We start from the raw sequence: 110,620 nt of genomic DNA, 5'->3' as shown, positions 1-110,620 counted from the left end.
GCGCTTGAAAAAGATAGTACGCTTCCGGTTTATGTTGCTTTTAAACAAGCCAAGAATAAAACAATAGCAAAAACATTACTGCATGCGGATTTTATACAGTTCGCGCCAGATTATGCTGATGATTATTTTGCTCCCAAGGTATGGGAAGTAGAGGAAGGAATGTTCTGCACTGTTGAAGGGCAGTTCTATACCGACCTCTTCACCGGTGACATTATCTGGAATGCTGAGAAAGGCGAACCAGAGCGCATCATCGTTGGGCCAGAGCTTGCTGGCGGAAATGAACAACTTAATGCTGACTCGACAGAAGACAAAATGAAACCAGTGAAAGAGCTGGATGTGCTGGCCCGCGCATACTGCCTTGCGGTGTTTGGTGCCATTGATGAAATCACCCCTTCTCAGTATGGCCAGTTAATCGACATGCTGAATGATGATGAATTTAGCCCTTTACGTGAACAGGCAGAGGGTCTTGCCAAAGAACCCCGCATTCTTGCCATGCTTCCTGAAAAACAGACCGAATGCCTGGCCTGGGTGCGTCAGAAGGCGCGCGACAATGCTAAATGGCCAGACTATAAAAACCTGTTTACCCAATGGGTTGATACCCCGCCCGATAAACGCGAGCCAATAAAGTGTGTTCAGAGTGGCACCAGGAGCAGTGACAAGCCAACCATGAGCGAACTTGCTACCAGACTGCGCTATCGCACAGCCATGGGAAAATTATCCCGATCCATGGATTTCGACGTGTGCAGCCCTCCAGTTAGCATTGAAATGCGCATCAATACCATGCTGTGCAGTAAAAATGTCGAGATTGATGACTGGTGTGCGCCATTTTCACGAACACCGGGTATTCATGATTATCACCCGGCTTCCATCGTGGCCATCATCAAAACCGCTGATGAAAAACTTCATATTTACCCTGGCGAACTTCGCCAATACATCGATAGCTGCATTGCGGGTTTTGACTGCGTTAATCCACCACAACTGGTCATTGATATTGCTTGCGGCCGTACGTCTGCCCCGCTGCCACAAAAGAATGATGGAGCAAAATCTGATGGTAAAACCGAACAGACGTTACAGGACGAAAATTTACCACCAGCAGTCTGCCCGGCTCGCGCTGCAGAACTCGACAGGGAACTGGATGCAGCATTTGCCAATAGCACCTCAAATGAGGGCGAAAAAACGGAAGTGACCGAACAGGAAGACGACCGACCACTTCTGGATGATCATGAAATTGAGATTGCCCACGCGCTGAATGACCTGCTGTCCGGACGTACTGACATTATGGGCAAAGAAGAAGCAGAAGGCGTTGTGGCATGCACTGGTCATATGATCGCTGACGTTCTTCCTCTGCTAATCATCGATATCGCCACCACTGAATTTTGTCTGTCGCCCAATTTCAGCGATGAAGAAGTTCATGATGTCGCAACGACAATTCTTGATAGCTGGTCTGATGATGCTGCCGTACGTCAGAAAATCGCCCTCGATGCGATCGTAGAATATCGTCGCCCGGAACCGCCAAAACCGGTGGTGATGGATCCTCCCGTGGTTACCGTTAAGCCGAAAAAGGAACCAGAAACAGTATTTGCGCCAAAACCTACCCCGATGGCCCTCACCTACCGCCAGCAACTGACGCTCGCAGCACTGCAAGGGATGTGTGCAAACCCGGCATACCGCGGTGATTTTGACGAATTGCCGCACATGGCCGCAGCGTTGGCCGCTGGGGTTATAAGTGCGGAGGTGGAGCAGTGACAGAGAATTTAACCGGCGATGAAGCCCTGATCCGTTCTCTGCACCTCTGTGATGATGGATGTGACTGGACGTCCTGGCATTTATGGCGAATGGGAGAACGCAGGCGCATAAGTGAACATGTTTTCACGCGGCCACCAGTTCTACAGCGCGCTATACAGCCGAGCATGAAACTCAAGAAAAAACGGTGCCAAAAACGAAAGGCAAAACCAACTACTGATTTTTGATTATCAATATTCGCCAGCTGCAGCATGTACTGTTGTGGCTGGCGGCATCGGAGTTATGTATGTCGCAACTCATTTTCAGCGAAGAGTGGATGGTTGAAGCGCGACTAACAGAAAAGACCGGCTTGTCTGAAAGACAAATTAAAAGTTATCGGTTGAATTTGTGGATCGAAGGCGTGCATTTCAAACATCTGACAGCTCTCGGGGAAACTAACAATTCTAAAGGTCTGCTTTGGTACAACTATCCAAAGATTAACCAATTAGTACAGGAAGCATGATGGACTTTCCAACCGGCGTTGAGCTGCATAATGGAAAAATACGGATCACATTTACCTATCGCGGCAAACGTTGCCGCGAAGTCCTTCGGGGCTGGACGGTGAACAGCAGCAACATCAAAAAAGCTGGAAATCTTCGCGCGCTCATAACAAGTGAAATACAGTTCGGTAAGTTCGACTATGCGAAACGTTTCCCGGAATCCAAAGCACTTAAGAAGTTCATCACAACCAAAAAAATCACCACGTTTAAAGAGTTGAGTGATTTTTTTACAGACACCAAAGCCTTAGAGGTATCTGGTGCAACACTGCTCTCGCTTACTTCGGTCGTAAATACGTTACTGCGTATAATCGGAGAAAATACCCGTCTGGTAGATATTGAGCATTCCGACATTTTGCATTACCGAAAGGAGTTATTGATCGGGACAATTATTAACCCGGCAATGCCGAATCTGGCCAGGCAGGGCCGCGCGCCCTCAACAGTCAATAAACAGATGGCAGTTTTATCAGAAATGCTTAAGCTCGCAAACCGAAGCCAGTTTATATTGCATGCTCCTTATGAAGGAGTGTCGCGACTCAAGTTATCTAAAAATGATCCCGACCCACTTTTACTTCATGAGTACCAGGCACTGATAGCCGCCCTTCCCCGTAGCCAGGCATTAATCATCATTGTTGCCGTACATACGGGGATGAGGCCGGGCGAGATATGCGCCCTGGCATGGGAAGATATTGATTTGGTAAAAGGTGAAATCCACGTATCCAGAAGTTTGACGAATAAGCGAGTATTTGTGCCTCCTAAGACAGATGCCGGAATAAGGACGATAACGTTGCTTAGACCTGCTCTGGATGCACTGAAGGAACAATACGAAATCACCGGCGCTAATCCGAAGCAAGAAATTCGATTTCACCATCGGGAGATCGGAAAAACTGAGCAGCAATCTCTTCGCTTCGTTTTTTCACCGACAGCATATTCGTCAAAAAAAGGCAGTTACTTCTCCAAGAACTCGATTGCCTATGGCTGGAAGCGAGGCACTAAACTTGCAAATATCCGCGAAAGGAATCCTTATCAGTCACGGCATACCTACGCATGCTGGACGTTGATGGCCGGAGCGAACCCGTCATTCATAGCGAGTCAGATGGGACATGAAGATGCGCGCATGGTGTACGAGGTTTACTCCAAGTGGATTGGCGACATGAACCAGGATCAGGTCAACATGCTGAACAATCAGATGCCAACAGCACTGCCCCCAGGGCGCCCCCACGGGCAGGGGAGCATGAGAAAAGTTATTTAATTTCATAGCGCTGCTTTCAATCCACATAATCAGCGTTAAACTATTCATACCGTTATTTTAGGGAGAAAAGATGATGCGCGTATTGGTCGTCGAGGATAATGCTTTATTACGCCACCACCTCAAGGTTCAGTTACAGGATTTAGGGCATCAGGTGGATGATGCAGAAGATGCGAAGGAAGCGGACTATTATCTGAATGAACATTTGCCGGATATCGCGATCGTTGATTTAGGACTCCCCGATGAAGACGGTTTATCCTTGATCCGCCGCTGGCGCAGTAATGAAGTTTCGCTGCCGATTCTGGTGTTAACCGCGCGTGAAGGCTGGCAGGACAAGGTGGAAGTACTCAGCGCCGGCGCTGATGATTACGTCACCAAACCGTTTCACATTGAAGAAGTGGCTGCGCGCATGCAGGCACTGATGCGTCGCAACAGCGGTCTGGCATCGCAAATTATCTCCCTTCCGCCTTTTCAGGTGGACCTCTCTCGCCGCGAGTTATCCGTCAATGATGAAGTTATCAAGCTCACGGCGTTTGAATACACCATTATGGAAACGCTCATCCGTAATAATGGCAAAGTGGTGAGTAAAGATTCGCTCATGCTGCAGCTTTATCCGGATGCCGAGCTGCGTGAAAGTCACACCATTGATGTTTTGATGGGCCGTTTGCGTAAAAAAATTCAGGCGCAATACCCGGATGATGTCATCACCACCGTGCGTGGCCAGGGATATCTTTTTGAACTGCGCTAATGAATAAATTATTGCGTCATTTTTTTCCATTATCGCTGCGGTTGCGCTTTTTACTGGCAACCGCAGGCGTGGTGTTGGTGCTTTCGCTGGCCTACGGCATGGTTGCCCTGGTGGGCTATAGCGTCAGCTTTGATAAGACAACATTCCGCCTGCTACGGGGAGAAAGTAATCTGTTCTATACCCTGGCAAAGTGGGAGAACGGCAAGATAAACATCGAGCTGCCTGAGAATCTCGATATGCAAAGCCCAACAATGTCACTGATCTATAACGAAAGTGGTGAGTTGTTGTGGGCGCAGCGCAATGTTCCCTGGCTGACGCAAAGTATCCAACCGGACTGGCTAAAAACGAACGGCTTTCATGAAATTGAAGCCAATGTAGACGCCACCAGCACCTTACTGGGCGAAGATCACTCTGCTCAGCAGCAGTTAAAAGAAGTCAGAGAAGATGACGACGATGCCGAAATGACCCACTCGGTAGCAGTGAACGTCTATCCCGCCACCGCCAGAATGCCGCAACTGACTATTGTGGTTGTCGACACCATTCCTATTGAGCTAAAACGCTCGTATATGGTCTGGAGCTGGTTTATTTATGTGCTGGTCGCCAATCTGTTGCTGGTCATTCCGCTGTTATGGGTGGCCGCCTGGTGGAGCCTACGACCTATTGAATCGCTGGCGCGTGAAGTCCGTGAACTTGAGGAACATCATCGTGAGATGCTAAACCCCGCCACGACACGCGAACTGACCAGCCTGGTCCGCAATCTTAATCGGCTTTTAAAAAGCGAACGCGAGCGCTACGACAAATACCGCACCACGTTAACGGACCTCACCCACAGCCTGAAAACACCGCTGGCAGTTTTGCAAAGCACGCTCCGCTCAATGCGTAATGAAAAAATGAACGTGAGCGATGCAGAACCCATTATGCTGGAACAAATCAGCCGTATTTCGCAGCAGATAGGCTATTACCTGCATCGCGCCAGTATGCGTGGCAGCAGCGCCCTGCTCAGCCGCGAACTGCATCCGGTCGCGCCGTTACTGGATAAACTCACCTCGGCACTGAATAAAGTGTATCAGCGTAAAGGCGTTAACATTAATCTCGATATCTCACCCGAAATCAGTTTTGTGGGCGAGCAGAACGACTTTGTCGAAGTAATGGGTAACGTGCTGGATAACGCCTGTAAATACTGTCTGGAGTTTGTCGAGATTTCAGCGCAACTGTCCGAGGATCAACTGCATATTCTGGTTGAAGATGATGGCCCCGGTATTCCGCAAAGCAAACGGGAAGTGGTGTTTGACCGTGGACAACGCGTAGATACGCTACGTCCCGGACAAGGCGTCGGCCTGGCGGTGGCGAGAGAAATCACCGAGCAGTATGACGGACAGATTATTGCTGGCGACAGCCTGCTGGGTGGCGCGCGTATGGAAGTTATTTTTGGCCGTCAGCAGCCGGGTCAGAAAGACGAGTAATCGTCGCATGTAATAAATATGTACTGACTTCACGCTTGAGGTTAAGTATCCGTTATAATCGGTTGCAGATACCAGCCTGCGGGATGCTCATTATGGAATACCAACTCACACTTAACTGGCCCGATTTTCTTGAACGTCACTGGCAGAAACGCCCGGTGGTCTTAAAACGCGGGTTTAACAACTTTATTGATCCACTCTCTCCTGACGAACTGGCTGGACTGGCAATGGAAAGCGAAGTCGACAGCCGACTCGTCAGCCACCAGGACGGTAAATGGCAGGTGAGCCACGGTCCGTTCGAAAGCTATGATCATCTCGGCGAGAACAACTGGTCATTATTAGTGCAGGCGGTCAATCACTGGCATGAGCCAACCGCCGCGCTGATGCGCCCGTTTCGCGAACTGCCGGACTGGCGCATCGACGATCTGATGATCTCCTTCTCCGTACCCGGCGGCGGCGTTGGCCCACACCTGGATCAGTACGATGTGTTTATCATTCAGGGAACCGGACGTCGTCGCTGGCGCGTGGGCGAAAAACTGCAGTTGAAGCAGCACTGCCCTCATCCGGACCTGCTGCAGGTCGACCCGTTTGAAGCCATCATTGATGAAGAGCTGGAACCCGGCGATATCCTGTATATTCCACCAGGATTCCCGCACGAAGGCTATGCGCTGGAAAATGCGATGAACTATTCGGTCGGTTTTCGCGCGCCAAACACTCGCGAGCTGATCAGCGGATTCGCCGATTACGTTTTGCAACGTGAATTGGGCAGCACGTATTACAGCGATCCTGACCTGCCGCCGCGCGATCACCCGGCTGACGTTCTGCCGCAGGAGATGGACAAGCTGCGCGAAATGATGCTCGGTCTGATTAATCAGCCGGAACATTTCCAGCAGTGGTTTGGCGAGTTTATCTCTCAGTCTCGTCATGAGCTGGATATTGCTCCGCCGGAGCCACCCTATCAGCCAGACGAAATTTACGATGCCCTGAAGCAAGGGGATGTATTAGTGCGTCTGGGTGGGTTGCGCGTATTGCGTATTGGCGACGACGTCTACGCCAACGGTGAGAAAATTGATTCGCCGCATCGTCCTGCCCTGGAAGCGCTGGCCAGCCATATTGTGCTGACAGCTGAGAATTTTGAGGATGCGCTGGAAGATCCGTCTTTCCTTGCCATGCTTGCCGCGCTGGTCAACAGCGGGTACTGGTTCTTCGAAGGATAATGCGGACAGTGCCTGATGCGACGCTACGCGTCTTATCAGGCCTACTGGAGAGCAATATTCCAGGCCGGATGGCGCTCCGCTTATCCGGCCTCTGTCAATAAATTTACTGCTGCTTCGCGGTGAGCTGCGCAATACGCACAATCACCTGCACCGCCTTTTCCATTCCTTCCAGGGTTACAAACTCATGCTTACCATGATAGTTATAGCCGCCGGTGAACAGATTCGGACACGGTAACCCCATGAATGACAGCTGCGCGCCGTCAGTGCCGCCACGAATGGGTTTCAGCACCGGTTCAATATCGCAATCGCGCATCGCCTTTTGGGCGATATCCAGAACGTGTGGATGCTCAATCACTTTTTCGCGCATATTGTAGTAGCTGTCTTCAATCACCAGTTCGATATAGCAGTCCGGGTGTAATCCTTTGCCGACCTTTTTGGCAATATCCATGATCTTGCGTTTACGCGCTTCAAACTGCTTGCGGTCAAAATCACGGATGATGTAGTGCATATCCGCCCGATCAACCGTCCCTTTCATGCTCGCCAGGTGATAGAAGCCTTCGTAGCCTTCCGTCGTCTCCGGGCTTTCGTCTGCCGGAACTTCCGCATGAATACGCGCCGCCAGCGACAGCGCATTCACCATCACCCCTTTTGCGGTACCGGGATGCACATTGTTGCCGACAATTTTTATATTAACCGACGCGGCGTTGAAGTTTTCAAACTCCAGCTCCCCTACGCCACCGCCATCAACGGTGTAGGCCCACTGCGCATCGAATGCCGCAACGTCAAAATGCTTCGCCCCTTTGCCGACCTCTTCGTCTGGCGTAAAGGCCACGCGGATATCACCGTGCGGAATATCTTTTTGGATAAGCACAGCCAACGCGGTCATGATTTCCGCCACACCTGCTTTATCATCTGCGCCCAGCAGGGTTTTACCGTCTGTGGTGATCAGCGTCTGGCCCAGAAGTTGATGCAGTACCGGAAACATCACCGGCGACAAAACTTCATCACCAATGCCTAACGCAATATCGCCGCCGCGATAGTTTTCAACGATTTGCGGATTAACGTTTTTACCGCTGAAATCCGGTGAGGTATCCACATGGGAAATAAAGCCGATCGCGGGAATATTGCCAGCAACGTTAGCGGGCAGCGTCGCCATCAGCGTCCCCTTTTCGCTCAGTGAAATATTAACCAGCCCCATCTCTTCGAGCTGTTGTTTGAGCAGTTGTAATAACTTCCACTGTCCTTCGGTGCTGGGTACCTGCCGCACGCCCGATTTTGATTGGGTGTCCAGCGACACGTAGTGTAAAAAACGCTCAAGTAGTTTATCCATGCAGTCACCCTCACTTTTTGTGACAACATTATCAATAAGCAACAAAAGACAAATATTGCGTCAGGTCACTTTTATCCCCGCAAATGAGAATATTTCGCCCTGACATCCCCTCTGACTATAGGGCTAAGTCAGTAATTAGCAACAAGGATTGGCGATTACCATGGTTTGCCGTAGAATAACGGCCCTCATTAAGAGTCATCAAGGTGGTTAACCACAAACCCCGCATCGGTCAGCCATCCGTTGCGTTTACATGGGACAGAGTAAAAAATTGAATAAACAACCGCGTTCGCTTTCTCCACTGGTGCAATTAGCGGGAATTCGCAAAAGTTTCGATGGCAAAGAGGTGATTTCCAGCCTGGATTTGACCATCAATAATGGCGAGTTTCTCACGCTGCTCGGCCCCTCTGGCTGCGGTAAAACAACCGTTCTTCGCCTGATAGCCGGCCTGGAAACAGTTGATTCCGGTCATATTATGTTGGACAACCAGGACATCACTCACGTTCCTGCGGAAAACCGCTACGTGAACACCGTCTTCCAAAGCTATGCCTTATTTCCCCACATGACCGTGTTTGAGAATGTGGCTTTTGGCTTACGCATGCAAAAAACGCCCGCAGCCGACATTTCTCCCCGCGTTACCGAAGCTCTACGTATGGTGCAACTGGAAGAGTTCGCCCAGCGAAAACCGCATCAACTCTCCGGCGGACAGCAGCAGCGCGTAGCGATTGCCCGAGCTGTGGTCAACAAACCCCGCTTACTCCTGTTAGATGAATCCCTCTCTGCGCTGGACTACAAACTGCGTAAGCAGATGCAGAACGAACTGAAAGCGCTGCAGCGTAAGCTGGGTATCACTTTTGTCTTTGTCACACACGATCAGGAAGAAGCGCTGACCATGTCAGATCGCATCGTGGTGATGCGCGATGGTAAGATTGAGCAGGACGGTACGCCGCGCGAAATCTACGAAGAGCCGAAAAATCTGTTCGTCGCCGGATTTATCGGCGAGATCAATATGTTTAACGCCACGGTGATAGAACGTCTGGACGAACAGCGTGTTCGTGCTAACGTTGAAGGCCGCGAGTGCAATATTTATGTTAACTTTGCGGTGATTCCCGGGCAGAAGCTGCACGTTCTGTTACGACCTGAAGACTTGCGCGTTGATGAAATCAACGATGATAATCATATCGAAGGCTTGATCGGCTACGTGCGTGAACGCAACTACAAAGGCATGACGCTGGAGTCGGTTGTGGAACTGGAAAATGGCAAGATGGTGATGGTCAGTGAATTCTTCAACGAAGACGACCCTGACTTTGACCACTCTCTCGACCAGAAAATGGCGATTAACTGGGTAGAAAGCTGGGAGGTCGTACTGGCTGATGAAGAACACAAGTAAATTCCAGAGTGTGGTGATTGTCACCATTGTCGGTTGGCTTGTGTTATTTGTCTTTCTGCCCAACCTGATGATCATCGGCACCAGCTTTTTGACCCGCGACGACGCCAATTTCGTCAAAATGGTCTTTACGCTGGAAAACTATACGCGCCTGCTCGATCCGCTCTATTTTGAGGTGCTGGTTCACTCCCTCAATATGGCGCTGATTGCCACGTTCGCCTGTCTGGTTCTCGGTTATCCGTTTGCCTGGTTTTTGGTGAAACTGCCGGAAAAAGTGCGCCCATTGCTGCTGTTCCTGCTGATTGTTCCGTTCTGGACCAACTCGCTTATTCGCATCTACGGACTCAAAATTTTTCTCAGCACCAAAGGCTATCTCAACGAGTTTCTGTTGTGGCTTGGCGTTATTGATACTCCCATTCGCATCATGTTTACCCCCAGCGCAGTGATTATCGGGCTGGTGTACATTCTGCTGCCGTTTATGGTGATGCCGCTCTATTCCAGCATTGAAAAGCTCGATAAACCGCTGCTGGAAGCCGCACGCGATTTAGGCGCCAGTAAACTTCAGACTTTTACCCGCATCATTATTCCGTTGACGATGCCGGGGATTATCGCCGGATGCCTGCTGGTTATGCTGCCCGCAATGGGCCTGTTTTACGTTTCCGACCTAATGGGCGGAGCAAAAAACTTGCTGATTGGCAACGTGATTAAAGTTCAGTTCCTGAACATCCGCGACTGGCCGTTCGGTGCCGCCACCAGTATTACCCTAACCATCGTGATGGGTCTGATGCTGCTGATCTACTGGCGCGCCTCCCGCTTGCTGAACAAGAAGGTGGAACTCGAATGATCGGTCGACTGCTTCGCGGCGGTTTTATGACCGCTATCTACGCGTATCTGTATATTCCAATCATTATCTTGATTGTGAACTCCTTTAACAGCTCGCGCTTTGGTATCAACTGGCAGGGTTTCACCACCAAATGGTACGGCCTGCTGATGAATAACGACAGTCTGCTGCAGGCGGCGCAGCACTCGCTGACGATGGCGGTGCTCTCCGCCACGTTCGCCACGCTGATCGGCTCACTTACAGCGGTCGCACTGTACCGCTACCGCTTTCGCGGCAAGCCGTTTGTCAGCGGCATGCTGTTCGTGGTGATGATGTCGCCGGATATCGTGATGGCGATTTCTTTACTGGTGCTGTTTATGCTGATCGGTATTCAGCTCGGTTTCTGGTCGCTGCTGTTCTCGCATATCACTTTTTGTCTGCCTTTTGTGGTGGTGACGGTTTACTCACGCCTGAAAGGTTTTGATGTACGCATGCTTGAGGCGGCCAAAGATCTCGGCGCCAGTGAAGTGACTATTCTGCGCAAGATCATACTACCACTGGCTATGCCTGCCGTAGCTGCAGGCTGGCTACTGAGCTTTACGTTGTCGATGGATGATGTCGTCGTTTCGTCCTTCGTTACCGGGCCGGGTTATGAAATTCTGCCATTAAAAATCTACTCGATGGTTAAGGTCGGCGTATCACCAGAGGTGAACGCGCTGGCGACCATTTTGTTGGTTCTGTCGCTGGTTATGGTGATCGCCAGCCAGCTTATTGCACGTGATAAAACCAAGGGCCGCTAAGGCCCTTAATTCAGGGGACGTTAAATGATGAAAAAATGGTCACGCCACCTGCTCGCGGCGGGTGCTCTGGCACTGGGCATGAGCGCCGCTCACGCGAATGACAACAACACGCTCTATTTCTATAACTGGACTGAGTACGTGCCGCCAGGGCTGCTGGAGCAGTTCACCAAAGAGACCGGCATTAAGGTTATCTATTCGACCTACGAGTCGAATGAAACCATGTACGCCAAGCTCAAAACCTATAAAGACGGTGCGTACGATCTGGTGGTTCCGTCTACCTATTACGTCGATAAAATGCGTAAAGAAGGCATGATCCAGAAGATCGACAAGTCGACGTTAACCAACTTCCACAACCTCGACCCGGAAATGCTCAATAAGCCGTTTGACCCGAACAATGACTACTCCATCCCGTATATCTGGGGTGCAACGGCCATTGGCGTTAACAGCGATGCCATCGACCCGAAAACCGTAACCAGTTGGGCCGATCTGTGGAAACCGGAGTACAAAGGCAGCCTGTTATTAACGGATGATGCGCGTGAAGTGTTCCAGATGGCGCTGCGCAAACTGGGATATTCCGGCAATACCACCGACCCTAAAGAGATTGAAGCCGCCTATAACGAGTTGAAGAAGCTGATGCCTAACGTCGCGGCGTTTAACTCTGACAACCCGGCCAACCCGTATATGGAAGGCGAAGTTAATCTGGGAATGGTGTGGAACGGCTCCGCGTATGTGGCGCGCCAGGCGGGTACTCCACTGGAAGTGGTATGGCCAAAAGAAGGTGGCATTTTCTGGATGGACAGCCTTTCTATACCGGCTAACGCCAAAAATAAAGAAGGTGCGCTGAAGCTGATTAACTTCCTGCTGCGCCCGGACGTGGCGAAAGAAGTTGCGGAAACTATTGGTTATCCGACACCAAACCTGGCAGCGCGTAAGCTGTTAAGTCCTGAAGTCGCGAATGATAAAACGCTCTACCCTGACGCAGAAACCATCAACAAAGGGGAATGGCAGAACGATGTGGGTTCCGCCAGCGCTATCTATGAAGAGTATTATCAGAAGCTGAAAGCAGGACGCTAATACTCGTGCAACCCGGCAGGCCTCGATGCGCCGGGTTGCTACCTGCCAACCCGACTTTTACGTCTTTCGACTGACTCCCGCTCTCCAGTTTCTGGCTATGCTTACAGTATTCCAGGTCGGCTTCTGAGGCTTCCAATGGCAACGCTCTGGCTGATACTTGAATTGGCTAATCTGATCGTATTTACGCTGGTGATCCTCCCTCGTAAACAGCCGGTAAACGCTCGTCCTTTGCTGCCCATCACCGCAACCCGCCTGCTACGACTCACTTTTTTAATACCGATCCTGGTTTTTGGCTACAGCCTGTTTTTCAATCATCAGATTGGCCCGGTGGAGTGGGGATGTCTCATTCTGGCGATCGTCGGTAACGCGCTGGTCATCAAAGGAAAATGGGATTTAGGTGAAAGCCACACGTGGACAGGCTACTATTTACCCAGCGCCAAACGGGTTACGCGCGGTATTTTTGCATGGATTGCACACCCCATGTATACCGGAATTATTCTGGTGATTATCTCGTGCAGCCTCGTCTACATTACCCGGCTGCCCGTGTGGCTGAGCGCGTTGGCGCTGATCTGTTGTTTTTACATCGCAGGATTTTTGATTATGGCGGCCCTGCGTGAGGACCGCCAGCTTGTACAAACTTAAGTAATATTGCCCGGATAGCCGTTACAGTCCTTTCAATAACTTCTCAACAAACTCAGGCACCACCTGGCTTGCCGGACCGTAATACTTCTCTTCAAATTCGCTTCCCACCTGGCTCGGCTCGAGATTGAGCTCTACCGTATGCGCCCCGTGCAGTCTTGCCTCATGCACAAAACCCGCAGCCGGATAAACATGGCCCGATGTGCCAATGGCAATAAACACATCCGCCATTGCCAGCGCCATATAAATTTCATCCATGCCCAGCGGCATTTCACCAAACCACACCACGTGCGGTCTTAGCGGCGCAGGAAACTGGCAGCAATGACATTTATCTTCCGGGGTCACATCACCCGTCCACTCCAGGATCTGCCCGCTCTGCGAACAGCGAACCTTCAGCAGTTCGCCGTGCATATGGATAACGTTCTGGCTGCCTGCACGTTCATGCAGGTTATCAATGTTCTGCGTCACCAGTAAAAAACGGTCGCCCAGCTCGGCTTCGAGTTTTGCCAGCGCGATATGCGCCGCATTAGGCTTGATTTCTGGCTGCTGCAACTGATGGCGACGGGCGTTATAAAACGACTGAACCAGTTCCGGGTTTCGACTAAATCCTTCCGGAGTCGCAACGTCCTCGACCCGATGTTCTTCCCAGAGACCATCCGCCGCGCGGAATGTTCGAATTCCTGACTCAGCGGAGATTCCCGCCCCCGTCAGTACCAGCACTCTTGGTTTTTCCATCAATTCAGGCACCACTCTGTCTCTGAAAAAGATTCGTTGACGCAGGCGATCGCGCAAATGGCGTTTATTTTTACGAAAGCGGCTTAACCGATGACCCCGACGCGACAGCATAACAACCTCTTTGTATTAATCGGTAAGATGTAGGAAAGCGGCCCCGCGCATCCCGCCCGCATCACCGTGCCGTGCCTGCTCAATACGCGGCACCCGGGCAACCGGCAGCAGATGACGTGGCAGTCGGTCCGCCAGTTGCGTCGTAATAGCGGTAAAATTCGACAAGCCTCCGCCAATCACCACCAAATCGGGATCGACGATAGTCAGGATATTGCCAAGACACACCGCCAGCAAATCCAGATAGCGTTCAACGTGGGCACGCGCTTGTTCATCACCCTGCTCCCACAGTGCGATAATTTCACGGGCATCCAGCGGTTGATGGTAGTAATGCTGGTACAACCACGCAAATCCACCGCCGGAAAGATAGCTTTCGATGCATCCCAGTTGACCGCATCCGCAGCGGCGCAGCGGGAAATCAAAGCCCATCAGCGTCAGCGCATCGACTGGCAAACGAATATGACCAAACTCGCCGGTGATATAGCTGCGTCCGGTAATGGATTTCCCGTTAAGCACCAGACCGCCGCCGACGCCCGTGCCGAGGATCAACCCCATCACGAGCGGATATTGGGTAAACTCGTCATCCCAGGCTTCGGAGAGGGCAAAACAGTTCGCATCGTTGTCCAGACGCACATCGCGGTCAAGGCGAGCGCTGAGATCGGCGCGGAGCGGTTTACCACTGGCGGCAGGAACGTTGGCCGCGTATAGCGTGCCGTCTTCCGTTTCCGGCATGCCAGGAATGCCAATGCCAACCGAACCTTTGACACCAAATCGCTGGTCCGCTTCCGTTACCAGATTGCAGACCGCATCAAGGAAAGCATCGTAGCTGTCACGAGGTGTAGGCACGCGAGTCTCCCATTGCAGACGACGTTGCTTATCAAACACGCCCAGCGCAATTTTGGTCCCGCCGATGTCAAATCCGTAATACATCACCGCTCCTTGATACACGTCATCCTTCAAGATGCCTCTGCGTTGGCTACGCCTTGATGCAGCATGAATGCTTTAGTGTATTATTGTTGTTATTGGCCGCTAAGTACTCTCGCAGGATCAATATTGCTGGCGCGACGCGCCGGATACCAACTTGCCAAAAGACTCAGCACGAGTGCTGTCACCAGCACGTAAATCACATCCAGCCAGTGTAATTCCGATGGCAGGAAGTCAATGAAATAGATATCACCGGACAGGAACTGATGCCCGATAAGCGCTTCAATCCCGTTTATTATCGGCGTCAGTTGCAACGAGACAATCACCCCAATAACGACGCCTATCAGGCTACCGAAAAGCCCCGCCAGCAGGCCGTACCAGACAAAAATGGCACGGATCAACCCATCTTTCGCCCCGAGGGTTCTTAATACCGCAATATCGCCGCTTTTGTCTTTTACCGCCATCACTAACGTGGAAACGATATTAAAACAGGCCACGCCAATCACCAGCACCATCGCCAGATACATAATGGCGCGGATCATTTGGATATCACGATACATATAACCGTAAGTACCGATCCAGCTCTTAATATAAACATAGTTATTGGTGACTTCACCCGCGTCTCGCACCAGTTTATTGGCGTTAAACACGTCGTTAACTTTCAGCGCGATCCCGGAAACACTGGTTCCCATGTCCAGGTATTGCTGCGCATCTTCCATTGGGATCATGGCAAAGCTGTGATCGAGCTGACCGCTCAGTTGCAGGATCCCCGTAACGTGCAAACGCACGCGTTTAGGCTGCTGTAACTTATGATCCGCACTGGCGTTAGGGATCATAATCGACACCCAGTCGCCCTGCTTCACCTTCAGCGCATCGGCAATACCCTTACCAATGATGATTTGCTGCTCACCGGCTTTGAAATTATCCCAGGCGTGGTTTTGCACGAAGGATGGCAGCGCGCTTAAACGCTGTTCCTGTTTTGGGTCAACGCCCTTCACCTGCACCGCGCGTAGGTTCGCCCCACTCTCCACCAGTCCGGTAAAGTTGATATAAGGTGCCGCAGCGACAATACCCGGCACTTTTTGTACCTTGTCGAGCGCTTCCTGCCAGTTATTCCACGGTTGATTTACAGCTTCAATCTCTCCGTGTGGGACTACGGCCAGAATACGGTTGTTCAGCTCACGTTCAAATCCATTCATGGCGCTTAAACCGACGATCAACACCGCCACGCCCAACGCGATACCAACGGTGGATATCACGGAAATCAACGAAACCATACCGCCACGCCGCCGACCACGACTAAAGCGCAGACCAATCAATAATGATAAAGGCGAAGCCATTACTTAGCTCCCATCAGGCTCAGTTCAGCCGTCAGGCGACCATCGCGCATCTCAAGCTGACGGCTCATCCGCTTCGCCAACTGCAGATCGTGCGTCACTACCAGGAATGCCGTACCCTGAGAGCGGTTCAGCTCACCCAGAAGTTCGAAAATGCTGTCCGCGTTACGCGCATCAAGGTTACCCGTTGGTTCATCTGCCAGAACCAGGCGCGGGTTATTTACCAACGCACGGGCGATGGCCACGCGCTGGCGTTCCCCGCCAGACAGTTCGGATGGGCGATGACTGGCACGATGGTCCAGCCCTACCGCTTTCAACATATCCCGCGCGCGCTCGGTGATTTCAGCCGGTTTTTTCTTGCCGATCAATAGCGGCATCGCCACGTTTTCCAGCGCGGTAAAGTCCGGCAGCAAATGGTGGAACTGGTAAATAAAGCCCAGCTTCTGATTGCGCAGTTCCGCTTTCGCCGCCGACGAGAGCTTGCTCATTGGCTGACCGCTAAAAATGACGTCGCCGGAAGTCGGTGTATCTAGCCCGCCTAACAGATGCAGCAGCGTACTCTTACCGGAGCCGGAGCTGCCGACAATCGCCATCATCTCACCTTCGCCGACGCAAAAACTGACATCGTGCAGTACATCGGTCTGCACAGTGCCTTCCTGATAGCGTTTGCACAGGTTGTCGCATTGCAACAGGATCTTATTCATAACGTAAAGCCTCAGCGGGTTGAGTGGCGGCAGCGCGCCAGGAAGGATAAAGCGTAGACAGCAACGCGATGGCCATCGCCACCAGCGCAATAACGATAACCTGCAGCGGCTCGATGGCGACCGGCAGCGCAGCGCCATCCAGAAGCACGCCGATAATGGGCATCAGGTTGTTCAGTTGGCTGGCAAGCAATGCGCCCAGCACAGCGCCCAACAGCGCGCCAATAATCCCGGCACTGGCCCCCTGAACCATAAACACCATCATTATCTGCCGCGGCGTCAGCCCCTGCGTTTGTAGAATCGCCACTTCCCCTTGCTTCTCCATTACCATCAGACCCAGTGAGGTAATAATATTAAAAGCCGCCACCGCCACGATCAGGCTAAGCAGCAGCCCCATCATGTTCTTTTCCATGCGCACGGCCTGGAACAATTCCCCTTTGCGCTCGCGCCAGTCCTGCCATTTAGTACCTTGCGGCAGCGTTTGCTGGCTCAGCGTGTCAACCTTCAGCGGCTCGTTCAGCCACAGACGCCAGCCGGTAATATTACCCACCGGATAGCGCATCAGCCGTGAGGCATCCTGAATGTTGGTTAGCATCTGGTAGCCATCGACTTCGCTGTTGGCGGCGAAGGTGCCAATTACCGTAAACAGACGCTGGCTCGGCAGACGCCCCATTGGCGTAAACTGACTGGCCGAGGGCACCATCACGCGAATTTGATCGCCACGATTAACGCCCAACTGTCCGGCAAGCTGCTCTCCGAGGATGACATTATACTTACCCGGCTGCAGATCTGTTTGCTTCACATTGACCAGATACGGCGTTAACGGATCTTTTTGCGCCGGATCGATACCCAGCATCACACCGACCGCCACGCTACGCGCACTTTGCAGCACCACATCTCCCGTAGTTATAGGCGCAACGCGGTTGACGCCGTTCAACACCACCGCTTTTTCTGGCAGTTGCTGCGGGTTGAGCGAACCCTGTTCAGACGAGAGAACGGCCTGAGGCATCAGGCCAAGAATATTGTTTTGCAGCTCGCGCTCAAAACCGTTCATCACCGACAACACCGTGACCAGCGCCATTACCCCGAGAGTAATGCCAATGGTGGAGAGCCAGGAAACGAAGCGACCGAAGCGATCTGCTGCACGCCCACGCATATAACGCAGGCCGATGAATAGAGCGACAGGTTGGTACATGAAATCCGTCTGGTTGCGGTTAGCAAAGTCACGAGTATATAAGCGAAAGCGGAATGGGTAAATGACTGAACCGTAAGTGTTCGTCAGCACTATTCCTAAAAGTATAAATAAATCAATCCGCTAAAGTTGTCCCTCCGCCCTTCAGTCCGGGTCCCTGATCTTTATCTTAAAAAAACAAAAAGCAGACAGTTACGCATTACAGCGCGCAGCGGGTTGCGCAGGATGGCAGACTACAGCAATCAATATGGATACGCCGTTTCAATGAGTAAAAAAGAACTTTGGATTAATCAGATCAAAGGGTTATGTATTTGTCTGGTGGTGATTTACCACTCGGTAATCACGTTTTACCCGCACCTCATCACCTTTCAGCATCCGCTTTCAGAGATGCTGAGCAAATGCTGGATTTACCTCAATTTGTACCTGGCGCCGTTTCGCATGCCGGTGTTTTTCTTTATTTCGGGGTATCTGATCCGTCGCTACATCGATAGCGTCCCGTGGGCAACCTGCGTGAATAAACGGATCTGGAGTATTGCCTGGGTGCTGGTGATCTGGGGGGTAATGCAATGGCTGGCGTTAGTGACTCTCAATAATTGGTTGGCCCCACAGCGCGATCTGAGCCATGCAGCCAACGCTGCCTATGCCGGTTCGATCGCGGGTTTCACCCGCGGGATGCTGACCGCCAGCACCAGCCTGTGGTATCTGTATGCACTGATTGTCTATTTTGTACTGTGTAAAATTTTCAGCCGTTGGGCGGTGCCACTGTTGGCGTTATTTGTGGTGCTGAGCGTGGCTATCAATTTTGTCCCAACGCCGTGGTGGGGAATGAACAGCGTGATTCGCAATTTGCCCTGGTATAGCCTCGGCGCGTGGTTTGGCGCAACGCTGTTGGTGTGGATCAAGGAGGAGCCCCTGCGCCGCCATGCAATCATTTTTCTGGTTAGCGCAATCGCCGCCGTCATCGCGTGGCTGGCAAATGTGTCACTATTGCTTTCTCTTCTTTCCATTGTGCTAATCATGAAGCTGTTTTATCAATTTGAACGCCGCTTTGGCATGCGCGCATCCAGTCCGCTAAGCGTGATTGGCGCCAATACCATCGCCATCTACACCACTCACCGTATTCTGGTTGAACTGTTCAGCTTAACGCTAATCCCCAAAATTAATCATGCCGTCTGGCCTGCATACACGGAGCTGGCCCTGCTGCTGGTGTATCCGTTCGCCTGCCTGCTGCTGTGCACCCTGTTTGGCCTGTTGGTGCGTAAAATCTCACAGAAAACCGTGGCCGATCTGCTCTTTTCCCCACCCTCTTTATCGACCGCCTCGCGCTAACCCCAACGCGCTTTTTGCCCCCATTCGGGGGCGAATCAATTTGCTTATGAGAAACGATCACGGATAATAAAGAACATTGCTTATCAGATGTATATCTAAACGAGATCCTGACAACCGAATGCCTGAACAACATCGTTACACGCTCCCAGCGAAAGCAGGCGATCAGCGCCAGTTGGGTGAGCTTACCGGCGCGGCCTGCGCAACGCTGGTTGCCGAAATCGCCGAACATCACGCCGGTCCAGTGGTACTGATCGCGCCGGACATGCAAAATGCTTTACGTCTGCATGATGAAATTCGTCAGTTTACCGACCAGATGGTAATGAACCTGGCCGACTGGGAAACGCTTCCCTACGACAGCTTTTCTCCTCATCAGGAGATAATCTCCTCGCGTCTCTCCACGCTGTATCAGCTGCCTGCCATGCAGCGCGGCGTGCTGATCGTTCCGGTAAATACCCTGATGCAGCGTGTTTGTCCGCACAGCTATCTGCACGGCCATGCGCTGGTCATGAAAAAAGGTCAGAGGCTTTCGCGCGACGCCCTGCGCGAACAACTGGACAGCGCTGGATATCGCCATGTTGATCAGGTCATGGAACACGGTGAATACGCCACGCGTGGCGCGTTGTTGGATCTGTTCCCGATGGGTAGCGAGTTGCCTTATCGCCTGGATTTCTTTGATGACGAAATCGACAGTCTGCGTCTGTTTGATACCGACACCCAGCGCACGCTGGAAGAAGTCGATGCCATTAATTTGCTACCCGCACACGAATTCCCGACTGACAAAACGGCCATTGAGCTGTTCCGTAGCCAGTGGCGGGACACCTTTGAGGTGAAACGCGACGCCGAGCATATTTACCAGCAGGTCAGTAAAGGCACGTTACCTGCGGGTATTGAATACTGGCAACCGCTGTTTTTCAGCGAAACGCTGCCGCCGCTATTCAGCTACTTCCCCGCCAATACGTTATTGGTGAATACCGGTGATATCGAGACCAGCGCAGAACGCTTCCAGGCCGATACTCTGTCACGCTTTGAAAATCGCGGCGTTGATCCAATGCGCCCGCTTCTGCCGCCGGAATCCCTGTGGCTGCGGGTTGATGAGCTGTTTTCTGAACTTAAACGTTGGCCGCGCGTTCAACTGAAAACCGAGAGTCTGGCGAACAAAGCTGCGAATACCAACCTCGGGTTCCAGAAACTGCCGGACATCGCCGTTCAGGCGCAGCAAAAATCGCCGCTAGATGCGTTACGTAAATTCCTTGAGGGCTTTACCGGTCCGGTGATCTTCTCGGTGGAAAGTGAAGGCCGCCGGGAAGCGTTAGGCGAACTGCTCGCCCGTATCAAAGTGGCGCCGAAGCGGATATTGCGACTCGATGAGGCCGTAGATAACGGTCGTTATCTGATGATTGGCGCAGCTGAGCACGGCTTCATCGATAGCAAACGCAATCTGGCGCTGATTTGTGAAAGCGATCTGCTCGGGGAACGCGTGGCGCGCCGTCGCCAGGATTCTCGTCGCACCATCAATCCGGATACGTTAATTCGTAACCTCGCAGAGCTGCATCCTGGTCAACCGGTGGTGCATCTGGAGCACGGCGTGGGTCGTTATGCCGGGATGACCACGCTGGAAGCGGGCGGTATCACCGGTGAATATCTGATGCTCACCTATGCCAACGACGCCAAACTGTACGTGCCGGTGTCGTCACTGCATCTGATCAGCCGCTATGCCGGCGGTGCAGAAGAGAATGCGCCGCTGCATAAACTTGGCGGCGATGCCTGGTCCCGCGCCCGACAGAAAGCCGCTGAGAAGGTACGCGATGTCGCAGCAGAGCTGCTGGATATTTATGCCCAGCGCGCGGCGAAAGAAGGCTTCGCCTTTAAGCATGACCGTGAGCAGTACCAGCTGTTTTGCGACAGCTTCCCGTTTGAAACCACGCCTGACCAGGCGCAGGCGATCAACGCGGTACTCAGCGATATGTGCCAACCGCTAGCCATGGACCGCCTGGTATGTGGTGACGTCGGCTTTGGTAAAACCGAAGTCGCGATGCGCGCTGCCTTTCTTGCCGTAGAGAACCACAAGCAGGTTGCCGTGCTGGTGCCGACCACCCTGCTCGCGCAGCAGCACTTCGACAACTTCCGCGATCGCTTTGCCAACTGGCCGGTACGCATCGAGATGTTGTCCCGTTTCCGTAGCGCCAAAGAGCAAGCGCAGATTCTGGAGCAGGTTGCCGAAGGTAAAATCGATATTCTCATTGGCACTCACAAACTGCTGCAAGCGGATGTGAAGTTAAAAGATCTGGGTCTGCTGATTGTCGATGAAGAGCATCGTTTCGGCGTTCGCCACAAAGAACGCATCAAGGCGATGCGCGCAGATGTCGATATTCTGACCCTGACGGCAACGCCAATTCCGCGTACGCTTAATATGGCAATGAGCGGCATGCGCGATCTGTCGATCATCGCCACACCGCCTGCCCGTCGTCTGGCAGTCAAAACCTTCGTGCGCGAATATGACAATCTGGTCGTGCGCGAGGCAATCCTGCGTGAAGTTCTGCGCGGGGGACAAGTTTATTATCTGTTTAACGATGTCGAAAATATCCAGAAAACTGCTGACAGACTAGCGGAACTGGTGCCGGAAGCGCGGATTGGTATCGGCCACGGACAAATGCGCGAGCGCGAACTGGAACGCGTGATGAACGATTTCCACCATCAGCGTTTTAACGTGCTGGTGTGTACCACCATTATCGAAACCGGGATCGACATTCCCACCGCTAACACCATCATCATCGAACGAGCCGATCACTTCGGTTTGGCGCAATTGCACCAGCTGCGCGGTCGTGTGGGGCGCTCACACCATCAGGCATACGCCTGGCTGCTGACGCCGCATCCAAAAGCGATGACCACCGACGCGCAAAAACGCCTGGAGGCCATCGCCTCGCTGGAAGATTTGGGCGCAGGTTTTGCGCTGGCGACCCACGACCTCGAAATTCGCGGCGCCGGGGAATTGCTGGGTGAAGATCAGAGTGGTTCCATGGAAAGCATCGGCTTCTCGCTGTATATGGAGCTGCTGGAAAATGCCGTCGATGCGCTCAAAGAGGGGCGTGAGCCTTCGCTGGAAGATCTCACCAGCCAGCAAACCGAAGTCGAACTACGCATGCCGTCTCTGCTGCCGGACGACTATATCCCGGATGTTAACACCCGACTGTCGTTCTATAAGCGGATTGCCAGTGCCAAAGGTGAAAACGAGCTGGAAGAAATTAAGGTCGAGCTGATTGACCGTTTCGGCCTGCTGCCCGACCCGGCTCGTACGTTGCTGGATATCGCCCGTTTACGCCAGCAGGCGCAGAAACTGGGGATCAGAAAGCTCGAAGGTAATGAAAAAGGCGGTACTATTGAATTTGCCGAGAAAAACCACGTTAACCCGGTCTGGCTGATTGGGTTACTGCAAAAACAGCCGCAGCACTTCCGCCTCGACGGTCCAACCCGGCTGAAATTTATGCAGGATCTGAGCGAGCGTAAAACCCGAATTGACTGGGTACGCCAGTTTATGCGCCAGCTTGAAGAAAACGCCGTAGCATAGTGAACAGGCCGGGTGAGCCCCCTCACCCGGCCTGATGAATTTACAAACTCTTTGCACTTCCCTGCACTTCCCGACACAGCAAACCGCCATAATTCTTGTTTACTTTTACATAATAAAAACCACGTAAAAACAATGGATTTATGGTGATGTTAAACAATAAACGACTCTCTCGCTGGTTAGCGTTTTTTACGCTTGCCGCGACCTTCGCGTTAGCACTTCCGGCTCAGGCAAACACCTGGCCGCTGCCGCCACCGGGAAGCCGCGTGGTGGGTCAGAATGCCGTTCATGTTGTTGAAGACAATGGCGGTTCTCTGGAAGCGATTGCGAAAAAGTACAATGTCGGCTTTCTGGCGCTGCTGCAGGCCAACCCTGGCGTTGACCCTTACGTACCACGCCCGGGCAGCGTGCTGACTATCCCGTTACAAACTTTGCTGCCGGATGCGCCGCGCGAAGGCATTGTTATCAACCTCGCCGAACTGCGTCTTTACTATTACCAGCCGGGGACCAATTCGGTGACCGTGTATCCTATTGGTATTGGCCAGTTAGGTGGTGACACGTTAACGCCAACAATGGTAACCACCATTTCAGATAAACGCGCCAACCCCACCTGGACGCCTACGGCAAACATCCGCGCGCGATACAAAGCAAACGGGATCGACCTACCTGCCGTTGTACCTGCAGGCCCGGATAACCCGATGGGCCATCATGCGATTCGTTTAGCGGCATACGGCGGTGTATACCTGCTGCACGGAACCAATGCTGATTTTGGCATTGGAATGCGCGTCAGTTCCGGCTGTATTCGTTTACGCGACGGTGATATCGAAACCCTGTTCCGTCAGGTGAAGCCAGGAACCAGGGTCAATATTATCAATACGCCGATCAAAGCATCTGTTGAACCTAACGGCGCGCGCCTGGTGGAAGTACACCAACCGCTGTCCGAAAAAATCAATGACGACCCGCAGTTGCTGCCGATCGTGCTGAACGCATCCATGCAGACGTTTAAAAATGCGGCGCAAACGGATCCTGCGGTCATGGAACATGCAATGGAAATTCGATCAGGAATGCCGGTCGATGTGACCCGTCATCACGACGTTGCCCAACAACCGATGTAAACTCTGCGCATAAAAAAACCCCCGCTGGATTTTATTCCGCGGGGGTTTTTTATTTAACTCGCAGTGGCATTGCGATGGGTTAAATCTTATTTGTAGATAACTGCAGTCCCGTGAAGGGTGTTAGGACCGGTAACGGAAGTTATACGGAAAGACTTCGCTCCCATCTCATCCGCTTTCTGCGCCAGCTGATCTTCCAGAGAACCTAAGTTAGTCCCCGCATTCGCAGAAATAGTACCGACTTTCTCTTGACCAGCAGGTGTGGCCTGAACTTCAACGGCGGCAAAGCTTGCAAATGACAGTGAGCTAAGAACAGCAGCAACAAACAGAGTTTTTACGTTTTTCATGATAGTGACCTTTAGCAGATGAATGTGTGTCGAAAAGATTAACTTAACGATCGATAGATAAATCATAGATGTGATCCAGGTCACACGTCAACATTTTTTTATAATGATCGTTAAATAAAACACAAAGGCCTTATTTTTCATACTAATAGCTATATATTATTTTTATCGTTAATCCGCTGGAGTGTGCAGTCGAATATTTTTATAATGGTTATTCAATAAACCTAACAAAGGTACATCGGCGCCATGACAACTGAAACGACAGGTTGTGCTAAAAAAAGCCGTGGCCGACCAAAAGTGTTCGACAGGGAAGCCGCGCTTGATAAGGCCATGACACTCTTCTGGCAGCACGGATATGAAGCGACCTCGCTCGCCGATCTCGTGGAAGCTACCGGCGCAAAAGCGCCCACGCTGTATGCAGAGTTCACCAATAAAGAAGGGTTGTTTCGTGCCGTGCTGGACCGCTACATCACCCGCTTTGCGGCGAAACACGAAGCCCAGCTGTTTTGCGAAGAAAAAAGTCTGGAGTCCGCACTGGAAGACTATTTCACCGCCATAGCGACCTGTTTCACCAGCAAGGACACCCCGGCGGGATGTTTCATGATTAACACTTCTGCGACGCTGGCAGCCTCTTCCCGCGATATTGCGCACACGGTGAAATCCCGCCATGCAATGCAAGAACAGACGCTTACCCAGTTTCTTCACCAGCGCCAGCAGCGAGGTGAAATCCCGGCCCATTGCGACGTGCAAAAACTGGCCGAATACCTGAACTGTATTTTACAGGGTATGTCGATCAGCGCCCGTGAAGGTGCAACATTTGAAAAACTGATGCAGATCGCACATACAACCCTGCGGCTTTGGCCCGAGCTCATCAAAGCCTAAGCCTTTCCCGCTTTTCCCCGCTGTATTGACATGACCGGGAGCTGATAAAGCCCCGGTTAAAACTCCGCGTATTACCCCTACATTTTCCATTGTTTTCATCATCTTATCTGATCATTTTTTGTAAAACATATTGATAACAACAATTATTATCAGCAATATTCGCATTTGATTTAACGCCTGTTTCACAATGTAACCATCGGTTTCTTTACCGCCATAACAAAAACAGATCGACTCTTTTTTAAAAGGAATACAAATGCATAAGCGTCTCTGGGTGCTCAATCCTCTCCTGTTATCTTTAACCCTCCCGGCCATTGCAGCTGAGGAAGATAACCTCATCGTCAGCGCCAACCGTAGCCTACGTACCGTGGCAGAAATGGCACAAACGACCTGGGTTATTGAAGGAAGCGAGATTGAACAACAGGTTCAGGGTGGTAAAGAGTTCAAGGATGTTCTTGCTCAGTTAATCCCAGGTATCGATGTCAGTAGCCAGGGACGCACAAACTACGGCATGAATATGCGCGGTCGCGCCATCGTCGTACTCATTGACGGCGTTCGTCTGAACTCCTCGCGAACCGACAGTCGTCAGCTTGACTCCATTGACCCATTTAACATTGCGCATATTGAAGTCATCTCTGGCGCAACCTCACTTTATGGTGGCGGCAGTACCGGCGGATTAATCAACATCGTCACCAAAAAAGGTCAGCCGGAGCGTGAAGTAGAACTCGAATTGGGGAGTAAAAGCGGCTTCAACAACAGTAACGATCATGATGAACGCGTTGCCGCGGCGGTGAGCGGAGGAACCGATCGTGCTTCCGGGCGCATGTCCGTCGCGTATCAACGGTTTGGTGGCTGGTATGACGGTAATCACGATGCTCTGATGCTGGATAACACCCAAACCGGCCTGCAGCACTCCGATCGTCTGGACGTGATGGGTACCGGAACGATTGAACTTGACGACAACCGTCAGTTGCAACTGGTTACGCAATATTATAAGAGCCAGGGGGATGACGATTACGGGCTGGATCTCGGCGAGAATATGTCAGCCGTGACCGGAAACGGTAAAGCTTATACCAGCAGCGGACTGAATTCCGATCGTATTCCCGGCACCGAACGTCATCTGATCAGCCTGCAATATTCAGATGCGGATTTTTTCGGCCAGAACCTGGTCAGCCAAATCTATTACCGAGACGAATCCCTGAAATTCTATCCTTTCCCGACGCTCAGCAAAGGTAAGGTTACCAGCTTCTCCGCATCACAGCAGGACACAGACCAGTTTGGCGCCAAAATTACCCTCAACAGCCAGTTGATGGATAACTGGGAGCTGACGTGGGGTATCGATGCCGATCACGAGACCTTCGATTCTAATCAGAAATTCTTCGATCTGGCCTGGTCCTTGCCCTCCGGCGGCATGGATAACCGCACCGCTTATACCACCGGGCGTTATCCCGGTTATAGCATCACCAACTTCGCGCCTTTCCTGCAAAACAGCTATGACATTAACGACATCTTTACCCTCAGCGGCGGCGTACGCTATCAATGGACCGAAAACAGGGTTGATGATTTCATGGGCTATGCTCAACAGCAGGGAATCGCGACCGGGCTTGCGAACTCTGCCGATACCATTCCGGGCGGCAAAACCGATTACGATAATTTCCTGTTCAACGCCGGTATCCTCGCCCACCTGACCGACCGTCAGCAAACGTGGTTTAACTTCTCTCAGGGCGTGGAGCTTCCGGATCCAGGGAAATATTACGGGAACGGCACCTATTCGCTGGTTGGCGATCATTATCAGCTTCAGCGCAGCGTCAACGTGGCGGATTCACGCCTGGAAGGGATTAAAGTTAACTCGTACGAACTGGGATGGCGTTACACCGGCGATAGTCTGCGCACGCAACTGGCCGCTTATTACTCAACTTCGGATAAATCGATCGTTATCAATCGCAGTGATATGACCATTAACGTTCAGCCCGACGATCGCCGGATTTATGGTCTGGAAGGTGCGGTGGATTATTTCATTGCGGATACGGACTGGAGTCTGGGCGGCAACTTTAATGTCATTAAATCGGAAGTGAAACAGAACGGTAAATGGCAGAAATGGGATGTCACTCTGGCCTCACCGTCCAAAGCAACCGCATGGGTCGGCTGGGCGCCTGAACCGTGGGCATTACGCATACAGAGCCAGCAAACATTTGATCTGACCGATGCCAGCGGTAATAAGCTGGATGGCTATAACACCATGGACTTTATCGGCAGCTATCAGCTCCCGTTGGGTAAGCTGACCTTCAGCGTGGAAAACCTGCTGAATGAAGAGTACACCACGCTGTGGGGACAACGTGCGCCACTGCTGTACAGCCCAACCTACGGTAGCCCGTCACTGTATGAATACAAGGGCCGGGGCCGCACCTTTGGTCTGAACTATGCCTTAACCTTCTGATAAAAAAAGCCCCCCAGCCTGAGCGAATGGGGGGCTAATGTTCAGGATGATGCTATTTTACGCTTTGTTATTCAGTATCAACTGTCCGTTATTGTCTAACGGAATTTGCGCGCCGGGGTCCTTATCCATGCGGATTTTCCCCTGCTGATCGCCAATTTTGTACGTCACGTCGTAGCCCAGCATTTTTTCGGATTTGTCATACACCGTTTTACAACGCTGTTGCGTAGTGGTGTAAGTATCATTTTCCTGCATCGAACCCTGAATCTGGTTACCGGCATAGCCGCCGCCTAAAGCACCGGCCACGGTGGCAATATCTTTACCTCGTCCGCCGCCAAACTGATGGCCAATAACACCACCCGCAACGGCACCCAGTACGGAACCCGCGATACGGTTTTCATCCTGTACCGGCTTACGGTGCGTGACCGTCACGTTCCGGCACTCCTGACGCGGTGTTTTCACCGACTCTTTAATCGGTGTTGCAGAGACAACTTGCGCATACTGTGGGCCACGCTCGAAAACGTTCAGACTGGCCACCGCTGCAACACCCAGCGCAGCAGCTACGCCAATCCCTATACCCGCCAACATTGATTTATTCACGGGAGTTCCTCCTTTTTTGCTATTAGCAACAACTTTGCAACAGAAGGTAAGGAATGCCAATCAGATTACGGATGAAAATAGCAGGAGGAGGCACGAACGCAGGATGATTCGGAGAACTCTGAAGGAAGGCGCAGGATGCATAAATCATCCGGCGCCACAAGTCGATATTAATGCAGTTTCAGACGCGGGCGAATCACCCGGTTAATGCTGCCGACCAGCATCATCAGACCGGTCTTGAAGTAGCCATGCAGAGCTATCTGGTGCATGCGATACAGTGAGATGTACACAAAGCGCGCAATACGCCCTTCCACCATCATCGAACCACGGGTCAGGTTACCCATCAGGCTACCCACGGTAGAGAAGTTAGAGAGCGAGACCAGAGAGCCGTGATCTTTGTACTGATACGCTTTCAGTGGCTTGCCGTTCATCTGCGCCAGTATGTTGCTCATTGCGCAGCTTGCCATCTGGTGCGCAGCCTGAGCGCGCGGCGGCACAAAACCCCCTTCCGGGCGAGCGCAGGAGGCGCAGTCACCAATCGCGTAGACATCAGGATCGCGCGTGGTCTGCAAAGTGGGTTCAACCACCAGTTGGTTAATACGGTTCGTTTCCAGACCGCCAATGTCTTTCATAAAGTCTGGCGCTTTGATACCTGCAGCCCACACCATCAGATCGGCTTTAATGTATTCGCCATCTTTGGTGTGCAGTCCGCCTTGATCTGCGCTGGTAACCATCGTCTGGGTCAGTACGCGTACGCCCAGTTTGGTTAATTCATTATGTGCTGCGCTGGAAATACGCGGCGGCAGCGCAGGCAGAATACGCTCACCAGCTTCGACCAGAGTAACGTTCAGAGCGTCGTTGGTCAGCCCTTTGTAACCATAGCTGTGCAGCTGTTTTACCGCATTATGCAGCTCGGCGGAGAGTTCAACCCCCGTCGCACCGCCGCCCACAATAGCAATATTCACTTTGCCGTTAGCGCCCAGATTCGCGGAATACTTCAGGAACAGATTCAGCATCTCCTGGTGGAAACGACGCGCCTGATGTGGGTTATCCAGGAAAATGCAGTTTTCTTTGACGCCTGGGGTGTTGAAATCGTTGGAAGTACTGCCCAACGCCATCACCAGCGTGTCATACGGGACTTTACGCTCAGGAACCAGTAGATCGCCCTTCTCATCGCGCAGCTCGGCGAGAGTAATGGTTTTCGCGTCACGATCGATATCCACCACCGACCCCAACTGGAACTGGAAACCGTGGTTACGGGCATGCGCCAGATAGCTCAGCGCATCCACACCTTCGTCCAGGGAACCTGTCGCCACTTCATGCAGCAACGGTTTCCATAAGTGGCTGTGGTTTCTGTCCACCAGCGTGATTTTGGCCTTTTTCTTGCGTCCCAGCTTTTTACCCAGCTGTGTCGCCATTTCCAGTCCGCCAGCACCGCCGCCGACAATCACGATCCTTTTCAATGGTGTAGTCAACGTGACCCCCTCAAATTTATTAACCAATTGTTAATTAAAAGTTATGAACATAACCTTTAATTAACAACAAGTTACGATAATGAAAATGTTCTTCGAGAGTGAGAATAACACGAACGGTGCATTGGTCATACCAAAATTGATATGTATCAAGTTTTGATGCTGAAAAGATAGACAACCGGAACTTTAAGAACAAAAAAACCAGCCCGATGGCTGTAATGCCAGTCAGTTAGCGCCTCAGTTTCAGAAAGCTTCAACCTGTGCTGACCGAGGTAAAGAACATGCTATCTCGGAGGAAAAGTTCCGTTCACCTCATGCTCATCATTTCTCTGAAGCACCGATTCCTGTGAACGTGTAAAGGGCGTTCTCCGCCACGCCCTTTACAATCCCGGCTCCCGGCAGGAAAATTGTTGCTGCGCAATACCCTCCGCTTATTCCTCCAGGCTACCGGGCCGGGCGCGAGGAAGCGTCCTTGCAAAGCGCGCCCTGAGCCAGCATCCATGCTGGCTCTCCCGGCCTTACGGAAACACGTCGGCAATTTTCAGCCGGACCAGCCACACCTGACCTCCTGCAATTTTATTTGAATATATTTGAACAGCAAAAAAGATTTAACTGGAAGTCAGTGCGTTGAAGCGATGACCCCGGTCCGGCTGAAAATCGATGAGGCGTTGACGGCTGACCGGGGCTGTCCGCAGGGATGCGGACAGAGGGGACGGCCTGCATGGACGCAGGCTCGACCCCGACCCAACAGGCAGACGGCATAAGACGAATAACTCGCGCAGCGACGATTTTCCCGCCGGGAGCCTGGGTTGCAAGGGAGGCGGCGGTGAGCCTCCCTTGCACGTTCACAGGTATCTGCGCTTCAGAGAAATGACACCGCTGAGGTGAACGGAACCCTCAGCCGGAATCACATGTTCACCATACGTTCGTAACTGACGAGCATTAGCCTGGCGGCTGTTTTTTTAAAAGCTCAATAAGGATTAACCTAACGTCTTGAACGCTTTGATTCGCTGCAAATGCGGCGAGATATTCTTAAACTTGTGCGTCTGTTCTTCATCCCAGACTATCTCGTAATAATGATGCAGCTCTTCTGACGCACGCTGACTATTAAGCGCTTCATCATGACGTGACAGGATCACCAGGCAGCGATCGCGATTCTTTTCGCGGAAATTGGTCACGCATTTTGTCGCGATATCTGCATACTCTTCAGGCCGGTCAATTTTTCCTTCCATGTTCTCATACGGGAACAGGTTAGGATTAAACACGACCTGACGAATATCACACAGAAAACCAATGCGTTCAGCCCAATATCCCCCGAGCCCCACGCCACAAATCAGCGGACGGTCGTCCACATTAAGCTGCAGCATTTTGTCCACTTCTTTCAGCAGATGCTGCATATCATGTTTAGGATGCCGCGTACTATAGCTAATCAGCCTGACATCCGGGTCGATGAACTGCAGTTGCAACACCTTTTCATGGTTGCCCGGGCTGTTAGAGTCAAAACCGTGTAAATAGATAATCATCGCATCCTCGCCAAACTTGCGTTAATGACCTGCTTTCTCTTCCTGCCAGCGCTCATGAAGCTGGTTGAGCTGGGCGCTTACCGTCTTCCAGCGTGCAGAGTCCATCAGTTCCTGACGTGAAAATGAACCTTTATGATACAAACGTGTAACACGTTCTGCATTGATCGGCGACAGATTATCTAACACACTGACCGCTCCCTTACGATTATTGCAGACCAGGATCATATCGCAACCGGCATCCAGCGATGCCTGACCGCGCTCCGCATAGCTTCCCATAATCGCCGCCCCTTCCATCGACAAATCGTCGGAGAAAATGACGCCATCGAAGCCAAGCTCCTGACGTAATACCGTTTTCAGCCAGTGCGGCGAGCCGCTCGCCGGACGTGGATCCACGTCACTGTAGATGACGTGCGCAGGCATAATGGCATCGAGTTTGTTTTCAGTAATCAACGTCTGGAACACGGACATATCTTTCGCCCGAATGTCAGCTTCTGAGCGTGGATCGGTTGGCGTTTCTTTGTGTGAATCCGCCGTCACCGCCCCATGTCCGGGGAAATGTTTACCGGTGGTTTTCATGCCAGCAGCGTGCATACCGTCAATGAAGCGGGTCGCCATAGCCAGCGCTTTCAGCGGATCGGCATGGTAAGAGCGCTCGCCAATTGCCGCGCTGATATGCCCCACATCCAGTACCGGCGCAAAGCTGATATCGATGTCCATGGCGATCATTTCGCTGGCCATTAACCATCCGGCGTCCTGAGCCAGTTTGCCGCCCTCTTCCAGACCGTGCAGCGCGGCAAAGGATTGGGCCGCTGGCAAACGCGTAAATCCTTCACGAAAACGCTGTACGCGCCCGCCTTCCTGATCTACCGCCACGACCAGATGATTGCGCGATGACGCGCGGATCTGGCGAACTAACTCACGTAACTGTTCCGGGTCATGATAATTTCGGGTAAAGAGAATCAACCCACCTACCAGCGGATGCGCCAGAATCTCACGCTCTTCAGCGTCCAGCTCATACCCTTCGACATCCAACATTACTGGGCCCACACTACTCTCCTTATCCTTTCATTGTTAGCTGCCGCCAGCTTTCATCGGCCAGCCTGATAAATTGTCGATCGCCGGTTTGTCGCCAGCGATACTCAAACCACCCCGCCTTTAGCATCATTACCCAGGGCCGCCATCGTCTGACCTGTCGCCACAGCGCGTTTTGCTCAATGTGCGATCGCTGAGCGTAGGCGTTAACCAGCCGCTGGTGCTGGGATTCATCGCTGACCCATACCGCCGCCAGCTCCAGGGCGATATCACCGTCACCAGCATATTCCCAGTCAATCAGCCGCAGCCCTGAGGATGTACGTACGATGTTGTCACCGTGGACATCCATATGCAGCGGCCCCAGACGCAAAGGTCGAGGCTCACCGCGTTTCCGTAGCCGCTTCAGCGCACGTAACCAACATGGCGTACGACGCGCCGGATCGCCACACTGCCAGTACTGCTCAAGTAACGGCAGCAGACTGATTCGCCAGCCCAATCGGGGTTGCTGGTGCAGATGATACAATAAGCCAGCGAGTTCGTCGGCGTCCGGTAATCTGGATTCTACCTGGCCGTGTAAAAAGTCGACCGCCATCCACCCACGCGTATAAAAGCGAGGGCGCGGCGCAAGACTTTCTGGCAGATGTTTTAACGCATGATAATGGCGTAAGAAATGCGATTCCGGCGAATCAGGGTCGTGATGACGACGCAGCACTAAGCGGTGAGTATGATGTTCGATGATGCAGCTCCCGCCGCTCAGGCCGCTCTGGCTGGCTGCGACGGGATGATACTGTGGGAAATAGCGCGACAAGACTTCGTCGCGCGTCAATCGGTTATTGTTGCTGAACGGCACCTTTACCTGACCAGATTATCTCGCCAGTTTGTACCAGCATTAATTGCATTTGCAGCGCAGGCGAATTGACGTTGCCGGAAGCGCTGGAATAGAGCACATACTGTGCGCCAACGTTGCGGGCGATCCCAATCGCTTTGCTGCGCGTTCCCAGACTATCGTTCGGCGACAAACCTAACTGCTGCTTGGCGACAGCCAGTTGCTGGGCAGAAACCAGAGTAAACTTGCCGTTATTCGCCAGCGCGTTACGCAAGGTCTCGGTGGCTTCACCGCTATTCAACGAGCCGTTGGTGCGGTTATTGACGCTATCAACCAGCAGAACGCCTCCCGCTTTGACGCCGTCAGCCTGCAGCATTTTGCCGACCATCGGCTGCATAGCCCCGTTCCAGTCATAGTGGCGTTGACGTGGCGTCGGCTGCGCCGTTTGGTCCTCATGCTCAATCGGACCCGGCTGCTGCGGTATGGTTGGCACCGTTGGTACAACCGGTACCGGCTGTTGCGGCTGCGCGGGTTGTTCCGGCACCGGCTTCACTTCCTCTACCGGTGCGGGTTCACGTTGCACCACACAGCCAGAAAGAAACATCGCCAGCGCGGCAATCAGTGCGTAGCGATTCATTTTGATCATCAAGATTCACCCCTTACAAATAAAGATAAAGTCTAACCTTGTGCGCCCCCAGAAAATTGGCGCTGCCGTACAGCATCACCGACGAATGAGCCGGGATAGTCATGCTGCGTGGCGCTTCCAGAGGGTGCATTTCCAGCCCTCTGGCGTCATACCAGTAAAACCGATAATGAACGGTAACGGGTTCTTGTCTTTCGTTATAGAGTCGAGAGGATGCCGAGGCCTGAATATCAGACGTGGTTAACGTCGGCTGTTCTGCTGTAATGCCCGCCGCCAGAATCGTTGATTCCATCACCAGCGACTGTTCATCACTTACCGGAATTTCAGGATGTGTCCGACAGCCAGCCAGTAGCAGCAAGCTCAGTGAAAGTGCAATGCATCCTCTGGTCATGCTTACAGACCTTTATGCGCAAGCATTGGACCGAGCGCACGGCCACCCAACAGGTGCATATGAATGTGATACACCTCCTGACCGCCATGACGATTGGTATTCATGATTAGACGGTACCCATCTGCAGCAATACCTTCCTGCTCGGCGATTTTCGCCGCAACGGTGATCATGCGCCCCAGCGCCTGCTCGTGTTCCGCCGTCACATCGTTGACGGTCGGGATCAGGACGTTTGGAATGATCAGAATATGCGTAGGTGCCTGAGGGGAAATATCACGAAACGCGGTGACCAGTTCATCCTGGTACACGATATCCGACGGAATTTCACGACGGATAATTTTGCTGAATATAGTTTCTTCTGCCACGACGTTTTCCTTTTTCATTAACAGCCCAAGCGTTATGCCATGCTACGCCGGGTAACTCTGCGAGTATAGAGTATGAGCGAGTTACTCACGCTCTTTCAACTTTAACCCTCGATTATTTAAGCAAAATCCTTTGCCGCTGCTGTTCTTATAACCATTTCCCATCGCTATCGCTTAAGCATAGTACTGAAACAATATTTCATTTATCGCGTAGCATCTGTTTACACATTGAATGTTAATGCGTATATTTCGCATTTGTATTTACATGCGCACTTAATAATTTACAACCAAAGGGTTCATCACACTACCGGTGATTCGAACTTAATATTAATAATTATCAAGGACTTTTCGATGTCTTTCACAACACTCAACGGGAATGTTCAACGCCAGCCGGGGGTTGCCCCTTCTTTACTGGCAGCCTGCATCACGTTAGCGCTATTGCCCTCCACCAGCCTCGCAGCCCCTTCTGAAGAAACCGTGATCGTGGAGGGTTCTGCTCCAGCCGTATCCAGCGAAGAGCAGGATTACAGCGTTAAATCGACGACCGCTGGCACCAAAATGCAGATGACGCAGCGCGATATTCCGCAGTCGGTCAGCATCGTCAGCCAACAGCGCATGGAAGATCAGCAGTTGCAAACGCTGGGCGATGTGATGGATAACACGTTGGGGATAAGTAAAAGCCAGGCAGATTCAGATCGCAGCAGCTACTACTCTCGCGGATTTCAGATTGATAACTACATGGTGGATGGGATCCCGACCTATTTCGAATCCCGCTGGAATCTCGGTGACGCTCTTTCCGACACGGCCCTCTTTGAGCGTGTCGAAGTGGTCCGTGGCGCAAACGGGCTGATGACCGGAACGGGTAACCCCTCCGCCTCCATTAACATGATCCGAAAGCATGCCACCAGCCGCGAGTTCACCGGTAATGTTTCTGCGGAATATGGCAGTTGGAATAAACAACGCTATGTGACCGATCTGCAAAGCCCGCTCACTGCAGACGGCAACGTGCGCGGTCGCATCGTGGCGGGCTACCAGAATAACGATTCCTGGCTTGATCGCTACAACAGCGAAAAAATGTTCTTCTCCGGGATTGTCGATGCCGATCTGGGCGATACCACCAGTCTGTCTGCAGGTTATGAATATCAGCGCATTGATATCAACAGCCCAACCTGGGGTGGATTGCCGCGCTGGAATACCGATGGCAGTAAAAACAGCTACGACCGCTCGCGCAGCACTGCGCCAGACTGGGCGTACAACGATAAAGACTTCAATAAAGTGTTTGTCACCGTCAAACAACGTTTTGCCGATACCTGGCAGGCGACCATGAACGCCACCCACTCCGAGGTCAAGTTCGACAGTAAAATGATGTACGTTGATGCCTATGTCAACAAGGCCGACGGCACCCTGGTTGGCCCGTATGGCAGCTATGGTCCGGGCTATGACTACGTCGGCGGAACCGGCTGGAACAGCGGTAAACGTAAAGTGGATGCCGTCGATCTGTTCGCCGACGGCGGTTACGACCTGTTTGGTCGTCAGCATAATCTGATGCTTGGCGGCAGCTACAGTAAACAGAATAACCGTTATGAAAGTTCGTGGGCGAACGTCTTCCCCAATGAAATCGGCAGTTTCTATACCTTCGATGGTAACTTCCCGGAAACCAACTGGAACCCGCAGTCATTGGCTCAGGACGATACCACGCACATGAAATCGCTCTACGCCGCAACGCGTATTTCGCTGGCCGACCCACTGCATTTGATCGTCGGCGCGCGTTATACCAACTGGCGTATCGACACCCTGACCTACAGCATGGAGCAAAACCACACCACGCCATATGCGGGCCTGGTATATGATATTGACGATAACTGGTCTACCTACGCCAGCTATACCTCAATCTTCCAACCGCAGAACAAGCGCGACAGTTCCGGCAAATATCTTTCCCCGATTACCGGCAACAACTATGAGCTTGGCCTGAAGTCCGACTGGATGAATAGCCGTTTAACCACCACCCTCGCGGTGTTCCGCATTGAACAGGATAACGTGGCGCAATCAACCGGTGTGCCAATCGCCGGTAGCAATGGCGACACGGCCTATAAAGCGATGGATGGTACGGTCAGCAAAGGGGTCGAATTCGAAGTTAACGGTGCAATCACCGATAACTGGCAGATGACGTTTGGCGCGACACGCTATGTTGCTGAAGACAACGAAGGCAATGCGGTGAACCCAAACCTGCCGCGTACCACGGTCAAACTGTTCACCCGTTATCGCCTGCCGGCTATGCCGGAACTGACCGTCGGCGGAGGAGTTAACTGGCAGAATCGCGTTTACAGCGATACGGTCACGCCTTATGGCACACTCCGCGCGGAACAAGGAAGCTATGCCCTGGTAGATTTGTTCACCCGCTATCAGGTAACAAAAAACTTCTCTGTGCAGGGTAACCTCAATAACCTGTTCGATAAAACCTACGACACCAATGTCGACGGTTCTATTGTCTATGGTGAGCCGCGCAACGTCAGCGTTACCGCCAGCTATCAGTTCTGATTCTAAACACATCACGCTCCACCTGCCCATCAGGTGGAGCGGCATATAGACATTGCGGCGAAAACGCCCCTTTTTTACGCCACGACAGGGGTATCACCTGCCACAACCAGGCGCAAAAATTCATCCCGACGATGACTTTTTATTTTAGGGTTCCACACCACACCAATATCCCAGCGTATTTGCCTCTCCACAGGCATTAATAAGTTAACATTGGCGGGCAAAAAAGTACGAACACTTGCGGGTAAAAAGGCGACGCCATTACCACCAGCAATTAATGCCAGTAGTGATGTCATATCATCCGTAGCGGACACCGGAACAGCCTTCAGTTGGTTACTTTGGAGAAAGTGTGCAGTTTGTTCAGCAAGGCAAGGGTTGGTAGACGGATCGAGTTGAAGTAAGGGATATGCCGATAGTGCAGCCTGAATATTCATCTTATTTAAATCGCTATTCTTCAGCATAGCAAGCGCCAGCGTTTCTTCATAAAGAATATATGAAGCCAGGCCTTTACTTACAGGCATCCGCACAAAACCTATATGCAGTCGTCCCTCCAACAGCATTTTCATCTGGACACTGGAAGGAAGATGATTAATAACAATTTCACACTCAGGTACTCGCTGATGAAATTGTTTTATCCATTTTGGAACCTGCTGAAATGTCGAAATCCCAAAGCCCATAAATAACTTTTCACGATTTTTTGAATTAATATCTCTCGCATAGTTCAGAAATTCAATATGAGCTTGTAAAAGCTCATTGGCTTTAGAAAAAAGCTGCTGCCCAAACACAGTTAAACTTGCGCCATGCCGTCCGCGCAAAAAAAGATCGCCACCTGTCAAATGTTCCAGCGTCTGTATCTGCTTTGATAGTGCTGGTTGCGTCAGGAAGAGATCTTTTGCAGCATTGCTGTAACTTCCTTTCATCGCTAATGTAACAAAAGCACGAAGTAGTTTTATATCTATTCCTTTCATTTATTGAACCCTGAAAAAAATGGAATTATACAAATACCTATAACAGGCTCATGATAGCAAGGTATGGCAATAAAGAAACATAACTGACCAGTAGAAAACTGTAAAAAAGCCCTCTTAATAAATATTTAATTATAATGGAATATAAGCATGCCAAATGTAGCCGTGCTAACAAATGATTTGCAATATGAGTTTACGTATAAAATTACCCGCTCGGCTCAGGAATTAGAACAAAAACTAGCGGCATTTAATCAATTTCTTGATGGTGTCAGAAATCAAAACCAGGCTGTCATCCATTTGCAGTTAATAAACGATCCTGACGACCCCGCAGTACAGCGCCGCTATAAAAATCGCGCTGCCGGAATTCCTGCTTTGGCCGGGCGGCCAGAAAACCAAATAATCGACAGTATTTTCCACCCTTCTGACCTCATCGTAGTGAAAGGAAGAGACAGTGGTTTCTTTAACAATAACCTCGATGAAACGCTGCAAAATTTAGACATCAAAACGGTTATCGTGACCGGTTTGCAAACGCATGTCTGCGTTCAAACCACCGCCGCAGATGCTTTTTTCCGCGGATACAACGTGTGGGTGCCAGAGGATTGCGTTTTTGCTCCTTCCACAGATGATACCACTCGCGCCTTAGAATGGCTTGCCAGCTACTGCGCTACCGTTGCCCCTTCGACTGAGATTTTATCGCTGTTGGCAAAACATGGCGATCTTCCTGAGCGCAACGAAAGGACATCCGCATGAAAAATCTGTTAATACAGGCACTGAAACAGACAGATACCGTTGTTCTGGACCATGGGACAGGCGCTCGCCTTAGTCGGGAACTGGTCGAGCTAATTGCGGAAATTCTCGGCGATACCTATCTGGGGACCATGGAAGACAGTGCCTTGCTCGACCTACCGTCGCGACAAATTGCATTTACTACCGACTCTTTCGTTGTCACACCGCTCATCTTTGGTAATGGGGATATCGGTAAAATTGCGGTATGCGGTACCGTCAACGATCTTGCTGTGAGTGGTGCACGTCCGCTGTATCTAACGCTGAGTCTTATTATTGAGGACGGCATGCCCATATCCGAACTTGTCACTGTTATTGAATCGGTCCGTGATACGGCCGTTGCGGCCGACGTCAAAATCGTTGCCGGGGACACCAAAGTTGTTGGCAAGGGAGAGGCCGATCGTCTGTTCATTAACACAGCGGGTGTTGGCGTTCTTGAACATTCCCCAGTTTCAATTAAAAACGTTCGTCCAGGGCAAAAAATAATACTGAGTGGCTATATTGGGAATCACTCTATTCACCTGCTATCCCTGCGCGAAGGCCTGGGATTTGAACGAAATATCCTTAGTGACTGCGCTCCACTCAACATGATGATTCGCCAACTTCTCGATACCGTTCCTGCCGGGAAAATCACCTCGATGAGGGATGTCACTCGCGGCGGTCTCTCTGCGGTGCTTCATGAACATGCGCGCGCAGCAAAACATGAAATGCGTTGCGAGAGACAATCTTTGCCGATCCAGCCAGAAACGGCGATGGCGGCAAGCATGCTGGGCGTTGACGTCATCAATCTTGCTAACGAGGGGTGTCTTTGCTTGTTTGTAGAATCGGATAGCGCAGAAGAAGTGCTCAGACTCTTACAGGCGCACCCGCTTGGGCAAAAGGCCGCGATTATTGGCGAGGTATTAACTGCCCCACAAGCCAAAGTCAGCATGCTTGAACAGGATGGAACCGTATCAACAATAGAGGAGCTCTACGGTGCAGAATTGCCACGACTCTGCTAAGCAATGCGACGCCGTGGAAACCCGGCGTTACCGCATTTGCGGTATCGTCCAGGGAGTCGGATTCCGTCCTTTAGTCCATCGGCTGGCTCGCAGCTTTGAAGCCACAGGCTGGATACTTAATGATTCCGAAGGCGTATTGCTGGAGCTTCAGGCCACGTCGATACATATCGCACAACTTATTGATGAACTGGTATCTAATCCGCCACCAATGGCCCGTATCAATGGTATTGTGGAAGTACCGCGAGAAAATTCGGTTCAACAATACGCAGAGTTTAGTATCCGTAAAAGCCGTCAGTTGACGCGAATGGATACTATCATCCCACCGGATTCAAACGTCTGTCAGGATTGCCTTGATGAAATGTCTGACCCGCAAAACCCGAGGTATCGGTACGCTTTTATTAATTGCACCAACTGCGGACCGCGATATTCAATTATCCAGGCGATGCCTTATGATCGTTCTCAAACAACAATGCAAGCCTTTGCAATGTGTCCGGCCTGTCAGCATGAGTATGATGACATCAATAATCGCCGTTATCACGCGCAACCCAATGCTTGTCCAGAATGCGGACCCAAACTAGAGCTAAGGTCTCGCAACGGCGAAACGATAATCACAAACGATATAGTCAAATTTGTCCTGGCAAGGCTAAAAGAAGGCGCGATTATTGCGATGAAAAGCCTTGGCGGTTTTCATCTGGTTGTGGATGCGAATAATGAAAATGCCGTTTCGCAACTGAGAACGCGCAAGCGCAGAGATGCAAAAGCTTTTGCCATTATGGTAAGAGATGCAAATCATGCCGCACGTATCGCCAGTGTCAGCTCGCAGGAAAAAAAACTTCTGGAAAGCAGTGAACGCCCAATCGTATTACTGCGTAAACGCAAAAACACACTGCCGGAAATCATCGCTCCGCATAACCCCAGTATTGGTGTCATTCTTCCATCAACACCACTCCAGTATTTACTACTAGAAGATAGCACAATGCCAGCTCTGGTAATGACCAGTGGTAATCTCTCAGGCCATCCTATCGTATTTGATAACACGAGCGCGATTGCGCAGTTGGGTGAAATCGCGGACTATTTTATTCTTAACGATCGTGATATCCACACTCGTGTCGATGATTCCGTTGTCCGCGTTATGGCTCATGGCAATAATCTTTCATTCCTTCGGCGCTCACAAGGTTATGCCCCCTATCCTGTACACCTTTCTTCCAGGGTTGCTCCGATCATCGCTCTTGGCGCAGAACTAAAAACAACTGTGAGTATCGCGAAGGGTAATAAGGTGTTTATGAGCCAGCACATCGGCGATCTCAAAAATGATCTTACGTTTGCATCACACCTTTCGTGCGTTAATCATCTGCAAAAGCTTCTTGATATTGAGCCAAAGGTTGTGGCCTGTGATCTCCATCCGGCATTTCGCTCGACGCGTCGTGCACTGGAGCAATCGCAACTGCGGGTTATTCAGGTGCAGCATCACCATGCACACATGGCCTCGTGCATGGCTGAAAACGGACTCAGTGGAAAAACGATTGGCGTTGTATTCGACGGTACAGGGTACGGCGTTGATGGCACTATCTGGGGTGGCGAATTTCTTGTAGGAGATACCAGAAGCGTTAAACGTGCCGCACACCTTCGTCATATCGGCCTACCAGGCGGTGATAGCGCGGTTAAAGAGCCCATCCGAATAGCCATTTCGTTATTAACGGAAATTTACGGGGAACACATTCCTGAGCTTTCAATTCCTGGTCTGCTGACATTGTCTGCAGACCAGCGAAACGTTTTCGCAAAAATGGCTATCCGAAAGATTAATACACCAGTAACCAGCAGTATCGGCCGGCTCTTCGATGGCATCTCCGCATTACTGGGCATTTGTACGCATATTGAATACGAAGCGCAGGCCGCCATTGAATTAGAAGCGTTATTATATAGCGATTTTCATATGTCGCATCCTTTCGCCTTCTCGATTGTGGAGTCAGAAGACCATCTCGAGGTGGATTATCGCCCGATGATTCATGAGCTGATTACAGAATTAACAGCACACTCCCTCGATTTATCTGAATTAAGCCGGCGCTTTCATTCAACTATCGTGGAGATTATTACCGCAGTCTCTATCCGTTTATCTGCACTTGCCAGGACACAGCAAGTTGTACTGAGCGGAGGAGTCTTTTGTAATGAGTTTCTACTCAACAATACCCTAGACCGACTGCAAGCAGCTGGACTCAAAGTTTACTGTCATCAACTCGTCCCCACTAATGATGGTGGCATCTCTTTAGGTCAAATTGTCGTTGCATCCAGCCTAAGCTAATCGCATCTTATTTATAATTAGGAAATAGAATATGTGTAATACCCTCCCGAGAGCTACTGCCGTATTATTTGATATGGACGGTGTGCTTATTGATTCAAATGAAGTGATTGAAAGAGGCTGGCGTGAAGCGGCTGCAATGTATGGTAAGACAATATCGGAACAGGAAATTATCAAACATATTCACGGACAGCCTGGCCCGCACACTATTCGTGCGCTTTTTAGTGACCTGCCGCTCGTTGACCAGCAAAAAGTTCAGGCTCATATTATTCATGTTGAAAATACTGCGTCTTACAATCCTATCCCCGGTGTCGCAGAACTTATTACCTTACTGGATGCCGCAGGTATTCAGGTTGGCATTGTAACCAGCGGTTGGCGTGAGAAAATCGACCGAGTGACAGCGATGCTGCATGTTCAGTCTTGCATTTCCGTTATTGTTGAGCGTGATGACGTCACCCAAGGGAAACCTTTTCCTGACCCTTATCTTCTTGCAGCCGAACGTCTTGCTATTCCCGCAGAGAAAACAATCGTCTTTGAGGATTCCAAGAGTGGCGTCACCTCCGCTGTTGCCGCAGGAGCTTTTTGCGTCGGGATCGGTAGCGCTGAACTGATTTCCTGTGGAGCCCGGCTTGTTATTTCAGACTTTACCGGTGTTGAGGTCATATCGCGACTGGATGGAAATATCGCGATTTCATTTTGCCCGGGGCATGTTTTGATCATCGATAAAAAAGACGCATCTCAGGAAACAGAATAGAGTTCAAAGGGCCATTAATGAAAGTCGCGCAAAAAGGAGTCTGGGCTGTTACAACATTATTTTCTGTTAATGGATTTGTTACCGGAGCCTGGGCAGTGCAAATTGCCCAACTGGTTTCACGTTTTAACATTACGGATAAAGTAATAGGCCATTTGATACTTATTTTCGGACTGGGTGCATTATTTATGATGCCGCTATCCGGCATGGCAATGGAAAAATACGGCTCACGACGCATAGTGCGTATTTTTTCCATCGCAGCCTCAGTTGCTCTTATTCCTGTGGGATTCGCACCTGATATCTACCTGTTAACACCGATACTCTTTTTTCTTGGTGCCATGATTGGGGCAATGAACGTTGCGATGAATTCGAATGCAGTAGCCGTCGAGAAAGCCTTGTCACGCACAGTGTTATCTTCTTGTCACTGCTTCTGGAGCATTGGGCTTTTCACTTCTGGTCTGATAGGAGGCTATCTGGTTAAGCAGTTTGGTTTTCTGACGCACCTGTTTTTGATTAGCACGATTTCGTTAGCGATAACATTGTCTGTATGCCCACATGTCATCAAAGACGAATCAATAAGAATTAAGCGTTCAATTAAAGAAAAACAGCCGCATCATTCGTACATTATCTACGTTATCGGTGTTGTTGCTCTGCTGGCCATGATCCCGGAATGTGCGGTCGTTGACTGGTCGTCACGTTATTTACTGAAAAACCTTAATGCAACTACTGAAACGGCAAGTCTTGCCTTTGCCTGCTTCGCGGGAACCATGGCAATTTTTCGCTTTTTGGGAGATTCCATTCGCAATCGTTTCGATGCCATTCTCGTGATGCGCACATCCAGTCTGCTGGCTGGAATCGGACTGCTGGCAGCAGCGGTGGCAAATCATCCCTGGCAGGCTACCGTTGGTTTCGCTATTGCCGGTATCGGCATCGCCAATCTGGTACCAATTGCTTTTTCCGCGGCCGGAAACCAGCCTGATATATCAACCAATACAGGAATGAGTATCGTTACTACCATTGGCTATCTGGGTACGCTGCTGGCACCTGCTCCTGTCGGTTTGGTTGCTGAACTGACGGGTTTTCCTGCCGTATATGCTGGGATGGCCGCCATGCTGGGGGGGGATTACGCTGCTTGCCCCTCTGGTTCGGGTAAAGTCCTGCGAAACCTGAGGCAAGCTGGATGGGAAGCCATCGGCAAGCCTGATATCGCCTAATGCATTGATAACAAAAAGCCCGCTTAAGTTTCCTTAAGCGGGCTTCTTAAATATGGCTCCTCTGACTGGACTCGAACCAGTGACATACGGATTAACAGTCCGCCGTTCTACCGACTGAACTACAGAGGAATCGTTGTGGAGGCTTATCTTAGCGGCGAAAATTTTTTTGTCAAACCCCATTTCTATGAATGCGTATCAATTGATGCTTCTCTCGACAGTTTGTTGCATTTACAGACATTTTAAATGGAAAAAACTTTGCAGCTTTTTGGATTCTCCCTCATCATTTGAAATGAGGTTTCAACTTTCTTCTTTAAGGTCCACTTTGAACGTCTCCGCTGCCTTACGCCAGGTCGCTTCCCGTACGCCCTGGTATGCCAAACGCAAGAGTTATAAGGTTCTCTTTTGGCGCGAAATCACCCCGCTTGCTGTCCCTATTTTTCTGGAAAACACCTGTGTGCTGTTGATGGGGGTCCTGAGTACCTTCCTGGTGAGCTGGTTGGGAAAAGAAGCAATGGCTGGGGTCGGCCTCGCCGACAGTTTCAACATGGTCATCATGGCATTTTTCGCCGCCATCGATCTGGGTACCACGGTGGTTGTAGCATTTAGTCTGGGAAAACGGGATCGTCGACGGGCCAGAGCCGCGGCCAGACAATCGCTGGTGATCATGACAATTTTTGCTACCGTGCTGGCCGCGGTCATTCATTATTTTGGTCAACAGATTATTGACGTTGTCGCAGGTGAAGCAACGCCAGACGTTAAGGCTTTGGCGCTTACCTATCTGGAGCTAACTGTGCTCAGCTACCCGGCGGCAGCCATTGCGTTGATCGGTAGCGGTGCACTACGCGGAGCCGGAAATACCAAAATACCGCTGTTGATTAACGGCGGCATGAACATTCTGAATATCATCATCAGCAGCATCCTGATCTACGGGATCTTTTCCTGGCAAGGGCTGGGATTTGTGGGGGCCGGACTCGGGCTAACCATTTCACGCTACATCGGTGCAATCGCCATTATCTGGGTACTGATGATTGGTTTTAATCCGGCGCTACGTATTCCCTTCAAAAGCTATTTTAAACCCCTCAATCTCGCCATCATCTGGGAGGTTATGGGGATCGGTATTCCGGCAAGCATCGAGTCGGTACTGTTTAATGGCGGTAAACTGTTAACGCAGATGTTTGTCTCAGGCATGGGCACCAGCGTAATTGCCGGAAACTTCATTGCATTTTCTATCGCTGCGCTCATCAATCTCCCGGGGAATGCTTTAGGTTCCGCGTCGACAATCATTACCGGCAGGCGTTTGGGAAATGGCCAGATTGCCCAGGCTGAAATCCAGTTACGCCATGTTTTCTGGCTGTCGACAATTGGCTTAACCGCCATCGCCTGGCTAACCGCCCCTTTTGCTGGCGTGATGGCCGCGTTTTATACCCAGGATCAGGATGTAAAAGAGGTCATTGTCATTCTGATTTGGCTCAATGCGGCATTTATGCCGATATGGGCGGCTTCCTGGGTATTACCGGCTGGCTTTAAAGGTGCTCGCGATGCACGTTTCGCTATGTGGGTATCAATGTTGGGCATGTGGGGCTGTCGCGTCGTAGTGGGCTACACCCTGGGGATCGTTTTAGGATGGGGCGTAGTCGGTGTCTGGTTAGGGATGTTCTTCGATTGGGCTGTGCGCGCGGCGTTATTTTACTGGCGTATGGTCACAGGCCGTTGGCTGTGGAAATACCCGCGTCCCGAACGGGAAAAGTGCATAAAACAACCTGTTGCGCCTGAATAATCGGCGAAATGAGGAATATTTCGGCAAACGATCGAATTTAGCGATTCAGGCTTTGACAACGCTGAGTGGCATCGCTAATATTCGCCTCGTTCACACGATTCCTCTGTAGTTCAGTCGGTAGAACGGCGGACTGTTAATCCGTATGTCACTGGTTCGAGTCCAGTCAGAGGAGCCATATTTAAGAAGCCTGCTTAGGAAACTAGGCAGGCTTTTTGCTTTAAGACTTACTTATGAATACTGATATCATCAGGTTTCAATAAGTTAGCGTGGAAAATCTTCCTGATTTTCATGGACTACAGTCGCCCAGTTGGGTGCACGCCTTCAGTATCTCAACTATCGCGTAATCAACAAGAATCCCGAATTGCGCCAGACGAGTATCCGTATTCATCCAGCCACAGATAATGTGGCGCACGAGATTATCTGCGTTCCCCACTGAAACCCGGTAGCCGTTTGCTAATGGATTACGCCCTCTCCCGCTAGCTCCTCTTATGCATTCCACTAATAAATAGAATTATCAACATCAATAACACACAGATATCATTACTCACGAATCGATCGATAAATGCTATTCTGTTAAGAATTCACAATGGTTACATCTATATGGGTAGCGATGAAGATATACCGTGGTACGGTTGTCGTTTTTTCAAAATTGACATCCTCGGTAATGTCATTTTTGAATTCGACATGAGTGATTCTGATGGTGCACCTCAATACCCTGGAGAGGGTTATCGTGCAAGATTATTTGCCGAAACAGAACTGTCTTCATTAATCACTACAGCCTCAATTACTGTAAATTGATAAAGAGATGTATTTTTAAAAAGCACGAGTAATTGATTAAATTACATATATTTCAAGGGTTCATGTACCTACATGAACCCTTTATGATATCAATCAAAAAAGGATGTCATAACATCATGACCGGGAAGATTTACCCGAGACTCATCATCAGGAGCCGCTATTAAAGTTTAGCGTTATATTCATGCGCGAGGGAAATTAGTATTTGCGTTACGCTTCCTGCGGATAATTGGGTACTGCGAGTAAAATTAGTTTGTTTGTATAGCCAGCGAATATAGCGCCGACTGGCCGTTAAAGAAATTGTCCTGGCATTTTTGCCATCCCCGCCGGTTAATGGGCAAACCATCTTACGGTTTTTTTCCTGTATCCAAAGCGACCACTGACTTTGCCACCAGCCATGCCGCGTTTTGCCCTGAAAATACCAGGGAGTATTTGTATCACTGTCACTTATATCCTCCTCTATAAACCAAAGCTCAGCTTGTTGTTGGCGAAACAGTTCTGCCCAAACAGTAATAACCGCTCCGCGAAGAAAACATTCGTGAGAAATAACATGTGTCTTTATCTCAGGAAAGAGGGTCTTCAACAGCCGAAAATGTCCATGAGCTGATATAACCGGACGCAGAATAGAACCATTGGCGTTACATTTGAGTACCGCACTTCCATACTGAATCTCATCGAACTGACTGCGTTGTAAAAACTGCATCTCACGCATATCAACGTGTTTTACGATATCACTGCGATCCAAATCAGGTTCGATATTGCCTCTCCAGAGATAACGTAAGGTTTCCCCGACCGGGTGCTGAGTAAAATTAGTAGATAGATGAAGAATATTACCTCGGATAGCATCGAAACTGAGCAGGACATAGAGTTTCTGATCTGCTTCCGCCCCCTGAAACGGTACAATTAAAGGAACCGTTTCAATCCGTTCTGGTGATATTACTTCTCTTCGTAATTGCCGCTTAGGTGTCCAGACTTTTTTGCAGGCGCAGCACTGAACGCGCTGTGTTCTTTGCGGATTATAACCATAACAAATAGTTTTCTTGCCATAACATACGGGACAAAAATGGCCACTTTCAGAGGCGTATGCGCTTAAGTAAACAGTCACCCATTCATTAAATTGTTGTGCTTCAAATAGTGGGGGATAACTCCCACATGCCCGACAGTGCAATGCCGGATAACCCAACCTATAGTTCGGCCAGCTGTAATCTTCAGATGTAGCTAACCCTAAATTGCGACACCCAAACGTCTTGCAGGTATTAATTGTAAATAAAGTCGACATGAGCCACCAACGATTTCCAAAGGTCGCTGATTTTGAACTATAACCTCGATTTGATTGTGTGAACAGACGCACATATCAATGTCTTTCGGAATGTAAAATACCCCGAATAAATGTGAATAGAGGAACAGTTTATGAAATTAAAAGTGATTGCTGCGAGTATTTTGTTGACATTACCATTCTGGGCCTGTGCCAAGGATGTCACCATTATTTATACCAACGATCTCCATGCACATGTGGAACCTTATAAAGTGCCGTGGATTGCTGATGGTAAGCGTGATATCGGCGGCTGGGCGAATATCACCACTTTGGTAAAAAAAGAGAAAAGCAAAAACAAAGCCACATGTTTTTTTGATGCAGGTGACTATTTTACCGGTCCTTATATCAGCAGCTTAACGAAGGGCAAGGCGATCATTGATATTATGAATACCATGCCGTTTGATGCTGTCACCATGGGCAATCATGAATTTGATGATGGCTGGGATAATACGTTACTCCAGCTAAGCCAGGCGAAATTCCCTATTGTGCAGGGCAATATTTTTTATCAGAACAGTGATAAAGCGTTTTGGGATAAGCCATACACCATTATTGAAAAAGATGGCGTGAAAATTGGCGTTATAGGTTTGCACGGCGTATTTGCCTTCAATGATACCGTTTCTGCTGCAATGCGCGAAGGTATTGAAGCACGGGATGAGATTAAATGGTTACAGCGTTATATTGATGAACTTAAGGATAAAGTGGATTTGACCGTATTACTGGTTCATGAAGGCACGCCTGCCCGTCAGTCCAGTATAGGAAGTACCGATGTACGCCGTGCGCTGGATAAGGATATTCAGACGGCAAGCCAGGTGAAAGGTCTGGATATTCTGATTACCGGACATGCGCATGTCGGTACGCCGGAACCCATTAAAGTAGGCAATACGCTGATCCTCTCGACAGACAGCGGTGGTATCGATGTAGGGAAACTGGTACTGGACTACAAAGATAAGCCACATAGTTTTACGATGAAAAATTTCGAACTTAAAACCATTTACGCAGATGAGTGGAAGCCCGATCCGCAAACAAAGCAGGTGATTGACCGCTGGAATAAGAAACTTGACGAAGTGGTAGGACAGACGGTGGCGCAGTCGCCGGTTGAATTAACACGTGCATATGGTGAATCAGCTTCGCTGGGCAACCTGGCTGCGGATGCTTTGCTGGCCGCTGCGGGTAAAAACGCACAGTTGGCCTTAACCAACTCTGGCGGTATCCGCAGTGAGATCCCGTCTGGCGCGATTACGATGGGCGGTGTCATTAGTACATTCCCATTCCCTAACGAACTGGTCACGATGGATCTTACCGGTAAACAATTACGTAGTCTGATGGAACATGGCGCAAGTTTAAGTAATGGCGTGTTGCAGGTATCAAAAGGCCTGGAAATGAAATACGACAGCAGTAAACCCGTAGGACAACGGGTCCTGGAACTTACACTTAATGGTAAGGCAATTGAAGATGCGACGGTTTATCACATTGCTACCCAAAACTTCCTTGCTGATGGTGGTGACGGCTTCACCACATTTACCGAGGGTAAAGCGCGTAACACAACAGGTGGGTATTACGTTTACAACGCAGTGATCGATTACTTTAAAACAGGTAACACCATCACCGATGAACAACTTAACGGTATGCGCGTTGCTGACGTAAAAAAATAAGTATTATTGCCTTAATAAGTTCTAATCGGTGTCATTAGTTGAAAATATTCGGCTTTATTGGCTATTTCTTATCTTTAAAGTCGAATATGGAAGCATTACTGAAAAGTAATAAAAACATGCAAACATCTGCATGAGATCTTGATTGAAATATAATAATTACTCATAAAGCTGAAAGGGTTTGGCTATGAAGATAAGAACAAAGCTTAATTTTATTACATTGTGCCTGTCCGCAACGTTAGCCGCATCAGTTAACGCAAAGGATGTGACGATCTATTACACTAACGATTTACATGCTCATGTATCTCCAGGGAAAATTCCGGCCGTCGATAAAGAACGTCTGGTAGGAGGTTTTGCGAATATAGCCACCATCGTTAATGATGCGAAGAAAAGAAACAAAGATGTATTTTTCTTCGACGCCGGAGATTATTTCACCGGCCCCTATATAAGCACCTTGACGAAAGGTGAAGCAATTATCGACATCATGAATACCATGCCGTTTGATGCTGTATCCGTGGGGAACCACGAATTTGACCATGGCGTTGATAATATGGTTAAGCAGTTATCAAAAGCAAAATTTCCGGTTTTGCTGGGTAACGTTTTTTATACTAACAGTGACAAACCCGTCTGGAACAAACCCTGGACGATTATCGAAAAAGATGGCATAAAAATTGGCGTAATTGGTATACATCAAAAATTTGCGTTTTATGACACCGTTGCCGCTAAGGCATATGCGGGTTCAGAGGCCCGTGATGAAGCACCTTATATTCAAAAAGGGCTTGATGCATTAAAAGGTAAAGTGGATATCACTGTGCTGCTTATCCATGAAGGTACGCCAGCACGTCAATCAAGTTATGGCAATAAAGACGTAGCCAGAATGTTGCAAGCCGATATCGATACCGCAAAGAAATTTGAGGGTATTGATGTGTTAATTACAGGACATGCTCATGTGGGCACACCTGAGCCAATTAAAGTCAATGACACGCTCATTGCTTCCACAGATGCGTATGGTACTGATATCGGTAAATTAGTATTGGATTTTAACCCGCAGACTAAAAAAATTGACGGCTATGACGGTAAATTAATCACTGTATTTGCAGACGAATATAAACCAGACCCTATAGTTCAAGCCAAGATTGATGAATGGAATGCTAAGCTGAAAAATATCACCGATCAAATCATTGGGTCAACAACCGCCCCCTTCACCCGCTCTTATGGTGAATCATCACCTGTTGGTAATTTAGTTATTGACGCCATGATGGCCAAGGCGCCGGACGCTGTCGTGGGATTACAGAATAGTGGAGGATTGCGTGCTGATTTACCACAAGGAAATTTACGATATGGTGATGTAATTACTACCTTCCCATTTAATAACGAACTTGTTGAAATGGATCTCACCGGTAAGGATCTTATCAATTTAATGATCCACGCAACTAATCTTACTAATGGGGTTTTGCAAGTTTCAAAAAGCATTCATGTTGAGTATGACAGTAAAAAACCTTTGGGTGAGCGAATCATAAGTTTCACTATTAATAATAAACCTATGGATCCAACCAAAACATATCGGGTTGTTACACACTCATTTTGCGCGACGGGTGGAGATGGATTTGAAGCGTTCTTAAAAGGAACCAATATCAAAACTATCAATAGTACTACCTCTGCTGAGTCAATCATTGATTATGTCAAGACTCATAATCCTTTGAAACCCGATCTTGAAATGAGAGTAGTCGATGTAAGCACGGCAAAATAGGTTCACGAATATATTTTCCATTACATGAACCATCTTTATTAACAAATATCTGCGGAAGGTACCCCTACGTATGCAAAAAATAACACAAATATTATCCGGCGCATTTATGCTTTTCCCTACGCTAACAATGGCAGCCTCAGCGAATAATGAATACGCATCAGACTGGTGGCATCAAAGTATTAATATAGTTGGGAGCAACTCCACTCGTTTTGGGCCACTAAAAAGAGCCGACTTATATCCCGAGTATCGTGCATGGGCACATGCGGATTGGTTTGATTTCTATGGCTACGCTGACTTACCTAAGTTTTTTGGTATAGGCAATGATAATGATATCGGTATTTGGGACAACGGTTCTCCGTTTTTTATGGAGATAGAACCACGCTTTAGCATCGACAAATTAACGGGGGTCGACCTAAGCTTTGGTCCATTTAAAGAATGGTATTTTGCCCACAACTATATCTATGATGCAGGAACCAATGAGGGACAACGTCAGAGCACATGGTATATGGGGATAGGGACAGATATTGAAACGGGACTACCGATGACGTTATCTGCAAATATCTATGCCAAATATCAAGGAAACAATTACAATGCAGCCAACGAAAACGAATGGGATGGTTATCGCTTTAAAGTAAAATATGTCATTCCTATTACCACAATATTTGGTGGAAAACTAAATTACGTCGGCTTTACCAATTTTGACTTTGGTTCAGACCTAAAAGAAAAATCAGGTGGCGAGCAGCAATTTTACTCCCGAACAAATAGCTCGATAGTTTCCACAAATGTACTCAGTCTGGTTTATCCTCACTGGAACTTTGGCGCCACCCTGCGTTATTTCTATCATGGTGGACAATTTGAAGAAGGTAGTAAAGCATTTAACAGCGACGGAGACATCACCTCTATAGACTCAACGGGGTGGGCATACTATTTAACTGTTGGTTACGCTTTTTAAACAATCTGCAAGGAATTAGCTATGAAGGTAAAAACGATTACAGCAGGTATTCTGTTGACATTGCCATTTTGGGCCTGCGCCAAAGATGTCACCATTATTTATACCAATGATCTCCATGCTCATGTTGATACTTATAAAGTCCCCTATGTAGCAGACGGTAAACGTGAAATTGGTGGATTCGCTAATATAAGCACTTTAGTCAAGCAGGAAAAATCCAAAAATAAAGCCACATTTTATTTTGACGCCGGTGACTATTTTACCGGGCCGTATATCAGCAGCCTGACTAAGGGTCAGGCCATCATTGACATCATGAATACTATGCCCTTTGATGCAGTATCAATAGGTAATCATGAATTCGACCATGGCTGGGATAATCTCTTGCGGCAGTTGAGCAAAGCAAAATTCCCTGTTCTGTTGGGGAATGTATTCCACAAGGACAGCGAGATACCATTCTGGAACAAACCGTATACCATCCTGGAAAAGGATGGCGTGAAAATTGGCGTTATTGGGCTGCACGGTGTGTATGCATTCAATGACACCATTTCAGAACTCTCGATCCAGGGGCTCGATAATGATAAAAGTAACCGCTTTGATAAATCAGCTGCGGCCCTCAAGAACCAGGGAATCGAAGCTCGCGATGAGGTGAAATATCTGCAGCATTATCTGGATGAGTTGCGGGGTAAAGTTGACGTCACCGTTGCGCTCGTTCACGAAGGCGTTCCGGCTCGTCAGTCCAGTATCGGTAGTACGGACGTTAGACGTGCACTGGATAAAGATATTCAGACCGCTAGTCAGGTTAAAGGGCTTGATATTCTCATCACCGGACACGCTCATGTTGGAACACCGGAACCTATCAAAGTGGGGGATACGCTAATCCTTTCTACTGACAGTGGTGGTATCGATGTAGGTAAATTGATACTTGATGTTGAACCAGGGGCGAATACAAAAAAAGTTAAAAGCTTCGAGCTGAAAACAATTTTTGCTGATGAGTGGAAACCTGATCCAACAACACAAAAAGTTATCGATGGCTGGAATAAAAAACTCGCGGATATTGTGCGTCAGCCAGTCGGTGAATCCCCGATCATGTTAACCCGTGCCTATGGCGAATCATCGCAACTAGGCAACTTATTTACAGATGCAATGCTCGTCGCTGCACCGGATGCACAGATCGCACTGATTAACTCCGGTAGTTTACGTGCTGATCTCAACGCGGGTCCCATTACCTTTGGTGACATTACCAGTACTTTCCCCTTTAAGAATGAGCTTACTGAGATGGATCTTAGCGGTAAGGAGCTGCGCAATCTCATGGAACATGGGGCATCTCTCACCAATGGCATACTGCAAATGTCAAAAGGTGCTGAAGTGCGTTACATGCCGCAGAATCCGGTCGGGCAGCGCATAGTATCGTTCACAATCAATGGCAAAGCGATTGAAGATACGCAGACTTACCATGTTGCCACCACGACCTTCCTTGCTTTAGGAGGCGATGGTTTTCTGGCATTTAAAGAAGGGAAAAATGTACAAGTCCGCGCCGGGAATAATATGTCTGATGTCGTGATTGATTATCTGAAATCGGGGCACAAAATCGTTCCCCACGAAGTTAACGAAATGCGTGTTGAAGTGAGTAAAAAATAAATAACCCAGGTGATGCTGAAAAACTCAAGTCCATTATGTCATTTACATTGTAAGAGTTGCTTTTGCATTAATAACACGGAACACTCCCCAGAATGCAATACGTACTGTATGGATGATACGACACTTCAGCTATTTATTCGTCGAAAAATTGATACTGAGGAAGCGAGTGATGTGGTTTTTGCCTGGCAGGACGGTGAATCAATGCCTGGCGGACTTCATTTCTTTGAACGAGTCATAGAGCTACAACAGCAATATGCGCAAAGTAAAAATATTATTAATACATTTCAAACCAACGGAATTCTTTTAGATGATGAATGGTGTGAGTTCTTCAAGAAAAACCAGTTTATGATTTGCATTTCAGTGGATAGCGATGTTGCATTACATGACAATGACTGCGATACGATTTCCGGTAAATCAACAAACTATCAGGTTGAAAACGCTGCGAGATTATTGCAAAAATATGATATTGAATTTAGCACACTGACGGTCGTTAACACCGAAAATAGCCACCATCCGCTGCGCATCTACCATTATTTAAAAAGTCTAGGTAGCCGCCATATGCAGTTTATTCCCTTACTTAGACCGCTTGTACAAGGCGGTGTGGATGCGCAAAGCCTTGGGCCAGCCGCACTGGGAATTTTTTTGAAAACGATCTTTTATACCTGGGTACGTCTGGATATCGGTACGATTAAAATCTCCATCTTTGAGCATGCGTTTGCTGCGTGGTGCGGGTTATCTGTGCCAACATGTGTTTATGCTTCATGTGATGATAGCGCGTTAGCGCTGAAAATAAACGATGATAATTATCATTGCGATCGCGTTGTTAATTCGAAATATTTTATGCGTGACAGCAATCAACCTATTGCAACCGCGATGCAGCAAAACTCGATGAATCAGAGAGTAGAATCATCCAAACCGACACTGGTAGAAGAATGTGCGAGTTGCAAAGTAGAATTCGTCTGTCACGGCGGTTGTGCAAAAGATCGCGTAGCACTTTCCCGATGCGGTGTTCCGCAACTTAATTATTTTTGTGAAAGTTATCAGGCTTTTTTTACTTATGTTGAACCCTATATGTTGATGATGAGGGCGTTATGGGAGCAAAACTATGCGCCTTCTGATATTCGTCAATATTTGACCTGACAAGCCTCTCAGTACGGGCTGATGGATGAACAGGAACTCAGGCTGGAGATACTGGGATAATCTGGCATTCTATACTCTGTTCATAGAACACTCACTTTTGCTCAATAAAAAATTGAATTTAATTATATAGCAAAGCCCATTCACTCACCTAATGAATGGGCTTTGCTATATAATTTATTCTCTCGATCAATTAGAAACCATCACTAAATATATTTAAATATAATTGCCAACAATCAAATAACGCGTTACATTAACTCATCCTATTTAAACCACGTGCATTACCCGGATGAAATTTAGTATATCGAAAAAAATCTTGCAAGATTAAATTTGTCTATCTTTGGACTTATTTTTAAAAGCACGTTTCATACATTTAATACAACACTACGTCACAGCATTATTTTAAAAAGGGAAATCCAATGAACAGCAGAAATCACGTCAAGGATGACGTATTAATAAAATTAGTTAAACCCACGAAAGATATAGAGATTTTACTTCAAGCAATTGGTCACCGTGGTAACACAATTAGTATCATTAAAAGACGACACATTAGCCTGACTCAAAACAATGAGCGGTATTGCGTAATTTTACTTAAGGGCAGTATATCTCTTTGTAGAATCAGTGACGGAATGGTGCTCAACTCAGAAAATGCACCATTTATCTTTGGCGCTAACATTCAGTTATCCTATTCACGCCATCTTTATGCCAAAGCAAAAGAAACATCGACACTGCTGCTTATTCCACAGACTGAATTATACAAAATAGTCGACAGATTAAACCTCTGGAAGTCATTTGCTGCACTGCAAGATTATTCTGCGGCTAAAGTCTACTCTCATTGTCTGGCAGTATCACAACTATCTTCCTATGAGATTATACGCATTCACCTTCTTGAGTTAATAGATGAGCCTGAGTCCATCAGGAACAATATTACCGCTGCCAATTATATCATGAATCACTCATTTCTCTCGCGCAGCGGGATAATGCGGATCCTGGCAATACTCAAAACCGAAGGCTACATCCATCTTTCACGTGGTATTTTAACAGAAGTCATCAGCCTTCCCGAACAGCTCAGTCTGTTATATTCCAAATCAAAAACTGAATGACAATCAGACCGGGGCTCAGGTTAAACAATCCGTTAGAGTCTTGTTAAAGCGCGACATGTTACAGCCGAAAATCGCCATAACAAAACCGCACTTATAACCTGAGCCATTGGTTTATCAATTCATGAGATAGATATAACGTTATCCTTAAATTTGATAGTCAATCACGGTGTCATCCGGTTCCATCGCCTGGCGTTTGATTTCATCGACGGATAACCCTGCGTTGCATAGCTCGATAAATCGCCAGACGTAGTTGCGCTGCAGTTGCCCGCGTTTCAGGCCCAGCCAGACCGTATTTGCATCAAATAAGTGCCGGGTATCCAGACGGGTCAAGCTCCCCTCCTCCTGCTCGCCACTGGATTGTTCTGCCACCAGTCCAATCCCCAAACCCAGCGACACATAGGTTTTAATCACATCCGAATCCTGGGCACTGAGGATAATATCCGGCACTAACCCTTTACGCGCAAACGCCTCATCGATACGGGAACGTCCCGTGATCCCCTGACGATAGGTAATCAACGGCCAGTGTGAGATGGATTCCAGCGTAAGTGGAGAAGTCTTCGCTAAGGGATGATCATATGGCACGAGCAGGCTGTGATGCCAACGAAACCAGGGAAAAGCCACCAGCAGTGGATCGCTGCTGAGTCGCTCACTGGCGATCCCGATATCTGCCCCGCCATTTTGCAGCAGCACGTCGATTTCCTGCGGCGTGCCCTGGATCAGTTCGAGTCGCACCTCAGGGAACAGCTCACGAAAGGCTTTAATTACTGCTGGCAGGCTATAACGCGCCTGGGTATGCGTGGTAGCGATCGTCAGTACACCGGACGTGTCATTGGTAAACAGATCCGCCAGTCGGCGAACGTTGCTGGCCTCATTCAAAATACGTTCAGCAATAACCAGCAAGGCTTTACCCGGTTCGGTCATGCCCAGCAGGCGTTTACCGCGACGGATAAATATCTCGATACCCAGTTCATCTTCAAGTTCACGAATGTGTCGGCTGACGCCAGACTGGGAGGTGTACAGTATATTCGCGACCTCCGTCAGGTTGTAATCCTGACGGGCCGCCTCGCGGATTATTTTAAGTTGCTGGAAATTCACTTTTCGCTCCGGGCACATCAGACATTACGCTATTGTTAAAGTCTGACGCCCGGCATAACAAATAATAAAAACCTGCATCTTATTCCTCGCGGGAATAAGGTTTAGCTGACAAGCTGCAGCTCACGGTTTTCCAGCGCAGGACGGCTAACCAGCGACAACAGAATCTCCTTCACGGCCTGTGCCTGAGGCGATAAGCTCCCTCTGGCCGAGACGTTCAATGATAATGGCAGATTCATCGATGGGGTTGTTATCCGCGCCATCCAGCCGTTTGCAGCATTGCACAATGAACGAGCCGCCGACTCAGGCAATACCGTAACGCCCATACCGCTGGCAATAGCAGCCGTTAAGGTGGCAATAGACTCAATTTCGCCAATGACTTTAGCGGTTAAGCGACGTAACGAGAAAGCTTCATCCACACGCAGACGAACTGCGCTGTAATCCCGTGGTAAAAACAGATTCATCTGCGCCACAGTGGCCAGATCGACGCTTTGCCCCGGACACTCACGCGTGCCGACCAGGTAAAGATCCTCTTTTAGCAACGGCTGGCTGCTGATACCCGCCACGGGTGAACGCTCATAGAGTACCGCCATATCTAATTGCCCGCTGAGCAGCTTGTCATTCAGCACCGCCCCACTGTTTTCATGCAAATAGACCAGTACATCTGGCAGTTCTGCACGTACTGTCTGTAATAACGGCATAGTGATGGATGACGCCGCCGTACCTGGCGCAAGGCCAATAGAGACCTGTCCCCCAAGAGTCTGGCCCACATTATTAACCGCAAGCTGCGCCTGTTCGCACTGACGCAAAATGGTCCGGGCATGGGTATACAACACTTTCCCCGCTTCCGTCGGCGTGACGCCACGCTTGGTGCGAATCAGCAATTGCTGATCCAGCTCGCCTTCCAGCGTGGCGACCTGCTGGCTTAGCGCAGGTTGCGCAATGTGCAACACTTCCGCTGCCTGGGTCAGGCTACCAATATCGACGATTTTCACGAAATATTTCAGTCGTCTGAAGTTCATTTTGCCTCCTGTCGGAATACCAGAACCCGTGCTGGCAGTCATTGAATTCAGGATTGCAAGATGCTTGCCAGTTTCGTCATATGCCGTGTTTTACGGCTAAAACCGCGTAAAGTCTGGAGCAAAGGTGCGCAAAAAACATTATTTACATCTGTATGGCTTACTTTGATTGCCCTGGAAGAGGTAGGCGCGCACCAGAATGGGGCAAAAGCTTAAAAAGATGGAAAGATCGCCGCTTTGCTGATTTTGTCAGCAAACGAACGCACAAATGTATTTCCCCCTTTGACAAGCCTCATCACCCTCGCTAATATGCGCCTCGTTCAAACGATTCCTCTGTAGTTCAGTCGGTAGAACGGCGGACTGTTAATCCGTATGTCACTGGTTCGAGTCCAGTCAGAGGAGCCATATTTAGAAAAGCCCGCTTTTTAGCGGGCTTTTTGCTTTTCTGCATTACTGTTTTTCATTCGTCTTATTTTTCATCTTGTCCCATGTTGAGAGAGATAATCGTTTTCTCATCGCATCTGTCGCGGTAATCTCATAACGGTCGTTAATATATCGACTGCAATGTGTGTAACCCAACCTAAATACTAATAACTAAAAGACAGTACAGACAGGATAACTATGGATTCCACCCTCACCTCCACGGGTCCCCAACAGGACGCCTCTTCGCTTCATCGTGCCCGACGCGCTGCGCTTGGTAGCTTCGCTGGCGCCGTGGTCGACTGGTATGATTTTCTGCTTTATGGCATCACCGCCGCGCTGGTCTTTAATCGCGAGTTCTTCCCGCAGGTCAGCCCAGCGATGGGAACGCTTGCCGCATTCGCCACCTTTGGCGTCGGATTTTTGTTCCGCCCACTAGGCGGGGTGATCTTCGGCCACTTCGGCGATCGCCTGGGCCGTAAACGTATGCTGATGCTCACCGTCTGGATGATGGGGATTGCTACTGCGCTGATAGGGATTATTCCTTCCTTTGACACCATTGGCTGGTGGGCCCCTGTGCTGCTGGTAACGCTGCGTGCTATTCAGGGATTCGCCGTTGGCGGTGAATGGGGCGGCGCGGCGTTACTCTCGGTCGAAAGCGCGCCGAAAAACAAAAAAGCCTTCTACAGCAGTGGCGTTCAGGTAGGTTACGGCGTCGGACTGCTGCTCTCTACCGGTCTGGTCTCGCTGATTAGCTCGCAAACCACCGATGAGCAGTTCCTGAGCTGGGGCTGGCGTATTCCGTTCCTGTTCAGCATTGTGCTGGTTTTGGGGGCATTGTGGATGCGTAACCGTATGGATGAATCTGCCGAATTTGAACAGCAGCAGCAGGCACCGCAGCCAGAGAAAAAGCGGCTACCGGTAGTCGAGGCGTTAATCCGTCATCCGGGCGCATTTTTAAAAATTATCGCTCTGCGCTTATGTGAATTGCTGACGATGTATATCGTCACCGCGTTTGCACTTAATTACTCCACGCAGAACCTGGGTCTGCCCCGCGAGCTGTTTCTGAATATTGGCTTGTTAGTGGGTGGACTGAGCTGTCTGACTATCCCCTGCTTTGCCTGGCTCGCGGACCGCTTTGGTCGTCGACGCGTCTACATTACCGGCGCACTGGTCGGTACGCTCAGCGCCTTCCCGTTCTTTATGGCGCTGGAAGCACAGTCTATTTTCTGGATCGTGTTCTTCGCGATTATGTTAGCCAACATCGCGCACGATATGGTGGTCTGCGTGCAGCAGCCTATGTTTACCGGTTTGTTTGGCGCAAGCTACCGCTACAGCGGCGCAGGCGTTGGCTATCAGGTAGCAAGCGTGGTTGGCGGCGGTTTTACGCCCTTCATTGCTGCGGCACTGGTGACATTTTCCGGCGGAGACTGGCATAGCGTGGCCATTTATCTGATGGCTGGTTGTCTTATTTCTGCCGCCACCGCATTGCTGATGCGGGATAAGCAGCACGGTTAAGCCATGGTGCGAAGGTCGTCCGGCCTTCGCACAATCTTCCTCAACGTCTGACTTTTGTTTCATATTCCTGTGACATACTATCGGGAGAGCAGTACATCTGTGGAACAAGGAGACAGACATGATCAATAAGGGCTCCAGCCTGACACCGGCTCAGGCACTGGATAAACTGGACGCGCTGTACGAGCAGTCGGTTAAAGCACTGCGAAGCGCCATTGGTAAGTATATTGAAACAGGGACGCTCCCTGACGTAACAGCCCGCCATAATGGTCTTTTTGTTTATCCGTCGCTTTGTGTCACCTGGGACGGCAGCGCCACAAATCCCCCGAAAACCCGCGCCTATGGCCGTTTTACTCACGCGGGCAGCTACACCACGACGATTACCCGTCCGTCGCTTTTTCGTCCGTATCTTGAGGAACAGCTCACGCTGCTGTATCAGGATTATGATGCGCATATCTCCGTCGAGCCATCGCTGCATGAAATTCCCTATCCATACGTCATTGACGGTTCTGAACTGACGCTTGACCGCTCGATGAGCGCCGGATTAACGCGCCATTTTCCCACTACAGAATTGTCCCAGATTGGTGACGAAACGGCAGATGGGATTTTTCATCCGGCGGAATTCTCCCCGTTGTCGCACTTCGACGCCCGACGCGTAGATTTTTCGCTGGCACGACTGCGTCACTACACAGGAACACCGGTTGAACATTTTCAGCCTTTTGTGCTGTTCACCAACTACACCCGCTACGTCGATGAGTTCGTGCGCTGGGGCTGCAGCCAGATCCTCGACCCGGACAGTCCGTATATCGCGCTGTCATGCGCGGGCGGGATCTGGATCACCGCAGAAACTGAAGCTCCGGAAGAAGCCATCTCCGACCTCGCCTGGAAGAAACACCAGATGCCTGCCTGGCATTTAATCACCGCCGACGGTCAGGGGATCACGCTGGTCAATATTGGCGTTGGCCCGTCTAACGCCAAAACCATTTGCGATCATCTGGCCGTACTGCGCCCTGACGTCTGGCTGATGATTGGGCACTGTGGCGGGCTGCGTGAAAGCCAGGCGATTGGCGACTATGTTCTGGCCCACGCTTATCTGCGTGACGATCACGTGCTGGATGCAGTTCTACCGCCGGATATCCCAATTCCGAGCATTGCGGAAGTACAGCGCGCACTGTATGACGCCACCAAAGAAGTCAGCGGCATGCCTGGCGAAGAGGTTAAACAGCGCCTGCGTACCGGTACCGTCGTCACCACTGACGATCGTAACTGGGAGCTACGCTATTCCGCTTCTGCGCTGCGTTTCAACCTCAGCCGCGCGGTGGCTATCGATATGGAAAGCGCCACCATCGCCGCCCAGGGCTACCGCTTCCGCGTTCCTTACGGCACGCTGCTGTGCGTTTCCGATAAACCGCTCCATGGCGAGATCAAACTGCCTGGTCAGGCCAACCGTTTTTATGAAGGCGCCATTTCCGAGCACCTGCAAATAGGTATCCGGGCTATCGATCGTCTGCGTGCTGAAGGCGACCGACTGCACTCCCGTAAATTACGTACGTTCAACGAACCGCCGTTCCGTTAAGGCCTGAAGGTAACTATGCACAACTCAACTCCTCTTTCCGCCCTGCGTAACCTGCTGATAGCGCAGGGGCTGGATGGCATGATTGTCCCGCGCGCCGACGCTCATCAAAGCGAAGATTGTACGCCGCATGACAATAAGCTGGCCTGGCTGACCGGTTTTAGCGGCTCTGCGGGACTCGCGCTGGTCCTGCAAGACCGCGCATTAATGTTTGTCGATGGACGTTATCAGGTCCAGGTGCGCAATGAAGTCTCGCTGGATGATTTTGAAATTCATCACTTACACGATGAACCGCTGGCTGACTATTTGCAGTCTCACGTTACAGCGGGCGCGCGTATCGGCTTTGAACCGCTGCTGATGGTCAACAGCCAGTTTGAAGCGCTTTCAGCAACGCATTGCGAGTTGGTGCCTCTTGCACAGGATCCTTTTGACCAGGTGTGGCTCGACCGCCCGGCGGCACCCTGTGGAATCATTCGTGAAATGCCCATTGAAATCAGCGGGGAAAGCAGTACGCAAAAGCGTGCCCGCGTCGTGGAGCAACTCATTCAGCACCAGGCCGACGTCCTGGCGATCACCCTGCCGGATAACATTGCCTGGCTGTTGAATGTACGCGGTTCGGATCTGGCCATGGTGCCAGTGCCGTTTTCGTTTGCCCTGCTCCATCGCAGCGGTGAGCTGGAATGGTTTGTGGATAGCAACAAAACGCAACAGCTCCCCGCATCGCTGCTGAATACGCTTACGCTGGCCCCGCAAGAGAGTTTCCTGGCGCGCTGCCAGCAGTTGGCTAAGGGTAAGCGCTTTCTGGTCGATAGAGACTACGCCCCGGTTGCGTTGCGTTTTGCCATTGAAGAACACGGCGGCAACGTCTTGTGGGCTCCTGACCCTATCACCCTGATGAAAGCGCACAAAAATGACGTGGAACTGGCAGGCTATCGGGAATGCCATGAGCAGGATGGCGCTGCCTGGGTTAACTTCCTCGCCTGGCTTACGCATGAAGTCCCCTTGCGCGAAGCTGCAGGCAATCCGGTCACCGAACTGGAAGCGCAGGCAAAGCAACTGGAATTTCGCCAGCAGCAGCCGGGATTTATCGAGCAAAGTTTCAGTACGATTTCAGCCTCTGCCAGCAATGCCGCAATGTGCCATTACCACTCCAGTGAAAAAACCAATACGCCAATTACCTCTCAGGCCATGTACCTGAATGATTCCGGCGGCCAGTACCATAATGGTACGACGGATACGACGCGCACCCTCGCGTTTGGTCCACAGGATCCGCAGCGTCGTCTGCATTACACCGCCGTGTTGAAAGGCTTTTTGTCGCTTATCTCGCTGCAGTTCCCCAGCGGTACTCAGGGACATCAACTGGATGCCTTTAGTCGTCGGGCGTTGTGGGATTTAGGTCTGGATTTTGATCATGGAACAGGACACGGGGTCGGCCATCAGCTACTTATTCATGAGCAGCCCCATCGCATCGCCAAAAAAGTAAACCCCTGGCCTTTGGTAGCAGGCAATATCATTACCATCGAACCGGGTTATTATCTTGCCGGGCAATATGGGATCCGTATTGAGAATCAGGTGGAGATTATCAACAGTCGTCCTGGTTTCTGTCGTTTCTCAACGTTGACGCTGGTGCCGATTGATTTGAATCTGGTTGAACGGCATCTGCTCAGCGATGCAGAGAAGCAGTGGATTGATGATTATCACCAGCAGGTCAGAGAGTCGTTATCCCCTCGCGTGAACGCAGAGGCACGTCCGTGGCTGTTCGCCGCTACCGCGCCGATTCGCGTTCAGGCTAATTAATACAATAAAAAAGGCAGCCCGCAGGCTGCCTTAGTTCTCCCCAACTTCTTACTGCTTAGCTGTTACGGATGTACTCATCCATTTCAGTTTTCAGGTTATCGGACTTCGTCCCGAAGATAGCCTGAACACCGGAACCAGCTACCACAACGCCCGCCGCACCCAGTTTCTTCAGGCCAGCCTGATCCACTTTGGCAACGTCAGCCACGCTGACGCGCAGACGAGTGATGCACGCGTCGAGGTTAGTGATGTTTTCTTTACCGCCGAATGCTGCAACCAGAGCCGGAGCCATTTCACCGGATGCGCCTGCTTTGCTGTCTTCGGTAGCATCTTCACGACCCGGCGTTTTCAGGTCCAGCGCTTTGATCAGCACACGGAAGATGGTGTAGTACACGATCGCATAACCGATACCGACAATCGGGAACAGCCACAGTTTGCTGCTGTTGCCGGACAGAACGATAAAGTCGATCAGACCGTGAGAGAACGACGTACCGTCACGCATACCCAGCAGGATACAGATCGGGAATGCCAGACCAGCCAGAATCGCGTGGATGATGTACAGGATCGGCGCCACGAACATGAAGGAGAACTCGATCGGCTCGGTAATACCGGTCAGGAACGAGGTCAGCGCTGCGGAGATCATGATACCGCCCACTTTCGCGCGGTTTTCAGGTTTAGCAGAGTGCCAGATAGCAATAGCGGCAGCCGGCAGACCGTACATTTTGAACAGGAAGCCACCGGACAGTTTGCCTGCAGTCGGGTCACCCGCCATATAGCGAGGGATGTCGCCGTGGAAAACCTGACCTGCAGCGTTGGTGTATTCACCGATCTGCATCTGGAATGGAACGTTCCAGATATGGTGCAGACCAAACGGCACCAGGCAGCGTTCAATGAAGCCATAGATACCGAACGCCACGACCGGGTTCTGGTATGCAGCCCACTGGGAGAACGTCTGAATAGCAGTACCGATTGGTGGCCAAATGAAGGACAGAACCACACCCGTGAAGATGGCGGCCAGACCAGAAATAATAGGAACGAAGCGCTTACCCGCAAAGAAGCCCAGATACTCAGGCAATTTGATACGGTAGAAGCGGTTGAACATATACGCTGCAATCGCACCGGAGATAATCCCCCCGAGAACACCCGTATCAGCAAGGTGTTTAGCGGCGATCTCTTCAGCAGGTAAATGCAGAACCAGCGGCGCAACAACAGCCATGGTTTTGACCATGATGCCGTAAGCAACAACGGATGCCAGTGCAGATACGCCGTCGTTGTTGGTGAAGCCTAACGCAACACCGATAGCAAAAATCAGCGGCATGTTTGCAAAAACAGAACCGCCTGCTTCTGCCATTACGTGCGATACAACGGCTGGCAGCCAGCTGAAGTTAGCGGAACCGACGCCCAGCAGAATACCTGCAATCGGGAGTACGGATACCGGCAGCATCAGCGATTTACCGACCTTTTGCAGGTTAGCAAATGCATTCTTAAACATAATTAGGAGTGCTCCTGAGTATTTGTGCTTATACACTTCATCCTTCAAACCGCCTCAGCGTTGGCTGCGCTCGATCATCCCAGTCACTTACTCAAGTAAGCTCCTGCAATTCACTCACTTGCCGCCTTGATGCAGCCTGAATGACTTTGTGTATTCTACGTTCTCACGCATTGGCGAGGGGGGAGAACCTCGCCGTGTACAGGGCATCTAAGTACCCTTTATTTATTACACAGAGTAAAATAATTCAGTTTGTTTTTGTTTGACGGCTATCACAATTCAGTCGTGGATGGCCGCAAAATCCGCACATTCCGATAAAATGAGTTTCTGAATGTGTCAAACTGGTTATTCACCGCCCATTTTGAGGCGGTGAACTTTACTCGCATTGGTGATTAATTACGAGCTTTAAAAAAAGTCAGTTAACGAACTGATTGTAGGCGAGAAGCGTCGATGTGAAACAGGCGGGCAAAGTTATCAGTGGTTGCCTGCGCCAGTTCTTCAACGGCAACACCTTTCACTACGGCCATGTACTCCGCAACGTCACGAGTCATGGCGGGCTGGTTCTCTTTCCCACGATGCGGTACAGGCGCAAGGTAGGGAGAATCCGTCTCAACCAATAACCGGTCCAGAGGAACATAGCGGGCGGCATCACGGAGCTGTTCTGCGTTGCGGAACGTGACGATGCCGGAAAACGAGATATAAAAACCGAGGTCCAGCAATTTCCCCGCCGTTTCTCTGTCCTCTGTAAAACAGTGTAGTACGCCGCCACAATCCGTCACTTTTTCTTCGCGCAGAATAGACAGCGTATCGGCTCGCGCATCGCGGGTGTGCACGATGACCGGCTTTTGTAATTCGCGGCCAATCTGAATATGGTGGATAAAAGATTCCTGCTGGCGCACCTTTGTTTCCGGCGTATAAAAATAGTCCAGACCAGTTTCTCCCATCGCCACCACCCCCTCTTCGGCAGCAAAGCGGCGCAGCTCTTCAACATCATAGGTTTCATCCTGATTTAACGGATGCACGCCGCAGGAGAAAACCACATTGTCACGCTCACCGACCAGTTCGCGCATACTGCGATATCCTGGCAGAGTGGTCGCAACGGCAAGACAGAATTTCACATCACGTGCGGCCGCTTTCGCCAGCACGTCATCCACGTCCTTATGCAGAGATTGATAATCCAGGCCATCAAGATGGCAGTGTGAGTCGACTAAAAACATAATGTCTCTCTCAAAGATGGGGAACAGGCAGTACGGTGCCCGGTTGCAGGTAATGCTCAATACGCAGGATAAGGTCGGTTAGTATCAGTTCACGGTTTATGCCTGTAATGTTCAGCAACTGCTGACGGCAATGACAAACGTCACCGAGTATCGCCTGTATCTGGGCGACGGATAACCGTTCTGCGATAGAAGATATCAGGTCCAGCGCATCAGGATTCGTTAAATGGGAAACCCCATATGGACGTTTCAACGCATCCGTCAACAACGTTGCCAGCCAGTGTAAACGGGCGGCAGCCTGATCGTGGTTTAACGCCGCGAGCAAGATATACCAGTCGCCTGCGTTTAATGTGTTCCCCAGTGCCGCACAAAAATCTGTGCGATGCGCCCAGCTTTCAGCCTGTAACAGCGTAATTGCTGCGCCAGGCGAACCTGCGCTCAGGCGTAATGCGCTAAGCAGCGCTTCTGGAGACGCGGTCACTTCTCGGGCAAGCCAGGAAATAGCGTACGACTCAGCCGGTGGCGCAAGGTGATATAACCGACAGCGGCTACGTAGCGTGGCCAATAAACGTGCAGGCTCTCGACTGGCGAGGAAGAACCAGGTCTGCGCCGGAGGCTCTTCCAGCGTTTTTAACAAGGCATTGGCGGCGGCGTCAGTTAGCTGGGCGGCATCCGGGATCCACACCACTTTCGCCCCCCCCAGGCGTGAATGCTCGTACAATTTCTCACTGACTTCGCGTACCGCATCAACCCCCAGCGTGCTTTTGCCTTTTTCCGGCAGCAGCGAGTAGTAGTCAGGATGCGTCCCCGCCTGCATCAGCTGACAGCCCCGGCACTGTCCGCAGCTTTTATGTCCTTCGGGCTGCTGGCACATTAAATAGCGGCTGAGCGCGTAAATCAGCGCATCGTCGCCCATGCCGGGTAACGCCTGAATCAGTAACGCATGGTGACCACGACCCGCCTGATAGCTGGCTACCAGTTTTTCAAAATCCGGTCGTAACCATGGATACCATTTCATGTGCGCTGCTCCTTCACCCACTGGGTGATGGTATTGCGGATATCTGCCATCACAGACTCCAGCGGCTGCGTCGCGTCGATAGTACGAATGCTGGCATCTTTGGCCGCCAGCTCAAGATAACGCGCGCGGGTGCGATTAAAGAAATCGAAAGATTCCTGCTCAATACGATCCAGCTCGCCGCGCGCGCGTGCGCGCTTCAATCCGACTTCCGGAGTCACGTCCAGATAGAGCGTCAGGTCCGGGCGAAAATCACCGAGCACCGCATCGCGCAGGGTTGCCAGCATGTTTTGGTCGATGCCGCGCCCGCCCCCCTGATACGCCTGAGTCGACAAATCGTGGCGGTCGCCAATTACCCATGCGCCTTTTGCCAGCGCAGGTTTAATAACGGTTTCGACCAGTTGTACGCGTGCGGCGTAAAACATCAGAACTTCGGCTTTATCGGTGATGACCTCGTCACCCACCGACTTAATGTCCAGCACCAGACTTCTTAGTTTCTCAGCGAGCTGCGTTCCACCAGGTTCACGGGTGAAAACCATGTCACGAATACCGAGTTGCTCAAGTGTCTCTACAACCACGTTACGCGCGGTGGTTTTTCCGGCGCCTTCCAGGCCCTCGATGACGATATAGTTACTGCCCATTTTTTTCCTTAAGCACTTTCAGGTAATCCTGCACGGACCGGTTATGGCTGGCAAGATTGGTATTAAACGTATGGCCACCTTTACCGTCAGCCACGAAATAGAGGTACGGCGTTTTTGCCGGATGCGCCGCGGCCTGCAACGAGGCCTCTCCCGGCATGGCAATCGGGCCAGGCGGTAGCCCCGTAATGGTGTAGGTGTTATAGGCGGTTGGGGTATCTAAATCCACACGCGACAATTTGCCATTATACCGTGTACCCATCCCGTAAATCACCGTCGGATCGGTTTGTAAACGCATACCGATACGTAAGCGGTTAATAAAGACTGAAGCCACCTGATCGCGCTCGCTGGCTACCGCTGTCTCTTTTTCGATAATGGAGGCCATGGTTACCAGCTGATTTTTGTCTTGATAAGGCAGGCCTTCAGCGCGCCCTTCCCAGACGGTATCCACCGCTTTAACCATCTTCTGATGCGCACGTTTTAGCAACGCCACGTCGGTTGTATTGGCGGTATACATCCAGGTATCTGGCCAGAACCAGCCTTCCACCCATTGCGGATTTTCCAGCTTCAGCGCCTCGGCAACGGTCTCGTAGCTATCATCGCTCAGCGTATGTTTGATATACGGGGCATCACGCAGCTGTTTGAGGTAGTCGCTCAGGCGCATCCCTTCAACCAGACGTAACGGAAACTGCGCCTCTTTACCGCTTTCCAGCAGTTGCAGCATGTCCCGCACCGTCATATCGGGCGTAAAACGGTAGGTTCCGGCTTTAAAATGCGACAGTTCGGGTTCCACTCGCAGCAGCCACTGGAACACGCGCGGACGATTGAGAACCTTGTCCGCATACAGCTGTTCGCCGAGAGCCAGACGGCCCGTTCCCGCTTTCAGCGTAAAAATCGTCTCTTCTTTAATCAATAATTTACTGTCCGCCAGATGGCGAACTTTCCACATTCCCACTCCCGCGGCAATGCCCAGCACAACCAGCAATAACAGGACAACGAGTAACAGTTTTTTCATGACTAATTCGGGTGCTCACAAAGTGGGGCTAAAAAATCGAATAACAAACGTGAAGACAACAATGTGTCGCCACAAGCACGCACGGGAATAACAGGCATTAACGCGTTACAGACGACAATTTCATCGGCCTGCATAACCTCTTCCAACCCGGCATACTTTTCGACAATACTGAACGGCGATTGTGCCAGCATCCGGATACAGAATTGTCGCATAATGCCGTTCACGCCTGCCTGATCCAGCCGGGGAGTGTATACCACATCGCCCTTACGCCAGAACAAATTAGCCGCACAGCATTCCGTAACCCATCCCTCACTGTCAAGGACCAGCGCTTCATCTGCGTCCGTCTGCTCAAGATGAGAGCGAATCAACACCTGCTCCAGTCGATTCAGATGTTTAAGTCCGGCAAGTAGCGGATTACGCCCCAGTCGCACTGGGCTTAGCGCCAGCGTAATCCCCTCTTGCCGCCAACGATCGTAATGATCGGGCCAGGCTGAAACAGAGATAATACGTGTGGCATTGCGACAGTTTGCACCACTGTAACCCCGGCCACCGCTGCCACGGCTGACAATAACTTTCAACACACCACGCGCGTGTCCTTGCGCCAGCATTTTCATTTCACTTTCCAGCTCTGACCAATGTTCGAAAGAGATCAGCAATTTTTGGCAGGCGTTTTGTAAACGTTCAAGATGCGCTGCAAAGAGGCATATTTCACCGTTAATAATGCGCGCAGTGGTAAAACAGCCATCACCAAATTGGGTCGCTCGATCGCTTGCGGCCAGCATATTTTGCTCGCAGCCATTAATTAAGAACATGGTGGCTCCTTATTTCTGGTCCGCTAGTTTGGCAGGATGAGGTACACAGGACAAGGGTGGAAAACCGAATAAAAAAAGGCCCGACAAGCGGACCTTTTTAAATTGCTATCGATGCTAACGCATCACCTGACGAACTTAAATCTTTTTAAAGATCAAAGAGCCGTTAGTACCACCGAAGCCGAAGGAGTTACACAGGGCGAACTCCAGACCACTAACCTGACGCGCTTCGTGAGGTACGAAGTCCAGGTCACAACCTTCATCCGGGTTATCCAGGTTGATGGTTGGTGGAATAGCCTGATCACGCAGCGCCAGGATAGAGAAAATAGACTCTACCGCGCCCGCCGCACCCAACAGGTGTCCGGTCATGGATTTAGTGGAGCTGACCATCACACGGCTTGCCGCATCGCCAAAGACAGATTTCACTGCCTGGGTTTCAGCTTTATCACCTGCAGGAGTAGACGTACCATGCGCGTTAACATAGCCGATCTGACCTGCTTCGATAGCCGCATCGCGCAATGCGTTGACCATTGCCAGCGCAGCGCCTGCACCGTTTTCCGGTGGTGACGTCATGTGGTAAGCATCGCTGCTCATGCCAAAACCAACGACTTCAGCATAAATTTTTGCACCGCGCGCTTTTGCATGCTCGTACTCTTCCAGTACCACCATGCCTGCGCCGTCGCCCAACACGAAGCCATCACGATCTTTGTCCCACGGGCGGCTTGCCGCTTGCGGGTTATCATTACGCGTAGACAACGCACGTGCTGCGCCAAAACCACCCACGCCCAGCGGCGTACTGGCTTTTTCTGCACCACCCGCAACCATCGCGTCTGCGTCGCCGTATGCAATGATACGTGCGGCATGACCGATGTTATGTACGCCTGAAGTACAGGCCGTCGCGATGGAGATGCTTGGCCCCTGCAGGCCGTACATGATGGTCAGGTGACCTGCCACCATGTTAACAATCGTCGACGGAACGAAGAACGGGCTGATCTTACGCGGTCCACCGTTTACCAGAGAGGTATGGTTTTCTTCGATAAGACCGAGACCGCCAATACCAGAGCCAATAGCGGCGCCAATACGGTGAGCGTTCTCTTCCGTAATTTCGAGGCCAGAATCCTGCATGGCCTGAACGCCAGCGACAATTCCATATTGAATGAAAGCATCCATCTTGCGCTGTTCTTTGCGCGAGATAATGTCTTCACAGTTAAAATCCTTTACTAAGCCAGCAAATTTCGTTGCATAGGCGCTAGTATCGAAATGGTCGATCAGGCTGATGCCACTCTGACCGGCAAGGAGAGCTTTCCAGGTAGACTCTACGGTATTGCCGACAGGAGACAACATGCCCAGTCCGGTCACAACTACACGACGCTTAGACACGGTTGTCCTCCAGGGAGGGAAAATAATTCAAGTGGGATAAAAAGATAAAACTCAGGCGGTCGAATGACCGCCTGGAGATGTTCACTTACGCCTGGTGGCCGTTGATGTAATCAATGGCAGCCTGAACGGTAGTGATTTTCTCAGCTTCTTCGTCCGGAATCTCAGTATCAAACTCTTCTTCCAGAGCCATTACCAGCTCAACGGTGTCAAGAGAATCTGCGCCCAGGTCTTCAACGAAGGAAGCATTGTTGGTTACTTCTTCCTGCTTAACGCCCAGCTGTTCGCCGATAATTTTCTTAACGCGTTCTTCGATAGTGCTCATACTCTTAAATTTCCTATCAAAACTCGCTTTCGCGATGGTTTTCGTAGTGTATAAAATGTTGAAAAATTTGCAACTAAATCCCGGCAGGTCTTACCACGATTTTACGTTATTTTGAGGCCAAGACCTACAATAACGCAAATATTTTTCATCGTGGTTAAACCATGTACATCCCGCCGTTGACGTGCAAAGTCTCACCTGTGATGTAACTTGCTTCGTCAGAAGCTAAAAATGCAACCGCGCTGGCGATTTCTTTCGGTTCGCCAAGACGACCCGCAGGTACTGCCGCCAGCGTACCCGCACGCTGATCATCAGACAGCGCACGCGTCATGTCCGTTTCAATAAAGCCCGGAGCAACAACGTTTACAGTAATGCCACGAGACGCAACTTCGCGCGCCAGTGATTTACTGAAGCCGATCAGACCCGCTTTCGCCGCAGCGTAGTTAGCCTGACCCGCATTTCCCATGGTACCAACCACAGAACCGATAGTGATAATACGCCCATGACGCTTTTTCATCATAGCTCGCATTACCGCTTTTGACAGACGGAAAACAGATGACAGGTTGGTTTCGATGATATCGTTCCACTCGTCATCTTTCATGCGCATTAACAGGTTATCACGAGTAATCCCGGCATTATTGACCAGGATATCGACTTCACCAAATTCTGCGCGAATATTTTCCAGAACAGATTCGATAGATGCCGGATCGGTCACATTCAACATCAGACCTTTACCATTTGCACCTAAGTAATCACTAATGGCCTGCGCGCCGCTTTCGCTGGTGGCAGTACCGATAACTTTCGCGCCACGGGCAACGAGTGTCTCAGCAATTGCGCGGCCAATGCCACGGCTTGCACCGGTAACCAGCGCGATTTTTCCTTCAAAACTCATGGTCTTCCTCTTTTATTGCTCTAGCGCCGCAGACAGTGCCGCCGGCTCATTCAGTGCCGAAGCAGTCAGGGTGTCAACAATACGTTTCGTCAAACCGGTCAGAACTTTACCCGGACCAACTTCATACAGGTGCTCTACGCCCTGGGATGCCATAAATTCAACGGTTTTAGTCCACTGAACCGGGCTGTACAGCTGACGAACCAGCGCATCGCGAATAGCGTCAGCGTCGGTTTCGCACTTCACGTCGACGTTGTTGACTACCGCAACGGTCGGCGCGTTAAACGTGATTTTTTGCAATTCAACAGCCAGTTTCTCAGCAGCAGGCTTCATCAGCGCGCAGTGAGAAGGAACGCTGACCGGCAGCGGCAAAGCACGCTTAGCGCCAGCAGCTTTACAGGCAGCGCCGGCACGTTCTACGGCTTCTTTGTGCCCGGCAATAACCACCTGACCCGGTGAGTTAAAGTTAACCGGCGAAACCACCTGGCCTTCGGCAGACTCTTCACACGCTTTAGCGATAGCTGCGTCATCCAGACCGATAATAGCAGACATGCCGCCAGTGCCTTCCGGCACGGCTTCCTGCATGAATTTACCACGCAGTTCAACCAGACGTACGGCATCGGCAAAACCGATAACACCCGCACATACCAGCGCAGAGTATTCGCCCAGGCTGTGACCCGCCATCAGCGCAGGTGTTTTGCCACCCTGCTGCTGCCATACGCGATAAAGCGCGACCGAGGCGGTCAACAGCGCTGGCTGCGTCTGCCAGGTTTTATTCAGTTCTTCGGCCGGACCCTGCTGAGTCAACGCCCACAGATCATAGCCCAGCGCAGCTGATGCTTCAGCAAAAGTTTCTTCAACAATTGGGTAGTTTGCCGCCATTTCAGACAACATCCCAACGGTCTGGGAACCCTGCCCCGGGAACACAAATGCAAATTGCGTCATGGTTAAATCCTTATACTAGAAACGAATCAGCGCAGAGCCCCAGGTGAATCCACCCCCAAAGGCTTCAAGCAATATCAACTGCCCAGCTTTAATACGCCCGTCGCGGACGGCTTCATCCAGCGCGCACGGTACGGAGGCCGCGGAGGTATTGCCATGTCTGTCGAGCGTCACGACAACATTATCCATCGACATACCCAGCTTTTTCGCTGTTGCGCTGATAATACGCAGGTTTGCCTGATGCGGCACCAGCCAGTCCAGCGCAGAACGATCCAGATTATTCGCTTCCAGCGTTTCATCAACGATGTGTGCAAGCTCGGTTACCGCGACTTTAAAGACTTCGTTACCCGCCATCGTCAGGTGGATCGGGTTTTCCGGGTTAACGCGATCGGCATTGGGCAGCGTTAACAGTTCGCCATAGCGACCATCCGCGTGCAGATGCGTGGAGAGAATGCCTGGCTCTTCAGATGCGCTCAGTACAACCGCACCCGCGCCATCACCGAAAATAATGATCGTTCCGCGATCGGTTGGATCACAGGTACGGGCCAGAACATCTGAGCCAACCACCAGAGCATGCTTCACTGCGCCAGACTTAACGTACTGGTCGGCAACGCTCAGCGCGTAAGTGAAACCGGCACAAGCGGCCGCAACGTCAAACGCCGGACAGCCTTTGATCCCCAGCATACTTTGGATCTGGCATGCCGCGCTTGGAAATGCGTGAGTGGATGACGTGGTGGCAACCACAATCAGACCAATTTGTTCTTTGTCGATGCCCGCCATTTCAATTGCGCGGTTTGCGGCGGCAAAGCCCATCGTCGCAACTGTTTCATTTGGCGCTGCAATATGGCGTTCACGGATACCTGTACGAGTAACGATCCACTCATCAGATGTCTCAACCATTTTTTCCAAATCGGCGTTAGTACGCACTTGTTCAGGCAGATAGCTGCCAGTACCAATAATCTTCGTATACATGTACGCTCAGTCACTTTTTGGTTATATACCGCCACGAGCAAATCGCTGATACGTTGGCAGCATTCACAAACACATCGTTACCTGTGTGCTCGTGAGGTTGCGCTTTCGCCACCGTCCAGCAGTTCGAATCCAGCTGGGTATACAGATTCCAGGCGAGCGGCAATTCGCTGAGGAACTTGTCGCTGCACCGCCTGCACTGCCTGTTCAATCGCGACTTCAAATGCTCGCTGATTGGCCGCACCATGACTCTTAATCACCGTGCCGCGCAATCCTAACAGACAGGCGCCATTATACTGGTCGGGGTTGAGGTGACTAAATCGCCTTGTCAGGCTTTTTTGTAACCAACGTTTTAATAACAGCAGCCACCACGACCGTTTTTTGCCCTCACCCTGAGACTTCAGCAGTGAAAGGAACATTCTGACAACACCTTCCATCGTCTTTAATGTGACATTACCTGTAAAGCCGTCACAGACCAACACATCGGTTTTGCCAGTCAGTAACTCATTGGCTTCAAGATAGCCGATATAATTAATAGAAGGGATTGTTTTTAGCACTGCAGAAGCATCCCGAATACTGTCGAGACCCTTGGTTTCTTCTTCGCCGATGTTGAGCAACGCAACTCGGGGATTGGCAATGCCAACCACCTCTTCTGCCAGCACGGAACCCATGACGGCAAATTGCACCAACATCGTGCTATCACAATCCACGTTGGCGCCCAAATCCAACACCACCGTTTTGCCCTTTTGCTGATGGGGTAAAACCGTCACCAACGCAGGACGCTCAATCCCCTCAAGAGGTTTGAGCAATAACTTCGCAAGTCCCATTAGCGCGCCCGTATTACCGGCGCTCACACAGGCTTGCGCTCGACCTTCTTTCACGAGCTCCAGGGCAACACGCATTGAGCTTCCACGACTGGCGCGAATAGCTTGCGAGGGCCGGGCATCACTGGCAATAACTGACTGAGCAGGGATAATCTGCAGACGTGAACGTTGTTCGAAGTCAGCTTTGGCAAGTAATGGCGTGATTGTATCGGGATCCCCGACTAAAAGAAGTGTGAGTTGCGAATTAGAATTCAGTGCCTGCAATGCTGCAGGCACTGTCACGGTAGGGCCAAAATCTCCCCCCATGACATCTAACGCCAGGGTTAGACGTGTCAAGGTATCGTCGCTGCCCGGTTAGGTGTTTCCCCAGTTACCCGGGGAAAGCCTCACTAAGCTTCATCACGCGTGTACTCTTTGTCTTTCTCACCGTAGTGGGAAAGCCATCGAGTCATGCGTGATTACTTAGCGATTACCTTACGGCCACGGTAGAAACCGTCGGCAGTGATGTGGTGACGCAGGTGTTGTTCACCAGAAGTTTTGTCTACAGACAGGCTGGTGACTGCGGTCAGAGCGTCATGAGAACGACGCATGCCACGTTTGGAACGGGTTGGTTTATTCTGTTGTACGGCCATGGACCTTACTCCTCAATTACTTACGCTTTAAGCTGGCTAATACGGCAAATGGGTTTGGTTTTTGCGCTTCATCAGGCAATTCGCCAAAGACCATGTCCGCCTCGGACACTTCACAGTGTTCAGAATCATGCACCGGAACTACCGGCAAGGAGAGGATAATCTCATCTTCAACCATTGCAAGCAGATCGATTTCACCGAATTCGTTAACCTCAATCGGCTCATACGCTTCCGGGAGTGCTTCAGCCTGCTCGTCAGAACGGACAGGACTAAAACAATATGTTGTGTGAACATGAAGTGGGAACGGTTTCCCGCAACGCTGACATTCGAGCGTAACCGATACTTTTGCATCACCGGTTATGACGGCAAGGCGCTGGTTATCGATCGCGAACGACATGGAGCATTCCACATCACTGTCCACACTGACTACAGAATCGGCGACGCGCTCAACCAGATCAGAAGTATAGATACCTTCATAATCGAGGCGTTTTTGAGCCGTACGAACCGGATCAAGAGTCAGGGGTAATTTTACCTTTTGCATAGGGCGCGCATATTAACTTTGTAACGTCATATAGTCAAAGAAAAAGGCAGCCTGTGGTTGCCTTTTGCCAATAATTCGCACACATTGCGGGTCATCGACTTAAAATCGCTCAACACAAGCCATTACAGCCAGCTTGTAGGACGAAGTCCATAGTTTAAAATGGCTCTCATCAATACGCTATATGCGAGGGAAAAAATATGCCTCAACTTATTCTTGCTTCGACCTCTCCCTGGCGTCGCGCTTTACTGGAAAAACTGGCAATCCCGTTCGAATGCGCCGCACCAGAGGTTGACGAAACGCCGTTACCGGGTGAAGCTCCGCGACACTTAGTCTTGCGACTGGCGCAGAAAAAAGCGCAATCTCTCGCCCACCGCTATCCATCGCACCTTATTATCGGCTCCGATCAAATTTGTGTTCTTGATGGTGAAATAACCGGCAAACCGTTAACAGAAGAAAATGCGCGCCAGCAGCTACTCAAAGCCCGGGGCAATATTGTGACGTTTTATACCGGACTGGCGCTGTATAATTCTGCGACCGGACATTTACAAACTGAAGTTGAACCGTTTGACGTTCATTTCCGTCATTTAAGCGAAACGGAAATTGAAGATTACGTGCGCAAAGAGCGTCCGCTGCATTGTGCCGGTAGTTTTAAAAGCGAAGGGTTGGGCATTGCACTCTTTGAGCGCCTGGAAGGTCGTGACCCAAATACCTTGATCGGTTTGCCGCTGATCGCGCTGTGTCAAATGCTGCGCCGGGAAGAGATGAACCCGCTGAACGCCTGATTAATCTGCCTGATGGCGACGCAATGCGTCTTATCAGGCCCACGATGCATAACACGATTGCAGGCCTGATAAGCAACGCGCGTCAGGCTTTGCGGCGTAATACCTCGAGGCAGCGCTTCAACTGTTTATCCATCGGCGCTTCAATACGCATCACTTCACCGGTACCCGGATGAGTAAATTTCAACGCTGCGGCGTGCAAAAAGAGCCTGCTCAGCCCAGTATCCGCCAGTTGCTTATCGAACTCGCGGTCGCCGTAGCGGTCATCAAAGGCAATCGGATGTCCGGCATATTGGGTATGCACGCGAATCTGGTGCGTACGTCCGGTCACGGGGCTACAGCGCACAAGCGTAGCAAACGCGTAGCGCTCTTCCACTTTAAAACGCGTTTCCGATGGTTTGCCTTCCTGATTCACCCGCACGATACGCTCGCCGCTTTGCAGGATGTTCTTTAACAACGGTGCCTGCACGTTTTTCACATGTGACTGCCACTGGCCTCGTACCAACGCGAGATAATCTTTCTGCATCCCTTTTTCACGCAGTTGTTCATGCAATGAACGTAAGGCTGAGCGCTTTTTAGCCACCAGCAACACGCCGGAGGTATCCCGATCGAGACGATGAACCAGCTCAAGGAAGCGCGCTTCCGGTCGCAGCGCACGTAAACCTTCAATGACGCCAAAGCTTAACCCGCTCCCGCCATGCACGGCCGTACCTGAGGGTTTGTTAAGCACCAGAATGTGGTCATCTTCATATAAAATGACATCGGTCAGCGCCGCGACCTTCTGCAAATTCGGTGAAATGGCCTCTTCTTCACGTTCAGCGACACGTACAGGTGGAATACGCACAATGTCCCCATCTTCGAGTTTGTACTCGGGTTTAATGCGTTTTTTGTTCACCCGCACTTCGCCTTTACGCAAAATGCGATAAATCATACTTTTTGGCACACCCTTGAGTTGGGTGCGCAAAAAGTTGTCGATGCGTTGCCCTGCTTCGTCGGCAGTAATGGCAACTGTTTTTACGGCTGGAGTCTCTGTTTTCATGGGGGCCGATTTTAAATAGCCATCAAGATTCGCGCCACACATTTTTCTATGCTTATATTAACTGCTATACCTTATTACTTCAGTTTGACATAGCCGATTTGGTGGTTATTAAAGCAATCACTACGCGGAAGTGAAAAAACTGTGAGTAACCGGGTGATAAATGGCAAAAGTCATCTTGCTATAACAAGGTTAGCAGTGGAATAATGAGGTTGTTTCCGTGTTGAATCTTGTTAAAACAAGAACTTTTCCGGAATGACCCAATTTTGCCCGACCGATCATCAACGCAGCAATGGCGTAAGACGTATTGATCTTTCAGGCAGTTAGCGGGCTGCGGGTTGCAGTCCTTACCGGTAATAAGGAAGCTTTTCTGGAGAGTAACACCCAGACTGTTCCCCTGATAATTGCGCTGTGTTTCCGTATGAAATACAGGCAACCGACACTCTGCGCCTCTTTGAGCTGACGATAACCGTGAGGTTGGCGACGCGAATAGACACGAGGCCATCGGTTCACACCCGGAAAGGCATTACTCTGCCCGCAGCTTAGTCGTCAATGTAAGAATAATGAGTAAGTTACGATGAAAAGAATGTTAATTAACGCGACTCAGCAGGAAGAGTTGCGTGTCGCCCTTGTAGATGGGCAGCGTCTGTACGATCTGGATATCGAAAGTCCTGGACACGAACAGAAAAAAGCCAACATCTATAAAGGCAAAATTACCCGTATTGAACCGAGTCTGGAAGCGGCTTTCGTTGATTACGGCGCTGAACGTCACGGTTTCCTCCCGTTAAAAGAAATTGCCCGCGAATACTTCCCCGCTAATTACAACTCCCATGGTCGTCCCAACATTAAAGATGTGTTGCGCGAAGGTCAGGAAGTCATCGTTCAGATCGATAAAGAAGAACGCGGCAATAAAGGCGCTGCGCTGACTACCTTTATCAGCCTGGCAGGGAGTTATCTGGTTCTGATGCCGAACAACCCGCGCGCGGGCGGCATCTCCCGTCGCATTGAAGGCGACGACCGTACCGAATTAAAAGAAGCGTTGGCAAGTCTGGAACTGCCTGATGGCATGGGGCTTATCGTGCGTACCGCAGGGGTCGGCAAATCCGCCGAAGCGCTGCAGTGGGACCTGAGTTTCCGCCTTAAGCACTGGGAAGCGATTCAAAAAGCCGCTGACAGTCGCCCTGCTCCGTTCCTGATCCATCAGGAAAGCAACGTTATCGTTCGCGCATTCCGTGACTACTTGCGTCAGGACATCGGCGAAATCCTCATCGACAACCCGAAAGTGATGGAGATGGCGCGTCAGCACATCGCCGCGCTGGGTCGTCCGGATTTCAGCAGCAAAATCAAACTGTACACCGGTGAAATTCCACTGTTCAGCCACTATCAAATCGAGTCTCAGATTGAGTCTGCGTTCCAGCGCGAAGTGCGCCTGCCGTCAGGCGGCTCAATCGTTATCGACAGCACCGAAGCGCTGACCGCTATCGATATCAACTCCGCACGCGCTACCCGCGGCGGCGACATCGAAGAAACAGCGTTCAACACCAACCTTGAAGCTGCCGATGAAATTGCTCGTCAGCTGCGTCTGCGCGACCTCGGTGGCCTGATTGTCATCGACTTCATCGATATGACTCCGGTTCGCCACCAGCGCGCGGTTGAAAACCGTCTACGCGAAGCCGTGCGTCAGGACCGAGCGCGTATTCAGATCAGTCATATTTCACGCTTCGGCCTGCTGGAGATGTCCCGTCAGCGTCTGAGCCCGTCTCTGGGTGAATCCAGCCATCACGTATGCCCACGCTGTTCCGGTACGGGTACCGTACGTGACAACGAATCACTGTCGCTGTCTATTCTGCGTCTGATCGAAGAAGAAGCGCTGAAAGAAAATACCCAGGAAGTTCATGCTATTGTTCCTGTGCCGATCGCATCCTACCTGCTCAACGAAAAACGTACCGCGGTAAATGCCATCGAAACGCGTCAGAATGGCGTGCGCTGTGTGATTGTGCCAAACGATCAGATGGAAACCCCGCATTACTCCGTACTGCGTGTACGCAAAGGGGAAGAAACACCAACCCTGAGCTACCTGCTGCCAAAACTGCATGAAGAAGCGATGGCATTGCCGACGGAAGAAGAATACGTCGAGCGTAAACAGCCAGAACAGCCGGCATTAGCTACCTTTGCTATGCCAGACGTGCCGCCAGCCCCTGCACCGCAGGAGCCTGCAGCGAAAGCCGCCGCGCCTAAAGCCGCAGCAGCGACCGCAGCCGTCGCCGCACAACCGGGTTTGATTAGCCGTTTCTTTGGCGCACTGAAGTCCATCTTCGGTGGCAGCGAAGAAGTAAAACCGGTTGAACAACCTGCACCGAAAGCTGAAGAGAAAACCGAACGCCAGCAGGATCGTCGTAAACCGCGGCAGAACAATCGTCGCGACCGTAACGACCGTCGTGATAATCGCGACAACCGTGGCGATCGTGATAACCGTAACGAGCGATCAGAAAGCGGCGAAAACCGTGAAGATAACCGCCGTAACCGCCGTCAGTCTCAGCAGCAAAATGCGGAAGCGCGCGATAACCGCCAGCAGTCCGTTGATGTCGCCGACAAAGCGAAATCCGGTGATGAGCAGCAGGCTCCGCGTCGCGAGCGCAACCGCCGTCGTAACGATGACAAACGTCAGGCGCAGCAAGAAGTTAAAGAGCTGAACCTGGCTGAACAACCGGCGCAGGATACCGAGCAGGAAGAGCGCGTACGTCAGCCTCAGACTCGCCGTAAACAGCGTCAGTTGAATCAGAAAGTTCGTTTCACAGATAGCCCGGCTGTTGAAGCTGAAGTGGCAACTGCCGCTGCGATCGCTGAAACGGCAGTCGTTCAACCAACTGAACAGCCAGCACCGGCACAGCGTACCGAACTGGCGAAAGTTGATCTGCCAGTCGTCGTTGCGACTGAGCAGGATGACAACAGCGAAGCGCGCGACTCAAATGGTATGCCGCGTCGTTCCCGTCGTTCTCCTCGCCATCTACGCGTAAGTGGTCAGCGTCGTCGTCGTTATCGTGACGAGCGTTATCCGGTTCAGTCGCCGATGCCATTAACGGTCGCCTGCGCATCTCCAGAATTAGCGTCCGGCAAAGTATGGATCCGCTACCCTGTCGCTCGTCCTCAGGATCAGCAGGTTGAAGAGCAGCGCGAACAGGAAATGGTTCAGGAGCAAACTGCGACTGTGGCCGTAGAGCCTCAGGTTGCAGCTGCCGTTGAGCACATTGTGGACGCCCCGGCGTCGGTTGAAACCGTACAGCCAGAGGTGGTTATTGCCGAACCTCAGGCCGCCGCTGTTGAAACCGCACAGGTTGAAACCACGCATCCGGAAGTCATTGCTACTCCGGTCGAGGAACAACCACAAATTATCGCTGAATCCGACGCACCTGTTGCCGAGGAAACCGTTGCGAAAGCCGAACCTGTCGCTGAAGTCGTGACTGCGCCGGTTGTCGATGCGCCTGCGGAAGTTGTTATTTCACAGCCTGAAGTGGTTGAAGAGATCGCTGAGGTTGTGGAAACAGCGCCAGTTGTGGAAACAGTACCAGTTGTGGAAACAGTACCAGTTGTGGAAACCGCACCGGTTGTTGAAGAAGTTGCAGCGCCGAAAGAAGTTGTTGCAGCACCTGTCGTCGAAGCCGCAGTCGTTAAGGCTGAAGTTGTCGCAACCAGCGTTGACACGGAACATCTTCACAGCCATGCAACCGCGCCGATGACGCGCGCACCGGCACCAGAGTATGTGCCTGAAGCGCCGCGTCATAGCGAGTGGCAGCGCCCGGCATTCGCCTTTGAAGGGAAAGGTGCCGCAGGTGGACACAGCGCCACACACCAGGCGACTGCGCCAGCAACACGCCCACAGCCCGTTGAGTAAGACGTAATCAACATCAAAGCCGACCTTCGGGTCGGCTTTTTTATACCTGCTCTACGCGTTTCATCCCCGTTAGCTGCGGCATGACATCTTTCATTAACGCCAGAAACTTGCGTAATCGGGTGGGATAGTAACGCGCCCAGGGATAAACCAAATGTACAGGCAACGACGCCGCATGCCACTCGGGTAGCAGCGTAACCAGTCGTCCACGAGCAATATCCTCCTCGACCATCCAGCTTGAAACAATGGCCACACCCAACCCTGCCAGGGCGGCATTTCTTGCGACATAAATGCTGTCGGTGCTTAATCTGGGTGTAATATTCAGCGTAACAGGTTCATTACGTGGTCGATGCAGCAACGAAACGCTGTGCTGGTAAAATGTGTTCACTGCAATCCATGGCAGCGTTGATAACTGCTCCGGATGCGAAAGCTCGCTATATTGCTCAAGCAAAGCAGGATTCACTACCATGCTACGAGGAACCTCAGCCAGTAAAACCGAGACCGTCGCTGGATCAACCTCTGCCCCAACCCTGATGGCGCAATCAATATTATCGCTCAGGAAATCAACGGTTTTATCATTGAGCATCCACTCTACCGACAACTGAGGATAGCGCGAAAGAAACTGCAAAAGCGGTTCAAGAAGCTGTTGCTGCCCGAACGCATGCGGAGCACGTACTCGCAGCGTTCCCACCGGTTCATCCTCCGTAACATTGAGTCCATCTTCCAGCGCCAGCCAGGCATCAATAATATTCTTGGCATGCTGGTAGCCGCGTTCGCCGTCGTCGGTCAGTTTCATCGCATGCGTGGTGCGCATGATCAGTTTTACACCCAGCAGCGCTTCCAGGGATTGTAACCGTCGACTGACGGTCGCCTGCGTTGTCCCCATCTGCTTTGCCGCTGCTGAAAGCGACCCCGCCTCGACGATACGCACAAACGTGCGCATCAGCTCCACTCTGTCTATACGCTCAGTTTTTACCATTCCAAGTTTCTTCATACGTCTGACGTATAACTGTTTTACCACCGCGCTCGCTACCGCGCCACCTGCTGAAGGTTAAAAATAGCCGCACATCCTGTGATTGAGGAATCAACTGTGAACACACATACCGCCCTTACCCGTTGGGTTATTTTTGTACTGGCATCAGGCGCCGGATTCAGCGTGGCATCCATCTATTATGCCCAGCCGCTTCTGCCCTTAATGGGTCAGGATCTGGCCCTAAGCATCACCGGCATGGGGCTGGTTCCGACGCTAACCCAGGCGGGTTACGCGTTGGGGATTTTCTTTTTATTACCATTAGGCGACCGCTATGACCGTCGGACGCTAATCCTGTTGAAAAGCCTCGCGCTCGCCGTACTGCTTCTGGCCTGCAGCTTTACCGGCCAATTGCATTCGCTTTTACTGGTCAGCCTGTTGATGGGAATGGCGGCAACCATGGCGCAGGACATCGTTCCCGCTGCGGCAATTCTGGCCCCTGAAGGCAAGCAGGGAAAAACGGTAGGTACCGTGATGACGGGCCTGCTGCTGGGAATTTTACTTTCACGTACCGTTAGCGGGCTAATAGGTGAGGCGTTTGGCTGGCGCGAAATGTATCAACTCGCAGCCTTCAGCATTGCTGTGATTTCCACCATCATGTGGAAAGTGCTCCCTCGTTTTGCTGTCCATTCCACGCTGAGCTACCCGTCATTACTGCTCTCAATGGCGCAACTGTGGCAGCGGTATCCCGCATTGCGCCGCGCGGCGCTGGCACAAGGCTTTCTGTCTGTTGCCTTTAGCGCCTTCTGGTCCACGTTGGCAGTGATGTTATCTGAGCATTATCACATGGGTAGCGCTATGGCTGGCGCGTTTGGTATCGCGGGCGCGGCTGGTGCGCTTGCCGCGCCGCTGGCAGGCCATCTTGCCGACAAAGTGGGCGCAGCGAAAGTGGCGCAGTTAGGTGCTTTGCTGGTAACAGTATCTTTCGCCCTGATGTTCCTGTTACCCGCCCTGCCAGTACAGGGGCAGTGGCTGCTTATTGCCCTTTCTGCGGTAGGTTTTGATCTCGGATTGCAATCCAGCCTGGTTGCCCACCAAAACCTGGTCTATGGCCTTGAGCCCCAGGCACGTGGACGCCTGAACGCGCTACTGTTTACAATGGTATTTATCGGTATGGCGTTGGGTTCGGTTCTCGGAAGTCAGGTCTACGCGCAGGCAGACTGGGAAGGTGTGGTTACGCTGGCAACGTTTAGCGGTGCGATTGCGCTGGTAATAAGATTAACGGGGAATCTGTCACTGAGAAAAACAACCGTGGCCTAAAAAAATGCCCGCTCCGGGGTGTTAAAGGAGCGGGCAGACAAACATATCCAGTTTCATGATATGTTCAAAAAAGGTCGTTACCGGTTAAGCTGGAACAGCGACATGCCCTGCATATCGGTAAACGTTTTGTACGATGCCTGCAGTGCAGCCTGCTGCATCACGTAGGACGAAATCGCTGCGTTCCAGTCAACATCCACCAGATTGCTCATCTGCTGAGTTTGACCCAGTGCACGATCGGCTCCCAGTGAATCCAGCGAGCTTAATTCGCTAAGCTGCGTGCCTAATTCTGCACGGACGCTCAACACATTATTGAGTGAATTCTTTAAACCACGGTTGGTTTTATCAATCGCCTCAGCGGCCTTTGCTTTCGCCACATCATCGCCTTCAATCGGCGTATTCAGGGCTGCAATAGCTGTATCCAGCATTACGAATAAGTTCGTTTCAGACTTGCTACCATCTGGCTCCGGAACCGCGTTGCTGGTCACCGAGTTAAAAATTTTATCTCCGGTATGACCAATCACCATTGACCGAGCGGCATCAACCTGTTGGGTGATATTTTCAGTTCCACCACTATAAGTACCATCAGTCTGGGCAAATGGTGGAACTTCGGTTTTGTAGCCGCCAAAGATATAGCGACCATTACCGTCGGTACTGTTAGCCAAATTCATCAGCTGATCGCGGATCCCTTGCAAATCAGTCGCTAACGATGCCCTGTTGTCATCGCTCAACGTACCGTTGCCGGCGCTGACGATTTTTTCCTGCGCCGAGGTAATCGCGGTCGTCGCCCGGCTTAAAACGTTCTCTTCCAGTGACACTTTTTGCGTCGCGAAAGTACGCGCCAGCGTATATTGGCTGTTTTGCGCCTGAGCCTGAGAAAGCACTACAGCCTGCGAGGCGGCAATCGGATCGTCAGACGGGTTGATCACGCGTTTGCCCGTTGACATCTGCTCACCAAATTTTATCCATTCGGCCTGAGAGTTGGTAATGCCACGCATGTTCTGCTGGTACATCATCTGAGTACTAATACGCATTGAGTCCCTCTCCCTTAGCGAATATTCAGAAGCGCATCAAAGAGCGAATTTGCTGTTTGCAGCACTTGTGCGTTGGCCAGGTAATACTGTTGATAACGCTGCAAATTGCCGTACTCTTCATCGAGGTTAACCCCGGAAATCGACTGTTGCTGATTAGAAAGCTGCGTAACTACGTTGTTCTGGGTGGTGGCGCTGGTTTTCAGGGTAGCGGTTTTATTCCCGACATCGCTCACCAGCGTTGCGTACGCGTCATTGAAGGTTTTATTTCCGACAGTCGCTTTGGTTTGCAGATCCAACAATTTTTGGCCGTTACGGTTATCGCTTTTCCCTTTATCCTTATCTGGATCGATATCATTTTTGGATACTTCGGCCATGGCGATTTTCGACTCATCAGTCACAGCCACTTTCATATCAACAATGACATTACCCACTGGCTTCACCGTAAAGCTATCATTCGCTTTCGCTCCCGCCCCTACGGTTATTTCCAGCCCATCGAAGGACATTTTTCCACCAGTGACGGTCGCCTTAAAGCTGGTATTATCTGCAAGGCGAGTTACCTGCCAGTCAGTACCATCAAAAGTAATATTGTAATCAGTAGCCTGCACTGCTGAGCTATCAGTAACTTTTGCAGTTAACGACCCTGTCCCAGTATTTTTGGTATTACTGAGCACAGATGGACCGCCGATAGCAAAGAAGTCTTTACCAGCATCACCATTAGCATCAAAACCTTCTTTATGCTGCGTATTAAATGCATCGGCAAACGCCAGTGCCAGTTGCCCCAGCGTGTTACGCGTCTGGTCCAGCTCTTGAGAACGGAACGTCATCAAACCGCCCAATGAACCGGTATCAATGAGTTTTTCAGGAATTTCAACATTTCCGGCAACGCCATCAACATAGGCCACCGTAGTGCGTGTTGGATCGGCACTGGACGGTACTGCGGCCAGTTGGCGGGCGTTGCTGCCCTGTACCAGTGAATAGCCGTTCGCCATCGTTACGTTATAGGTGCCGCCATCCTGGACACTGACTTCAACGCCGACAAGTTTGTTCAGATCGCTAACCAGTTGGTCACGCTGATCGAGTAGATCGTTAGGCGATGCGCCCGCGCCAACGCCGGTCAGACGGGAAATCTGATCGTTGAGGCTGGCAATCTGCTTTGAGTAGTTGTTGATCTGATCTACGCTGGCTTTGATCGCAGTATTGACCTGCTTATCCTGATCGCGCAGATACTGATCGGTTGTTCTGAACTGATTCACTAAACCATCAGCTTTACCAATCAGTGCCTGACGCGCAGCCGGGTCTTCTGCATTACTGACCAGCGTCTGCAGGCTGGTAAAAAAACCCTGCATTGAGGTGGAAATTGAACTGGTTTTACTGGAAAGCAAATTGTCGATTTTCGACATTTGCTCATAGCGCGTTGTCAGGCCGCTGCTCTGGTTCTGCGCTGCACGCAACTGATTCGTGATAAAAGAATCATATTCGCGCTGTACGCCAGAAACATAGACGCCATTGCCAACCCAGCCCCCCGCACCCAGCGTGCTGTTCGCCTGCGCCATAATTGTCGTTTGGCGGGTGTACCCGGCAACGTTATAGCTGGAGATGTTATTACTGGCGGTATTCAACGCGGCCTGCGCTGCGCTAAGTCCACTCATCGCGTTATTAATCAAGCTGGACATGGAGGTTCCTTGTAATCCTTCAATACTCGTTATTATCGGCAGCAGGTCGGTAGACTTGAGCTATTTAAAAGAGATTATCGATGTTCGTGCTGTAGGTTTTGCTCACTTTTTCGCTCATCGATTTCAACTGCTGGATCATGTTGGTTAATTTACGCGCATAGTTAGGGTCAGTTGCGTAACCGGCATTCTGCAATGCCTGTGCGCCTTGCTCGGCTGTCGCGGCAGCGGTCACCGCCGCATAGCGCGGGTTACGCGATATCAGACCGACATAATCCGACAGCGCCTCCAGGTAAGAGCTATACACGCGGAATCTGGCTTTCACCTTTTTCGCCTCACCGTTTTCATATTCGGTAGTGGTGATTTCGGTGGTTGGGCCTTTCCAGCTTCCCGAAGCCTTCACGCCAAAAATGTTAAAGCTTGGTTCGCCATTTTCACGACGGATTTGTCGCTGCCCCCATCCGGACTCCAGCGCCGCCTGTGCCAGAATAAGATGATGCGGAACCCCGCTTTGCTGGCTGGCCAGCTTAGCTGGTAGCGATAGCTGGGCGAGGAAGTCTTTACTGTCACCTGACAGCGGCTCATCAATGCTTTCCGTCGCCCGGGGAATGGCTTTACGCACCAGTTGCGTCAGCGCCTGGTTTTGATAGCTGGTCACCGTTTCAAGCGAGAACTTCATTGGCACCTGCGGCGCGTCGTCTGCGGGTTGCGCCTGCCCTTCGGTCATCTGCTTAACCATCATTTCCGCCAGCCCCAGACCTTTACCTGCGGTCATCTGCTGCGCAATTTGTTGGTCATACATGCTGGTATACAAACGTGTCGAATCGCTGCTAAACACACCATCTTTTGGCAGCGCTTCACGCATGCTTTTCAGCATCATCTGCACGAACATCCCTTCAACCTGACGGGCGACCGGGCGGATATTCGCCGCCGGGTCCTGACCCGCTTTCGCTTTCAGTTCGTTCAGTGATTGCGCATCCCAGGCGGCGCTGGTCAGCAGTTTGCTGTCACCAATCATTAGATGATTTCCAGTTTGGCACGTAAGCATCCCGCACTCTGCATCGATTGCAGAATGGACATCAGATCCATCGGCGTTGCCCCCAGCGCATTAAGCGCACGTACGACGTTATTCAGGTTGGCGCTGGAACGCACGCTTTGCAGCGAACCACCGCTCTGGCGCAGATCGATCTGGGTTTGTGGCGTTACCACTGTCTGTCCACCACCAAACGGTGTATCCGGCTGGCTGACATTCGCCTGACGGTTTACCGTAATCGACAAGTTGCCTTGCGCCACGGCACAACTATCCAGCGTGACTTCGCGGTTCATTACGACGGATCCGGTACGCGAGTTGATAATCACTTTCGCATCCTGCGGCGTGACGTTCACCTCCATATTCTGGATGTCAGCAAGGAAACGGACCTGCGAACTGTTGCCGCTTGGCACACGCACTTGTATGGTCCGGGCATCCAGCGCCGTTGCGCTACCAAAGCCACGCGAGCGGTTGATTGTGTCGGTAATCTGCTGCGCCATCGTGAAATCTTCATTATTGAGCTGCAGATTAATAGTGTTACCGCCGCCGAACTGGCTGGGTAATTCACGTTCAATAATTGCGCCGTTAGTAATACGTCCGCCATTGAGCTGGTTAACCTGCACGCTACTGCCACCCGCAGCCGCGCCCGCACCGCCAACTAAAATATTCCCTTGCGCCAGCGCATAAACCTGGCTGTCGACCCCTTTCAGTGGAGTCATCAGCAGCGTGCCGCCGCGCAGGCTTTTGGCGTTCCCCATGGAAGAAACCACCACGTCAATCGTTTGTCCTTGCCGACCGAATGCAGGAAATGACGCGGTGACCATCACCGCCGCCACGTTTTTCAACTGCATGTTGGTGCCAGTTGGCACGGTTATCCCCAACTGCGAAAGCATGTTGTTGAGCGTTTGCGTAGTAAACGGCGTCTGGGTGGTCTGGTCGCCCGTACCATCCAGACCGACTACCAGCCCATAACCTATCAACGAGTTTTCCCGCACTCCCTGAACGCTGGTCAGGTCACGAATACGGTCAGCGTGCGCAATGGTGGCTATCAGCACCAGTACCATTCCAACTAAAGATTTAAACACTGGGTACCTCGCTTACATCGGCGACAAGTTAAGGAAGAAACGCTGCAACCAGCCCATATTCTGCGCTTCATTGATGTAGCCGTTGCCGACATACTCAATCCGCGCGTCCGCAACCTGAGTTGACGGTACGGAGTTGCTGCCACTGATGGTGCGCGGGTTAACGACCCCGGAGAAGCGAATGAATTCAGTGCCCTGATTAATGGCAATCTGTTTTTCACCCACGACATGTAAGTTGCCATTCACCAGTACCTGATCGACCGTTACGGTCAGCGTACCGCTGAAGGTATTGCTGGCGTTCGCGCCGCCTTTACCGTTAAAGGAGTTACCCCCTGACGCTTCTACGTCAGCACGTTCGTTACCGAACAGACCTTGCAGATAGCGCGGGACGGTATCAAAACCAAAGTTAGTCTTGCCGTCACGGCTGGCGTTAGCCGAAGAACTTTTGCTCGCGCTGACGTTTTCCTGCAATACGATGGTTAACGTATCGCCAATATTGCGTGGACGGCGGTCTTCGAATAGCGGCTGATAACCGTAGTTAATCGGCTGCGCCGACTGGAAGATTGAGCCATTCGCCACCGGCGTCGGACCGGGAACAGGCTGGGCAGACGTCGCGCCCTGCACGAGGGGTGTGGACGGGATCCAGGCGCATCCTGTCAGTGAAACCACCAGCAGGGCTAAAATTGGGTATGGGTGAAGCGCGTATTTTCGCATTGCGGTCATCTTCAAAATCAGTGTGCCGGTGAGGCTTTCACCCCACCGGACCACACTTTAGAGTTGCGTCAGTTTTTGCAGCATCTGATCGGTGGTCGACACCGCTTTACTGTTGATTTCGTAAGCGCGCTGAACCTGGATCATGTTTACCAGCTCTTCCGCCACGTTGACGTTAGAGGTTTCAACATAGCCCTGGTACAGCAGACCCGCGCCGTTCAGACCCGGCGTGCTCTCATTCGGCGCACCGGATGACTGCGTTTCGGTGTACAGATTCTCACCAATACTTTCCAGACCGGTATCGTTCATGAAGGTTGTCAGGTTAAGCTGGCCTACCTGAACCGGCGCAGCCTGGCCCTGCTGGGTCACGCTGACAATACCGTCGCGGCCAATGGTGATACTGAGCGAGTTAGCCGGAATGGTGATGGCTGGCTGAACCTGAAAACCACCCGCCGTCACCAACTGACCGTTCTGATCCACCTGGAATGAACCGTCACGGGTATAAGCAGACGTGCCATCAGGCAGCATAACCTGGAAAAATCCCTGCCCTTTAATCGCCACATCTTTACTGTTGTTGGTCTGCGACAGGTTCCCCTGGCTGTGTAAACGCTCGGTCGCGACCGGACGCACACCGGTACCTATCTGCAAGCCAGACGGCAGTGTGGTTTGTTCAGAAGACTGGGCGCCAGGCTGGCGAATCGTCTGGTACAACAGATCTTCAAACACCGCACGCTGGCGTTTAAATCCGTTGGTGCTGACGTTTGCCAGGTTGTTGGCAATCACATCCATGTTGGTTTGCTGCGCATCCAGGCCGGTTTTGGCGATCCATAATGAACTGATCATAAAATGTCCTGTGTTAACTCATCGACAGCAGTTGGTTGGCGCGGCCCGCGTTATCATCCACGCTACTGATAATCTTCATTTGCATTTCAAAGCGGCGGGCGTTGGCGATCATGTCACTCATCGCAGCAACCGGTTTGACGTTACTGCCTTCCAGCACGCCCGACATGACGCGAATGCTGGGGTCGGCCTGTAACGTCGCACCACGAGTAGCCTGCGCGGCCTGAGTCAGACGGAACATGCCGTCATCACCACGTTGTACTTCACTCTCCGTCGCCTTCACCAGCTTCAGTCGCCCGACTGGCGCGACCGTATTGGCCGGATCGCCAGGATTAAGCGCCGAGATCGTACCGTCTGCCGCAATGGTGACTTCTGAACCTTCCGGTACGGCTATTGGTCCGGCTTCGCCAATCACCGGGTGACCCTGAATAGTCAGTTCACCCGTAGGGCTTACCTGAATGGCGCCATTTCGGGTATATCCTTCGCTACCGTCCGCGGTCTGCACAGCTAACCAGCCATCCTGTTGCAGCGCCACGTCCAGTGGACGCGAGGTATAGTCCATCTGACCCGGCGTCATATCGGCCCCCGGCGTGGAGGCCACCACCAGCGTACGCGTCGGTAAAGACAATCCCTCAACGGGAACCGCACGCAGGGCATTGAGCTGCGCACGAAAACCCGGCGTTGAAGCGTTTGCCAGGTTGCTGGCCGTCACCGCCTGTTGATTCAGCGTCTGACTGGCCGCGCCCATGGCGGTATAAATTGCGTGATCCATTAAGCCATCCCGTCAGGCGCTTAGCGCAGGTTGACCAGCGTGTTGAGGATCTGATCCTGGGTTTTGATGGTCTGCGCGTTCGACTGATAGTTACGCTGAGCGACAATCATATTCACCAGTTCTTTACTCAAATCCACGTTTGACGCTTCCAGCGCGCCGTTGGTCAGCTTGCCGAAGTTACCTGAGCCTGCCGTACCCAACAACGCCACGCCGGAAGCCTGAGTCGCAGCCCAGACGTTGTCGCCCTGAGAAGCCAGACCTTCGTTGTTGGCGAAGTTTGCCAGCACGATCTGTCCTAAAACCTGCGTTTGCTCGTTGGAGTAGTTACCAACCACGGTACCGTCATTATTAATCTGGTAGCTAACCAAATCGCCCGGCTTGTAGCCATTCTGCGTAGCGGCAATCACACTGTTTGTACCCGTGTTTTGCTGCATAGAGTTCTGCAGGCTAAGAGTGAATGTCGCAGGGACTGCGCCGTTTATCGTGCCGGTAGTGATCGAAAACGAAGGTGTTGCATTTGCCGCGCCCAGCGTCCAGGTTGATTCAGTCGCAGGAGGCGTCGGCTTCACTTCGGTATAACCTTTAACGGCCTCCAGAGAGCCATTGGTGTCGAAGGTCATCTGGCTTGATTTCACCAGCGGCGAGTTTGCTACGCTGGAATCCTGAGTCCAGATATCCCAGGTGTTATCACCGGTTTTAACGTAATAAAGGTTAACGTCGTGCTGGTTTCCCTGGCTGTCAAATACCGTCAGCGGCGCACGTTTGTTATAGCTGTCAGCATCAGACGGCGAAAACTTATTCGTCGGAACTTTTGCTGATGAGTTCAGGTTGATCTGCATCGTCGCCGTTTCGGTGGATTTTCCCCCCATCAGCGTATTCGGGATAGTGATTGGGCCTGGATTTGCGCCCTGCTGAATAGTTGGCGGCGTACCGGCAGCCGGGTATCCCGTTAATTGCAGCCCCTGCATGTTAACCAGCGTTCGGTTTTCATCGAGCTTAAACTGACCATTACGACTAAAGAATACGGAACCGTTGCTGTCTACCATGCGGAAAAAACCGTTCTGGCTAATAGCAACATCCAGCCCGCGACCGGTGTTGGTCGTAGTGCCGTCGGTAAAGTCCTGGGTAATACCCGCAACTTTAACGCCCAGACCCACTTTAGAACCGGCAAACATATCGGCAAAGGATGCCGTACCGGACTTAAAACCGTAGGTGGCGGAGTTGGCGATGTTGTTACCAATGACATCGAGGTTGGTCGCTGCAGCGTTCAGACCGCTGACCGCTTGTGAAAAGGCCATGACTTACTCCTGATAAGTGTGAAGGCTTAAATGATCTGCCGTACTTCGTCGAGGGTGGTGGTTCCATAGGTGCCCAGGTCCAGCGTATTACCGCCGTTACTGCGAATAACTCCCTGCACCAGCGCAAACTGAAGCGGCTGCGCCACCAGTTGCGTTCCGCCATTACTGGCAGCAATTGACACGTTGTAAGAACCGCTTGGCGCATCCGTGCCATCGGTCATGGTGCCGTCCCAGGTAAAGGTATGAACGCCCGCTTTCAAACCGCCAATATCAATGGTGCGTACCACCTTGCCGTCTTTATCGGTAATGGTTGCGGTAACCTTATCTGCTGGTTGCTGCAGCTCAACGCCAAACGGCGTGGTGGTGGTTTTGGCGCCCTCTTCCGTACCTTTACCGGTCAGGATGGTAGTGCCCGGGATCATGACGCCGTGGCCAATCAGGGTACTGGCCTGCAGCGACTGGCTGTTGTCGATCTGTCCGGAGATCGACCCCAACGTGGTGTTCAGTTTTTCTATTCCGCTCACGGTACTGATTTGCGCCAGTTGGGTGGTCAGTTCGTTGTTTTGCAGCGGGTTAGTTGGATCCTGGTTTTTCAGCTGTGCAACCAGCAGCGTCAGAAAGCTGCTTTGCAGATCAGCAGCGTTGCTGCCCGTCAGCGAATTCTTCCCCGTGGCGTCATTAACGCCAGTGGTGCCTGGGTCATTCATTTTTACAGCAATAGACATGTGCGCCTCCTTTACTGGCCTAGCGTCAGCGTTTTGAGCATCAAGCTTTTCACGGTGTTGAGCACTTCGACGTTTGCCTGGTAGCTACGCGAGGCTGACATGGTGTTGACCATTTCGCCGACGACGTCCACATTCGGCATTTTTACGTAACCATTCGCATCGGCCAGCGGATTACCCGGTTCATAAACCAGCTTATCCGGCGCCTGGCTTTCAATGACATCAGCAACTTTCACGCCACCGGTTGCTGCGCCTGGCGCGGCATCAACCTGAAAAACAACCTGCTTCGCACGATACGGTTGACCGTCGGGTCCGGTGACGCTATCCGCATTCGCCATGTTGCTGGCCGCCACGTTCAGACGCTTAGACTGAGCCGTCAGCGCAGAGCCTGCGATATCAAAAATATTTAACAGCGCCACGAATTAGTTCCCTCCTTGCAGCACGTTCATCATGCCTTTGATTTGTCCACCCAGCGCGGTTAGCCCCATTTGATATTTGAGGCTGTTGTCGGCAAATTGCGTACGCTCCCGGTCCATATCCACTGTGTTACCATCGAGAGACGGCTGGTCAGGAATACGGTAGAGCAGCTCCGTAGAAGGCGCGGAAACGGTCTGGGCCGGAATGTGTTGTGCAGAGGTCAGCGTCAACGAGACACCGCCGGTTTCTTCCCGTCCTCGCACCATGACTTTTTTCAATTCACTGGCGAAATCCAGGTCACGCGCCTGATACCCCGGCGTGTCGGCATTGGCTATGTTGGCCGCCAATACTTCCTGGCGTTGGGCGCGCAAATTCAGCGCTTCCTGTTGAAAACGTAAGGCGGCGTCGAGCTTATCGAGCATATCTCCTCCGCAAATGACAAAATTCAGCCGACAGCTTAAATCCCATTACGCGCGCGTTATCGCCGGAATAAACGCAAAATGCGTCGCTATTTGTTGCGTTGATGACTGCGTCACACAGGTAAAATCCTGCCACTACCTGAAAAAGCACGAGGTTTTGATGCAAACGTTTAAACGTGGAATAGTCGTTGCAGCACTGCTGTTCAGCCCTATGACGCTGGCGCAAGACCTGAATTCTCAGCTAACAGCATGGTTCTCCCAGCGTCTGGCCGGATTTAGCGATGAGGTGATGGTCACTATCCGAACGTCACCAAACTTACTGCCGAGCTGCGAGCAACCCGCATTAAGCGTGTCCGGCAGTGCAAAACTGTGGGGCAATGTGAACGTGCTGGCGCGATGCGCCAACGAAAAACGTTATCTGCAGGTGAACGTGCAGGCCACAGGAAACTACGTGGTAGCCGCCGCGCCCGTAGCCCGGGGTAGCGCCCTGACTCAGGCCAGCGTAACGTTAAAACGAGGTCGACTGGACCAACTACCACCGCGCGCGGTGCTGGATATGAGTCAAGTACAGGATGCCGTAAGCCTGCGCGATCTGGTGCCAGGTCAACCGATACAGCTTTCAATGTTGCGCCAGGTCTGGCGGATCAAGGCCGGTCAGCGCGTACTGGTTATCGCCAACGGAGAGGGTTTTCGGGTGAATGCCGAAGGCAAAGCGCTGAACAATGCCGCCGTTGCACAGAATGCGCGAGTGCGGATGGTTTCAGGCCAGGTGGTGAGCGGCATCGTCGATTCTGATGGGAATATTCTGATTAACCTATAATAGGTTAAAGATTTTTTAGCGTGTGCCGATAGATAAACAACCAATGATTACAGCGGGCCGCTATAGCGTAACCCCTCGATGAGGAAAAACAAAATGAGCATTGATCGTACCTCACCATTGAAACCAGTAAGTACCGTTCAGCCACGTGAAACCAGCGATGCGCCGGTACAAAAAGCGCGGAAGGAAAAAACCACCGCCACCACCAGCACCAGCGTCATGCTGAGCGACGCCCAGGCTAAACTGATGCAGCCCGGCACCAATGACATCAATATGGAACGCGTCGAAGCACTGAAAACCGCGATCCGTAACGGTGAGCTGAAGATGGACACTGGAAAAATTGCCGACTCGCTGATCCGCGAGGCGCAGAGCTACTTACAGAGTAAATAAAGTATGACTCGTTTGTCAGAAATACTTGACCAGATGACGACCGTCCTCAATGACCTGAAAACGGTAATGGATGCTGAACAGCGGCAACTTTCCGCAGGATATATCAACGGCAGCCTGCTTCAGCGTATTACAGAAGAAAAAAGCTCTTTGCTGGCAACCCTTGATTATCTGGAGCAGCAGCGCCGTCTGGAGCATGACGCCACGCGCAGTGCTAATGATGAAATTGCCGAGCGTTGGCAAACCATCACCATGAAAACACAGCACCTACGCGACCTCAATCAGCACAATGGCTGGCTGCTGGAAGGACAGATCGAGCGCAATCAACAAGCAATACAAGTGCTGAAACCGCACCAGGAACCGGCGCTGTATGGCGCAAACGGTCAAACCTCTGCTGCGCACCGCGGCGGGAAAAAATTCTCTATCTGATGCAAGCCTGATAACACTTTGCTTATCAGGCCTACGCGTTTTGTAGGCCGGATACGGCGTTAAGCCGCCATCCGGCATTGATCTGTTACGCCGTCCGGCGCACAAACTCTTTCACTTTAAAGCCCAGAACGGCGAGCGCGGCAAAGTAAGCGGCAATACCTGCCACTACGACAGCCATCAGACGCAGCAGGCGCCACAACATCGTTCCCTGCGACCAGTCCGGCATAATGTATAGCATCCCGACCAGCGCCGCCGACATCACCAGTACAGAAATCACCAGTCGCGTCAGGAACCAGGCCCAGCCCGGTTGCGGGGTGAAGATTTTCTGCTTACGCAACTGCCAGTACAGTAGTGAAGCGTTCAGACACGCCGCCAGACCAATCGACAGCGACAACCCGGCATGTTTCAGCGGTCCGATAAACGCCAGGTTCATTACCTGGGTCATAATCAGCGTGACAATGGCAATCTTGACCGGCGTTTTAATATCCTGGCGCGAATAAAAACCTGGGGCCAACACTTTCACCACGATCAAGCCAATCAAACCGACCGAGTACGCCACCAGCGCGCGTTGAGTCATGGCGGCGTCAAAGGCAGTAAATTTCCCGTACTGGAACAGAGACACCGTCAACGGTTTGGCCAGAATCCCTAATGCTACGGCACTCGGTAATGCCAGCAGGAAACATAAACGCAGCCCCCAGTCCATTAGACGGCAGTACTCATCATGATTCCCGCTGGAAAAGCTTTTGGACAACGATGGCAGCAGGATAGTCCCCAGCGCTACGCCAAGTACGCCGGACGGAAACTCCATCAGACGGTCGGCATAGTACATCCATGAAACCGAGCCAGAGGCCAGAAACGAGGCAAAAATCGTATTGATGATCAGTGAAATCTGGCTGACGGAAACCCCAAGGATCGCCGGGCCCATTTGCTTGACGACGCGCATCGCACCCGCATCGTGGAAGTTCACCCGCGGCAGCACCAGCATGCCAATTTTTTTCAGATGCGGCAGCTGGTAAATCAGTTGTAGCACGCCGCCAACCGTAACGGCCCACGCCAGCGCCAGCACCGGAGGATGAAAATAAGGTGCTGCAAACAGCGCGAAACCGATCATGCTGATATTCAGAAAAGTCGGCGCAAACGCCGGAATAGAAAAGCGGTTCCAGGTGTTAAGGATCGCACCAACCAGCGAAGCCAGTGAGATCAGCAGAATATACGGAAAGGTTATGCGCAGCAGTTGAGTAGTCAGCGCAAATTTGTCGGCGGTGTCGGCAAACCCAGGCGCGGTGACTAAAATCACCCACGGGGCAGCCAGCATCCCGGCGACCGTCACCACGGCCAGCGCCAGGGTCAACAGCCCGGAAACGTAAGCGACAAACACGCGGGTCGCATCTTCACCTTGCTTACTTTTGTACTCAGCCAGGATAGGCACAAACGCCTGCGAAAAAGCGCCCTCAGCAAAGATTCGGCGCAGCAGGTTAGGAAGTTTGAATGCCACAAAAAAGGCATCTGTCGCCATCCCTGCGCCAAAGATTCTGGCGACAATCGCATCACGCGCAAAACCCAGCACACGTGAAAACATCGTCATCGAGCTGACGGCTGCCAGCGACTTTAATAAATTCATCTATGTTGTATTCCAGACTCTGAGGCAAAACCCCGACAAACCTGCCCGTAGGTCAGATAAGGCATGCTCGCCGCTATCCGACACTTTTGCTGTGCCTGATGGCGACGCCGCAGCATCTTACCAGGCCAACAAACCAGCCTATGGTTGAAAAGAGGTGTTATTTTTGAGTTGGCATATAGTACCTGGATTACAATGAATTACTACCGCCAGATGTTACAGGGGGTTATTCAGCCATTGCCTCCCGCCACAGCGTTTCGACAACGCGCTGGGCCAGTAGCGCCTGCTCGCCTGCCGTCTGGGGAACCGTCTGATTTTGCACGCACTCAATAAAATGACGTGCGCATCCGGCAAAACCCCGCTGTTCCAGAGTGGTTTGCCAGCCTGCTATCGGTTTGTGCACCACGCCTTGCCCACGCTCTTCCTGCCATTCCCGCATATCAGTTACGTCTATCAGGCCGCCGTCCGTCACCGCCTGCACACACTCATGCTGACTACCTGCGCGGCGATGCATACTGGTCGTTATCTGCATTTGACCGGCAGAAAAATGGTGTTCCGCATAAAGCATCGCACCGGATTCATTGGTTAACAGCGTGCCGTTATTTAACTGCGCCTTTCCTCCCGCCAGCCACAATGCGGTATCGACTACGTGCAGATAATCGTCCAGCAGAGTGAAGCGCAGATCGTGCGGCCCGACGCTGTTCGTACGGTGCTTATCCATACGGACAGACGCCGCATTAGCCAACTGAGCTTTGAGATCCTGATAAAGCGGCGCAAATCGTCGGTTAAACCCGACCATCAGCGTCAGCTTTTTCCGCGCGGCCAGCTCCACTAATTGCTCTGCCTCGCGCAAATTTTCCGCCAGCGGTTTATCCACACACACATGAACCCCGGCGTTTAGCAGTTCACTTACTACCGCATAGTGCGTCGCGGTACTGGAATGAACGAAAACCGCATCGCAGGTTTGCGCCAGATTCACCAGAGAATCAACGTAGGGGATCCGCCAGGTATCACAGATACGCAGCGCTTTTTCCCGCGAAGGTGAAAATGCCCCTTGCAGCGTCCAGTCGGCACTAGCGCCCAGCACGGGTAGCCAGGCCTTTTGTGCAATCCCACCGAGGCCGACAACGCCGATGCGTAATTTATTCACGTTAGTCTCCCAAATGCGCCAGTAAGGAATCAAGCCGCTGCTTGAGCTCCGCAACTTCTGACTCCAGCGCCTCAACGCGCGCCTGCAGATCCCCCGTTGCTACCGGAGGTTCATCTGCCGCGGCAATTGCTTCATCAACGTCACCACAAAACAGGTGCATATAACGGCTTTCCCGTTTGCCCGGCTCGCGCGCCAGGCGAATGACATAAGGACCATCTTCCCGGGTCGCCAACTTCTCCAGCGTCGACTCCACTTCGGCCATGTCACTGAATTCGTACATACGGGATGCGCGGCTACGCAGTTCACCCGGCGTTTGGCCGCCGCGCAGCAACAGCGTGGTGATGAGCGCCACTTCCCCCGCGCTGAGTTTAAGATTGCCAAACTCCGAATTGCAGAACCGCTGCTCATATTTCGTGACGCGATTGCCGAAGCCGCTTACCGTGCGCAGGAAATGCCGCTTCACGAGGTTATCAAGCTGATCCTGTACTTCCGATTCCGACAGGTTCATCACTGGTTCACGATTCGTTTTTTGGTTGCAGGCGGTTACCACTCCGTTTACGGAGAGCGGATACTGTTCAGGCGTAGTCACTTGTTTTTCTAATAAACAGCCAATCACTCGTGCTTCGGTGGCGGTTAATTCGTATTTCATCGTCTTCTCCATTAATCATGGCTGCATCTGAAACTTAGCGGCCGGGGGTCCATTCTGATGTCGTCAACGCCGTCAGCACGTGATCGCGCCACTGCCCGTCAATCAGCAGGTAGTCTTTAGCATATCCTTCTTTTTCAAAACCCAGTCGCGCCAGCAGGTCACCGCTGCGTTTATTATGTGGCATGTAGTTAGCCATAATGCGGTGAATGTGCTGCGTACGCTGCATATAACGGATGGCCGACGTTAAGGCTTCATACATCAGCCCCTGTCCCTGCCACTTCTGCGCAATGGAGTAACCGAGATAGCAGGCGTGGAAGGATCCCCGCACCACGTTCGAGAAGTTAGCAACGCCGATAATTTCTTTTTCTTCCGGATCAAGCAGCGCAAAGTAATAAGCGGTGCCTTGTTTATGAAACTCAGAGATCATACTCAGACGCGCCTGCCAGCCGGACGGATAGCAGTGGCTTTCATCGCGAATGGGTTCCCAGGGTTTTAAGAAATGACGATTTTCTGCGTAATAATCTGCCAGACGCCAGGCATCACGCTCATGCACCAAACGCACGACCAGGCGGTCCGTGGTTAAGCGCACTTTTGGCACGTTACTGCGATAGCCAAACATTCTATACCTACTCCTTCCCGTAACGTCTTCAATACGCTATTCGCATTACTATACCTGTGCGAATACACCCTGTGAAAAGAGCAAAATGCCATTTTTTGAATTATTCACACATTTTGATGAAAACTCTCTATCAAGACGGACTTTTGATAAAAAAATATTGTCCCGCGAAGGGTGGGAAAAGCGATGACGACACCGCAGAATAGGAGGTGCTTATCTTTTAAACTCTATCCAGAGTGACGAGTTTTTCCCTGGAGGGGAAATGTCGCAAGTCTCGCAGGCAAGGAACCTGGGTAAATACTTCCTTCTCATCGATAATATGCTGGTCGTGCTGGGTTTCTTCGTCGTTTTCCCGCTGATCTCAATTCGTTTCGTCGACCAAATGGGCTGGGCTGCCGTGATGGTCGGTATCGCACTTGGATTACGTCAATTTATCCAGCAGGGGTTGGGTATTTTCGGCGGCGCTATTGCGGACCGTTTCGGCGCCAAACCAATGATCGTCACCGGCATGCTGATGCGCGCTGCCGGATTTGCCACCATGGGCATTGCTCATGAGCCTTGGCTGCTGTGGTTTTCCTGCTTTCTTTCCGGGCTGGGCGGTACGCTGTTCGACCCTCCCCGCTCGGCGCTGGTGGTCAAACTGATTCGCCCGGAAAAGCGCGGGCGTTTTTTCTCTATTCTGATGATGCAGGATAGCGCCGGGGCCGTGGTCGGCGCGTTGCTCGGCAGTTGGTTATTGCAATACGATTTTCGTCTGGTATGTGCCACCGGCGCAATTTTATTCGTTCTGTGCGCGGCGTTTAACGCCTGGCTGCTCCCGGCATGGAAGCTGTCGACGGTAAAAATACCGGTGCGCGAAGGGATGAGCCATGTCATGCATGACAAGCGCTTTGTCACCTATGTGCTGACGCTGGCAGGCTATTACATGCTGGCAGTGCAGGTGATGCTGATGCTGCCAATCATGGTGAACGACATCGCTGGCTCACCGGCTGCTGTAAAATGGATGTACGCCATCGAGGCGTGCCTCTCTTTAACGTTGCTCTACCCGATTGCCCGCTGGAGTGAAAAACGCTTTCGCCTTGAGCATCGCCTGATGGCCGGGCTGCTGGTGATGTCTCTGAGCATGATGCCCATCGGTCTGGTCGGGAATTTGCAGCAGTTGTTTACCCTGATCTGCACCTTCTATATTGGCTCGATCATCGCCGAACCGGCGCGTGAAACCCTGAGCGCCTCGCTGGCGAATGCACGTGCCCGAGGAAGCTATATGGGATTCAGTCGACTGGGGCTCGCTATCGGTGGTGCAATTGGTTATGTCGGCGGCGGCTGGCTGTTTGACATGGGTAAAGCCCTGGCGCAGCCTGAACTGCCCTGGATGATGCTCGGTATCATCGGCTTCATCACTTTCCTGGCGCTGGGCTGGCAATTCAGCCTCAAACGCCCAACGAGGGGTATGCTGGAGCCTGACGCCTGATAGCCAATCCGGCGTACGCGCATTTTTCAGTTTTTTCTGCTGGTAGCCGCGGCGCTGGTACTCGATGATGCTTTGTGTCACGATTACACCACAAGCATCATGTTGAGGAACCCCATGAAAAAGCTTCTTTTTGCCGCTGCGCTCATTGTCAGCGGCCTGTTGGTTGGTTGTAATCAACTCACGCAATACACGGTTAGCGAGCAAGAGATTAATCAGGCCCTGGCGAAACATAATAACTTTTCTAAAGATATCGGATTGCCTGGCGTCGCTGAAGCGCATATCGTACTAAACAATCTCGCCAGCCAGATAGGCCGTGAAGAACCCAATAAAGTGACGCTGACCGGTGATGCCAACCTGGACATGAACTCGCTGTTTGGCACTCAAAAAGCGACCATGAAGCTGAAACTCAAAGCCTTACCGGTCTTCAATAAAGAAAAAGGCGCGATTTATCTGCAAGAGATGGAAGTTGTGGATGCCACCGTCACACCGGAAAAAATGCAGTCGGTGCTGCAAACGCTGATGCCTTATTTGAATCAGTCGCTGCGAAACTATTTCAACCAGCAGCCAGCGTATATTCTGCAGGACGACAGTAGCCAGGGTGAAGCGCTGGCGAAAAAACTGGCGAAAGGTATTGAGGTGAAACCGGGCGAAATCATCATCCCGTTCACTGACTAATAAAACAGAGGGCGCCGATGCGCCCTTTTCTATGAGGGATTACTTTTCCTCTGGCAGCATCGTCATACTATGGCCATCAAGCACGATTTTACGTGCCTCATCGGGGTCAAGATCGTTGCGTTTGACCACCAACCGCCAGTTGCCCTTGGTCATATCAGGATCGCGAAACAGAGCCACAATCGCCACAAATTGTGTTCCCTCTTCCATCGGCATATCCTGCGTCACGGCGCTATTAGGCTTAACCACCACAAACTGCTCAGCCAGTAAATCCTCTTTTAACAGGTTAGCCCCGTAACCGACCAGTTGTTCGTACTGAGTCTGATTAAAACGCTTCTCATCTTTTAACTGGTAAATACGCACTATAACCGACTGTGGCGCGCTGTTTTGCTCGCGGCTGTCAGTATTGAGCGCGGCCCGGCCAGAGATATCAAGATGTAATATCTTAATCTGTTTATAAAAAAGAGAGCTTGCAGCGGAGCGGGTACCGTCACTTACTGACTGAAAGAAGCCGCAGCCACTGAGTATTAATGCCAGTACGGGAAGAATATTTTTCATTTTAAAAACGGTAATGAACACGCTTTATGTCCTTATTTATCATAGCGGGTGTCAGACCACGGTAATGTTCAAGTTCTACCGTGAAGTCGTCCGGTAAGTCCCTGTCTCCTTTTTGCAGACCATTAACACAGGTAAGACCCAGTCGCACAGGTGACTCACCCAGCACAGGCTCAGGAAGCAGACGGGTGGGAAGAGTCAACATAATCCGCGCCCGATAGCGCCACCCCAGATAAACACGCAGTAATACCAGCAAGTCGGTCAAAAGCCCCCCATCGGGTAACCAGCCCTCCGTTTCTGTTGCATCATCAGTCACGAGTGAAATTAATAACTGACTGGCTGCATCGGTTGCCTCATCCCCCAGTATCGTATGGCCATCCAGCCTTAATGGTTGTTCATCAAACAGTCCTGCAGGTTGTCGAATCGCCACCGTACGCAGATCGTGTGCTATGACGTCAGTACGCGTGTTCGGCGCCAGTAAGTTGACCAACCGGGCAATACCTTCTGCCGTTCTCCCGGGCTGGCGCATAATCCCCAACAGGGCGAGGAAACGCGATGACGGTGTGGCAATATGCTCCTGTGTACCGGCGATCCCTAAGCCAATGAGTCCCAATAAGCAGCGCGAAGTACTATCGCGCCCCCCCGCTTCAAAAGTGGTCGGGTAACTGTATTTTCGCCAGATGCGGTAAAACTGCGTCAAAATACGATGGTTGAAAATATCGAGGAAGGTTTCCAGTACCTCGTGGCCATCGCGCCTTTGCGTGATGTCATCTATGTATGTTGTCGGCAGCGGTGAATGCACACCGTAAAGCCCCATGAAGGTTGAGCGGACCGTAAGAGGGGCATCCGGATGCTCAGGATCGCACTCAATAGCTTTCAGTTCGCTAGCGGGAAACCCTACACCAGGATGGGGACGAAAACGCACCATATCATCATGCGGGTTATCACTTTCCCCCAGTCGGTGAGCGCCGTGGTTTTCCAGAAGCTGGCAAAATCGATAAAAATTAATACGACTAATATCTTCTTTCAGACGTGATGTTAGCGCATCCCTGGGTTGCGCGGATTTTCGTCCCATGCTAGCTGCTCCCCCGTAGGTTGTAAGATCAGAATCAACCGATTAAACAGGTGGATGTCGGTATAGAGTGCAAAAAAGCGATTGAGCATTTCACCAAACAGGCAGATGTCTCCGCGGCCGGCAAAACCATTGCTATCAAGGGTGACCTCTATCTGCACACCGCGTAGCAGATGCCCGCGCTCGAAACGCTCCGTTTCGCTGTGCTTAACGTCAACAATAGCGGCCAGACGGCGTCGATTCATTTCATCGTCCGTCCAGTCATAAAGCGCCAGAGTTCCACGCAATACTTCCGGGTTATCCATCATCCACAGAAAACTGCTCCCCAGATGGCTTAATACACGCCAGTGAAAACGGTCACGGTTTGGTGGATAACAGGGAAGCGTTGGCGCCGTCAGATTACGGACTCGGACATTCGCCGCGGTAGACTTTACAACGGTGTCGAGCAACGTACTGCGTAATACCCGACGAGGTAGTTGACCGTTCGTACCGGTAAGGCTTAATGACAGGCTTTCGCCTTCAGGTACGCTGTAGTTATCAAAAGCCTCACCACCGAGGATTAGCCAGGTATCATGTAGACCGGAAGGGCCACGTTTTACTCGGGTGTGATAATAATATTCTGGTGCGTCATGGCGTAACATTCCCCCTTTGTGGCGAAAACTGGTGAATGGCACAAAAACCTGATGCCCGGAGTGCTTTGACGAAATAACGGAATCTACAGAGTAAATTTCAGTGTGGCCATCCTGAATACGCATCGGACGTAACAAATATTCGGTCTGCAAGGCATCAGGGGTCAGCGGGTCAGACTCCAGAGGAAAAAGGTTTATCACTGGCACACAGTGCAGGCGGATATGTTTTTCACTGAAGGTGAAGTCATAATCCCAGCGGCGTTTCAAAACGACATCAAGTTCGAACCAGGGGAGCCTTTGCGGGAGAACAACCTGTTCAAGTCCGCAGAGCGCCAGCGCCATAAATTTTTCCCGAAAAGTGAAGTACTCCAACAACAGCTGATAACCGCCAAACGCACCGCTATCCTTCGGCCAGAGGTTATCCTCATTGCCAAATCCCCCTGGCGTGAACCAGGCTTCCAGCGCTTGATCATCTGTCTGTCCTGGCAATCGCAAACGTATAGTCGCCACATTTAGCGACAACGCTTCATGTAATGCACAGGCCAGCGGCGCATCGGCATTGAGATAAAATGCAAGTCGACTCAGACCTACCTGCTGCCAGTCGGCCAGCTCACTGCAGGAAAAACGCAGTTTGATCACGGAACGTCCGTCCGGATCGGTGTCCAGTCGCGCCATCTCCAGCAACAACGGCAGCAATGTGACATCCCGAGTAGTGGTGTAACGACAGCGGGTGCGCTTATCACCTACCGGGCCAGAAAGCACCTCAAATCCTTTCTCTACAACCATCCGCTCTTTCATCTCGCGCCATTGTGGCGTCAACTCCACAATCGCTAACGAAGGGATCGTCCGCAGATAATGCGGCCATAGTAAACTCACCAACCCTTCGGTCAGTTCCGGTAGGTCGTCATCCAGTTTTTCACGCAGCCGCCCCATAAGAAAAGCGAAGCCTTCAAACAACCGCTCGACATAAGGATCGCGAGCACCAGGGCGATCCAGATTCAACATCGCCGCCCGGTCAGGATGGGCGCGGGCAAACTCCTCGCCCGCTTCGCGCAGGTAGCGCATTTCGGCGTCAAAGTAACGCAGGGTTAAATCATCCATGGAATACTCATTTATTAAATAGTGTAGGTGTCAGTTATCATGGAAGGAATAAACAAAGACTGACATGGACAGGTACTTTGACTTTCCTGCGAGCCGGCAGGCATTCGACCGTTGATAGTATCGGGCACAATTCCGCCAACAATGCTGAATATGCCAATAAAACGCCCACAGGTAACCCGGTCAAATTCTCTTGCTACAGGTATCCCCATAATAGTATGCGTGGGATCACCTTCAATAATTACCCCTCCGCAGGTGGTTTTATCGCCTACAACCAAATAACATCCAGCCATATATTCTCCTTACTGCTCTTTATCGTCAGCATATTATTTTTATATACCGATAGATTTCGAGTTGCGTTGAAGTGACATAAGAGGGACACATTCGTCAGGAACGTATTTGAGCATCTGAAGGCTGGGCTAGTTTATTCCGGCGTCTGAATTTCGTTGGCGACTCACCAAAAAAATATCCTTCGGCAGGACAAAACCTCGCAATTTTAATAATGCCAGCGGCCCACCGCCCGGCCCAGTGCGCATTAACCAACACAGTTTTTTACCGTCTGGCGCACTGAGGGTGAGTTGCCACATTCCATCATCACGTTTCTCCGCTCGTCCTTGTTCCAGCCAACGAATTAAGCCTAATTCTCCCGGATAGTCCCCGTAAAGATTTGCCCCTCCCTGCGTGGTTGTCCAGGTCAGCATGGCGCCGGGTCTCTGGCTTTCTCCCGGCCAACGGAAACTCTGCCAGCTTTCCATCTGGTTAAAGTAGTGCAGTCGCTGTCCGTCAATGGAAAGTATCGTTTCCACAACGTCCGGTACTGGGCGCGCGCGCAGCTCAAAACGCATCCCCTGACTACCATCAGCAAATAAGGCGTCGCGAACCTCACCAAGACGGTTAACGGCTTGGATAAATTCCGGATTAATAATTAATCCCTGGGTATTCATTTCGTCTACTTCCCAGCGACGCCCCTCACGGTGCATTAGACCCGCGAGATTCTCATGAAGAAATTGGTCGATCTTTCCGGTATCACGTCGAATAAACTCAGCCAGAACCGGCAGTGGAATATCACTGCGCCCCTCACTCACCGGATATCGGCCATCTGTTGCTTCCTGCCAGTCAGAAACAACCGTACGTTGCCAGCTCTCATTTATTCCCGCAGCCGATGGTTGCAGGACCTGCTCCCATGCCTGCGTCAAGGGTTGCACAAAAAGCGCCTCACCAAAACCACTCCACTCCTCTCCTAACCCCGCTGCTAACAAACTGCCATATTCCCGCGTATCGGTAAGATCAATATTTTTGCCCTGAAACACCGTCTGTGCCAGTTGCTGCATCATGACCTGCGGATCGGCTGAATGAGTGACCTGGAGCAGCTTCAGGCGGACTCGGGTCACGCGAGTGAGAAATGTTTGAAAACTTAATGAGGTTTCAGTCGTTAGGTTATTCGGCGTATCACCCTTACCGGCTATCGCCAGTAATGGGCCAAACGTTTCATCTAACGGACCGGTCATATCGTTTGCATGTTGGTCAATAACCGGTGCCTCCTCTTCTTTCTGCAATATTTTTTCTGCCGATTTCATCAATGAATCGGACAGGGCTTCACGTTTTTTTCCTGCCTGCCCCTGCCATGCCACAGTATTCATCAGTGCAACTACCGGTGACTGGCGTACATCGCTCATTAGCGTAAGCTGATCCACAACATCTGAAAGATTTCGCGCCGGCTTCCAGCGTAAACTGTTGAGGAACTTAAGCCATGACCCAGAGTATTCGCTAAAATAGCGATCTGTCAGTCGTTGTTTTAATGCTTCAGGAGAAACCTCAGCACGACTATTTTTTTGATTGTCGCTCAGCACCCAGTCAATTTCTTCGCGGCGTGATGCCACTGCGTCAGCTATTGCCTGCTGCACCAGCCCTTCCCATGCCTGGCGGGTAAATACCCCAGGAACGGTTTCCGAAGTGGTAAACAATTGCGCGGCATCCGTATCATTCGTCATCTGCGCCAAGGGCATATCCGGAAAATTGCGGGAAACGGATCCCAGCATTTTCAGATATATAGCATTATCGCCATTACGTTGTTCAATCTGCGCTAGCAGGATCTGCCGGGTTGCCATCATCACCTGTGCATCTGGGATAATTTTCCAGTCAGGCTGCCCAGGTAAAGTTTGCATGTAAAATCCCCACAAGTCCGGCGACAGACTCTGCCAGATACCGGTAGAAATCCCTTTACGCGTCGGTTGTGTCTGCGTCATCACCTGAGAAAAAAAGGCGGGGTCGGCCTTTTCCGGGCGGCCCATCATCAGCCAGGCTTTAAGCTGATCGTATGCCGATTTTGCCAGGTCAGCGCGTTGCTGACTTCCCGGCGGAAGATGCGTCAGAGCATCGAGTTTTTCAGACAACACCCGCGCAGCCTCGTCTCTCATCAGGCGATTATTTGCCACCCCATAAATCGGGAGTAAAACGGCCAATAATTCAGTATCATGATTCAGACCAAAATGACGCCACCCTATTGTGTTTTTTTGTGTCTGAATGCGCTCAATATCATTTCGCAGTTCATTCAGTTGTATCAGTTCAGCATCTGATACCTGCTCACCGATCGCCAACTGCTGCGCTTTGTTTGTCAGGGAAGTCATTTGATAATAATTGGCGGCAAACGATAGCAGGCTGCCAACGCCCCACAGACCGATAACTACCGCCACCACGTAACACATTATCCGACCTTGGGATAACCCCATATGCCGCCCAGTAGCCTGAGTCCCCCTTTTCAGTACGCCATGAAACGCGGCCGGTGGTGACCAGTAATGCGCATGAATAACTGACGCCGCCGCGACCGTTACAGAGGGACTAAACATCAGCCCACATATGGGCATCCGCCATTGCTTACCAGACAGCCACGGCGTGAGGATCCGCTGCCAGCTTTCAATCCCTCCCAACTTCAGCCACTGCCCAAGTCGCAATAGATAATCATGGCGGTTATCAGTAAAAATCTGACGCATCCCTTGTTCACATAGCTGCGGCAGCAAACGGGTTAGCTCGCGACCCACACTCTCCGGGCAAGTCTTTTCGTGAAAGAAAACACCTACCGCCTGAGTAATGCGGGTCCCTTGCATGCTCGGGTCCGTTTGCCACAACCATATTGGCGGTAGCCAGTGATATGCGTTACCTGTTTGCTCCAGGCTTCGTCGCGAATCACTCATCCATTGAGCGCTTGATGCTTGTTCGTAGCTGAGCGACAGAATAATTCCGTCCACAGGTCGGGCACTGCGTAATTTACGCAACGTCGATAAAGGTCCGAGATCTACTGATTCCTGCGGGCTACCACCATAAATCAGTACGGTACCCTCACCTTCCAGCCATTGTTTCTCGGCAAGCGTTGGCGCAATCGATGCGACTTCAGTCTCTTCCCCGATGACAAGTATTACACGCACCCGCTGACGCCAGAAGAGTCCATACTGACGGTGTAGATACGCGTACATATCCGCAAATGGGGTCGACTGCTGGTGATGTTGGTAACTCTCACTAATGCGAGGTTGATCATCACCCTGGATATGCGCCCGGGTAAGGTCGAAACTCTGGCGACCAGAAGATCGCGCGCTAAACCAGGTCAATACCGCATATACACCGGTTACCGCAGTTGTCGCCCCCAACCCGGTTATCCAGCGAGAGTGTTTCAGGCTTCCCGGCAACATGCCGACTTTTTCTGGCCAGTACCAGATTATCAGGCAGGCAATTGCCGAAATCAGCATAGGTGCCATTGCTATCAGCCAGTAACGCACTGTCAAATTTTTAATCGGTAATAAAAACCGCATCACTTAGACCTTCTCCTTTGCAGTCTGACAAGGTGAAACCACCACGCTCCACATTTTTGTGCTCCCTGTTTCACCACTCATAATCAGTTGCGACTCTTTTGTACCTTGTGCTGCGGCAGCGATAGCCAGCCAGGGGGCGACGCACCCCGTTTCACCTAACGTTCGGTCAAGGTTATATAACCGGCTATTCATCTCTATCCCCTGAAGAGGCGGATGCGCATTCAGCGCAGCTATCGTACTTTGCTGCTGGTGCGACAGACCGGATGACCAGAGATCGTGGACATCTTCAGGTTGAACGGGCACCCAATCCAACGCTTGAGCAATGCTCTCTGCCAACGTGTCGGCAAAACTCGCTTCCGGTCGATGAACCCATGCCAGAGGAGGAAGGATATTTTGGGTCATGCGATTGCCAAGCAGCAGTGCAACGGCCGCCTCCCCGGTCCCATCTGGATCGTCTGGAGCAACCTGCAGCGCGATGATCAGTAATACCGTTTCTTCGTGGATTCGACTGTCCAGCCAGCTATCAATAACGTTCAACCCGTACCCGGTCACAGGCTCGATGGGTTGACGAATATCACGTTGTTGCCAGGCATTGCACCAAAGCGTGTGCAACCGCTGGCGAGATAGTGATGTATTGGTTTCAAACAATAGCGCTATGGGCTGATGGTCCGGCAGTTGGTTAAGATGTCGTGCAATTCCAGCCATTAATCTGTCGAATATCTGCTTAACCAGGTCATCTCGCTTCATCCCTGGCTCCAGGGGTAAGCGACTATGGCGAAAACGTTCTATTCCATGCCATGATGGTTGCATATGCAGGAGCGGCTTATTCTGCTTTAACATATTTACAGAAGAGCTGCCCGTTGGCTGGTGCTCACTGTGTGGCGTAATAAATGCGCAGTGCAATATCTGCAATGCGCGACGACCACGACGAATTTCACGCAGTAATAACTCCTCTCTTCGTCGATCCCAGGCCTGGGCCTGAATTAACACGGGAAGGTAAACCATAATACGCAGCCATATTGCAACCAGCCACACGGTAAGTGGGAGTCCGGCTGAAAATATCCAGAATACCGACGAATGAAATGACAACCCGGTAAAATAAGCCCAACCGGAACCTATCACCAGTAATCCAGTCAGACCTTTCAACCAGCGTCTGCCGATCGGAAGTTTAGGTTTCTGAGCCACCGGTGGAATCAACTTTAAATTTACGGGCATGATTTATTATTGCGACAGAGATAAATAAGATTTGATTGCGGAAAAGTGTGATTACATTCTTACACACCGGCGGTTGAATCATTATTCGGTGCCGTCCGTGATTCAACGTCAAGCGCTTCCGGCCAGTGGATATGACCCCACTGCTGCGGGTGTTCTGCAAAACGCGCCGTCTCAGGCACCGGACGGTGCTGCATATAGTGACAGCAGTA

Annotated in this window: 95 protein-coding genes, 3 tRNA genes and 2 pseudogenes; 43 read left to right on the top strand and 57 right to left on the bottom strand. The window is 51.2% G+C overall.

What is annotated here, in order from left to right:
* The 6 genes from OGV77_RS01645 to roxA form a co-directional block, all read left to right on the top strand.
* Positions 1-1,746, top strand: a 1,746-nt coding sequence (locus OGV77_RS01645; protein WP_286502543.1) for a RecE-related exodeoxyribonuclease, incomplete at its 5' end; no start/stop codon positions are given.
* Positions 1,747-2,029: 283 nt separating this feature from the next.
* On the top strand, positions 2,030-2,245 hold the full coding sequence (gene xisR, locus OGV77_RS01640; RefSeq protein ID WP_057068670.1) for an excisionase family protein: 216 nt from the start codon (positions 2,030-2,032) through the stop codon (positions 2,243-2,245).
* Complete coding sequence (locus tag OGV77_RS01635; RefSeq protein WP_286502544.1) at positions 2,245-3,531, top strand: site-specific integrase; 1,287 nt, start codon at positions 2,245-2,247, stop codon at positions 3,529-3,531. The genes xisR and OGV77_RS01635 overlap by 1 nt, the downstream gene beginning before the upstream one ends.
* 73 nt (positions 3,532-3,604) lie before the next feature.
* A complete protein-coding gene (phoP, locus tag OGV77_RS01630; protein WP_003846709.1) occupies positions 3,605-4,276 on the top strand; it encodes a two-component system response regulator PhoP in 672 nt (223 codons plus the stop codon).
* Positions 4,276-5,739, top strand: a complete 1,464-nt coding sequence (gene phoQ, locus OGV77_RS01625) for a two-component system sensor histidine kinase PhoQ (RefSeq protein WP_043015991.1) — start codon at positions 4,276-4,278, stop codon at positions 5,737-5,739. The genes phoP and phoQ overlap by 1 nt, the downstream gene beginning before the upstream one ends.
* 92 nt (positions 5,740-5,831) lie before the next feature.
* Complete coding sequence (roxA, locus tag OGV77_RS01620) at positions 5,832-6,953, top strand: [50S ribosomal protein L16]-arginine 3-hydroxylase (RefSeq protein WP_003030786.1); 1,122 nt, start codon at positions 5,832-5,834, stop codon at positions 6,951-6,953.
* 103 nt (positions 6,954-7,056) lie between these two features.
* Here roxA and pepT read toward each other — a convergent pair whose 3' ends face one another.
* Positions 7,057-8,283, bottom strand: coding sequence for a peptidase T (pepT, locus tag OGV77_RS01615; protein ID WP_043015990.1), 1,227 nt, complete (start codon positions 8,281-8,283; stop codon positions 7,057-7,059).
* 250 nt (positions 8,284-8,533) lie between these two features.
* Between pepT and potA the strand changes: the two genes are divergently transcribed.
* From potA to OGV77_RS01590, 5 genes are all read left to right on the top strand, one after another.
* Entirely contained in the window at positions 8,534-9,670 is a 1,137-nt protein-coding gene (gene potA, locus OGV77_RS01610; protein ID WP_043015989.1) for a spermidine/putrescine ABC transporter ATP-binding protein PotA, read from the top strand.
* Positions 9,654-10,511: a spermidine/putrescine ABC transporter permease PotB gene (gene potB, locus OGV77_RS01605; protein ID WP_043015988.1), complete on the top strand. Its 858-nt coding sequence runs from the start codon at positions 9,654-9,656 to the stop codon at positions 10,509-10,511. The genes potA and potB overlap by 17 nt, the downstream gene beginning before the upstream one ends.
* Positions 10,508-11,287 carry a spermidine/putrescine ABC transporter permease PotC gene (potC, locus tag OGV77_RS01600; protein WP_003030794.1) on the top strand — a complete coding sequence of 260 codons (780 nt, stop codon included), beginning with the start codon at positions 10,508-10,510 and terminating at the stop codon, positions 11,285-11,287. Before potB ends, potC begins: the two co-directional genes overlap by 4 nt.
* Positions 11,288-11,314: 27 nt before the next feature.
* Positions 11,315-12,361 (top strand): spermidine/putrescine ABC transporter substrate-binding protein PotD, encoded by a 1,047-nt coding sequence (gene potD, locus OGV77_RS01595; protein ID WP_003030797.1) that lies wholly within the window; start codon positions 11,315-11,317, stop codon positions 12,359-12,361.
* A gap of 135 nt (positions 12,362-12,496) precedes the next feature.
* On the top strand, positions 12,497-13,003 hold the full coding sequence (locus tag OGV77_RS01590) for a methyltransferase family protein (RefSeq protein ID WP_047412000.1): 507 nt from the start codon (positions 12,497-12,499) through the stop codon (positions 13,001-13,003).
* A gap of 21 nt (positions 13,004-13,024) precedes the next feature.
* Here the strand turns inward: OGV77_RS01590 and cobB are convergent, their stop codons facing one another.
* The 5 genes from cobB to lolC form a co-directional block, all read right to left on the bottom strand.
* The gene (cobB, locus tag OGV77_RS01585) at positions 13,025-13,846 is read right to left on the bottom strand and encodes a Sir2 family NAD+-dependent deacetylase (RefSeq protein ID WP_087051048.1); all 822 of its coding nucleotides are present in this window, start codon (positions 13,844-13,846) and stop codon (positions 13,025-13,027) included.
* 15 nt (positions 13,847-13,861) lie between these two features.
* Entirely contained in the window at positions 13,862-14,773 is a 912-nt protein-coding gene (gene nagK / locus OGV77_RS01580; RefSeq protein WP_043015985.1) for an N-acetylglucosamine kinase, read from the bottom strand.
* A gap of 89 nt (positions 14,774-14,862) precedes the next feature.
* The gene (gene lolE, locus OGV77_RS01575; protein ID WP_047412003.1) at positions 14,863-16,107 is read right to left on the bottom strand and encodes a lipoprotein-releasing ABC transporter permease subunit LolE; all 1,245 of its coding nucleotides are present in this window, start codon (positions 16,105-16,107) and stop codon (positions 14,863-14,865) included.
* Positions 16,107-16,808, bottom strand: a complete 702-nt coding sequence (gene lolD, locus OGV77_RS01570) for a lipoprotein-releasing ABC transporter ATP-binding protein LolD (protein WP_080625366.1) — start codon at positions 16,806-16,808, stop codon at positions 16,107-16,109. Before lolD ends, lolE begins: the two co-directional genes overlap by 1 nt.
* On the bottom strand, positions 16,801-18,000 hold the full coding sequence (gene lolC, locus OGV77_RS01565) for a lipoprotein-releasing ABC transporter permease subunit LolC (protein ID WP_003030806.1): 1,200 nt from the start codon (positions 17,998-18,000) through the stop codon (positions 16,801-16,803). The genes lolD and lolC overlap by 8 nt, the downstream gene beginning before the upstream one ends.
* A gap of 261 nt (positions 18,001-18,261) precedes the next feature.
* Here lolC and OGV77_RS01560 point away from each other — a divergent pair, with 261 nt between their 5' ends.
* The 3 genes from OGV77_RS01560 (at position 18,262) to ldtC (ending at position 24,003) form a co-directional block, all read left to right on the top strand.
* A complete protein-coding gene (locus OGV77_RS01560) occupies positions 18,262-19,326 on the top strand; it encodes an acyltransferase family protein (protein WP_087051049.1) in 1,065 nt (354 codons plus the stop codon).
* Between the two features lie 118 nt (positions 19,327-19,444).
* Positions 19,445-22,891 (top strand): transcription-repair coupling factor, encoded by a 3,447-nt coding sequence (mfd, locus tag OGV77_RS01555; RefSeq protein ID WP_047412009.1) that lies wholly within the window; start codon positions 19,445-19,447, stop codon positions 22,889-22,891.
* A gap of 146 nt (positions 22,892-23,037) precedes the next feature.
* Positions 23,038-24,003 (top strand): L,D-transpeptidase LdtC, encoded by a 966-nt coding sequence (ldtC, locus tag OGV77_RS01550; RefSeq protein WP_043015981.1) that lies wholly within the window; start codon positions 23,038-23,040, stop codon positions 24,001-24,003.
* Positions 24,004-24,089: 86 nt separating this feature from the next.
* On the opposite strand, the gene bhsA is transcribed toward ldtC, so the two are convergent.
* A complete protein-coding gene (gene bhsA, locus OGV77_RS01545) occupies positions 24,090-24,347 on the bottom strand; it encodes a multiple stress resistance protein BhsA (protein ID WP_043017889.1) in 258 nt (85 codons plus the stop codon).
* 243 nt (positions 24,348-24,590) lie between these two features.
* Here bhsA and comR point away from each other — a divergent pair, with 243 nt between their 5' ends.
* Together comR and OGV77_RS01535 are read left to right on the top strand one after the other, a co-directional pair.
* Positions 24,591-25,226: a TetR family copper-responsive transcriptional repressor ComR gene (comR, locus tag OGV77_RS01540; RefSeq protein ID WP_087051051.1), complete on the top strand. Its 636-nt coding sequence runs from the start codon at positions 24,591-24,593 to the stop codon at positions 25,224-25,226.
* Positions 25,227-25,479: 253 nt separating this feature from the next.
* The gene (locus OGV77_RS01535; protein ID WP_087051052.1) at positions 25,480-27,660 is read left to right on the top strand and encodes a TonB-dependent siderophore receptor; all 2,181 of its coding nucleotides are present in this window, start codon (positions 25,480-25,482) and stop codon (positions 27,658-27,660) included.
* Between the two features lie 57 nt (positions 27,661-27,717).
* On the opposite strand, the gene OGV77_RS01530 is transcribed toward OGV77_RS01535, so the two are convergent.
* The 8 genes from OGV77_RS01530 to hinT form a co-directional block, all read right to left on the bottom strand.
* A complete protein-coding gene (locus tag OGV77_RS01530) occupies positions 27,718-28,257 on the bottom strand; it encodes a glycine zipper 2TM domain-containing protein (RefSeq protein ID WP_032936150.1) in 540 nt (179 codons plus the stop codon).
* Positions 28,258-28,424: 167 nt separating this feature from the next.
* On the bottom strand, positions 28,425-29,729 hold the full coding sequence (gene ndh / locus OGV77_RS01525) for an NADH-quinone dehydrogenase (RefSeq protein ID WP_047412019.1): 1,305 nt from the start codon (positions 29,727-29,729) through the stop codon (positions 28,425-28,427).
* A gap of 977 nt (positions 29,730-30,706) precedes the next feature.
* Positions 30,707-31,249, bottom strand: coding sequence for an alpha/beta hydrolase YcfP (gene ycfP / locus OGV77_RS01520; RefSeq protein ID WP_047412021.1), 543 nt, complete (start codon positions 31,247-31,249; stop codon positions 30,707-30,709).
* Positions 31,250-31,270: 21 nt separating this feature from the next.
* On the bottom strand, positions 31,271-32,296 hold the full coding sequence (gene nagZ / locus OGV77_RS01515) for a beta-N-acetylhexosaminidase (protein ID WP_043015976.1): 1,026 nt from the start codon (positions 32,294-32,296) through the stop codon (positions 31,271-31,273).
* A 10-nt stretch (positions 32,297-32,306) separates the two neighbouring features.
* Complete coding sequence (thiK, locus tag OGV77_RS01510) at positions 32,307-33,131, bottom strand: thiamine kinase (protein ID WP_087051053.1); 825 nt, start codon at positions 33,129-33,131, stop codon at positions 32,307-32,309.
* Positions 33,112-33,753 (bottom strand): penicillin-binding protein activator LpoB, encoded by a 642-nt coding sequence (lpoB, locus tag OGV77_RS01505; protein ID WP_047412030.1) that lies wholly within the window; start codon positions 33,751-33,753, stop codon positions 33,112-33,114. Before lpoB ends, thiK begins: the two co-directional genes overlap by 20 nt.
* 13 nt (positions 33,754-33,766) lie before the next feature.
* Positions 33,767-34,141, bottom strand: a complete 375-nt coding sequence (locus OGV77_RS01500) for a YcfL family putative periplasmic lipoprotein (RefSeq protein ID WP_043015973.1) — start codon at positions 34,139-34,141, stop codon at positions 33,767-33,769.
* A 2-nt stretch (positions 34,142-34,143) separates the two neighbouring features.
* Positions 34,144-34,503, bottom strand: a complete 360-nt coding sequence (gene hinT / locus OGV77_RS01495) for a purine nucleoside phosphoramidase (RefSeq protein WP_016156204.1) — start codon at positions 34,501-34,503, stop codon at positions 34,144-34,146.
* A 348-nt stretch (positions 34,504-34,851) separates the two neighbouring features.
* On the opposite strand from hinT, the gene fhuE reads away from it, so the two are divergent.
* Positions 34,852-37,038, top strand: a complete 2,187-nt coding sequence (gene fhuE, locus OGV77_RS01490; protein WP_087051054.1) for a ferric-rhodotorulic acid/ferric-coprogen receptor FhuE — start codon at positions 34,852-34,854, stop codon at positions 37,036-37,038.
* A gap of 74 nt (positions 37,039-37,112) precedes the next feature.
* On the opposite strand, the gene OGV77_RS01485 is transcribed toward fhuE, so the two are convergent.
* Positions 37,113-38,003, bottom strand: coding sequence for a LysR family transcriptional regulator (locus tag OGV77_RS01485; RefSeq protein ID WP_087051055.1), 891 nt, complete (start codon positions 38,001-38,003; stop codon positions 37,113-37,115).
* A gap of 147 nt (positions 38,004-38,150) precedes the next feature.
* Here OGV77_RS01485 and OGV77_RS01480 point away from each other — a divergent pair, with 147 nt between their 5' ends.
* The 5 genes and pseudogenes from OGV77_RS01480 to OGV77_RS01460 all read left to right on the top strand — a co-directional run bounded on the left by OGV77_RS01480 (position 38,151) and on the right by OGV77_RS01460 (position 44,001).
* A complete protein-coding gene (locus OGV77_RS01480; RefSeq protein WP_080625370.1) occupies positions 38,151-38,750 on the top strand; it encodes a cysteine hydrolase family protein in 600 nt (199 codons plus the stop codon).
* Positions 38,747-39,784: a hydrogenase expression/formation protein HypE gene (gene hypE / locus OGV77_RS01475; RefSeq protein ID WP_087051056.1), complete on the top strand. Its 1,038-nt coding sequence runs from the start codon at positions 38,747-38,749 to the stop codon at positions 39,782-39,784. Before OGV77_RS01480 ends, hypE begins: the two co-directional genes overlap by 4 nt.
* Positions 39,785-39,797: 13 nt before the next feature.
* Complete coding sequence (gene hypF / locus OGV77_RS01470; RefSeq protein WP_286502541.1) at positions 39,798-42,083, top strand: carbamoyltransferase HypF; 2,286 nt, start codon at positions 39,798-39,800, stop codon at positions 42,081-42,083.
* A 31-nt stretch (positions 42,084-42,114) separates the two neighbouring features.
* Complete coding sequence (locus OGV77_RS01465; protein ID WP_286502540.1) at positions 42,115-42,834, top strand: HAD family hydrolase; 720 nt, start codon at positions 42,115-42,117, stop codon at positions 42,832-42,834.
* 17 nt (positions 42,835-42,851) lie between these two features.
* Positions 42,852-44,001: pseudogene (locus tag OGV77_RS01460) on the top strand (MFS transporter).
* 97 nt (positions 44,002-44,098) lie between these two features.
* Here OGV77_RS01460 and OGV77_RS01455 read toward each other — a convergent pair.
* A tRNA-Asn gene (locus tag OGV77_RS01455) sits at positions 44,099-44,174 on the bottom strand.
* Positions 44,175-44,334: 160 nt separating this feature from the next.
* On the opposite strand from OGV77_RS01455, the gene OGV77_RS01450 reads away from it, so the two are divergent.
* The 3 genes from OGV77_RS01450 to OGV77_RS01440 all read left to right on the top strand — a co-directional run bounded on the left by OGV77_RS01450 (position 44,335) and on the right by OGV77_RS01440 (position 46,620).
* Positions 44,335-45,822, top strand: a complete 1,488-nt coding sequence (locus tag OGV77_RS01450) for an EmmdR/YeeO family multidrug/toxin efflux MATE transporter (protein ID WP_226791866.1) — start codon at positions 44,335-44,337, stop codon at positions 45,820-45,822.
* A gap of 99 nt (positions 45,823-45,921) precedes the next feature.
* Positions 45,922-45,997: transfer RNA gene (locus tag OGV77_RS01445), tRNA-Asn, on the top strand.
* A 425-nt stretch (positions 45,998-46,422) separates the two neighbouring features.
* The gene (locus OGV77_RS01440; protein WP_140389862.1) at positions 46,423-46,620 is read left to right on the top strand and encodes a hypothetical protein; all 198 of its coding nucleotides are present in this window, start codon (positions 46,423-46,425) and stop codon (positions 46,618-46,620) included.
* Positions 46,621-46,780: 160 nt separating this feature from the next.
* Here the strand turns inward: OGV77_RS01440 and OGV77_RS01435 are convergent, their stop codons facing one another.
* A complete protein-coding gene (locus tag OGV77_RS01435) occupies positions 46,781-47,896 on the bottom strand; it encodes a cytoplasmic protein (RefSeq protein ID WP_087051058.1) in 1,116 nt (371 codons plus the stop codon).
* Between the two features lie 131 nt (positions 47,897-48,027).
* Here OGV77_RS01435 and OGV77_RS01430 point away from each other — a divergent pair, with 131 nt between their 5' ends.
* The 6 genes from OGV77_RS01430 (at position 48,028) to OGV77_RS01405 (ending at position 56,158) form a co-directional block, all read left to right on the top strand.
* Positions 48,028-49,584: a bifunctional metallophosphatase/5'-nucleotidase gene (locus OGV77_RS01430; RefSeq protein WP_286502539.1), complete on the top strand. Its 1,557-nt coding sequence runs from the start codon at positions 48,028-48,030 to the stop codon at positions 49,582-49,584.
* Between the two features lie 184 nt (positions 49,585-49,768).
* Positions 49,769-51,331 carry a bifunctional metallophosphatase/5'-nucleotidase gene (locus OGV77_RS01425; RefSeq protein WP_087051060.1) on the top strand — a complete coding sequence of 521 codons (1,563 nt, stop codon included), beginning with the start codon at positions 49,769-49,771 and terminating at the stop codon, positions 51,329-51,331.
* A gap of 70 nt (positions 51,332-51,401) precedes the next feature.
* Positions 51,402-52,283 carry a nucleoside-specific channel-forming protein Tsx gene (locus OGV77_RS01420; RefSeq protein ID WP_087051061.1) on the top strand — a complete coding sequence of 294 codons (882 nt, stop codon included), beginning with the start codon at positions 51,402-51,404 and terminating at the stop codon, positions 52,281-52,283.
* A 21-nt stretch (positions 52,284-52,304) separates the two neighbouring features.
* A complete protein-coding gene (locus OGV77_RS01415) occupies positions 52,305-53,918 on the top strand; it encodes a bifunctional metallophosphatase/5'-nucleotidase (RefSeq protein ID WP_087051062.1) in 1,614 nt (537 codons plus the stop codon).
* 12 nt (positions 53,919-53,930) lie between these two features.
* Entirely contained in the window at positions 53,931-55,058 is a 1,128-nt protein-coding gene (locus OGV77_RS01410; protein WP_331251217.1) for a radical SAM/SPASM domain-containing protein, read from the top strand.
* A gap of 416 nt (positions 55,059-55,474) precedes the next feature.
* Positions 55,475-56,158: a helix-turn-helix domain-containing protein gene (locus tag OGV77_RS01405; protein WP_087051064.1), complete on the top strand. Its 684-nt coding sequence runs from the start codon at positions 55,475-55,477 to the stop codon at positions 56,156-56,158.
* Positions 56,159-56,302: 144 nt separating this feature from the next.
* Here OGV77_RS01405 and cbl read toward each other — a convergent pair whose 3' ends face one another.
* Together cbl and nac are read right to left on the bottom strand one after the other, a co-directional pair.
* The gene (cbl, locus tag OGV77_RS01400) at positions 56,303-57,253 is read right to left on the bottom strand and encodes an HTH-type transcriptional regulator Cbl (protein WP_043015934.1); all 951 of its coding nucleotides are present in this window, start codon (positions 57,251-57,253) and stop codon (positions 56,303-56,305) included.
* 101 nt (positions 57,254-57,354) lie between these two features.
* A complete protein-coding gene (gene nac, locus OGV77_RS01395) occupies positions 57,355-58,272 on the bottom strand; it encodes a nitrogen assimilation transcriptional regulator NAC (RefSeq protein ID WP_087051065.1) in 918 nt (305 codons plus the stop codon).
* Between the two features lie 326 nt (positions 58,273-58,598).
* Here nac and OGV77_RS01390 point away from each other — a divergent pair.
* The 4 genes from OGV77_RS01390 to OGV77_RS01375 all read left to right on the top strand — a co-directional run bounded on the left by OGV77_RS01390 (position 58,599) and on the right by OGV77_RS01375 (position 63,574).
* A tRNA-Asn gene (locus tag OGV77_RS01390) sits at positions 58,599-58,674 on the top strand.
* A 216-nt stretch (positions 58,675-58,890) separates the two neighbouring features.
* Positions 58,891-60,207, top strand: coding sequence for a shikimate transporter (gene shiA / locus OGV77_RS01385; protein ID WP_043015932.1), 1,317 nt, complete (start codon positions 58,891-58,893; stop codon positions 60,205-60,207).
* 118 nt (positions 60,208-60,325) lie between these two features.
* Positions 60,326-61,780, top strand: coding sequence for an AMP nucleosidase (locus tag OGV77_RS01380; protein WP_087050405.1), 1,455 nt, complete (start codon positions 60,326-60,328; stop codon positions 61,778-61,780).
* Positions 61,781-61,795: 15 nt separating this feature from the next.
* Positions 61,796-63,574: an aminopeptidase P family protein gene (locus tag OGV77_RS01375; RefSeq protein ID WP_087050404.1), complete on the top strand. Its 1,779-nt coding sequence runs from the start codon at positions 61,796-61,798 to the stop codon at positions 63,572-63,574.
* Between the two features lie 55 nt (positions 63,575-63,629).
* On the opposite strand, the gene ptsG is transcribed toward OGV77_RS01375, so the two are convergent.
* The 14 genes from ptsG to yceD form a co-directional block, all read right to left on the bottom strand.
* On the bottom strand, positions 63,630-65,063 hold the full coding sequence (ptsG, locus tag OGV77_RS01370; protein WP_003036277.1) for a PTS glucose transporter subunit IIBC: 1,434 nt from the start codon (positions 65,061-65,063) through the stop codon (positions 63,630-63,632).
* Between the two features lie 416 nt (positions 65,064-65,479).
* Positions 65,480-66,277: a metal-dependent hydrolase gene (locus OGV77_RS01365; protein ID WP_003036276.1), complete on the bottom strand. Its 798-nt coding sequence runs from the start codon at positions 66,275-66,277 to the stop codon at positions 65,480-65,482.
* A 10-nt stretch (positions 66,278-66,287) separates the two neighbouring features.
* Complete coding sequence (holB, locus tag OGV77_RS01360; RefSeq protein WP_087050403.1) at positions 66,288-67,292, bottom strand: DNA polymerase III subunit delta'; 1,005 nt, start codon at positions 67,290-67,292, stop codon at positions 66,288-66,290.
* The gene (gene tmk, locus OGV77_RS01355; protein WP_087050402.1) at positions 67,289-67,930 is read right to left on the bottom strand and encodes a dTMP kinase; all 642 of its coding nucleotides are present in this window, start codon (positions 67,928-67,930) and stop codon (positions 67,289-67,291) included. The genes holB and tmk overlap by 4 nt, the downstream gene beginning before the upstream one ends.
* On the bottom strand, positions 67,920-68,942 hold the full coding sequence (yceG, locus tag OGV77_RS01350) for a cell division protein YceG (protein ID WP_043015926.1): 1,023 nt from the start codon (positions 68,940-68,942) through the stop codon (positions 67,920-67,922). The genes tmk and yceG overlap by 11 nt, the downstream gene beginning before the upstream one ends.
* Before the next feature lie 2 nt (positions 68,943-68,944).
* Positions 68,945-69,754, bottom strand: coding sequence for an aminodeoxychorismate lyase (pabC, locus tag OGV77_RS01345; RefSeq protein ID WP_087050401.1), 810 nt, complete (start codon positions 69,752-69,754; stop codon positions 68,945-68,947).
* A 135-nt stretch (positions 69,755-69,889) separates the two neighbouring features.
* Positions 69,890-71,131, bottom strand: coding sequence for a beta-ketoacyl-ACP synthase II (gene fabF / locus OGV77_RS01340; protein ID WP_043015924.1), 1,242 nt, complete (start codon positions 71,129-71,131; stop codon positions 69,890-69,892).
* Positions 71,132-71,216: 85 nt separating this feature from the next.
* Positions 71,217-71,453, bottom strand: a complete 237-nt coding sequence (gene acpP / locus OGV77_RS01335) for an acyl carrier protein (RefSeq protein ID WP_000103754.1) — start codon at positions 71,451-71,453, stop codon at positions 71,217-71,219.
* A gap of 154 nt (positions 71,454-71,607) precedes the next feature.
* Complete coding sequence (gene fabG, locus OGV77_RS01330; protein WP_016149936.1) at positions 71,608-72,342, bottom strand: 3-oxoacyl-ACP reductase FabG; 735 nt, start codon at positions 72,340-72,342, stop codon at positions 71,608-71,610.
* A 12-nt stretch (positions 72,343-72,354) separates the two neighbouring features.
* Positions 72,355-73,284 (bottom strand): ACP S-malonyltransferase, encoded by a 930-nt coding sequence (gene fabD, locus OGV77_RS01325; RefSeq protein WP_043015923.1) that lies wholly within the window; start codon positions 73,282-73,284, stop codon positions 72,355-72,357.
* A 15-nt stretch (positions 73,285-73,299) separates the two neighbouring features.
* Entirely contained in the window at positions 73,300-74,253 is a 954-nt protein-coding gene (gene fabH / locus OGV77_RS01320; RefSeq protein WP_016152639.1) for a beta-ketoacyl-ACP synthase III, read from the bottom strand.
* Between the two features lie 77 nt (positions 74,254-74,330).
* The gene (gene plsX / locus OGV77_RS01315) at positions 74,331-75,410 is read right to left on the bottom strand and encodes a phosphate acyltransferase PlsX (RefSeq protein ID WP_072033327.1); all 1,080 of its coding nucleotides are present in this window, start codon (positions 75,408-75,410) and stop codon (positions 74,331-74,333) included.
* A gap of 122 nt (positions 75,411-75,532) precedes the next feature.
* Positions 75,533-75,706 (bottom strand): 50S ribosomal protein L32, encoded by a 174-nt coding sequence (gene rpmF / locus OGV77_RS01310; RefSeq protein ID WP_003036242.1) that lies wholly within the window; start codon positions 75,704-75,706, stop codon positions 75,533-75,535.
* 16 nt (positions 75,707-75,722) lie between these two features.
* Positions 75,723-76,244 (bottom strand): 23S rRNA accumulation protein YceD, encoded by a 522-nt coding sequence (gene yceD, locus OGV77_RS01305; RefSeq protein WP_003036239.1) that lies wholly within the window; start codon positions 76,242-76,244, stop codon positions 75,723-75,725.
* A 197-nt stretch (positions 76,245-76,441) separates the two neighbouring features.
* Here yceD and OGV77_RS01300 point away from each other — a divergent pair, with 197 nt between their 5' ends.
* Positions 76,442-77,026, top strand: coding sequence for a Maf family protein (locus tag OGV77_RS01300; protein WP_043015921.1), 585 nt, complete (start codon positions 76,442-76,444; stop codon positions 77,024-77,026).
* A gap of 82 nt (positions 77,027-77,108) precedes the next feature.
* Here the strand turns inward: OGV77_RS01300 and rluC are convergent, their stop codons facing one another.
* A complete protein-coding gene (rluC, locus tag OGV77_RS01295) occupies positions 77,109-78,062 on the bottom strand; it encodes a 23S rRNA pseudouridine(955/2504/2580) synthase RluC (protein ID WP_167394270.1) in 954 nt (317 codons plus the stop codon).
* 574 nt (positions 78,063-78,636) lie between these two features.
* Between rluC and rne the strand changes: the two genes are divergently transcribed.
* On the top strand, positions 78,637-81,951 hold the full coding sequence (gene rne / locus OGV77_RS01290) for a ribonuclease E (RefSeq protein WP_286502538.1): 3,315 nt from the start codon (positions 78,637-78,639) through the stop codon (positions 81,949-81,951).
* Positions 81,952-81,991: 40 nt separating this feature from the next.
* Here rne and OGV77_RS01285 read toward each other — a convergent pair whose 3' ends face one another.
* Positions 81,992-82,942: a LysR family transcriptional regulator gene (locus OGV77_RS01285; protein WP_230586299.1), complete on the bottom strand. Its 951-nt coding sequence runs from the start codon at positions 82,940-82,942 to the stop codon at positions 81,992-81,994.
* Positions 82,943-83,038: 96 nt separating this feature from the next.
* Between OGV77_RS01285 and OGV77_RS01280 the strand changes: the two genes are divergently transcribed.
* The gene (locus OGV77_RS01280) at positions 83,039-84,238 is read left to right on the top strand and encodes an MFS transporter (protein ID WP_043015917.1); all 1,200 of its coding nucleotides are present in this window, start codon (positions 83,039-83,041) and stop codon (positions 84,236-84,238) included.
* A 77-nt stretch (positions 84,239-84,315) separates the two neighbouring features.
* Here OGV77_RS01280 and flgL read toward each other — a convergent pair whose 3' ends face one another.
* The 11 genes from flgL to flgB all read right to left on the bottom strand — a co-directional run bounded on the left by flgL (position 84,316) and on the right by flgB (position 94,233).
* Entirely contained in the window at positions 84,316-85,269 is a 954-nt protein-coding gene (gene flgL / locus OGV77_RS01275; protein WP_043015916.1) for a flagellar hook-associated protein FlgL, read from the bottom strand.
* Positions 85,270-85,283: 14 nt separating this feature from the next.
* Entirely contained in the window at positions 85,284-86,942 is a 1,659-nt protein-coding gene (gene flgK, locus OGV77_RS01270) for a flagellar hook-associated protein FlgK (RefSeq protein ID WP_087050399.1), read from the bottom strand.
* Between the two features lie 64 nt (positions 86,943-87,006).
* The gene (flgJ, locus tag OGV77_RS01265; RefSeq protein ID WP_043015914.1) at positions 87,007-87,957 is read right to left on the bottom strand and encodes a flagellar assembly peptidoglycan hydrolase FlgJ; all 951 of its coding nucleotides are present in this window, start codon (positions 87,955-87,957) and stop codon (positions 87,007-87,009) included.
* Positions 87,957-89,033, bottom strand: coding sequence for a flagellar basal body P-ring protein FlgI (locus OGV77_RS01260; RefSeq protein WP_087050398.1), 1,077 nt, complete (start codon positions 89,031-89,033; stop codon positions 87,957-87,959). The genes flgJ and OGV77_RS01260 overlap by 1 nt, the downstream gene beginning before the upstream one ends.
* A 33-nt stretch (positions 89,034-89,066) precedes the next feature.
* The gene (gene flgH / locus OGV77_RS01255; protein ID WP_043015912.1) at positions 89,067-89,765 is read right to left on the bottom strand and encodes a flagellar basal body L-ring protein FlgH; all 699 of its coding nucleotides are present in this window, start codon (positions 89,763-89,765) and stop codon (positions 89,067-89,069) included.
* Between the two features lie 57 nt (positions 89,766-89,822).
* Complete coding sequence (gene flgG / locus OGV77_RS01250) at positions 89,823-90,605, bottom strand: flagellar basal-body rod protein FlgG (protein WP_003036202.1); 783 nt, start codon at positions 90,603-90,605, stop codon at positions 89,823-89,825.
* Positions 90,606-90,618: 13 nt separating this feature from the next.
* On the bottom strand, positions 90,619-91,374 hold the full coding sequence (locus OGV77_RS01245) for a flagellar basal body rod protein FlgF (protein ID WP_087050397.1): 756 nt from the start codon (positions 91,372-91,374) through the stop codon (positions 90,619-90,621).
* A gap of 20 nt (positions 91,375-91,394) precedes the next feature.
* On the bottom strand, positions 91,395-92,672 hold the full coding sequence (flgE, locus tag OGV77_RS01240; protein ID WP_043015911.1) for a flagellar hook protein FlgE: 1,278 nt from the start codon (positions 92,670-92,672) through the stop codon (positions 91,395-91,397).
* Between the two features lie 26 nt (positions 92,673-92,698).
* Complete coding sequence (gene flgD / locus OGV77_RS01235; protein ID WP_043015910.1) at positions 92,699-93,397, bottom strand: flagellar hook assembly protein FlgD; 699 nt, start codon at positions 93,395-93,397, stop codon at positions 92,699-92,701.
* A gap of 11 nt (positions 93,398-93,408) precedes the next feature.
* A complete protein-coding gene (gene flgC, locus OGV77_RS01230; RefSeq protein ID WP_006685091.1) occupies positions 93,409-93,813 on the bottom strand; it encodes a flagellar basal body rod protein FlgC in 405 nt (134 codons plus the stop codon).
* Positions 93,814-93,816: 3 nt separating this feature from the next.
* Positions 93,817-94,233 carry a flagellar basal body rod protein FlgB gene (gene flgB / locus OGV77_RS01225; protein ID WP_016152626.1) on the bottom strand — a complete coding sequence of 139 codons (417 nt, stop codon included), beginning with the start codon at positions 94,231-94,233 and terminating at the stop codon, positions 93,817-93,819.
* 157 nt (positions 94,234-94,390) lie between these two features.
* Between flgB and flgA the strand changes: the two genes are divergently transcribed.
* The 3 genes from flgA (at position 94,391) to flgN (ending at position 95,863) form a co-directional block, all read left to right on the top strand.
* Positions 94,391-95,050 (top strand): flagellar basal body P-ring formation chaperone FlgA, encoded by a 660-nt coding sequence (gene flgA, locus OGV77_RS01220; protein WP_087050419.1) that lies wholly within the window; start codon positions 94,391-94,393, stop codon positions 95,048-95,050.
* A gap of 93 nt (positions 95,051-95,143) precedes the next feature.
* A complete protein-coding gene (flgM, locus tag OGV77_RS01215; protein ID WP_003832153.1) occupies positions 95,144-95,437 on the top strand; it encodes a flagellar biosynthesis anti-sigma factor FlgM in 294 nt (97 codons plus the stop codon).
* Between the two features lie 3 nt (positions 95,438-95,440).
* Complete coding sequence (gene flgN / locus OGV77_RS01210) at positions 95,441-95,863, top strand: flagella biosynthesis chaperone FlgN (RefSeq protein WP_087050396.1); 423 nt, start codon at positions 95,441-95,443, stop codon at positions 95,861-95,863.
* A gap of 85 nt (positions 95,864-95,948) precedes the next feature.
* Here flgN and murJ read toward each other — a convergent pair whose 3' ends face one another.
* From murJ to rimJ, 4 genes are all read right to left on the bottom strand, one after another.
* Positions 95,949-97,484, bottom strand: coding sequence for a murein biosynthesis integral membrane protein MurJ (gene murJ / locus OGV77_RS01205; RefSeq protein ID WP_043015908.1), 1,536 nt, complete (start codon positions 97,482-97,484; stop codon positions 95,949-95,951).
* A 223-nt stretch (positions 97,485-97,707) separates the two neighbouring features.
* Complete coding sequence (locus OGV77_RS01200) at positions 97,708-98,631, bottom strand: Gfo/Idh/MocA family protein (RefSeq protein ID WP_087050395.1); 924 nt, start codon at positions 98,629-98,631, stop codon at positions 97,708-97,710.
* A gap of 1 nt (position 98,632) precedes the next feature.
* Complete coding sequence (locus tag OGV77_RS01195) at positions 98,633-99,280, bottom strand: YceH family protein (protein WP_087050394.1); 648 nt, start codon at positions 99,278-99,280, stop codon at positions 98,633-98,635.
* 34 nt (positions 99,281-99,314) lie between these two features.
* Positions 99,315-99,899, bottom strand: a complete 585-nt coding sequence (gene rimJ / locus OGV77_RS01190) for a ribosomal protein S5-alanine N-acetyltransferase (protein ID WP_006685101.1) — start codon at positions 99,897-99,899, stop codon at positions 99,315-99,317.
* A 259-nt stretch (positions 99,900-100,158) separates the two neighbouring features.
* Between rimJ and mdtH the strand changes: the two genes are divergently transcribed.
* Both mdtH and OGV77_RS01180 read left to right on the top strand, forming a co-directional pair.
* Positions 100,159-101,367, top strand: a complete 1,209-nt coding sequence (mdtH, locus tag OGV77_RS01185) for a multidrug efflux MFS transporter MdtH (RefSeq protein WP_003036166.1) — start codon at positions 100,159-100,161, stop codon at positions 101,365-101,367.
* 114 nt (positions 101,368-101,481) lie between these two features.
* Positions 101,482-102,042 carry a lipoprotein gene (locus OGV77_RS01180; RefSeq protein WP_043015904.1) on the top strand — a complete coding sequence of 187 codons (561 nt, stop codon included), beginning with the start codon at positions 101,482-101,484 and terminating at the stop codon, positions 102,040-102,042.
* 39 nt (positions 102,043-102,081) lie between these two features.
* Here OGV77_RS01180 and tssJ read toward each other — a convergent pair whose 3' ends face one another.
* The 6 genes and pseudogenes from tssJ to OGV77_RS01150 all read right to left on the bottom strand — a co-directional run bounded on the left by tssJ (position 102,082) and on the right by OGV77_RS01150 (position 110,411).
* Complete coding sequence (gene tssJ / locus OGV77_RS01175) at positions 102,082-102,597, bottom strand: type VI secretion system lipoprotein TssJ (RefSeq protein WP_043017884.1); 516 nt, start codon at positions 102,595-102,597, stop codon at positions 102,082-102,084.
* Position 102,598: 1 nt separating this feature from the next.
* Complete coding sequence (gene tssG / locus OGV77_RS01170; RefSeq protein WP_087050393.1) at positions 102,599-103,669, bottom strand: type VI secretion system baseplate subunit TssG; 1,071 nt, start codon at positions 103,667-103,669, stop codon at positions 102,599-102,601.
* The gene (gene tssF / locus OGV77_RS01165; protein WP_087050392.1) at positions 103,633-105,396 is read right to left on the bottom strand and encodes a type VI secretion system baseplate subunit TssF; all 1,764 of its coding nucleotides are present in this window, start codon (positions 105,394-105,396) and stop codon (positions 103,633-103,635) included. The genes tssG and tssF overlap by 37 nt, the downstream gene beginning before the upstream one ends.
* 23 nt (positions 105,397-105,419) lie before the next feature.
* A pseudogene (locus OGV77_RS01160) lies at positions 105,420-105,686 on the bottom strand (PAAR domain-containing protein); the annotation flags it as partial.
* A gap of 126 nt (positions 105,687-105,812) precedes the next feature.
* A complete protein-coding gene (locus OGV77_RS01155; RefSeq protein ID WP_231130591.1) occupies positions 105,813-109,196 on the bottom strand; it encodes an ImcF-related family protein in 3,384 nt (1,127 codons plus the stop codon).
* A 3-nt stretch (positions 109,197-109,199) separates the two neighbouring features.
* Positions 109,200-110,411, bottom strand: coding sequence for a KPHS_23130 family T6SS system protein (locus tag OGV77_RS01150; protein ID WP_043015899.1), 1,212 nt, complete (start codon positions 110,409-110,411; stop codon positions 109,200-109,202).
* Positions 110,412-110,620: the final 209 nt, after the last annotated feature.

Origin of the sequence: Citrobacter sp. Ce129, assembly GCF_030334545.1 — a bacterium.
Taxonomy (GTDB): domain Bacteria; phylum Pseudomonadota; class Gammaproteobacteria; order Enterobacterales; family Enterobacteriaceae; genus Citrobacter; species Citrobacter europaeus.
Note: the sequence above shows the minus strand (reverse complement) of the source record. Positions and strands in the feature narration are given on the sequence as shown.

Coding starts and splice junctions, on each gene's coding strand:
- rimJ (WP_006685101.1), bottom strand. CDS start 99,899: ATGTTTGGCTATCGCAGTAACGTGCCAAAAGTGCGCTTAACCACGGAC.
- lpoB (WP_047412030.1), bottom strand. CDS start 33,753: ATGATCAAAATGAATCGCTACGCACTGATTGCCGCGCTGGCGATGTTT.
- rpmF (WP_003036242.1), bottom strand. CDS start 75,706: ATGGCCGTACAACAGAATAAACCAACCCGTTCCAAACGTGGCATGCGT.
- fabG (WP_016149936.1), bottom strand. CDS start 72,342: ATGAGTTTTGAAGGAAAAATCGCGCTGGTTACCGGTGCAAGCCGTGGC.
- flgE (WP_043015911.1), bottom strand. CDS start 92,672: ATGGCCTTTTCACAAGCGGTCAGCGGTCTGAACGCTGCAGCGACCAAC.
- OGV77_RS01410 (WP_331251217.1), top strand. CDS start 53,931: ATGCTGAAAAACTCAAGTCCATTATGTCATTTACATTGTAAGAGTTGC.
- flgD (WP_043015910.1), bottom strand. CDS start 93,397: ATGTCTATTGCTGTAAAAATGAATGACCCAGGCACCACTGGCGTTAAT.
- nagK (WP_043015985.1), bottom strand. CDS start 14,773: ATGTATTACGGATTTGACATCGGCGGGACCAAAATTGCGCTGGGCGTG.
- bhsA (WP_043017889.1), bottom strand. CDS start 24,347: ATGAAAAACGTAAAAACTCTGTTTGTTGCTGCTGTTCTTAGCTCACTG.
- OGV77_RS01435 (WP_087051058.1), bottom strand. CDS start 47,896: ATGTCGACTTTATTTACAATTAATACCTGCAAGACGTTTGGGTGTCGC.
- flgA (WP_087050419.1), top strand. CDS start 94,391: ATGCAAACGTTTAAACGTGGAATAGTCGTTGCAGCACTGCTGTTCAGC.
- nac (WP_087051065.1), bottom strand. CDS start 58,272: ATGAACTTCAGACGACTGAAATATTTCGTGAAAATCGTCGATATTGGT.
- pepT (WP_043015990.1), bottom strand. CDS start 8,283: ATGGATAAACTACTTGAGCGTTTTTTACACTACGTGTCGCTGGACACC.
- ycfP (WP_047412021.1), bottom strand. CDS start 31,249: ATGATTATCTATTTACACGGTTTTGACTCTAACAGCCCGGGCAACCAT.
- OGV77_RS01560 (WP_087051049.1), top strand. CDS start 18,262: ATGAGTAAAAAAGAACTTTGGATTAATCAGATCAAAGGGTTATGTATT.
- OGV77_RS01195 (WP_087050394.1), bottom strand. CDS start 99,280: ATGAAATACGAATTAACCGCCACCGAAGCACGAGTGATTGGCTGTTTA.
- yceG (WP_043015926.1), bottom strand. CDS start 68,942: ATGAAAAAACTGTTACTCGTTGTCCTGTTATTGCTGGTTGTGCTGGGC.
- lolD (WP_080625366.1), bottom strand. CDS start 16,808: ATGAATAAGATCCTGTTGCAATGCGACAACCTGTGCAAACGCTATCAG.
- lolC (WP_003030806.1), bottom strand. CDS start 18,000: ATGTACCAACCTGTCGCTCTATTCATCGGCCTGCGTTATATGCGTGGG.
- OGV77_RS01285 (WP_230586299.1), bottom strand. CDS start 82,942: ATGAAGAAACTTGGAATGGTAAAAACTGAGCGTATAGACAGAGTGGAG.
- OGV77_RS01500 (WP_043015973.1), bottom strand. CDS start 34,141: ATGACCAGAGGATGCATTGCACTTTCACTGAGCTTGCTGCTACTGGCT.
- flgH (WP_043015912.1), bottom strand. CDS start 89,765: ATGCGAAAATACGCGCTTCACCCATACCCAATTTTAGCCCTGCTGGTG.
- OGV77_RS01480 (WP_080625370.1), top strand. CDS start 38,151: ATGCCAAATGTAGCCGTGCTAACAAATGATTTGCAATATGAGTTTACG.
- OGV77_RS01430 (WP_286502539.1), top strand. CDS start 48,028: ATGAAATTAAAAGTGATTGCTGCGAGTATTTTGTTGACATTACCATTC.
- rne (WP_286502538.1), top strand. CDS start 78,637: ATGAAAAGAATGTTAATTAACGCGACTCAGCAGGAAGAGTTGCGTGTC.
- fabD (WP_043015923.1), bottom strand. CDS start 73,284: ATGACGCAATTTGCATTTGTGTTCCCGGGGCAGGGTTCCCAGACCGTT.
- potC (WP_003030794.1), top strand. CDS start 10,508: ATGATCGGTCGACTGCTTCGCGGCGGTTTTATGACCGCTATCTACGCG.
- OGV77_RS01260 (WP_087050398.1), bottom strand. CDS start 89,033: ATGGTACTGGTGCTGATAGCCACCATTGCGCACGCTGACCGTATTCGT.
- shiA (WP_043015932.1), top strand. CDS start 58,891: ATGGATTCCACCCTCACCTCCACGGGTCCCCAACAGGACGCCTCTTCG.
- mdtH (WP_003036166.1), top strand. CDS start 100,159: ATGTCGCAAGTCTCGCAGGCAAGGAACCTGGGTAAATACTTCCTTCTC.
- OGV77_RS01180 (WP_043015904.1), top strand. CDS start 101,482: ATGAAAAAGCTTCTTTTTGCCGCTGCGCTCATTGTCAGCGGCCTGTTG.
- holB (WP_087050403.1), bottom strand. CDS start 67,292: ATGAAATGGTATCCATGGTTACGACCGGATTTTGAAAAACTGGTAGCC.
- flgG (WP_003036202.1), bottom strand. CDS start 90,605: ATGATCAGTTCATTATGGATCGCCAAAACCGGCCTGGATGCGCAGCAA.
- tssF (WP_087050392.1), bottom strand. CDS start 105,396: ATGGATGATTTAACCCTGCGTTACTTTGACGCCGAAATGCGCTACCTG.
- fabH (WP_016152639.1), bottom strand. CDS start 74,253: ATGTATACGAAGATTATTGGTACTGGCAGCTATCTGCCTGAACAAGTG.
- flgJ (WP_043015914.1), bottom strand. CDS start 87,957: ATGATTGGTGACAGCAAACTGCTGACCAGCGCCGCCTGGGATGCGCAA.
- OGV77_RS01245 (WP_087050397.1), bottom strand. CDS start 91,374: ATGGATCACGCAATTTATACCGCCATGGGCGCGGCCAGTCAGACGCTG.
- acpP (WP_000103754.1), bottom strand. CDS start 71,453: ATGAGCACTATCGAAGAACGCGTTAAGAAAATTATCGGCGAACAGCTG.
- roxA (WP_003030786.1), top strand. CDS start 5,832: ATGGAATACCAACTCACACTTAACTGGCCCGATTTTCTTGAACGTCAC.
- OGV77_RS01590 (WP_047412000.1), top strand. CDS start 12,497: ATGGCAACGCTCTGGCTGATACTTGAATTGGCTAATCTGATCGTATTT.
- OGV77_RS01450 (WP_226791866.1), top strand. CDS start 44,335: ATGAGGTTTCAACTTTCTTCTTTAAGGTCCACTTTGAACGTCTCCGCT.
- pabC (WP_087050401.1), bottom strand. CDS start 69,754: ATGTTCTTAATTAATGGCTGCGAGCAAAATATGCTGGCCGCAAGCGAT.
- flgL (WP_043015916.1), bottom strand. CDS start 85,269: ATGCGTATTAGTACTCAGATGATGTACCAGCAGAACATGCGTGGCATT.
- OGV77_RS01465 (WP_286502540.1), top strand. CDS start 42,115: ATGTGTAATACCCTCCCGAGAGCTACTGCCGTATTATTTGATATGGAC.
- phoP (WP_003846709.1), top strand. CDS start 3,605: ATGCGCGTATTGGTCGTCGAGGATAATGCTTTATTACGCCACCACCTC.
- comR (WP_087051051.1), top strand. CDS start 24,591: ATGACAACTGAAACGACAGGTTGTGCTAAAAAAAGCCGTGGCCGACCA.
- xisR (WP_057068670.1), top strand. CDS start 2,030: ATGTCGCAACTCATTTTCAGCGAAGAGTGGATGGTTGAAGCGCGACTA.
- OGV77_RS01440 (WP_140389862.1), top strand. CDS start 46,423: ATGGGTAGCGATGAAGATATACCGTGGTACGGTTGTCGTTTTTTCAAA.
- potA (WP_043015989.1), top strand. CDS start 8,534: ATGGGACAGAGTAAAAAATTGAATAAACAACCGCGTTCGCTTTCTCCA.
- OGV77_RS01425 (WP_087051060.1), top strand. CDS start 49,769: ATGAAGATAAGAACAAAGCTTAATTTTATTACATTGTGCCTGTCCGCA.
- OGV77_RS01420 (WP_087051061.1), top strand. CDS start 51,402: ATGCAAAAAATAACACAAATATTATCCGGCGCATTTATGCTTTTCCCT.
- flgB (WP_016152626.1), bottom strand. CDS start 94,233: ATGCTCGATAAGCTCGACGCCGCCTTACGTTTTCAACAGGAAGCGCTG.
- OGV77_RS01380 (WP_087050405.1), top strand. CDS start 60,326: ATGATCAATAAGGGCTCCAGCCTGACACCGGCTCAGGCACTGGATAAA.
- OGV77_RS01535 (WP_087051052.1), top strand. CDS start 25,480: ATGCATAAGCGTCTCTGGGTGCTCAATCCTCTCCTGTTATCTTTAACC.
- yceD (WP_003036239.1), bottom strand. CDS start 76,244: ATGCAAAAGGTAAAATTACCCCTGACTCTTGATCCGGTTCGTACGGCT.
- tssG (WP_087050393.1), bottom strand. CDS start 103,669: ATGGGACGAAAATCCGCGCAACCCAGGGATGCGCTAACATCACGTCTG.
- OGV77_RS01365 (WP_003036276.1), bottom strand. CDS start 66,277: ATGTTTTTAGTCGACTCACACTGCCATCTTGATGGCCTGGATTATCAA.
- mfd (WP_047412009.1), top strand. CDS start 19,445: ATGCCTGAACAACATCGTTACACGCTCCCAGCGAAAGCAGGCGATCAG.
- flgM (WP_003832153.1), top strand. CDS start 95,144: ATGAGCATTGATCGTACCTCACCATTGAAACCAGTAAGTACCGTTCAG.
- ptsG (WP_003036277.1), bottom strand. CDS start 65,063: ATGTTTAAGAATGCATTTGCTAACCTGCAAAAGGTCGGTAAATCGCTG.
- hypE (WP_087051056.1), top strand. CDS start 38,747: ATGAAAAATCTGTTAATACAGGCACTGAAACAGACAGATACCGTTGTT.
- tssJ (WP_043017884.1), bottom strand. CDS start 102,597: ATGAAAAATATTCTTCCCGTACTGGCATTAATACTCAGTGGCTGCGGC.
- ldtC (WP_043015981.1), top strand. CDS start 23,038: ATGTTAAACAATAAACGACTCTCTCGCTGGTTAGCGTTTTTTACGCTT.
- OGV77_RS01485 (WP_087051055.1), bottom strand. CDS start 38,003: ATGAAAGGAATAGATATAAAACTACTTCGTGCTTTTGTTACATTAGCG.
- OGV77_RS01155 (WP_231130591.1), bottom strand. CDS start 109,196: ATGCGGTTTTTATTACCGATTAAAAATTTGACAGTGCGTTACTGGCTG.
- OGV77_RS01375 (WP_087050404.1), top strand. CDS start 61,796: ATGCACAACTCAACTCCTCTTTCCGCCCTGCGTAACCTGCTGATAGCG.
- tmk (WP_087050402.1), bottom strand. CDS start 67,930: ATGGGCAGTAACTATATCGTCATCGAGGGCCTGGAAGGCGCCGGAAAA.
- cobB (WP_087051048.1), bottom strand. CDS start 13,846: ATGCTGTCGCGTCGGGGTCATCGGTTAAGCCGCTTTCGTAAAAATAAA.
- OGV77_RS01150 (WP_043015899.1), bottom strand. CDS start 110,411: ATGCCCGTAAATTTAAAGTTGATTCCACCGGTGGCTCAGAAACCTAAA.
- rluC (WP_167394270.1), bottom strand. CDS start 78,062: ATGAAAACAGAGACTCCAGCCGTAAAAACAGTTGCCATTACTGCCGAC.
- OGV77_RS01405 (WP_087051064.1), top strand. CDS start 55,475: ATGAACAGCAGAAATCACGTCAAGGATGACGTATTAATAAAATTAGTT.
- flgK (WP_087050399.1), bottom strand. CDS start 86,942: ATGTCCAGCTTGATTAATAACGCGATGAGTGGACTTAGCGCAGCGCAG.
- OGV77_RS01300 (WP_043015921.1), top strand. CDS start 76,442: ATGCCTCAACTTATTCTTGCTTCGACCTCTCCCTGGCGTCGCGCTTTA.
- OGV77_RS01415 (WP_087051062.1), top strand. CDS start 52,305: ATGAAGGTAAAAACGATTACAGCAGGTATTCTGTTGACATTGCCATTT.
- potB (WP_043015988.1), top strand. CDS start 9,654: ATGAAGAACACAAGTAAATTCCAGAGTGTGGTGATTGTCACCATTGTC.
- flgN (WP_087050396.1), top strand. CDS start 95,441: ATGACTCGTTTGTCAGAAATACTTGACCAGATGACGACCGTCCTCAAT.
- potD (WP_003030797.1), top strand. CDS start 11,315: ATGAAAAAATGGTCACGCCACCTGCTCGCGGCGGGTGCTCTGGCACTG.
- OGV77_RS01635 (WP_286502544.1), top strand. CDS start 2,245: ATGGACTTTCCAACCGGCGTTGAGCTGCATAATGGAAAAATACGGATC.
- fhuE (WP_087051054.1), top strand. CDS start 34,852: ATGTCTTTCACAACACTCAACGGGAATGTTCAACGCCAGCCGGGGGTT.
- murJ (WP_043015908.1), bottom strand. CDS start 97,484: ATGAATTTATTAAAGTCGCTGGCAGCCGTCAGCTCGATGACGATGTTT.
- lolE (WP_047412003.1), bottom strand. CDS start 16,107: ATGGCTTCGCCTTTATCATTATTGATTGGTCTGCGCTTTAGTCGTGGT.
- phoQ (WP_043015991.1), top strand. CDS start 4,276: ATGAATAAATTATTGCGTCATTTTTTTCCATTATCGCTGCGGTTGCGC.